The sequence below is a fragment of the Halomonas sp. DP8Y7-1 genome (assembly GCF_019801685.1).
GTDB classification, from domain to species: domain Bacteria; phylum Pseudomonadota; class Gammaproteobacteria; order Pseudomonadales; family Halomonadaceae; genus Halomonas; species Halomonas litopenaei_A.
Genome location: NZ_JAHVIN010000014.1, coordinates 172,284 through 287,626, shown reverse-complemented (window position 1 = coordinate 287,626; position 115,343 = coordinate 172,284). Strand labels below are relative to the sequence as shown.

Here is a 115,343-nt window from a genome sequence, read left to right as displayed (position 1 = left end):
GATGACCCACATCCCACACCAGGCGGTCATGGGGCGTACGAAAGGCATGATGCAGGGCGACGGTCAGTTCGACCACGCCAAGGCCGGCACCAAAGTGGCCGCCGGAAACACCAACGCTGTAGAGCAGGTAGGCGCGCAGTTCATCCGCTACGCGCTTGAGCTGGTCTGCGGTCATCGCACGCAGCGCAGCCGGGGTATCCAGAGTATCGAGCAGCGGCGTTGCCGGCCGCTCGGTGGGAATCGTGTCGAACAGCTTCATGGTAGCCCTGTGGTCGTCAGTGATCGCGTTCGATCATGTAGCGGGCGAGCCCTGCCAGAGGCGCCGCCGACTCGCCCAAGGGGGCGATGGCCTCGAGCGCCTCATCGATCAGTGCCGTCGCCTTGGCCCGAGCTCCCTCAAGCCCGAGCAGGGCGGGATAGGTCGGCTTGTCACGGGCCGCATCGGCACCCGACGTCTTGCCCAGCGTATCGGTGTCACCCGTGACATCAAGCACATCGTCATGTACCTGAAAGGCCAGGCCGATAGCGGCGGCATAGACATCCAGGGCGGCCAGGCGCGCGTCGTCTGCGGGCACCGCGATCAAACCGCCAAGCCTGACGGCGGCGCGAATCAGCGCGCCGGTCTTGTGGCGATGCATGGTTTCAAGGCTGGACAGGTCCGGGCGTTCGCCCACTGCCGCCAGGTCCAGCGCCTGCCCGGCCACCATGCCATCACGCCCGGACGCTTGCGCCAGCGTGGCCACCAATGCCCCCAGGCGAGGAGACGTAGAGCTGGCGAGCAACTCGAAGGCCAGTGTCTGCAGGGCATCGCCGGCAAGAATCGCAGAAGCCTCATCGAACGCCTTGTGCACCGTGGGCTGACCGCGGCGTAGGTCGTCATCGTCCATGGCAGGCAGATCGTCATGCACCAGCGAGTAGGCATGCACCAGCTCAATGGCCGCAGCAGGAATGTCGAGATCGTCGTCGTTGGCGCCCAGCGCCCGACCGGCGGCATAGACCAGAATCGGGCGAAGCCGCTTGCCGCCGACAAGCAGACCATGGCGCATCGCCGCTTCGAGTCTCGGCTCGACCGACTGGCGACCCACGAACAGCGTCTCCAGGCAGCGATCGACTCGCGCCCTGTCGGCGGCCAGACGGGCCAGCATGGTATCAGCGTTCACCCGCGTCCTCCCCGATATCAAAGGGCGACAGCTGCATCCCCCCCTCGGCGTTCTCCGTCAGACTGCGAACCTTGAGCTCCGCATCGTCCAGGCGTTGCTGGGCGTGGCGGGTCAAGGCCACGCCCTGCTCGAACGCCTTCAACGACTCCTCGAGCGACAGCTCCCCCGACTCCAGCCGTTCCACCAGGTGCTCCAGTTGCCCCATGGCCGCGGCAAAGTCCTGAGGCTCGGCATCTTGCTGTGATGGCTGGCGGTCCTGCGTTGCCATGCGCCCCTCCAGACAGTGGGCCAGGGACTGACCCGAAATGGCTTGGTCACGGCCATCGCCGACCGTGCGGGACACCGTGACGCCATCGCCAGGCACCCGGTCACCCTAAAGGGCGACAGTATACACGCTCTGCCCCTGGGGTCGTCTGCCCCGCGTTCCTTGCGCCTTGGTCGAAGACGTCACCGCGTTGGCCAGCGTACATGCACAAGACTCATGCTGCGGTGCAAGGATTTTCAACGTGGCAAAGGCTGCATGTGGTAGGCTATCGACCCTGATTTAGCGCCTTCTCCGCCAACCAGCCGCTGGCTGCCGCCACTTCCAAGAGGTTGATTCGACCATGGCCAAAACGTCCCTGGACAAAAGCAAGATCAAGATCCTGCTGCTCGAGGGCGTCCACCAGAGTGCAGTGGACAATTTTCTCAATGCCGGATACACCAACATCGAGCATCTGCCGACCTCGCTGGACGAGGCCACGCTGATCGAGAAGATCCGGGACGTGCACTTCATCGGTATCCGCTCCCGCACTCAGCTCAATGAGCGGGTGTTCGCGGCAGCCGAAAAGCTGGTCGCGGTTGGCTGTTTCTGCATCGGCACCAACCAGGTCGACCTGGGTGCGGCACTGGTGCGCGGCATCCCGGTATTCAATGCGCCCTACTCCAATACTCGCTCGGTGGCGGAACTGGTGCTGGCCGAAGCGATCATGCTGCTGCGCGGTATTCCCGAAAAGAATGCGCGCGCCCACCAGGGCGGCTGGCTGAAAAGTGCCAAGAACAGCCACGAGGCTCGTGGCAAGACCCTGGGCATCGTCGGCTATGGCAGCATCGGGTCGCAGCTGTCGGTACTGGCAGAAGCGCTTGGCTTTGACGTCATCTACTACGACGTCATCACCAAGCTGGCGATGGGCAATTCTCGCCAGGTCGCCAGTATGGAGGAGCTGCTGGCCCGCTCCGATGTGGTCAGCCTGCACGTGCCGGACCTGCCGTCCACGCGCTGGATGATCGGCGAAGAGCAGATCAGCCTGATGAAGCCTGGCGCCATCCTGATCAATGCCGCCCGCGGCAGCGTGGTGGTGATCGAGGCGCTGGCCGAGGCCATCAAGGAAGGCCGCCTCAATGGCGCCGCCATCGATGTCTTCCCGGTCGAGCCGAAGGGTAACGACGACATCTTCGAAAGCCCGCTGCGGGGTCTGGAGAACGTCATTCTTACCCCGCACATCGGCGGCTCCACCCTGGAAGCCCAGGAAAACATCGGCGTCGAAGTGTCTGAGAAGCTGGTGACCTTCTCCGACAATGGCACCAGCATCACCTCGGTCAACTTCCCCGAGGTGGCCCTGCCGGCCCATCCGGACAAGCACCGCCTGCTGCACATCCACGAGAACGTGCCTGGCGTGATGTCCGAGATCAACCGCGTGCTGTCCGAAAATGACATCAACATTTCCGGCCAGTACCTGCAGACCAATGAAAAGGTCGGCTACGTGGTCATCGATGTGGACAAGGCCTATGGCCCCCAGGCCCTGGAGGCGCTGCGCGAGGTCAATCACACCCTGCGTACCCGGGTTCTCTATTCCGAGACCAACTACGCCGACTAGGCCGCCGGACGCTGTTCCAGCTCGACGACGCCGCGCTCCTTCGGGAGGGCGGCGTCTTGCTGTCGTCCCAGGATGAGCGACAGACGACATTTCATGCCAACAAGACCTATCCTGATCTCTCCCCGCTGAGCGCTTCACAAGGATGCCTGATGCCGACCGGACTGGCCTACCTGATCGTGGTACTGGTGTGGGCCTCGACGCCCCTCGCCATCAAATGGAGCGCAGAAGCCGGCGCCCCCATCGGCAGCGTCATGCTGCGCATGGGGCTGGCGCTGGTGGCCGGCATCGTGCTGCTGCTGGTGTTGCGCAGAACACTGCGCACAGACCGCCGCGCGCTGGTCAGCTACGCCGCCGCCATTCCGGGTGTGTTTGGCGCCATGGCGCTGAGCTACTATGCCTCCCAGTTCTTGCCATCGGGCATGCTCTCGGTGATGTTCGGCATGGCCCCTCTGATCTCTGGCATCATCCTGCAAGCGCTGCCGGGCAGCACGCGGCTGAAGCGCTGGCACTGGATTGGCTGCGGCCTGGGAGTGACAGGCCTGGCGGTGGTCTTTCTCGACAGCCTCGCCCTCGGCAGCGGCCAGCAGCTGGTGGCCCTGGTCATGATGCTGTCCGCCGTCACGCTGTTCAGTGGCAGTGGCATAGCGGTCCAGCGCATCTCTGCGGGACTTCACCCTCTCGAGCAGACCGTCGGCGCCCTGGCGGGCTCCATGCCGTGCTTTCTGGTGCTGTGGCTAGCCAGTGGCGAGCCCCTGACCATCCCCCTGAGTGACCGCGGCCTGTGGGCAGTGCTCTATCTCGCCCTGTTTGGCTCCTTGATCGGTTTCCTCTGCTACTACCTCATTCTGTCGCGGCTGCACGCGGCCAGCGTTGCATTGGTCACGCTGATCACTCCGGTTCTGGCGCTATCTCTTGGCATGCTGTTCAACCAGGAGACCCCTTCAGCCTCCATGCTGGCCGGCGCCGCGCTGATTCTCGTCGCGCTTGGCGCCTATCTGTTCGGTGACCGCCTGAGCCGCCGTCGGGCGGCTCGGCATCACGGCGACACTTGACCCTTATGAGCGTCGGCTTGACAACTCATCAGGCCACGGCCATTTTGTACACAATAAATGACAGCGATTGCGTACCAGGACTGTGCACTCATATCGCACATCTGCTGTCATACACGGCCACCGTCGGTTCCATGGAGGTGCAGTCGGACACAGACCGCGCACACCTCCATCGGTAGCCATCCTTGAAGGCACCTGAACCAGGTATTCGGCCAGACGCCATGCGGTGACGGCTCCTGGCAGCGGTTCGTGTCATGTGCACTACCGCGTGCCGAAAGCGCCTCACCCTGCCTGGGTAACCCTTCGCTTCGCGAAGGAGGAATGCATGCATTCACACACACCCACGACATGGATCCGGCAACCGCTGGCCACCAGCGACCCCGCCGCTACAGCAGGCGTCGTGGTGCAGGGCTCACGTATTGTCGAGAAGCTCGGCGCGGGCCAGGTGCCCAGCGTAGCCGTCGACGAGGTGTTCGATGCCTCCCGGCACGTGCTGCTGCCCGGACTGGTCAATACCCATCACCACTTCTACCAGACGCTGACACGGGCCTACTCGCCTGCGCTCAACAAGGAACTGTTTCCCTGGCTCACTACCCTGTACGACGTCTGGGCCCATCTGGATGAGGCTCAACTGGCGCTGGCCAGCGAACTCGCCATGGTGGAACTGTTGATGAGCGGTTGCACCACCGTGGCAGATCATCACTATGTGTTTTCCGGGGCCCTGGAACATGCCATCGACGTACAGGTCGAGACAGCTAATCGGCTGGGGGTACGGGCAGCGCTGACGCGAGGTTCCATGAGTGTGGGTCGCGATCAGGGCGGCCTGCCACCTCAATCCGTCGTCCAGGACGAAGCCACCATTCTCGATGAGAGCACCCGCCTGATCGACGCCTATCACCAGCGCGGCGATGGCGCCATGATTACCGTGGCATTGGCACCTTGTTCCCCGTTTTCGGTCAGCCGCGAACTGATGATCGACAGCGCCCGCCTGGCCGAGGCCAAGGACGTTCGTCTGCATACCCACCTGGCCGAAACCGAAGATGAGACCCACTACTGCCAGAAACTGTTCGGCATGCGTCCGCTGGATTATCTGGAAGATACCGGCTGGCTCAGCGATCGCACCTGGCTGGCCCATGGCATTCACTTCAACGACGACGAGGTCAGCCGACTCGGCAAGGCGGGTACCGGTATCGCTCACTGCCCCTCTTCCAACATGGTCCTGGGCTCCGGCATGTGCCGAACGCTGGAGCTGGAGGCCGCCGGAAGCCCGGTAGGGCTTGCCGTGGATGGCTCGGCCTCGGCGGACCATTCCAATCTGGCCGAAGAGATGCGCCAGGCCATGCTGATCGGCAGGCTACGTTATTCCCCCAGCCAGGTGCGTCATCAGGACGTGATTCGCTGGGCCACAGAAGGCTCAGCCCGCTGCCTGGGCCGAACCGACATCGGCGGACTTGACGCTGGACAACAGGCGGACCTGGCGCTGTTTCGCCTGGACGAGCCTCGTTTCTCCGGCGCAGAAAACCCGCTTGCGGCGCTACTGCTGTGCGGCGCACATCGGGCCGATCGCGTAATGGTGGCCGGCCGCTGGCGAGTCGTCGACGGGCTGCCCGTCGACGTCGACCTGGGCGCACTGCTGGCCCGTCATGGCGAGGCGGCGGCGCGGCTTCGCCAAGCGGTCTAGCCAGCAGGGCAACACGGCAAGATCGATACCGACACCACGGAACCCTGCTGCGTGGCATCGTTCTTGCAACGCCATTGTTCATCACCGCTGCATCACGGCAGTCAGCCACAAGGACTGACACCTGATGCGGTGGACCGGACTCATCGCCCAGGCCAGGGGACGGCCTGGCACTACAACGACAACAGGAGAGGATCCCGCCATGCATACGCAAGAATCCACTGGCGATAACCGCGACCGGCCCACGGTTCGCTCCACCCACGACGTCAATGCCATGCCGCCACTGGGAAGGGCGATACCGCTTGGCTTGCAGCATGTGCTGGCGATGTTCGTCGGCAACGTGACCGTTCCCATCCTGATTGCCGGTGCTGCGGATCTGCCGGCGGATCAAACCACCTTCATGATCCAGGCGGCGATGTTTGTCGCCGGTGTCGCCACCTTGGTGCAGTCACTCGGTATCGGCCCCATTGGTGCTCGACTGCCTATCGTGATGGGCACCAGCTTCGGCTTCGTGCCGGTTCTGATTCCCATCGCCGTAGGCATGGGCCTGCCAGCAGCGCTCGGAGCTGCACTCTGCGGCGGTATCGCCATGGCCCTGGTAGGCCTGTTTCTCCCGGTCTTTCGCTTTCTGTTCCCGCCAGTGGTCACCGGCACCTTTGTGGTCATGCTGGGTACACTGCTGATGCCGGTGGGCTTTGCCTACTGGGGTGGCGGCTTCGGCGCGGCGGACTTTGGCGCCACCCATCACCTGCTGCTGGGCGCCCTGGTACTGATCGTCACCTTGGGCCTGCACCAGTATGGACGCGGCATCTGGTCCGAAACGGCACCGTTGATCGGCCTGGTCGTCGGTTACGTGGCGGCCACCAGCTTTGGCTTGATTGATTTTTCAGGCATCGGCACAGCTGACTGGCTGTCCCTTCCTGTGCCCCTGGCCATCGGCATCGAGTTTCATCTGGCTGCCGTTCTTCCCGTGGTGCTGCTGGCCATCGTCACCTGCGCCGAATCCATCGGTGATATTGTCGGCACCACTGCCGGAGGCCTGGACCGGGAGCCGACGCCCAAGGAACTGTCCGGTGGTGTCATGGCGGACGGCATCTCCAGCGTGTTCGCCGCCATCTTCAACGCCTTTCCGCAGATCAGCTTCAGCCAGAATGTGGGCATGGTCGCCCTCACCGGCGTCGTCAGTCGCTACGTGGTCGCCATTGGCGGTGCCTTCCTGCTGCTGGCCGGGCTCATCCCCAAGCTGGGCGCGATTGTCTCCAGCATTCCCAACTCCGTGCTGGGTGGGGCCGTGTTGATCATGTTCGGCATGATTGCCAGCGCCGGCATCAAGATGCTGTCTCACATCGACTTCAACAAACGCAACATGGTGATCATCGGCGTATCGCTTTCCGCCGCGGTGGGTCTACCCGCCCAGGAGGGGCTTTACGCCAACCTGAACGAGAACCTTCAAGCCATCATTGAGTCGGGGCTGATTCCTGGTGCGCTATTCGCCATCATCCTCAACCTGGTTCTACCGAAAAGCGACCGAGTGTTCCGTGACGACGTCTAAGCCTCAGCGCCATCACCGGCAGCGACCGAACTGAACCGGCCCTGCTCACGACATCCTTCTCCCGCGCAGAAACAGCACCCACGAGCCCCAACCAGGGCCCGTGGGTGCAGCCACGTGTCCAGACTCAGCAGCTTCTGACGTCACGGTAGCGATGCCGCCGGTAGACCTTGACGCGCTGGCCCTGCAGCGTCGTCATCCCTTCCCATTGGAAACCTGCATGCTGAGCCACTCGCGTCGATGGCACATTGGCAGGATCAATGACCGCCACCAATGACTCGCTGTCGGTGACCGTAAAGGCATGGGTGACGACAGCACGCGCCACTTCAGTAGCCAGGCCCCTACCCCAATGACGCACCGCATAGCGATAGCCAATCGCCAGTTCCTGCTCGCCATCCAGGGTCTCGTGATCGAAACCGCAAAACCCCATCAGGGCACGGGAGACCGGATGCACCACGGCCCAATAGCCAAACCCCTTCTGCCTGTACGTCTGACGACACGCCTCGATAAATGCCTGACTACGCGCAACGTCGCAGACCCCACCGAGGGAATAACGCATGACCCTGGGATCGGCCAACAGCCGGCTCAAGGCGGGCAGGTCGTACGCTTCGAAGGGGCGCAGGCGGCTGCGCGGCGTGGCCAGCACGTCGCCGCTCATCGGTATCGGCGGTTGCTCGTCATTGTGCATGCGGGCTCCGTATCGTCAGGCATGCCAACGAATCTACGTCATCCTGGCAGCGCCTGACCATGGTCTAGCACGAGCCTCTGGGTCTGGCCTCCCTCACGATCTATCACCACCGGGCTCGATCACTCGCCCGATGATCGCGTTCCTTGGTCTAGCCCTTTGGTCGAAGCACGCCCCGACAACCGGTGCTCCCGCGCTAGTCTTGCCAGGTTCGCCCTCGTTGGAGCCACCACGATGTCCGCCTCACCCTCTGCGCTACCTGCCAACGACGACGCTGCCGTCGTCCGCCACGACGACCGCGGGATCGTGCACCTGACCCTCAATCGTCCCGCCAGCTTCAATGCACTGTCCCAGGACATGCTGACAGCGCTGGATGATGCCTTTACGACCATCTCCCCCAGCCCTGACCTGCGTGCCGTGGTGATCGCCGCAGAGGGCCGGGCGTTCTGCGCCGGCCACGACCTGAAGGAGATGCGCGCCCTGGAAGATGAAGACGCCTACCGCCAGCTGTTCGCCCAATGCTCGCGGGTGATGCAGCGCCTGCAGGACTGCCCGGTCCCCGTCATCGCCCGGGTTCAAGGCCTGGCCACTGCCGCGGGTTGCCAGCTGGTCGCGAGTTGCGACATGGCGGTCGCCTCCAGCAGCGCGCGCTTCGCCGTATCTGGCATCAACGTGGGTCTGTTCTGCTCGACACCCGCCGTTGCCCTGACCCGCAACATCGGCCCCAAGCAGGCGGCTGAAATGCTGTTTACCGGTGACTTCATTGATGCCGAGCAGGCGTTGGCGTGGGGATTGATCAACCGTGTCGCCGAGCCCGACGCGCTCGATGACTGCCTTGAGGCACTGCTGGATAACCTGCGCGCCAAGAGCCAGGTGGCGCTGTTTACCGGCAAGTCGATGCTGGCCCGCCAACGGGCACTCCCCTTGGGCCAGGCCTACGCCTATGCGGGGGAGGTCATGGCGGCCAACATGATGGCCGAGGATGTGGCAGAGGGCATCGACGCTTTTGTCGCCAAGCGCCGCCCACGGTGGACACATCGATAAAGGGCGCTCGACTCACGACGTTCTCCTTTCATCCTTCACTTTTCACCCAAGGACTGGTTATGGAAGCGTTTTCCGTAAACGCGACAAGACGCTGCACCTGCAGGTATGCTAGCCCTTCAGCAACAGGTTCATGGCTAGCCCCAGGAGAAGACAGGTGACGGAGAACAAGCGCAGAGCAGCCGGGCGACCGGCCACCGGCAAGACCAGCGGAGGCCATAGCCAGTCGCTGGTGCGGGGACTCAATCTGCTGGAGCTGCTGGCCATGCGCCCCGGCGGGCTGGCCCTGTCCGATATTGCCGAGCAGGCCGACCTGGCCCCCTCTACGACGCACAGGTTACTGCAGGCACTGCTGAGCCAGGGCTTCGTGACACAGGACGAAACCCTTGGCGTGTGGCGCATCGACGTCAAGACCTTCCGCATCGGCAACAGCTTTCTCGAGGCTCGCGACTTTGTTGCCACCAGCCGCCCTTACCTGCGCAGGCTAACCAGAGACACCGGCGAAACGGCCAACCTGGGCGTACGCGATGGAACAACCGCGGTATTTCTGGCCCAGAGCGAATCCCCCCAGATGATGCGCATGATCACCCGCCTGGGCTCTCGTGCACCGCTGCATGCCTCAGGCGTGGGCAAGGCACTGATGGCCTGGCTGCCCGATGATGATCTAGAGCGGGTCCTGGCAGAACGTGGACTGGACCGCGTTACCGTCAATACTCTGTCGAGCCCTTCGGAGCTGCGCCGCGCCATGGCCGAGATTCGTCAGCGTGGATACGCCTGCGACCGCGAGGAACATGCCATCGGCCTGCACTGTGTGGCGGCCTGCATTCATGACGAACTCGGCACGCCTCTGGCCGCCATTTCGGTGTCGGGTCCGGTAGCACGCATCCCCGATGAACGACTGGACGCGCTGGGCGAAAGAGTGCGCGATACCGCTGCCGAGATCACCGCTCAACTGGGCGGGCGCGTTCCCGAGGCCGACGAGTTCAAGCCCTGATATCTCTACCGGCATCATTCCGTCATCCTCCACAGGACCTGTCATGAGCGACGCCTGGCGTCAGTACAAGAGCGCTCCACCCGCCGGTACCGTGCTGCTGGAATGCTCCCGCCTGCCCCCTGGTGACAGTCAGTGCCTGTCCCTGGAAAGCGATAACGGTCGGTTTCCTCTGATCATCGCCCGTGATGCCGGCGGAGAGGTGCGCGCCTACGTCAACGCCTGCCCCCACCAGTACCTGCCCCTGAACGGGCGCAGCGACACGATAATGAGTCGGGACGGCGAACTGCTGATCTGCACCCATCACCAGGCCTGCTTTCGCCTCGACAGCGGTGAAGGCATCTCCGGCCCCGCCCAGGGCGAAGCGCTGGACCCGGTACCCGTGGTTGAGAAAGATGGCTGGTGGGTGATAGGTGAATGAAAACGCTATCCGCGCTTTCACACCGAAGAGCGACCCGCCACATTGATCATGACGCCACCCTTAGGACGTGGCTTCGCAGTGACGCATCAAGAATGCGAGCCCTCCGTCTGGCGGCGGAGCTGGACCTGGAAGATTGGTGCCTAGCCGCAGGCTTTGTGCGAAATCTGGTCTGGGATAAGCTTCATGACAAGCTGACGCCCTCCCCTCTCAACGACCTTGACCTCATCCACTACGCGCCCACCAGGACGTGTCAGAAGAGCGACGCGGCCATCCAGCACTTCCTTGAACAGCAATCCCCCTTGCCTTGGTCGGTCAAAAACCAGGCAAGAATGCACATTCGCAATCATGACGCCCCCTATACGTCGACCGCGGATGCCATGAGCTATTGGGTCGAGCTAGAAACAGCGGTTGGCGTCAGGCTCTCACGCGATCAAGAGATCGAGCTGATTGCCCCCTTCGGACTGGCGCCACTTTTCGCCGGCACCATTACACTCAACCCGAAAAGCGGCAAGGCCGACGCTTTTCGCCAGCGAATCGAGGAAAAGGCCTGGCTTGCTCATTGGCCGAAGCTGAAGGTCCAGCAGCACCCATGACGCTACATCGTCTGCCCGACCTCTCACCAAGTGAGGCTGATCATCACGGCTAGGGAGCGCCGTCGTAGGTCTCCCCCCTCAAGCACAGGTCAGCCATAGATAAGCCACAGATCAGCCACAGATCAGCCACAGATCAGGCAAAGATCATTCCCCAAGAGAGGAATCACACCCCTGCTCCAGCTGATCGAGCCGGTCTTCAAGCCGCCCGACCAGACCCATCAGGTCGCGATATTCCTCAGCGCTGAGCGTGGCCACGACATCGGCTTCCCACTGTCTTGCCTCGGGAATCAGCGTGGACAACAGCGCCCTTCCAGCCGCCGTCAGGCGTAGGTGCTGCACCCGCTGGTCATGATCCGCAGGTTGGCGCAGGATGAACCCTCGCTCCTCCAGCGCCTGCACCGCGCGAGAGATACGCACCTTGTCCATGCCCGTGGCCTGGGCGATCTGCTTGGCCGACAGTTCATCCAGATGGGACAGCCACGCCAGCACCCTCCACTGGGCAATGGTCAGCTGGTAGCGCTCTGCGTACATCTGCGCCAGCGCCTGGCTGAGCCTGTCCGCCAGGCGATTCAGCCGATAGGGAAGAAACTGCTGCAGATCCAGCCTAGCAATATCGGTATTGGTAGCGGTATCGCGCTCACGCGAGCCCATGGCGTCTTCCCCGGAGGATACGTTCGGCCGCCGACGTGAACGCCAGCTTATGGATGAATACCGAACGATAGCCGGGATAGGCAGGGGCAGCAATGCGCTGAGGAACACTGAGGCAGCGTTGTCAGCCTCAACTGGCAAACGCGGCTGCCTTCTTGTACCTCATCAATGCAAGGCTATTGGATCAGCAGTAACCGATCATTCATTGTTTAGTTTTTGTGCTAAGTCGGAGACATCTTCAAGGGTCAGGACCCCCCACACGCTAGCAATCAGGTCATTCTGAGCGTCTTCATCAAGAACCCCATCGCAGCAGGAACGGACTTTCTGCTCGAGCTCATCATCGCTAAGGGGATTTTCCGGACCACCACGATAGCGCTCATCAGCCCAACCGCTGACGTCCTCACGTCCCTTGAGGCGCAGTGTGATGCGCGAGCGCATTTTGTCGAAGCCCTGGGCCTCGATCTCCGCATCGAACTCGGTACGGATGCGCTTTTGCATGTCCTGCATAGCCTCAGATGCGACAAATTCGTCGGAAAACTCGACTTTGCCAGCCTGACGGTTAAGAGCGATCATCGCCAAGGCCGCAGGCAACGAGAACTTGGCCTGCAGATGGTTGGCAGCAATGGGGTAGCGAATCGGATTGAGAATGTTTGAGCCAGCGAAGACGACAACCTCTTCAATGTCTTCAGGCTTCGCATCTGACTCAAGCACCAGGCGTAGCATCAGATCGATGGTAGGGTGGGTCAGCACTCCACAGGGATACGGCTTGATCGACACCCCCGGCTCGACAATCGACCAGGTCCGACCGAAGCCCTGGGAAAGCTTTTCTTCGCTGGCACCACCACCTTGCACCGCCATGAAGCCCCAGGGGCCATCCAGTGCCTCGGGGTCAGCTGTGAAGCCGCGGCTGGCCAGTAGCGCCGCGGTAACGCCATTTTCCGCGGCGCGACCAACATGGAGAGGCTTGGTCATAGTACCGAAGTTGCATCGAATGCCCGCCGCAAGACTGGCGGCAATGCCGAGACCATGGCGTAACGCCTCACCCTTCAGCCCCATCAGCTTAGCCGCGCTGGCAAAAGCACCGAATGTGCCTACGGTGCCGCTGGAATGCATGCCCTGCATGTAGTGCTGAGGCAGCATCCACTCGGAGATCTTGCTTTCGACCTCGAAACCGGTGAGAAACGCTTCCATGAAACGCTGGCCATCGACGCCGCCAAGTCGCTGACTGACCACAAGACTCGCGCTGAGCGGCGGGATGGTGGGATGGGTCAACAAACCATAGATATGGGCGGGATCCTTGCTGACTTGGCTGTCATCCCAGTCGTGGGCATGGCCGGCCGTACCCAGGACGCGGGCAGCCTGAGCTACTGGTGCCTTGGCAGAGCCCTGGCCCAGCACCAAGGCATCGGCTCGCCCTCCAGACTCAACCGCCTCCTCAGCCAGGATCTTGACTGAATGCTCCTCAGAACCCGCAACAAACAGGCCAACCCCATCCAACACGCAGCGCTTGCCGATACGCAGGGCTTCTTCGGGAATGTTCTTAAAACACACCGACTCTATAAACTCTGCAGCTTCAGCGGTGATTCGAGTATTCGAGGGCATCTTGGCAAAGACGTTCGTGGCAACAGACATCGTATTTCTCCTTGAATCGCAATGACATTTGGGTGGGGTCGACCCTGTGGTCGAACACATTGAAAACTGGGCAGGTACTACGCAAAAAACCGCAAGCGAGACAGGCGTGCCCAAAGCGGCCCCGCAAACAAGTTGACCGACAGCGCACGAATCGCGTGGAACCCAGCCACCAAGGCAGCGTTATGTCCCAAGGACTGGGCAGTCAGGGTCATCTCAGCCATTCCCCCCACAGAAAACCCGAGGATCAGGGTCTGCACGCTTTCCCTTGAGCTCGACATTGCGGCAATCACCACCGCCGCCAGCGCCGCCAGCACTCCGATCATCACTAGAACAGGGATGCCGAAGGTGATGGCCCTGGGCAGAGACAGCAAAGTGGCACGCTGAAACTTGGCGCCCAGGCCAAACCCCACTACCACCTGGGCACAGATCAGCAAACCTTCTGGCAGATGCAGAACCTGTTGCGGCGACGCCGGGAGCATTTCTGCGCCAGATAATCCTCCTGCCACCACCAGCGGTGTCAGAAACCAGGCCGAAGGCATGCCGAGCCATGCGGTGCCACGGCTCGCCACGGCGCACACCATCAACAAAGCGATTACCCACCAGATGTCCAAATCGCCACCCGTCGTTGACGCACCCGCTATCGGTAGCTCAGCAGGCCCTGTCCACAGCAGCAGAGATGGCAGCAAGGTGACGATTAGCCCGACACGGATGGCATGCAGTGCAGCAATGGCCGCCCGATTGGCGTGGTAACCCTCGCCGATCTCGGCCATTTCAATCACACCACCAGGCAACAGGCAGAAGTAGGCCGTAGCCCTATCGAGCCTGGCCAGACGAGCGAACAAGGGAGTGGCTATCACCGCCAGCACGACCCCCAACGCTGCTGAAGCCAGCATCACTGGCAACCACCCGAGTAACTGGCGAGCTACCTCGGGGGTGATCCAAAGTCCAACGCTAGCCCCCACTACCATCAATCCGGTGCGCTGAATTGGTTTTGGCGCCTGGGCAGGCAGGCCGGCCGCTGCCCAGCCCCCAGTGGCAATGGCCGCACCCAGCAACCAGCCCAAAGGCAGTCCCAGCGTGTTCCACACACTGCCACCGACAACGGCGACCAATCCGGGTAACAGACACCTGCGCCACCAATAACGCATTCGAGCAGGGGCTGGACCAGGTCTCAGGAAAATGGTCATGACTTAACCGAGGTAGCTGCCGCCATTGAGATGGAGCGTCTGGCCGGTACTGTAGCGGGCCATCGGACCCACTAGATGACACACCAGTGCCGCGACTTCTTCAGGACTGCCGAGTCGTCCAACCAAAGGTCCTTTGCCACCTTTTAGTGAAGGCGGGGGTGAGCCTTTCGCCCGCTCGGTATCAATCTGGCCCGGCACAATGCAATTAGCGGTAATGCCACGCTCTGCATACTCCACCGCCAGCGCCCTGGTAAGCCCAATCACCCCCAACTTCGAGGCGATCACGTTGGCTCTCTCGGCAGCCCCCAGATGTGCACTGACTCCACCGAAGGTGACAATGGAAGCCTGATCGGATTCCAGCAACAGCGGCAGGCAGGCCCTGGCCGCCACAAAGGGGCCATCCAGATTGATTGCCATGACCTGCCGCCAGTCCTCGAGTGTCAGCTCTGCGAACGGTTTGTGCGGACGCACCGCCGCACAGCACACCAGTGCATCGAGGCGCCCGAAATCCCTGGCGGCCACTGCCACTGCGACATCTATGGATTCTGGATCGGCCACATCAGCCGCTAGACCCAATCCTCGGCGCCCCAACGCCTCGACCTCGGCCAGAGTATCGTCCATCGCCTGCCCATGATGGCGAGCAATGATCACTACATCAGCTCCCTGTTCGGCAAGACCCCGAGATACCGCACGACCGATATTGCGGCTGCCGCCGGTGACCAGCGCCACTCGCCCCGTCAACGGTTGGCTTGACAATGCGTTCATATCACTCGCCTCCTGAAGTGGCACTGGCTCCGCCACGCATGCGACGTACAGCGCTGGACAGCGGCTTGTAGAAGATGCTCAGGGCGGCCAGCACGAAGAACAGCAGAGCGACTGGACGTTCGAGGAAGCGACTGGCGTCCTGGTCGAAGATGATCAACGACTGAGCCAATGAATTCTCCACCAGCGAGCCCAACACCACGCCCATGATGATCGGCGCCGCACCGAAACCGTAGCGCTTAAGCCAAAAGCCGATGAAGCCAGCAATCAACATGATGGTGACGTCGACCAAACTCTGATTGACGCCGTAGGCACCTACCACACAGAGGGCGAACACAGCAGGCCACAAGAAGGTACGAGGGATCAGTGAGATACGTGAGAACAGCTTGGCCCCAGCCAGCCCGAACACTAGAAAAACCAGGTTGGCCACCAGCATGGCAGCAAAGATGGAATACAGTAGATGTGGCTGGTTTTCGAACAGGTAGCTGCCCGGGCGGATGCCATGGATCTGAAGGCCGCCGAGGATGACCGCGGCGGTGGCCGAGCCAGGAATACCGAGGGCTAGAGTGGGCACCATGGAACCACCAGTCGCCGCATTGTTGGCCGCTTCTGGACCTGCAATGCCTTCGATCTCACCCGTTCCGAACTTGTCACCGTTCTTCGACCAGCGTCGTGACTCGTTGTAGCCGATCATCGCCGCCATGGTGCTGCCCTCCGCCGGCAGAATACCGATGAAGGTACCGATACCAGAGGAGCGCAATATGGTCTTCCACACTCGCTTGAAGTCATCGCGAGTCGGCAGCTTGATAGCGGTAAGCGAAATACGCTCCTTCGCCCGGTCGATGACATCGGACTGGGACAAGAGCTCCGATACGGCGAATAAACCGATCAAAATGGGAATAAAGCTGATGCCTTCATAGAGTTCAGGTACACCGAAGGTGAAACGCTCCACGCCGGTGGTCAGGTCGACTCCGACTGTGGCAATCAGCAACCCCAGCGCCCCACCAATCAAGTTTTTGACTGGTGATTTCCCGCTGATCGATGCCAGCATCGACAGCCCAAAAATTGCCAGTGCAAAGTACTCAGGTGGGCCAAATGAGTGAGCTATGCGAGCCAGAGCGGGAGCCGCCAATACCATGACAACAAGAGAAATGATGCCACCAATGACGCTGGAGACCGCTGCCATGCCAAGGGCACGCCCCGCCTCGCCGCGCTGAGCCAGAGGAAAGCCATCAAAAGCGGTGGCAGCTGCGGGCGGCGCCCCGGGAGCATTAATCAAGATAGCGGTAATGGAGCCGCCAAAGGTGCCGGCACAGTAAAGCGCCGCCAGCATCGAAATTGCCGGTATCGGCTCCAGATAGATGGTAAAGGGTAACAGCAGGGCAACCGCCATTGACGAGCTCAACCCCGGCAAGGCTCCTACCAGCACGCCGATGATGGTGCCGAGCAGGATGACGCCGAGCGAGACCGGATCGGCGAGGATACTAAGCCCCATGAGAATCGGATCCATGGTTGTCTCCCTATCAGGACAGCCAGGGGCTCAGCACGCCCTGGGGCAACCTGAGCAACAAGGCGTGAGTGAACAGCAGATAGATGCAGGCAGGCACGGCGATGGCATAGAGCACCACGGCACCACGGCGACGCTCACCCCACAGCAGCGGAATAATCAGGCAAGTTAGTACGGTGGTCAGAGTCAGGCCGAGCACGTCGAACAAAAACACCGATATCAACAGCACAAACGAGGTGGCCCACATGCGCCAGGAGATCGCCGGCTTGGCTTCCTCCTCATGCCCGCGCCCCTGAGCCATCATGACCAGCACCAGCACAACGATGACACCAATAATGAGGCGCGGCATATCCGCGGCCTGCATGCCCTGAGCAAAGGACGCAGGCACAGTGCCAAAATTGGTGGTGATGACGTACAGGCCTCCGGCCAGCGTCAGCAAAGCGCAGCCGGGAAGCAGGTCTCGCCGTAGACGCATCATGAACATCCCCTCCATCTAAGAGAGCCAGTCGTCGAGATCGAGTGCGAGCCGGGCTCCATCCTCCTGGTAGCCACCAGCGGGACCCTCCCTGTCCCAGCCCCCGCTGCACGCTCTCTCTTGGGCCAAATCTCGTTGACAACTTGCAACGTCATTGGAGCAAGCCCAGTTCAGTCATGGTGTCCTTGCCCGCTTCATACATCCTGCGGATCTGCGCATCCCAGGCCTCACCCCCGGCAATACTGGTGCTATCAAGACCTATACCCTCGAGGTACTCCTGATAACGCTGGCTGTGCATACCGTCGAGCATGGCCTGCTCCAGGGCATCAACCCGCTCCTGAGGAGTATCCTTAAGCACCACGTAGCCACGTACAGTGGAAAAAGCCACGTCCATGTCGTCCTCAGCCAGAGTTGGCACCTCAGGCAGGGCGCCCATTCGTTCATCAGCCATCACAGCCAAGGGACGAAACTCTCCGGCGGCGATCTGGTCCTGGGTTTCTGATATGTTGAGACCAGCTGCATCGATGTCGCCGCGAGACAGGGCAGCAGCAAACTCTGCGCCACTATCAAACGGCACATAAGAGACCTTGAGGCCCGCCTCGTTGGCAAAGCTCATCGCAGCAATATGGTCAACGCCACCGATCTGGGTGCCGCCCCACTTGATGGTTCCAGAGCGACCGGCCTCAATCAGATCCTCAAGGGTGGCGAAGTCACTATCCCCGCGGACCATGATGATGATTGGATCGTCGGTGGCCCGCACCACGCCACGAATATCATCGATATCTACCGGCGCATTACCGCGCAGCATGGTGAACAGGTGAGTTGGGGTGATGGCCATCAGGGTATAGCCATCCGCCGGCCTACCGCTGACATAGCTCATCGCCACCGACCCACCACCGCCTTTCTTATTCTGGACAAAGACATTGCTGTCGAACTGCTCCTGAGTCGACAGGGCTACCATCCTGGCAGTCGTGTCAGTACCTCCACCTGGAGAGGTGTGTACAGCGATTTCGATCGGATTGATGGGGAAGTCATCCGCAGCCAAAGCGGCGGAAAGGGGACTAACTGCGACGCCCATCGCCAGCATGCTGGATATAAACCAATGGCGCATGGTGGTTCTCCTTTGGAGTCGTTGTTGAGAAGTCACGTCATGATAGATAGCGCTTGGCACAAACTGTAAACTGTTAACAGTTTACAAGACAAAACCTAGCAGAGGGATGCATTGCCAATAAGTAGACGTTGGTCTACCTGTTCTGTTGGCTTAGCCAAAAATCGATCAAGCAGAGGAGTATGGGCCACGCCTTAAGACAAGTGGCTAGTGCCTGCCAGCGCCTGCTCCATTCGTCTCCACCCGGACATGACGTGATCACGTAGCGCTCGGGACGCGCGCTCAGCATCGCGTTCGGCTATCGCGCGGACGATAGCCACGTGCTCAGCGTTTGAAGCCTTCAGGTTACCCCGCTGTACCAGCCCACGACGTCGAAACAAGTGCAGCTGCTTGATGGTGTCATCATAGTAGCGCGCCAGAGTGCTGTTACCGGTATGGGCCATCATGGTGTCGTGAAATTGCAGGTTGAGCTGATAGTAGTCATCGAGATCTTCGCGCTTGGCTGCCTGATCCATGCTCTCTACCAAGGACTCAAGCTCAACAATCAGCGCATCAGTGGCACGCTCTACCAGCAGTTCACCCACTAAAGCAGTCAGGGCGCGACGCACTTCATATAGCTCACGGGCCTCTTCTAAACTCATTTCGCGAACGTAGGCACCATGATTTGCCACGTTACGAATCAGCCCGGCGTATTCAAGACTCCGGCAAGCCTCGCGGATGGGCCCCCGACTGATATCGAACCTAGCAGCCAGTGCACTCTCATTGATACGGTCTCCAGCGGATAATTCACCGGAAATGATCAACTGCTCGATCGCATCTCGAGCAATGGACGTCAGCGTGCTGGAACGCCGCTGGCCGATCCGGTCCTTGGTCGAGTCCATCTCGCCTCCGTCACGGGATTTACTGTCAACAGTTAACAGTACCATGACATCTTTACACTGCAAGTACGAAGCTCACCTAGCCCGGAACATGTCTCAGCTCACCACGACGCGATCCCGGCCTTCCCGTTTACCGACATACAGCGCCTTGTCAGCCCGCTTCAAGAGCGCATCCAGGTCCGTATCCCCTGGTCGCATTTCGGCAATGCCGATCGTCACGCTCAAGGCCAGCATGCTCATGTCGGAACGCGAGGCGAGCCCGGCGATAGCCTGCTGCAGGCGGGCAGCCACCTGTTTCGCATCGTCAAGGCGAGTGTCCGGCAGCGCCACCACAAACTCTTCGCCGCCGAAACGCCCGATAATGTCCTGTGGGCGCAGCGACTGCTGACAGGCCTCGGCAATTTCGATGAGGACCTGATCCCCCTGGCTGTGGCCCCAGGTGTCGTTGATGACCTTGAAGTGATCGACATCCAGCATGAACAGGCTAAGCGGAATGCCTTCCACGCGGGAGCGCTGAAATAGGGTCTGGGCACGCTTCATGAAGTGGCCTCGGTTAGCCAGGCCGGTCAATGCGTCCTGCTCGGCCAGCCGCCTCAGCTGTGACTCCAGAGAACGCCGATGGGCCATTTCCCTGAGCAGCTGCCGATTGTGGCCGCGCTCCTCATGCAACAACGCAAACTGCTTGCGCTGCAGGTATTCCACCCGAAGCAGCGCAAAGAATCCCACTACATTGGCCATGATCAGCAGCAGCGTGATGCGCAAGATGACCACCGCAGAGACATCCGTCGCCAGCACCACAGCCACCAGAAAGCCCACGCTGAGGTACAGGCTGGCGCCGGTCACCACCGTCAACAGGTTAGGAATCAGCAGATAGAACGCCATGATCGCCACGATGACCGCCAGCATCTGCGTCGACAGCGTATCAGGGCGCAGCGGAACGATAAGGATAATGCCGGTCGCCAATATCCAGAGCGGCAGGGCGTGCAACCACAGGCGCTGGCTGTAGTTGCCCCAACGCCCTATGGCCATGGCCAGTGCCAGACAACAGCCGACGACAATGGCCCGCATGATGACCAGCGCATAAAAGGCAACGCTTTGACCGACATAAAAATAATCGGAAATGGTGAACATACCAAAGATCATCGCCGCCACGACAATCGCCAGGCGCGACTCAAAGCGAACCCTTGGTTTTATGGTGCGGCGATATACATCTTCACGGTCACGCTCGCGAAACTGCCCGGTCATCCAGTACACCTGGTGATCGGTTCTCTCTCTGAACTCAGGTGCCATCAATGACATCTCATCTCCCTGTCTGCCTCCCCGCCTATACCTGGCAGGTGTTGCCGGCGTCGCCTTGCCGGTCGGCAGAACGCGAGCCTGCAGCTCGTGCAACAGCCTGAGCGGCTGCTGTCCCCAGCAGAACCCCTAAATCATTATTTTATTAAATTAAACAAACGCTTATATTAAAATACAAACCATTGAAATTACACAAGTAAAGATCACCTGCAGTGAAAACCAACATCGATTTTAGGCCGTTAATCGTATCCGTACAGCGATGGTTGAACGAGACCGAAGTGCACTTTAGCCGCCGTGTTATCACGTCTTCACCACCGACAAAAATGTGCTTGTTCAGCATGAAAAAGTCCCGCTAGCAAGACGTTCTGCCGGAAAGTGGAAGCGCATAAACTTCACGCTCAGCTTGTGCGAGCCGTGTCGGAGAACACTCTTTGGGCGTATTCCACTAAAGTCACGTGCCAATTAGTTTCTTTTGAAACTATATTGAAAGGACATCAGCAGTCGTCTCTTCGATGGAGGTGTCTTTCATGTCTCCCCGCCCTGGACGAAGCTCTCTGACCTACCAGAGTGGCTTTCGTAACCACTTCACCAGCGAGGCACTGCCTGGCGCCCTGCCCCAAGGGCAGAATTCGCCCCAGCGATGCCCTTACGGGTTGTACGCCGAGCAGCTCACCGGCTCGGCCTTTACCGCGCCACGTAGCCACAACCTGAGAAGTTGGCTCTACCGCATCCGCCCGTCGGTGGCCCAAAGCGCCTACCATCCATTGGATAGCGGTGATCTTGCCACCGCGCCGCTATCACGGCCCGCCGCAGACCCCAACCAGATGCGCTGGGACCCAGCCCCTATGCCCGAGGCGGTCACCGACTTCATCGACGGCCTGACCACCATCGCGGTCAATGGCGACGCCGGCACCCAGACCGGCTGCGGCGTCCACCTCTATGCCTGCAACAGCGACATGACCGAGCGCTTCTTCTACAGCGCCGACGGTGAGCTGCTGATCGTGCCCCAGCTCGGCACCCTGCGCCTGCGCACCGAGTTCGGCACCCTGGACGTAGGGAATGGCGAGATCGCGCTGATCCCCCGCGGGGTCAAGTTCCAGGTACGCATTGTTGAGGGCGACCAGGCCCGAGGCTATGTCTGCGAAAACTACGGCAGTCCGCTGGAGCTGCCGGGGCTTGGCCCTATCGGGGCCAACGGCCTGGCCAATCCGCGCGATTTCCTGTCCCCCGTCGCCGCCTATGAGGAGGTCAGCGGAGACATCGAGCTGGTGGCCAAGTTTTCAGGCAGGTTATGGGCGGCACGGCTCGACCACTCGCCACTGAACGTGGTGGCCTGGCACGGCAACCTGGCGCCCTGCAAGTACGACCTGGCCAACTTCAACACCATCAACACGGTGAGCTTTGACCACCCGGACCCATCGATCTTCACCGTGCTGACTTCTCCGTCGGATACCCCGGGCATGGCCAATATCGATTTCGTGATCTTTCCGCCACGCTGGATGGTGGCCGAAAACACCTTCCGCCCGCCCTACTTCCATCGCAACCTGATGAGCGAATTCATGGGCTTGATCCATGGCGAGTACGACGCCAAGGCTGGGGGCTTCCTGCCCGGCGGCGCCAGCCTGCATAACTGCATGTCGCCCCATGGCCCCGACGCCGAGAGCTTCGAGAAGGCCTCGAACGCATGCCTGGAACCCCACTACCTGGGCGCGACTCTGGCCTTCATGTTCGAGAGTCGCTACGTGTTCCAGCCCACTGAAAAGGCTCTGGCTGCCGACTTCCGCCAACGCGACTACGTGAGCGTATGGCAGGGACTGCGCTCCCACTTCGACCCGAACCGGCCCTGAGCCACGCGACAACAAGGAATACTGCGATGAAACTGGCTAGCCTCAAGAGCGGGCGCGACGGCGAACTGGTGGTCGTCTCCCGTGACCTGACTCGCGCCGTGCGCGTTCCCCAGATCGCCACCACCCTGCAACAGTTGATGGAAGATTGGGACACCAACGCGCCCCAGCTCGAGGACATCTACCGGCGGCTCAATGACGGCGAGCTGGATCAGGCCTTCGAGCTCGACCATCACTCACTGCACTCGCCGCTGCCACGCACCTACCACTGGGCCGATGGCTCGGCCTATCTCAATCACGTACAGCTGGTACGCCAGGCGCGCAACGCCGAGATGCCAGAGACCTTCTGGAGCGACCCGCTGATGTACCAGGGCGGCGGCGACCGCTTTATCGGTCCCTTTGACGATATCGAGGCGATCAGCGAGGACCATGGCATAGACTTCGAGGGTGAGCTTGCCGTCATCACCGACGACGTGCCCATGGCGACCAGCCCCGAGCAGGCGGCCGGACATATCAAGCTGATCATGCTGGTCAACGACGTCAGTCTGCGTGGCTTGATTCCTGGAGAGCTGGCCAAGGGCTTCGGCTTCTTTCAGGCCAAGCCGGCCTCGAGCTTCTCGCCGGTCTGCGTCACCCCGGACGAGCTAGGCGAGGCCTGGCGCGACGGGCGCGTGCACCTGCCGCTGACGGTTCACCTCAACGGCGAGATGTTCGGCGCGCCCGAGGCCGGGCCCGACATGATTTTCAGCTTCCCCCGACTGGTGGCCCACGCCGCGCGCACCCGCCACCTGGGTGCCGGTGCGGTGATCGGCTCCGGCACCGTGTCCAACCCGGACCCGGATGGCGGTCCCGGCAAGCCGGTGGCCGACGGTGGCGTAGGCTATAGCTGCCTGGCCGAGGTACGCATGGTGGAGAAGATTCTCCACGGTGACAGCACGACACCCTTCATGCGCTTCGGCGATCGCGTGCGCATCGAGATGTTCGACGACAGCGGCCACAGCATCTTCGGTGCCATCGACCAGCGAGTGGTGAAGTACACACCCTGATCCCACCAGCGGATACTCCACATGCAGCTCTACGGCTATTTCCGCTCTTCGGCGGCCTATCGGGTGCGTATCGTCGCCAACCTCAAGGGCATCTCCCTCGACTATCATCCGGTCGACCTGAGCAAGGGCGAGCAGCGGAACAGCGCCAGCCTGGCGCGCAACCCCCAGGGGCTGGTGCCGACCCTGATCACCGATGATGGGCAGCCGCTGACCCAGTCCCTGGCGCTGTGCGAATATCTGGACGAATGCTATCCCGATCCGCCGCTGCTGCCCGGCGATGCCGCACAGCGGGCGCGCATCCGCGCCCTGGCCCAGGTCATCGCCTGCGATATCCATCCGCTCAATAACCTGCGGGTGCTGACGCATCTGACCGGCGCGCTAGGCCTGTCCCAAGACTCCCGGCTGGCCTGGTACCGCCACTGGGTCGCCACGGGGCTGACAGCGGTCGAGACCATGCTTGAGCCTCATAGAGGCAGGTTCTGTGTTGGCGATCAGCCGACCCTGGCCGACGTCTGCCTGGTGCCTCAGGTGTTCAATGCCGAGCGATTTGACTGTGACCTGTCCGCCTATCCCGCGATACAAGCGATCTGCGAGCAGGCTCGCTGTCTACCAGCGTTCGCTACAGCGGCACCCGAGGTTCAGCCCGACGCGCGCTGAGATCGGCTACACTACTCGGCTACGCTGCTCCGCTATCTTAGCCAGCTACCTTAGCCAGCTACCCTGGTCAGCCACCCGAGGCCCCACCAGGCGCTGCCGGTATGGCCGAGCAGCCCGCCATATCATCGTGAAGGGAGCGTCGCGCGGCGCTCCCTTCGCGTTCCCTGACACTTGCCATCGCCGATCTGGAGCTGCACGTGCTGAACCCGACATCCCGCGCCACGGTAGGCCTGCTGGCCGCGCTGACCGCTCTGGGGCCGCTGGCCACCGACATGTATCTTCCCGCCATGCCCGCCATGCGTGAGGCCCTCGGTACCGGCGCCGACCAGATCCAGTTGACCCTATCGCTGTACCTGATTGGCTTTGCCATGGCGCAACTGCTGTGCGGCCCACTGTCGGACCGTTTCGGCCGCAAGCCGATTCTCGCCGCCGGCATGGGTATCTTCCTGCTGGCAAGCCTGGCCTGCGCGTTCGCCCCCAACATCGAGACACTGCTGGTGGCGCGCTTCTTCCAGGCCCTGGGCGGCTCTGCCGGACCGGTGCTGGGCCGGGCCGCAGTACGCGACATCCACGGCCCCTTCGAGGCCAGCCGTATCCTTTCCTACATGGCCAGCGTCATGGCCCTGGCCCCGGCGCTGGCACCGGTGGTGGGCGCGGGCCTGCTGGTGTGGTTCGGCTGGGACGCGATCTTCCTGGCACTGGCGTTCTACGCCCTGGCCATGCTCGGGCTGATCGCGATGATGCCGGAGCCGCTGCCCAAGGATCGCCGCCAGTCGATCAAGCCCTCGGCACTGGCTACCACCTTCCGCTCATTGCTCGGACAGCGAGACTTTATCGGCTATACCCTGGCCAACGCCGCGGCTTTCTCCGGCCTGTTCGCCTTTCTATCAGGCTCATCCTTCGTGCTGATCGACTACATGGGTGTCAGTCCCGATGTCTACGGCTATCTGTTCGCCGCTATCGTGCTGGGCTTCTTTATCGGCTCGATGGCAAGCGCCAAGCTCAGCCGTCGGCGTAGCCGACACCAGCTGCTGACGGTAGCAACGCTGATCGCTGCCCTGGGCGGTATCACCATGGCCTTGCTGTCAGTGGCCGGGGTGCATACGCCCTGGGCGGTCATCGTCCCCAACATGGTCTACATGGTCGGCTTCGGCATCATCATGCCGCAGACCATGGGAGGCGCCCTGGCGCCCAACCCCCATTGTGCGGGCTCGGCCTCGGCGCTGTTCGGGTTTATCCAGATGAGTATCGCCGCCGCCGCAGGCGCGCTGGTCGGCCAGTTACACGACGGCACCTCCCATAGCATGGCGATCGCCATCGGGCTTTCCGGGATGCTGGCGCTGGTCTGCTACCGCTGTATTGTGACCAGACCTCCTGCGGCTCCAGTAGGCACGGCCGCCACCGAGAACTGACCAGCAGGCGCTCACGCCAAGCGGCCCCGTGGAGGTGAACTGACCCGACGGGGCCGCTGGCATTGCGGCGCTGCTACTGGCGCCAGGCGCGCACGAAGGTCCAGGTGCCGATGCCCCAGGCGCCATTGACCAGAAAGCCAATGGGGAACACGGCAAGATCGATACCGCGCCCCTTGAGCGGGAAGACCACCAGCATCGCCACCAGCGTCAGCGCGATACCGCCGAACAGGCCCGCCTTCCACCAGCCACCGCGCTCAATACGTGCTGCCGCAAACACCAGCATCATGACCAGGCCCCAGACACCGCCCCAAAAACTTGCAGAAAACCAGGCGGGGACGTCGAGAGGGGCGACCGGCGTCATGGAATAAGGTGAAAAGGGGATCACTCCGTAGGCGTTGAGCAATCCCACCACAGGTTGGTGGAAGCAGATGACGGCAAGAAATCCGGCGGCGAAGGCAAGGGCAAGATGGCGGGACATGGCGACTCCTCCTGAGAAGCGTGGACAGGGATCATTCTCTGACACCAGCAGCGTCCGGCTGGCATTCATCAGACTCCCACGGCGGCCTATATCGCTCAAGGGCCATCAGGAAAAGCGCCGCGTCCGCCATCGTGGCGGGTTGGCTCCCCATGCCTCACTGTGCATGTCTTCAGCGGGCCCTAGCCACCTGACTGAGGATAGAGTCCCCCCTCGCCGATCAACACGGCCAGGCCGGCAATCTCGATGCTCACCTTGCCCTTGTCATCGCGCTGGGCACGCGCATGGATAAGGCTAGACCGCCCCATCGCATCGCCCTGATGAATTCGCCAGTCGGCGCTCTTGCCCTTCATTTCTGTCCCTAGAAAACCTGCCAGTGCGGCCGCAGCGCTGCCCGTTGCCGGGTCCTCGACAAAGCTGCCCCCGTGACGGGAGAACATTCGCGCGTGAAGCGTGCCGGCGCCCTTCGCCTGTCTGGCGTTGTCGGCACTTACGTAAAAATAGACCTGCTCCACGCCGCTGGGCGAAACGTGAGAATGCCAGACACTCGAGGCCAGCTGAATGCCCGACAGGGCATCGACACTGGCCAACGGAACCAGGTGGAACGGCAGCCCACAGGACGCCTGGACCGGATCACCCGCGATGTCATCCGGGGCGAGACCGGCAAGCTCGGCCGCGTTGGCTTGTCCCAGGGTACTGGTGCCAACCTCCGGGGCACGGGCAGTGCGAAAGCGCGCCCGATCGCCTTCATAGGTCACCTTCAGGGGCCCTGCGGCAAGGTCCAGCACCAGTTCGCTGCGGGCGTTATCCACCAGTCCCTGGGCCGCCAGCAGGTGCGCCGTGCCAATGCAGGGATGCCCGGCAAAGGGCAGCTCCCTGTCGGGGGTAAAGATGCGCAGCGGAAAGTGAGCGCCGGCCTGGGCCCGCCCGACGAACACCGTCTCGGCCAGGTTGAGTTCATTGGCGATCGCTTGCATGCGCTCCGCCTCAAGGCCATCGGCATCGAGAAATACCGCCAGGGGGTTTCCGGCGAAGGGCCGGTCGGTAAACACATCGAGCAGATAATAGCGGGTCAAGGACGGTAGCATCGGCGACTCCACGGGAAGCAGGTTGGACCAGCAACAGGCAACATTCACCCGGGCCAGGTAGCGCCTTCCAGCATACTGGCCTGGGCCGCTTTCTCGCCAGCACATGGCGCGCCACTTTTCTCTACGGCAAAGTCAGCGCCAGGCCACGGCAACGGGGGCTATCAGGGGTTCCGAGCTGACCCCAGACAGCTGAGAGGCTTATCGAGGCTGAACTGACTGTGCTCCGGCGTTACACTAGCGCCCGTTCCCACTGCCGAGGCCGCTGTGATGTCCCACCTGCTCTCCATCGATTCCCTGTCCCGCGACGATATCGACCACCTGATGCGGGTGGCGGCCACCATGGAACCCATTGCCCAGCGGCGCAAGGTCACCAGGGTTCTGGAAGGCGCGGTACTCGGCAACCTGTTCTTCGAGGCCAGCACCCGCACCCGCGTCAGCTTCCACACCGCCTTCTCGCGGCTTGGCGGTAGCGTCTGTGACACCACCGGCTTTACCTTCTCGTCGATGGCCAAGGGAGAATCCCTCTACGATACCAGCCGGGTGATGGCAGGCTATTGCGACGCGATCGTGATGCGTCACCCGGATCAGGGATCCGTGGCCGAATTCGCCAGCGCCACCCATGTACCGGTGATCAACGCAGGCGACGGTCCCGGCGAGCACCCGAGCCAGGCGCTGCTGGACTTCTACACCATCGACAAGGAGTTCAACCGCCAGGGCAAGGCGCTGAAGGGCGCTCATGTGCTGATGACCGGCGACCTGAAGTTCGGCCGTACCGTGCATTCGCTGATCAAGCTGCTGGCACTATACGCACCGATGCGTATCACGCTGGTGGCGCCGCCCGGGCTGGAGATGCCGCAACATCTGATCGAGCGCGTCAGCCGTCAGGGGTTGGACGTGAAAGTGCGCGACAGCCTGGCGGGCGATTTCTCCGACGTCGATGTGGTCTACACCACTCGCATCCAGAAGGAGCGCTTCACCGCCGAGATGAGCGAAGGCTTCAACCTGTCGCGGGATTTCACCGTCCATCGCGCCTTCATGGACAGCCGCTGCAACCCCTCGACCATCATCATGCACCCACTGCCCCGTGACAGCCGGCCAGAAGCCAACGACCTGGACGTGGACCTCAACGGAGACCCGCGCCTGGCGATCTTCCGTCAGACCGACAACGGCATCCCGGTGCGTATGGCGATCTTCGCGACGCTATTGAAGGTCGAGCATCTGATCGAGCGAGACATGCGCGATGTTCCCTGGTTCGTGCCAGCCACCGTCGGGGTCGATGACGCAGCGTTCTAGGCCGATCGTCCCGGGCTGCACTCATCCGGCGGGCGCCTGAAGGAAGCACTATGCGCCCGCCGCGCAGCACCCGGAGCCTATGCGGTATAGGTGACGAGTTCGAGCAGCGCGCAACGCAGCGCATCGTCGGCGCAGGCATCTATGCAGTGTTTCCGGAACTCCCGCCGTGGGCGTCAGCGACGCTCCTGCCAGAAACGCGAGAACAGCTCAGCCTGAGTGTTGATACCAAGCTTGGCATAAAGGTGCTTCTTGTGGACTCGGACCGTTTCCACCGAAATCGCCAGTCGGCGAGCGATCTCCTTGGTCGAGCTGCCTCCCAACATCAACTGACTGACCTCACGTTCACGCTCGGTTAGCCCGAAGCGGGTCGCCGTTGCATCCACGCCATCGCGCTGTGGATGCCACGGATGAGGCCCGGCCGTCGCCCCCGACTGCTCGAAGTACATGCGCAGGCGCATCAGTTCGCCGAGCCAAGGCTCAATCAGATGAAGCAGACCGATTTCCCCATGCCGAAAGCGCCGGGTGGCTCCCAAGGACAGACATAACGTCCGGCCAGCTCCCAGGGGGCGGTTGATTTGAACCTCATCACTGACGATGTTGCGCCGAAAGTAACGCTGATAGTACTCAGTAGAGGTGAAACGCACTGGCGCCACGTCATCCAGCGTCACCAGTCCACTGTGTGCCGAGTCACATGCCGCGATGTAGAACGGATCCAGCAGGTACAGCCCTCGCTGATAGTCCTCGAACAAGCTCTCATCGGCACCATCGTCCTCATCACTATCCGCCAGAATGGTCGGCGGCTTATCAGAATGGAAGACGACAGCCACCCATGTATTGAAGACGACGTGCCGGGCCAGAGTTCTGGTGATGCTGTCCCAGAAGTCATCGCTTTCCAGCCGCGCAAGTAGACGTGCAACGTCGCGGTGCCAGCCCAGCGTGTCCAGCACGCCCGCGGTTCCTTCTTCACTCACTTGGTTCATCTGCAGGGCCTCACCCAAGGGGGGTAACCCTGCCATGGAATAGGCAGGCCCGGTGAAAAAAGGATACTGATGTTTTACCGAATGCCAACCAACAACAACGCAGTGGAGTCTTCCATGCAGTTAGCCCTGGCACAACTTCCCGGCATTGAAGGGGACATCAAGGCCAATCTGGAGGCTGCCTTGTCCACCTTGATGCGTCATGGTGATCAAGTATCGCTGATGATCTTTCCCGAGACTCATCTCAGCGGCTTTGCCGAGCCTGGTCATGTCGAGGATCGTGCCTTGTCGCTTGACGGTCCTGAAGTCGCGCGCCTGGTTGAGGCAAGCCGTCAACAGGACTGTGCACTAGCGATTGGCCTACTCGAGCGCGCCGTGGACGGGGTCTACAACACGACGATCTTGATTACCCCTGAAGAAGGTATCGCGCTCACCTACCGCAAGACCCATCTGTGGCCGGACGAGCGAGAGCTGGTAGGCCTGGGGGATCGCATTGGCGTCACTCGCTGGCGCGGCCTGACCGTGGGACTGATGATCTGCTACGACATCGAGTTTCCCGAAACCGCCAGGGCACTGGGTGTGCTCGATGCGGACCTGATGATCGTCACCAACGGCAACATGGACCCCTATGGACCAGTGCATGCGCGAGCCGCCCAGGCTCGCGCACAGGACAACCAATGCTTTCTCGCCATGGCCAATCGCTGCGGCGAAGGTGCTGGCTTGATCTTCGCGGGGCGCAGTGCAGTGTACTCCCCATTTGGAGAGACCTTGTTCGAGGCCGGCCGAGAACCTGGCGTGCACCGCGTCTCTCTCGACCTTAATCAGCGCGCTCATGCTCGACGCGACTATGACTACCTCAGGGACCGGCGCGCCGAGCTGACGCTCGAGCGCGACGATGATCCGCAAGGCCCCGGTTTCCGTCTCCCCTGAACAGCCCCGACGCTCGACTTCTAACAACGACAGCCGCCGCGGCGGCCACCATCAACAACCATAAAGCGAGTTTCTCAATGTCCTCTTCCAAACCCCAGCTTGGCCTGTGGCAAGTGGTTCTTTTTGGCCTTGCCTATATGACGCCGATTATCGTCCTTGGCACCTTTGGTGTCCTGGCCGTCGTCTCTGAAGGCGCGGTCTCGGGTGCCTACAGCGCAGCACTCGTCGCCATGCTATTTACCGCACATAGCTATGGACGTATGGCTAGCGCCTACCCCGTCGCCGGATCCGCCTATGCCTACGTACGCCATGCGATCAACGACCGACTGGGATTCATGGCCGGTTGGGCCATTCTCCTGGACTATTTGTTTCTGCCCATGGTGATCTGGCTTATCGGCGCGGCGTACCTCCATTCCGCTTTCCCTGCGCTGCCTGTAGCGGTCTGGCTTATCGCCTTTATAACCGTCACCACACTCATCAACATTCTGGGACTGACACTGGCCAGCTTGGTCAACAGCGTGTTGATGCTGGTGCAGGTACTCGTCATCGCTGCCTTTGTCGCCTTGGCCGTGCACTATGTCATGGGCGACCCCAGTCAACCCTTGTGGAGTCTGGCGCCATTCTTCGGTAGTACCGACAACCCTCAACTTCCCCTGCTGATGGCGGGCGCCGCAGTGGCCTGTTACTCGTTCCTGGGTTTTGATGCCGTCACAACCCTGACGGAGGAGACCCACCAGCCTGAGCGCACCCTGCCCCGAGCCATTCTGCTGATTACTCTGCTGGGCGGTCTGATCTTCATCCTGGTGTCCTACGTCGTGCAGCTTGCCGCCCCGGGATACGCTTTCGCCAACCCGGATGCCGCCGCCTACGAGATAGCGCGCAACATCGGCGGCGATATCTTCGTCTCCATCTTTCTGATCGGCCTGGTCGTGGGTCAGTTCGCCTCAGGCATCGCTGCTCAAGCCAGCGGTTCTCGACTGTTGTACGCCATGGGCCGTGACGGTGTGCTCTCGACCCGCTTGCTAGGTCGCCTGGGACGCTTCGGCACACCGACAGGCGGACTCATACTCAGCGGCGCCGTGGCACTCCTGGCGCTCACCATGGATGTGCTTTCCGCCGCATCTTTCATCAATTTTGGCGCTTTTCTGGCCTTTGCCCTCGTCAACGTCGCCGTCATCGCCCACTACTACCTCAAGCAACGACGCCGCGGTCTGCGTGACACCCTGACCTATCTCATCGCACCACTCATCGGGCTGCTGGCGATCCTGTGGCTGATGGCAAGCCTTGATAGCGCTGCCCTGACGCTAGGAGGCATCTGGCTCGTATGTGGTCTCGCGTGGCTCGCCTGGCTGACCCGTGGATTCCGTCAGGCGACTCCAGAGCTCAGTCTGGAAAGCTAAGGCCAACCAGTGACGCTCTGACCACAAAACCGACCAACAGCCAGCGGTCTTGGCCTCGGCTGTTGGTCGGGGTGTCTAGGAAGAGGACCCCTTCACACTCTGAACTCCCACCGTGGGCGTCAGTGCTTCGCGCCTTCTCGCCGGGCCTTCCCACGCGTCCAGGCAACGCTTCGACACCATCTCCATGGCCGCCCGTCGATGGCCAACAGCCCAAGGGCGATCAGCCCCAGGCCCGCCAGGTGGCGCCACTCCAGGCGCTCGTCCAGCACCCACATTCCCAGCAGAATGGCGCTGGCCGGGATCAGCAAGGTGACCAGCAGCAGGTTCGTTGCCCCCGCACGCTCCAGCAGTCGAAAGTAGATCAGATATGCCAGGGCGGTCGAGAAGAGTGCCAGGCTAACCACCGCCGTCCACGTTGCCAGCCCCGGCCAGGGTGATTGCCAGAAACGCTCTACCCCCAAGGCCAAGGGCATCAGCACCAATGCCGAGGCCGTGACCTGGCCACAGGCGGCGATCAGGGGCGGACAGCCCAGGGTGCGAAAACGGCGCCCGAAGACCCCGGCAAAGGCATAGGACAGGGCGCCAGCCAGCACCGCAAGCGCTGCCCATGCGTGGCTCTCGGTACCCGCGTGAACCTCGCTGCCCAGCATATACACCACACCGGCAAAGCCGATCGCCACACCCAACAGCCGACCTGCGCTCAGGGGCTCGTCACGGGTAAGAAAGTGCGCCACGACGAGGGTAAAAAATGGCGTGGTGGCATTGAGAATCGACGCCAAGCCACTGGCAATAACCCCCTGTCCCCAGGCAATCAGGCTGAACGGCAGCATGTTGTTGAGCAACCCCATGGCAAAGAAGGCAGCCCACAGCCCTGGGTCCAGGGGCATGCGCTGGCCTCGCAGCAGTATCAGGACGTTCAGCGCCACAGCGGCCAGGCCCACTCGCAGGGCCACGATGGTGAGCGGCCCAAGTTCCGCGACGGCCACTCCCACGAAAAAGAATGAGCCACCCCACAATATCGACAAGCCCAGCAATAGCGCCCACTCCATGGGCCCCATAATGCGATCGATCATCTTCATTTCAACGACTCCGGTCGGGACACCCTGGCAGCCTATGTCGGTGAAGCGGCGAGGGAACTTCGTTTGTTGCTGCGAAAGTCGAGATAGCGTCGAGGTGGGGAATAGACAGAAACGAGATAATGGTCACGCGACTCGACGCCACCCCAGAGGCCTTCCCTGCCTGGCGGTGGCGATCGGCGTGGTAGAGTGGCAGATGGGCGGGGCGGCACACGAGGTAACGGGCATGTCACGCCACCAGTGTGCAGGTGTTTTGAAAGCAAGAGGCGGAGTGTGTCAGGCGCCGTCGGGGCGCATCTTGTCCCCATGAAGATTGCCGCAGCCTCTGCAGGAGCCCGCCATGAACGAGATACCCGAAGATAGTCCGCAACGCTTCGCTTCCGATGAGGCCAGATGGGCCGCGGTACTGGCCCGCGACGTCGCCGCGGTGGATGCCTTCATCTACGCCGTGCGCACCACCAGAATCTATTGCCGCCCTACTTGCCCATCGCGCCGTCCGCGCCGAGAGAACGCCGAGTTTTATGCCGATGCGGCCGCCGCCGAGCAGGCCGGGTACCGGCCCTGTCAGCGCTGCCATCCCCAGGCCGCCTCCTTGCCCCAGCGGCACGCTCAGAGTGTCGCCAGGGCCTGTCGACTGATACAGCACGCTGACACGCTGCCATCGCTTGACGAACTGGCCCAGGTGGCGGGACTAAGTCGTTTCCACTTCCATCGTGTCTTCACTGCCGTCACCGGGCTGACGCCCAAGGCCTACGCGGCCGCTTGCCGCAGCGAACGGGTTCGCCAAGCGCTGACTCGGCAAGACACGGTCACCGACGCGATCTATGCGGCGGGCTTCAATTCCAGCGGACGCTTCTATGCCAGTGCCGAACGTATCCTGGGCATGGCCCCCAAGCGCTACCGTGAGGGCGGCAAGGGCATGGAGATTCAGTTCGCCCTGGGAGAATGCTCACTGGGCACGATACTGGTGGCGACCAGCGACAAGGGCATCTGTGCCATTTCCTTGGGGGACGATGCGGAACAGCTCTTGCAGGCGTTTCAGGAGCAGTTCGCGAACGCCAATCTGACCCCCGGCGACAAGCGCTTCGACGCCTGGGTGGCCAAGGTGGTGGCATTCGTCGAAGAGCCTGGTGTCGGACTGTCACTGCCGCTGGATATTCGCGGGACCGCCTTTCAGCAGAGGGTCTGGCAGGCGCTGACCGAGATTCCCCTTGGCAGCACCATCAGTTACGCCGAGTTGGCAGAGCGGATCGGCTCGCCCAAGGCGGTGCGAGCCGTGGCAAGGGCCTGCGCCTCCAACTCCCTCGCACTGGCGATTCCCTGCCACCGGGTCGTGCGCAGCGATGGAGCCCTGTCCGGCTACCGTTGGGGCGTAGACAGAAAGCGCACCCTGCTGATGCGAGAGTTGGCACAAGGAAAAGCCGCTAAGTGAACGGGAAATACGGGGCATCGAGAGAGAGGAGGCCCCTCAGCGGCTGGGCAGGCCTTCCTCTTGGGCGAAGTAACCCTCCAGGATGAGGACGGCGGCGATGCCATCGACGCTCTCCTTGCGGAAATTCCCCCCATGTCCCTGCTCACGGGCGATGGCCTTGGCCTCCCGGGTGGTGCCGCGCTCGTCGAACATCTCGCACTCGACACCGTAGCGGCCAAACAGCCGCTTGCCGAATTTGCGCGCGCGGGTGCTCATCTCGCTCTCGCTGCCGTCCATGTTGAGCGGCAGCCCCACCACAAAGCGGTCGGGCTGCCACTCCTCCACCAGCGCGCTGATATGATCCCAGTCGGGAATGCCGTCCCGCGCCGGCAGCGGAGGCAGCTCCCGAGCACTGCGCAAGAGCTCGTTGCCGACCGAGACACCAATACGGCGGGTGCCAAAGTCAAAGGCCAGGATCAGGCGCTCGCCCGGGGCGCGCTTGGAGCCGGCCATCAGCCGTGCCCGGCTTCACGGGTCATCAGGTTGAGGTCGACACCAAGGATGCCGGCACTGGCCGTCAAGCGCTGTTCCGGCGGCGTCTCGAACAGCACATGGGCGCTACCTTCCACGGTGAGCCAGGCATTCTCCATCAGCTCGTTCTCGAGCTGACCGGACTCCCAGCCAGCGCAGCCGAGGCATACCAGAAACTTCTCGGGGCCTTGGCCCTGGGCCAGTGCCTGGAGCATGTCCATGGACGTGGTCAGGGCGATGTCATCGGTGACCTGGATACTGGAGTCCCAAGGTTCGGCCGAGCCGGTATGCAGAATGAAGCCGCGATCCTTGTGAACCGGACCACCGTAATACACGGGGGCCTCGGCAATGGCGCCTTCCTCGACACTGATTTCCAGCTGCTCAAACAACGCTTCGAGGGTCAGGTCGGTGGGCTTGTTGACGATCACGCCCATGGTGCCGTTGTCATCGTGATCACACAGATAACTCAGCGTTCCTGCGAAATTCGGGTCTTCCAGATGGGGCATGGCCATCAGGAAATGATTCTTCAAGCTTTGCATGTGTCTCCCAGGCGGTCTCGCGCGCCATCCAGATGCATGGCCGGGGAAGGGCTGTCAGCCCATATGCCCCGGCAGAATGCCCCCATTGTACCATTCGGGGGCATCGCACTCAGTGACTATCGCGCTCAGCGACAGTGGGCCAGGCAAGCGTTGTCCGGCGCCACCCCGTGAGCCGAGTCAGCGCCCGGCGTGATGCGCAGCCACACGACGCTCGATGGCGTCCATCAGCAGTCCAGCGATGTCCGTGCCGCGCTGGTCATCGATCTCGCGCACGCAGGTGGGGCTGGTCACGTTGATCTCGGTGATGTAGTCACCGATCACATCCAGCCCAACGAACATCAGCCCCTTTTCCTTGATCACCGGTTTGACCTGCTCGACCAGCCAGTAGTCGCGGTCGGTGAGCTCGCGGCTGACCCCTCGGCCACCGGCGGCCAGATTGCCGCGGGTCTCGCCAGCGGAAGGGATACGGGCCAGGCCGTAGGGTACGGGTTCGCCGTCCACCAGCAGGATGCGGGTATCACCGTCCTTGATCTCGGGCAGGAAGCGCTGGGCCATGATCTGGCGCTGGCCGCGTTCGGTCAGAGTCTCGATGACCGCGCCAAGATTGCGGCCTTCGGGGCCGATGTGGAAGATCCCGCTGCCACCCATGCCGTCCAGCGGCTTCAGGATGACGTCGCCGTGCTCGGCCTGGAAGGCGCGGATCTCGCTGTCGCGACAGGACACCAGGGTCGGTGTACAGCACTGCGGAAATTGCTGGGCGAACAGCTTCTCGTTGCACTCGAACAGCGGCCGAGTGGGGTTGACCACCAGTACGCCTTCGCGCTCGGCGAAGGCCAGCAGGTGCACGGCATTGAGGAAGTGGCTATCCACCGGCGGATCCTTGCGCATCAGGATCACGTCAAGCTCGGCCAGGGGGAGTGACTCGGCCTCGCCCAGGTCGTACCAGTGGGTCGGATCACGGTGTACCTGGAGCGGGCGCTGCCGGGCATACGCCCGTCCTTCCCGCAGAAACAGGTCTTCCTGCTCCATGTAGGACAGGCTCCAGCCACGATCCTGAGCGGACCATAGCATGGCGAGGCTGGTGTCTTTCTTGTAGGTCAGCTGGTCGATGGGGTCCATCACCACGCCGACGCGAAGGGGGCGATTGGTCATTCGGGCGTCGTCCGCTAGCGGTTGATGACGTCAAGTATGCCCGACACCCCCGGCGCCACCAAGGTCAGTCACTGTCGGCAACCGAGCCCGATTCCCTGGGCGCCAGCCGCACGCCGCTGTCCTCGATGACGATCAGTCGGCGCTTGTAGAGCCTGCCGATCGCCTGCTTGTAGGCATTCTTGCTGACGCCCAGGCGTGCCTTGATCTCTGCAGCCTGGCTCTTGTCGGACAGGGGCAGATATCCCCCGGCATCTCGCAACGCCTTCAGTACCTGCTCCCCCACCACGTCCAGGCGGGCCTCGCCGGGAGGCAGCAACGACAGATCCAGCCGTCCATCCTCGCGCACGCGCTTGATGTAGCCCGTCAAGCGCTGGCCGCGACGCAGCGGGCGGCTGATCTCGTCATGGTACAGAAGACCCCAGCAGCGGTGATCGACCACCGCCTTGACCCCGAGCTCGGTGGTATCGGCAATGATCAGCACCACCTGGTCACCGGTGCGGTGCTCGTCGCTATGATCGCTGAGGTAGCGCTCAAGCCGCTGAGAGGCCACCGGACGACCGCTGTGATCCTCGCTGACCTTGACCAGCACACGGCGCCCGACCGCGGGCGTCAGGCGCTGTTCGCTGCGGGGCAACAGCAGGTCACGCTCGTGCCCCCAATCGAGAAAGGCACCGAAGTCGGTGACCTGCACCACACGCAGGTCGGCCACCTCACCCACCATCACCTTCGGCGCGCCGTGGCCCTGGCGGGTCCGTGAGGAGGAAGAACGGCTATTGCTGGAGCGCGGGGGCGCCCCGCGATGGCGGGAATCGGACATGGGGAAGGGTTCCGCAAAAGTGTGCAGCGCCTATTATGGCGACTACCGCGGGCACATGATACCGCCCGCGGCAGACCCTACGATCAGGCAACGTCAGCAACGCTGCCCTTCAGTTCGGCCAGCGGGGACCCCGACGCCCCAGGCGCCGGCTGTTGGCCGACGTCTTGCGCCCCAGCGGCCGGATGGCTGCGGTCCATACCTGATCAGGGCTGTGGCCTTTCATCACGGCCCGCTGTGCGGCCAGGGCCGACTGGGTGAACGCCGTCATCTTCTCCGTGACCATGCGCACATCCTCGTTGGGCGCCACCGCCCACAGACCTCGCATACCCAGCAAGCGCATGCCCATGACCCACTGCGCTTCGACCATCATCTGGGTCATTTGCATGCCCATCAACCAATAGCCAAGGGGGGATCCCCACTGAGCGGACGACATTCCGGCAGGACGTCTTGCCATGGCGCGACTCCTTCATCATCGGGCAGAAGTACCCTTTGCAGGGTGGTTGGGTAGACGCTCTCCCTTACAAACTACCCGGTCCGGGCGCCCAGCGCTCCCCATAATGACGGTGATGGACCTCATCTACAGCGACTGATGAGACAAGCTCAGCTCTCGCGCTTGCCATCCACCAGGCGGCTAACACCCAGGGGGTTGCCGTCCTTGAGCGCTTGCGGCAATAGGGTATCCGGCAGGTTCTGATAGCACACCGGGCGCAGGAAGCGGTGGATGGCCGCGCTGCCGACCGAGGTGGTGCGCGCGTCAGAGGTGGCCGGATAGGGGCCACCGTGGACCATAGCGTGGCATACCTCGACCCCGGTGGGCCAGCCGTTGGCCATCACCCGGCCGGCACGGCGCTCGAGGATGGGCAGCAAACCACGGGCCGCGTCGATGTCGCCGTCGTCCATCTGCAGGGTCGCGGTCAGCTGGCCCTCGAGGCCCTCGGCCAGTGCCTTGACCTCATCCAGGTCGACACACTCGACAACCAGTGAGGTCGAACCGAATACCTCGGCCTGCAGCGCCTCATCATTGAGGAAGTCGCTGGCCTTGGCCACGAACAGGCCGGCCTGACACTGGTTGGGTCCTTCACCCTCGGGGCCACGCGCCACTTCACGGGCCTTGTCGCTGCCGACCAGATTGTTGACGCCCTGGGTGTAAGCGTCATGAATACCCGGTGTCAGCATGGTCTGAGCGGAGGCACCCTTGACTGCTTCGGCGGCAGCCTCGACGAAGCCGTCCAGAGCCTCACCCTTGATCGCGATCACCAGCCCCGGGTTGGTGCAGAACTGGCCGGCCCCCATGGTCAGCGAGCCGACGAAGGCCTCACCCAGCGCCTTGCCACGGGCCTTGAGCGCCTCGGGCAGCAGGAACACCGGATTGATCGAGCTCATCTCGGCGTAGACGGGAATCGGCTCGGGGCGCGCCTGGGCGGTCTGCATCAGGGCGGTGCCACCACTGCGAGAACCGGTGAAGCCCACCGCCTTGATCCGCGCATCGCTGACCAGCCCCTGGCCGACCTCGCGACCGGAACCGAACAGCAGCGAGAACACGCCTTCCGGCAGTTCGCAGCGGGCCACTGCCTTCTGCACCGCGCGGCCAACCAGTTCGGAGGTGCCGGGGTGGGCCGAGTGGGCCTTGACGATGACCGGGCAGCCGGCGGCCAGGGCCGAGGCGGTATCGCCGCCGGCCACCGAGAACGCCAGCGGGAAGTTGGAGGCGCCGAACACCGCCACCGGACCCAGGGCGATATGGCGCTGGCGCAGGTCGACCCGCGGCATCGGTTCACGGTTCGGCAAGGCGGGGTCGTGGCGCACGTCGAGCCATTCGCCGGCACGCACGACGGAGGCGAACAGCCTGAGCTGGCCGCAGGTGCGTCCGCGCTCGCCGGTCAGACGTGCCTGGGGCAGGCCGGACTCGGCCATGGCCCGCTCGATCAGGGCGTCACCGAGCGCCTCGATCTCGTCGGCGATGGTCTCGAGAAAGGTCGCCCGGGCCTCGAGGCCGGTCTCGCGGTAGCGATCGAAGGCCGCCCAGGCCAGTTCGCAGGCGCGCTCGACCTCGGCTCTGGAACCCGCCTTGTAGCCAGGCTCGAGGGTCTCGCCGGTCGCCGGATTGACGGCGTGGATGGACTCGCCCCTGGCCTCGACGGCCTGGCTGCCGATCAGCTGCTTGCCTTCCAATGAATACATAAAAACTCCTTGCAAACTTGCCTTAAAGCGACTCGATTACCGGTGCTGAAGCTGACACACGCTTCAGCACATTGCTCAGCGGGCGCGTGGTGATATCACACTCGATACGCATTTCATCACCATCTTCAAGGGCAATATCATCACCGAAACTCAGTACAGCGGCGCCAAAAAAGTGAATGTGCAACTGGTTCGGCTGACAAAAAGTTGCATACTTGAAATGGTGGTATTCAAGGTTACTCACCGAGTGACACATGTGCTTTTCACCGCTCATGAAGGGGCGATGCCAAAGCGGTTCGCCATCCCGATGCAAGGACACATTCCCCTTGATCTCATCGGGGAGTTCGCCAACGAATATCTCGGGACCGATGCTGCAATCGCGCAGTTTTGAATGCGCCAGATACAGATAGTTCTGTTTTTCCGTCACATGATCGGAAAATTCGTTGGCCAGGGAAAAGCCGACTCTGAAGATGCGGCCTTGGTCGTTGACGATGTAGATCCCGGCAAGCTCGGCTTCTTCCCCACCATCCAGGGCGAAGTCCGGCATCGTGATCTCTGCAAAAGGAGCACGAAGCGTATGACCCGTGCCCTTGTAGAACCATTCAGGCTGCGCACCGACCTCGCCTGCGGCAGGCTTCCCTCCAGCGACGCCCAGGTCAAACATGCGCTGAGTGTCGGTGGGCTGTGCCGTCTTCGCCTCGACGTTCTCGCCTTCGTGCATCTGGCTACGCGGAGCGGCGCTGCCAAGATGGGTCAGGCCGGTCCCGGTCAACAGCAGGTTGGCAGGCTCGGGGTGGGTGATCGGTGCGCGAAGACGACCATCGCTGATGGCCTTTTCATAGGAAAGGGTAGTATCCGTGCGAAACTCGGACAGCACCGCTTCCAGCTTACGCTCCTCGTTCGCCGCATGGAGCGCAATGGTGTAGAGAGGCTGTGCCAGCAGCTCAAGTTCATCGCCGTTGACGATGGCCGCAACGATCTCATTACTATCGTTTACCACTTGTACAATATGCATAAAAATCCGCCTTGTTAATTAATAAACGCAAGGGACAAACCAGGAATATAAGTAATCACCAGCAGCGCAAGCAGCAGCACCAGGAAGAAGGGAAGCGAGGACCTCAGGAATTGCAAGGTATTCAGCCTGGCGATGTTACAGCTCACGAACATCAGCACCCCGAGAGGCGGAGTGATCTGTCCGATCAAGAGATTGAACAGCATGATGACGCCGAAATGAACGAGACTGATATCCAGAGCATTCAACAGCGGAATCAAGATCGGAACGAGCACAATGATTACGGCAATGGTTTCCATGAACATGCCGATAACCAGCAATGCAAGGTTAAGCAGCAACAGCACCATCAACGGATCTTCCGTCAGCCCAGTAATCCATGTAACCACTTCCTGCGGTGCCTGCAGAATACTCAGCGACCATGCCAAGGGGGCCGAAGCAGCGATGATCATCAGAATGGAAGCAGCTTCACGCGATGTCGAGACAAGCAGCCCGCCCATATCCTTCCAGCTTAAAGTCTTGTAGACAAACTTACCGACGAAGAAAGAATATGCGACAGCGACGGCGGCAACTTCGGTAACCGTAAAGATCCCCATGCGAAAGCCGACGATGATCAGCACGGGCATAAGCAGCGCCCATACCGACTTCTTGAAGTAACTGGCCACACGAGAACGCTGGAATCCTTCATCCTTCGGATATTGCTTGACGATGCTGATACCGGTGATGAGAAGGGTCAGCAGCAGAGCGATCAGCAGGCCTGGCAAGATACCTGCAATGAACAGATCGCCGATGGAAATATTGGCCTGCCAACCGTACACCACCATCAGGATTGAAGGCGGAATGATGGGCGACAAGGTGGCAGAAGAGGCGGTCAGTGCAACCGAGAATCCCCGATCGTAGCCATTGCGCTCCATCTGCGGGACCATGACCCGCGTGGTGGCTGCACAGTCGGCAAGAGAAGACCCGGAAATGCCCGCCATCAAGACGCTGGAGAGAACGTTGACGTGGGCGAGACCGCCTCTCAGGTGACCTACCAGCGACCGTGTAAAGTCAAAAAGCCGTTCGCTGATGCCACTCTTGTTCATGATCCCGCCGGCGAGCATGAACAGCGGTATTGCCAACAGAGGAAAGGACTCGACCCCGGAAGAAACCCGCTGCGCCAGAACATTCAGCGGAATGTCGAGGGAAAGAATGGACACGACAGAGGCGCCGAGCATCGCCAAGGCGATCGGCATACCCAAGAGAATCAGGGAGAAAAGTATAGCGAGTATAATAATCAACATTTCACACCTATACATTTTCCATGTCGGTTTCGAATGCATTGAAAGAGCATTCGATCACGGTGTTCACCATTAAATGAAAAACGCTAAATACAAAGAATATCGGCATAGCATAAGCGAACCAGGCAAGCGAGATCCCTAGAATAGGCGACGTACTACTGGCAACCGTCTGGCAGTACTCGTATCCGAGGAACGCCATGGCTCCAAGAATCACGATGGAAAGGAGTAAAACCAGCGTATGTACAACACTCCTGACGCTTCTCGGCATCGCAGACACCACTGAATCGACGGTAATATGCTGCTTTTCAGCAAAAGCCACACTGGTTCCAACAAATGTCAGCCAGACGATCAATAGCTTCGACACACTCTCGCTCCAGACAAAGGGAGCCCCCAGAATGTATCGAAATGCCACCCCCAGTGTGAGAAGCAGCGCCATCACACCAAGGATCACACCGATGGACACCTTCTCGGTCGCAAGCAGACCGCTGTTCACTTTCACGAGAAAACTAGTCATGTATCACCATAGGCCAAACGCCGCCTTGCCCAGCACGATAGCTCTGCGAGGCAAGGCGTTAGGTAGCCGTAGTTAGTTGCGATAGGTTTCAATCGCGGACATGACGCGACGATAGTCTTCTTCACCCCAGCGATCGACCAGGTTCTCCCTGGCTTGTACTGCGGCTTCCTCGAAGGAGGCACGGTCGATATCTTCGATCACATTGATCTCACCGCCAGCACGAAGCTCTTCTAGCATCGAGTCCTCACGCCCGGTCTGCAGCTCGTAGTTCTCCTGGGCAAGCTCCTGCACCACCTCACGGAGAATATCCTGATGGCTTTCCGGCAATGACTCGAACTTCTGCGCGTTCATCAGGACAACCTGGCTCTGCAGCATGTGCCGGCTCATGATCAGTTGATCCTGAACCTCATAGAACTTGCGGGAATAGATGGTGGGAATCGGGTTTTCCTGACCATCGACAGTCCCCTGCTGGAGCGCCAGATAGACCTCGCTGAACGGAATCGGGGTGGGTGAGGCATCAAAGGCTTTTACCATCTCGACCCATGCCGGCGACTCGGGCACGCGCACTTTGAGACCCTTCATATCCTCGACGCTATGCACCTCATCACCGTTGAAGGTGAGGTTGCGCCAGCCCCAGTACCAAGTCTTTGCCAGAGGTACCAGATTATGCTGCTCCTTCAGCTCGTCGAAGATCGGCTGATAGGCCTCCCCTTCGAGGATATGCCTTGCTTCTTCCCAGCTCTGGAAGATAAACGGCGCGTTTGAAATCTCCATGCCGGGAAGAAGAGTACTGGCTCCAGAGTATCCTGGTACAACAATGTCGATGGAACCATTCTTGGACTGCTGGAGTAGCTGTACTTCAGAGCCCAACTGCTCACTCGGGAAGACTTGAACCTTCAGCTCGCCATCGGTCCTTTGTTCTACCCGCTCGCCGAGCTCACCAAGCAATTCATAGCTAGCTTCACCAGGATTAAAAGTGTGGCCAAGTCGCAGCGTGGTGGCGGCGTGCGCGGTACCAGCAGCAAACACCAAGGCACCTGTTGAAAGCGTAAAGGTTGCAGCGGTCAATAATGCTTTTGTTTGTCTCATCGAGTCACCTGTTGTCGCTGTTTTTTATCGTCCCTGGTGAGGGCGACCGGGCAGCATGCGGAGCCAAAGCTAAAGCAAATGCATATTGCGCGCAATGATCATTTTGTGAGACTATAGTCTAATCGTCACGTTTGCCAAAGCTGATAGGCTTTCCGCCAGTTTGTGATTTCTCTTCTAGAGGCCGTCCATGCAGCTAATTAACAACACGCCTGCTGTCATTCGTTTGCATCCCCAGGACAATGTAGGCGTCGCCACTCGTTCCCTGCCGAAAGGCATGCCGATTGACGACGATTCAAACCTGTCCTTGCAGAACATTGACGCGGGTCACAAGGTTGCTTTGAAGGCAATCGCTGCTGGCGACAGCATCACCAAGTATGGCCAGGTCATCGGCAACGCCAGCCATGATATTGCGCAAGGTGAGCATGTGCATACGCACAATGTTTCGATGCTAGAACGGACCACTTCTCTGGAAGGATTCTCGCCGGCAGTAATGACCAACGCCGACGAGAGTATGCGGCATTTCAATGGTTATCTGCGCTCGGATGGCCAGACAGGAACCAGGAACTATATCGGGATCCTCTCCACGGTAAACTGCTCTGCAACGGTCGCAAAAATGGCCGCAGAACAGCTTAACTCGTCCGGAGACCTCGAAGCCCTGGGCTATGACGGGGTCGTTCCGGTAACCCATGGCTCCGGCTGTGCCATGAATACTGAAACAGAAGGCTTCGCCTTTCTGGAGCGCGTCATTGCAGGCTATGCAAGACACCCAAACTTCGCCTTCGTCCTGATTATTGGTCTCGGCTGCGAGACGAATCAGGTCAAGCAACTGGTGGAGAAATCGGGCTTGACCGATACATCCCGTCTCTACTACTTCAATATTCAAGATGTTGGCGGCACCAGGGCAAGCATTAAGTTGGCACGCGACAAGGTCCTGGATATGGCCCAGAGCCACCCAAGAGCCGAGCGCCAACCTAGTCCTCTCAGCAACCTTACCGTCGCGCTTCAGTGCGGCGGTTCAGACGGCTACTCGGGCATTACCGCGAACCCGGCCCTTGGGCACGCCGCAGACCTCATCGTCAAGCACGGCGGGAGCGTGATCCTCAGCGAAACACCCGAGATCTATGGCGCCGAGCACCTGCTTCTGGATCGAGCCATCAGCAAGGACGTGGCGAGCAAGCTGCTGGATCGCATTGCCTGGTGGAAGCATTACACAGAGATCAATGGTGCCGAGTTGAATAACAACCCATCTCCCGGGAACAAGGCTGGTGGTCTGTCAACGATCCTGGAAAAATCGCTGGGTGCCGTCGCCAAGGGCGGGTCGACCAGTCTCAACGACGTACTCGAGTATGCGCAACCGCGCACGCAGCCAGGGTTCAATTTCATGGACAGCCCAGGCTACGACCCGGTATCGGTGACAGGGCAGATCGCATCCGGGTCCAATATGGTGTGCTTCACGACGGGACGGGGTTCGGTGTCAGGCTACAAGCCCGCACCATCCATCAAACTCGCGACCAATACCACTATGTATGAACGCATGGCCGAAGACATGGATATCAACTGTGGTGTTATCGCTGATGGAATGGCGAGTGTCGAAGAGGTCGGCGAGATGATCTTTGAGCGTATTATCGCGGTCGCATCCGGCGAATCCAGCGCTAGCGAAACCCTGGGGTATGGCAACAATGAGTTCGTCCCGTGGATGGTGGGCGCCGTGACCTAGCTCGCATCCTTGACTGTAACGGCTATGGGCCACAGACACCCGCGCAACCAAAGCTTACCGCGGGTGTCCCTTGCGTCACGCACCGCTACGCAGCAGCACGGGGATACACCTCGAGTCGATGCTGTCTTATGTGCTAGCCGGGTAGGGTATTTCGGGTCCCAGCTGGCCCAAGGCTAAATGCGTCGAGTACCGCCTGTCCGAGGAGGAAACGACCAGCCTGCAAGACCCGGTGCTGAGTCATCAACCTTACTTCGCTTTGCTTCAGCGCCTTTGCCGCTAGCGGTAGTCAAGCCGGAGTACAATGATGTGAGCCAAGCGATTAGAGTTTCTTGAAGGACAATCCCTTTATTGACGCTATCGCCATCTCATCGTGGCAGGCGCCAGGCGGATAGACCACTACAACAAGAGCTGAAAAGAATATTTGCGACACGCTATTGGAGAGTCGAGATGGGTACGCTAAAGGATCAGCTCTACCACATATTAACCGAGAGCATGGAAAGCGGTAGCCTCGAAACGGGGCTCGTTCTGCTCGAAAGCAATATTTCCGAGCTTTTCAAGATTAGTCGCTCCCCTGTGCGACAGACGCTGGAACGGCTTCACAAAGAAGGAAAGATCAGCCGCTTTGATGGCAGAGGATACCTGGTGGGGAGTCAGCCTGCCGACGTCATCAGACGCCCACTTACCGAAAAGGACTTCGCACAGTCCAGTGGAAAGATGGCGGTTCGGCGGACTGACTCCTGGCGAAAATTTGCTGAAGAGATCGAACGCGATATCGTTCTCTGCTCCATGGTGGGTCGAATGGAGCTAAATGAACTAAAACTGGCAAAATTTCTCGATGTTAGCCGAACCACGACACAAAAAATTCTACTTCACCTTCAGTCGCTGGGTGTCGTCGACAACAACAAGTACAGTAGCTGGACGGTAGTACCACTGGATGATGTCCGTCTTCATCAGCTATACGAGGCTCGACAACAGCTTGAGCCTTTCATGATCGCCCAGGCCTGCGCAAGACTGCCTGATGCCGATATCAAACGCTACATTGACCGCCTCGATAGTGCAGAGGGTCAATACCCCAACATCCGGGGAGAGCTTCTCGACGAGCTGGAAAACGATCTTCATCAACATGCCATGGTAGCGGGAGGTAACGATGAGATCGTTACCATGCTTCAACGCACCCGCCCCATACTGTTGATCAGCAAGCATCTTCTTGGTAGCAAGATCGATTTTCCTCAGAACGATCCCTTCTTTGATGAGCATCGCGAGGTATTCAGTTTGATGCTTTCACGAAAATCTTCTCAGGCACGCGACGCCTTGTTCAGACATCTCACTGCCTCGGAATCGAAAGTTCAGCATCGACTGGAGCAGTTTCGTGATAATCCGGAAGTCGAAATCCCGGAGTATCTGCGGAGCCCTTGAGACTCATAAGTCAACGTTTTCATCATATCTTCGATTAAAAAAAGCATGCGCGCCACATACCTGTAGCCTGTCACTATCAGCATCCATCTGTCAGGTATGTGGAACAGCCTTATTACAAGAATTTTTTGCCACTTACTTCATAGATTGTCATCAATATCTGGTCGCCATGCGTTAAGCATGGTCGACATAAGGCTAGTGAATAAACGATGATCAATCCTAGGAAAGGGCTGTCGTGTATTGGTCAACAGTAGCCGCTGAATAGCCAGAGTCGACCTTATTTTATCTATCTTCATAGTAGCCCAACGCCCCCATCAAAGACCCAAGCATTGCAACAATATGTTACTGAAAGATCGTATTCCTGTGAGTGCCGCACAACACTCGATTACAGCGATTTTTTCATTTGATCGATCCCATCGCCTCCAGCCTTTTCTCTAGGCATCCTTAGGCTCACTACACGCTACTTTTCCAATCAAGACTAAACTAAAGTCTAAAAAACGTTCATTGTATGCAATAAACACAGCGTGCTAGATTCGTTATTCCCTACAATCCATAATTAGACGATCCAGGCATGCCAATGAAAGCCATAATCAACACAAAAACCGCCAAAACTGTCACCGCAGCACTGATCTTCGCAGCATCCAGTTCTGCCTTCGCCGCCTATCCTGAAAAGCCCATCACCATCATCGTTCCCTGGGCTGCCGGTGGAGGCACGGACGCCACCGCCCGGACCATTGCCACCGCACTCGAAGAAGAACTTGGCCAGACGGTCAACGTTGTCAACCGCACTGGCGGCAGCGGTGTCGTTGGTCATAGTGCCATGGCCACGGCTCGCCCCGATGGCTACACCCTGGGCCTGGTGACTGGCGAGCTCAACATGATGCACTGGCAGGGACTGACCAACCTGACCTACGAGGACTACACCCCCATCGGGCAAATCAACTTCGACTACCCGGGGATCCAGGTCCGCTCAGATGCTCCCTACGAATCTCTGGAAGACCTGGTAGCGGCGATCCGGGAAGAACCCAAGGGAACCTTCCAGGCATCTGGTACCGGTCTGGGGGGCGTCTGGCACCTGGCCTTCGCCGGTTTCCTGATGGATCAGGGTATGGAAGCTGACCGCGTCACCTGGATTCCCAGTCAAGGCGCCGCACCGGCCATGACCGAGCTTGCCGCCGGCGGCCTGGAGATCGTTCCAAGCTCTGTTCCTGAAGCGCGTTCGATGATCGAAGCAGGGCGTGCCAAGAGCCTGGGCGTGATGGGGCCGGAGCGCATCGAGAGTTTCCCGGACGTTCCCACCATCCAGGAAGCGATCGGCAGCGACTATCTTGTCGGCGAATGGCGCGGTATTGCTGGACCAAAGGGCATGGACCCCGAGGTAGTCGCAACCCTGGAGGCCGCACTGGAAGCAGCCTACAACAGCGAGACCTATCAGGACTTCATGTCCCAGCAAGGGTTTGGCACGGAGTGGCGTAACGCGGAAGATTTCGGCCAGCTGATGGTCGAGATGGACGCTGTCTACGGTGAGATCATCGAGAACGTCGGCCTGGGCAAGTAAGGATTGTTAGATGAGAGATTTCATCTTGGGGCTAGCCTTCATGTTGTCCGGCTGCATCGTCATCTATGTAGCCCGACAGTACCCGACGATGGCTAGCCTGCAATTTGGGCCATCTCTGTTTCCCTCCCTCATTGGGGGAGGGTTTCTTATAGGTGGTTTGTTCCTGTCGGCAAAGCAGGTTCCCGTTTTAAAGGCGCAGTATGCCGCCAATGCTACGGAAAGGGACAGACTGCTTCCAATCCGGCCGCTCTTGGCGTCACTTCTGCCCTGCGTGATGATTGTCTTTTATATTATCACCAGCGAATTCCTGGGCGCAGCGGTTAGCCTCGCCATTGGTATTTTCGCCCTGATGCTTTTCCGGAAGGCATCACTTCTTCTTTCCTTCGTCGTGTCTATCCTCGCCTCGCTAATCATCTATTTTATTTTCTCCACCTACCTACTGATTCCCCTTCCCGAAGGGTTGATGAGATTCTGGGGATAAGTCATGGATACCATTCTTCTAGGGTTACAACTAGTCTTCAATGTCGAGACCTTGCTCGTCATTTTAGCTGCTTCCGTCTTTGGTGTTTTCGTCGGAGCCGTGCCAGGTCTTACCGCTACCATGGCGGTAGCATTACTGGTGCCGATCACCTTTTACATGGATCCGGTCCCGGCGATCGCAGCGATCGTGACCACATCTGCCATGGCGATATTCTCCGGCGACATACCCGCCACCTATTTGAATATTCCTGGCACACCATCATCTGCGGCCTATGTAGGTGACTCCCACCTTCTGGCACGTTCCGGACGGGCCAGGGAGACCCTTGGCGTCAACCTGGTTTGCTCGGTATTTGGTGGAATTTTCGGCACCATCATTCTAGTTTTTGTGTCTCCTTCGCTAGCTGAGGTCGCTCTTCAGTTTAGTTCATTTGAATATTTCTGGCTGGCCTTGCTGGGATTGAGCTGCTCGATATTTATCGCTATTGGCTCCAGGGTAAAAGCCTTCCTGTCATTGATGATCGGCCTTCTCTTGTCCACTGTCGGGCTGGACATGATGAGTGGTGCTCCCCGCTTTACCTTCGGCATCCCGGATCTTATGGCCGGAATCAACTTCATACCGGTCATGATAGGCATGTTCGCGCTCAACGAGTTGATGCTGTTCTATGGATCACGTGGTGATGGTAAGGCCATGCCGTCGCTTTCCAAGGATAGTGTCTTCACCCAGGCTCCAGGCCACCTGAAGGCCTACTGGCCCAACATGTTTCGCGGAGGGTCGATCGGCACCCTGATCGGGGCGCTCCCCGGCGCCGGAGCCGATATAGCCGCCTGGATTTCCTACGCCATAGGCAAAGGTCGCTCGAAGCAAAAAGACGCATACGGAACTGGCCATATTGAAGGCATTGTCGATGCCAGCTCGGCGAACAACTCGGGCATCAGCGGCGCCTGGGTGCCGGCTTTGGTGTTTGGCATACCCGGAGACTCCATCACGGCTATCGTCATCGGGGTGCTGTATATGAAAGGCATGAACCCCGGACCGACTATTTTCATGGATGGCAGTGGGTTGATCTATGCTCTATTTGTCGTTTTCTTCCTGGCTAACTTGGTGATGCTTCCTATTGGCTATGCCGCAATAAGGTCTGCAAAAGTATTTATCCTCACGCCAAGGAAGGTACTTATGCCGATTATTCTTTGCTTCTGCATCGTTGGCGCATTTTCGATCAATAATTCGATTACTGATGTATGGATCATGCTTATTATCGGCGCGGTGGCATCGATCCTTGCGAGATGCGATTTCCCAATGGCGCCCGCCATCCTGGGGCTGGTGTTAGGCACCACCCTGGAAAACAACTTCATGAGCTCCATGCTCAAGAGTAATGGTGACCTGCTGGCCTTCTTTTCACGCCCGATCAGCGCAGGGCTGGGCGCCCTCGTCATTCTGCTGTGGCTGTCACCATTGCTGACCGTGGCCTACAAGAAGTTCAAGAACGCCAACTCCAACAAGGCACAGGAATTATCATGAGACGCTATACGACACCGTGGTTGGAAGATGTCCTGGTGACACTTTTCAGAGAAGCCGGCGCATCCGAAGAGGTCAGCCGAACGACCAGCGCCATCCTTATCGAGGGGGACCTGCTGGGACACCATACCCACGGCGTGAAACTGGCCAACGGCTATCTAAAGGACTTGAAGTCCGGCCATGCGCGTGGTGATGCGTCACTGCTGGAATCCCGTCAGATCAGCCCTGTGGCGGCGGCCTACGACGGGCACTATATCCTCGGACCTTACCTGGTGCAGAAGGCGCTTGAGCAAAGTGCAGATGCGGCCAGGGCGTCGGGGATCGGTATTGTCAGCATCAAACGGTCCCACCACATTGCCTGCCTGGCCTCCTATCTGAAGCCCTTTATCGACCAGGGGCTGATGCCAATCATCATGACGTCTGACCCGGCGGTAAAGTCGGTAGCACCATACGGGGGGCTCGACCCCGTCTACACACCGAACCCGATCGCCATGGGTATCCCGAGCCGGGTCCAGCCGATCATGCTCGATGTCAGCATGTCCACCGTCACCAACGGCAGCGTGGCCAAGGCCAGGGCCGAAGGCTCACGACTCGCTCATCCGGTCATTCTCAGCAACCAGGGGAGTGTCAGCGATAATCCCGCTGACTACTTCACGGATCCTCAGGGCAGCATTCTCCCGCTTGGGGGGAGTGAATTTGGCCATAAGGGCTTTGCCATGGGATTGATGGTCGAGGCACTGACCTCGGCCCTTGGCGGTTTCGGACGCAAGGACGACCCAAGCGGATGGGGGGCCTCGGTGACCGTCATAGTGATCGATCCGGAGCTATTTGCGGGGAGCAGTGATTTTCTCGACGAAACCGACCACCTGGTGGAAGCCTGTCTGCACGCCAAGCCCATTGACCCCGAACGACCTGTGCGACTGCCTGGCCAATCGGGACTCAGGCGTCGCACTGAGTTTCTCGATCAAGGCATCCCGCTCCCCGACGAAGTGGTCGCAGAGCTTCGCAGCGCCATCGACAACTCGTCACTGAAAGGAACACTTGACGCCTGAGCCATCGAGGCTCGCTACAAAGCTGCGCGAGATGCAACTGAACGGAGCTTTGCCGCCAAACGAAAAAGGCCCGACGCCTCGAAACAGAGGCCGGGCCTTTCACAGGGTGCGGACCAGGGTGCCGGATCAAGGCAGTCGAGAGAGCGCAGCACGCCCGACAATAGTGAGCACTCACATGTCCCCAAACCTCGATTGAAGCAGGCTCAATGCCACCACCGGGGCGGTTTCGGTACGCAGGATGCGTGGCCCCAGGGTCAGGGCAGCGAACCCCTTGGCGCTCGCCGCCTCAACCTCGGTGAGGGACAGGCCGCCTTCCGGGCCAATCAGCACACAGGCGCGGTCGACGGCGTCAACGCGATCGAGGACCCCAGGCGTACCGGGGTGCAGCACCAGTTTCAGCGGCTCATCGCGCTGGCCAAGCCAGTGCTCCAGTGTCTGAGGCGCATATACCGGGGGCACCGTGGCCCGCCCGCACTGCTCACAGGCACTGACCGCCACGGCTTGCCAATGCGCCAGCTTCTTGGCCTCGCGCTCCCCCTTCAGACGCACATCACCGTGCTCGGTGTACAGCGGCGTGATCGCCGCAGCTCCAAGCTCGACCGCCTTCTGGATGGCATAGTCCATCCGATCCCCCTTGGAGATCGCCTGGCCAAGGTGAACCGACAGGGGCGACTCGCCCCTACCGTCTCTTACCTTACGTATGTGAACGCTTACTTTCTTTCGGTCGACCTCAGCGATGCTGGCGCAAGCCTCCTGACCTTGGCCATCGAACAGCACCAGCGAATCGCCTGGCTTGAGCCGCAGTACGCGCCCCACATGTCGCGCGGCTCCTTCGGGCAGAACGACGTCGCCGCCAGCGACAAGCGCGGCGGCGACGTGAATGCGGGGGCCCCGGAAGGCGATATCGCTCATCAGTGAGCGGTCGGCGCCTGTTCGCCCTGAGCCGCACCTTGCTGCTCTGCTTCGCGACGCTTCTTCTGGGCGTACAGTGCTTCGAAGTTGACCGGCGCCAGCATCAGCGGCGGGAAACCACCGCGGTTGACCAGGCTGTCAACACACTCGCGAGCATACGGGAACAGCACGTTGGGGCAGAAAGCACCCAGGGTGTGGTCCAGCTGGTCGCCTTCGATACCCGTGATGCGGAACAGGCCAGCCTGCTCGATCTCGGCGAGGAAGCAGGTGGTGCCACTCTCGCTGTGGGTCACCTGGGCGGTCACCTTGATCACCACCTCGTACAGACCCTCGCTGACCTTGGCGCTGCGCGTATCCAGATCCAGTCCGACCTTCGGCTTGAACGGCTGGCCAAAGACGCCTGGGGAGTTGGGCGCTTCGAAGGAGATGTCCTTCACGTAGATGCGCTGCAGAGAAAACTGCACCTGCGGCTTTTCCTGATCCTGCTGACCGGCGGCCTGGGCACCGGCGTTCTGGTTGTTGTCATCTGCCATGGTAAAAATCCTTGAAACGGGTAATCAGAAATCAGTGCGGGCGATCATTTCTTGACGATGGGCAGGTTATCGGTCTGCCACTGGGTCATGCCACCCTTGAGCTTGAACACACGCTCGAAACCGGCTTTTTTCAGCTTGGCCGCTACGGCGCCAGAGCTCTGGCCATGCTTGCACACCACTACGATGGGCGATGACTTGACCTTGTCGAGCTCGTTAAGGCGATTGTCGAGGTTGCTCTGGGGGATATTGCGCGCACCGGCAATATGCCCTGCCTTGAAGTCGTTCTTGTCGCGCACGTCGAGGATCACGGCGTCCTCGCGGTTGACCATCTGAGTGGCCTCACTGGTCGTGACGCCACCGGCATTGGCATTGCGCAGCTCATACAGCAGCCAGGCCGTCAGCACGGCCAGGAAGGCCGCCACCAGCAGCGGATGGTTCTGCACAAATTCGAACAGCTGATCGATCATGGGCTCGGCTAACTCTTGTCGGATGCAAAGATGGTGAAGGCCTGGGGCGCAGGATCAAGGCGCGGGGTCAGACACCACCTGCGAAGCGCTCGATCACCGCCAGGGAAGCACGCCAGCATAGCCTGCGTCTCCCCTGACCGCCGCGGGGCGGCCAGTATACACGACTCAGCGCTGATGCCTCGCGGTCAGTGCCCCCTCGGGGCAATGACGCTTGACGCCAGCGTGCGATATGATGCCGCAAGGAAGTTCGTGTCGCGAGCCCGTTCGCCTACGCCATAAGCCCGTCAGCGACGTTTGGCATGCCATGCTGCACGCTTCCCGCAACGCCAGGCACCAGCGTTAATTCACGACACCCCAGGACATCCCCCGTCATCCACCGCGATGACCACAGAGAAGGATGCCGGGCGAGGTCACCTTGAGCTAGAGGCTATTCCTCATGACGGACACTGCGACCGCACCGCGCCCGGTGGCGCTGATCATTCTCGACGGCTACGGACACAACGAAGATACCGCGTCCAATGCCGTTGCCGCCGCCGACACTCCTCATATGGACCGCCTGTGGAAAGAGCGTCCCCACACGCTGATCCACACCGACGGGCGCCATGTGGGCCTGCCGGACGGCCAGATGGGTAACTCAGAGGTCGGCCATATGAACCTGGGTGCCGGGCGTATCGTCTATCAGGACTTTACCCGCATCACCAAGGCCATCGAGGACGGTGAGATCGACCACAATGTCGTTCTGACCGCACCGATCGACGCTGCCATCAGTGCCGGCAAGGCCGTCCATCTGCTGGGTCTACTTTCCCCTGGTGGCGTACATAGCCACGAGGACCACCTGCTGGCCATCGCCGAGATGGCCGCCCGCCGCGGCGCCACCCGCATCTACCTGCACGGGTTCCTGGACGGCCGCGACACAGCGCCCAAGAGCGCCCAGGCGTCGATCGAGCGCGCCAACGCCAAGCTCGCTGAGCTGGTGGGCAAAGATAACGGCTATGTGGCGTCGATCATCGGTCGCTACTTCGCGATGGACCGTGACAACCGCTGGGAGCGAGTGGAAAAGGCCTACCGCCTGATTACCGAAGGCCACGGCGAGCAGCAGGCCGAAAGTGCCGAAGCGGGTCTCGCCGCCGCCTACGAACGTGGTGAAACCGACGAGTTTGTGGCCGCTACCAGCGTGCGGCCCAACGGCGAGGCCGTCACCGTCAACGATGGTGACGCCCTGCTGTTCCTCAATTTCCGCGCCGATCGCGCCCGCGAACTCACCCGCGCCTTTGTGCTCGAGGACTTCGACGGCTTCAACCGTCAAGCACGGCCGACGCTGGCCGCCGATGGTCTGGTCATGCTGACCCAGTACGCGGCAGACATTCCCGCTCCCTCGGCCTTCCCGCCCGCAGACCTGACCAACACCCTGGGTGAGGTGATGGAGCGTCGCGGCAAGACCCAGCTGCGTATCGCCGAGACCGAAAAGTACGCCCACGTGACGTTTTTCTTCTCCGGCGGCCGCGAGCAGGAATTCGAAGGTGAGAAGCGCGCTCTGATTCCTTCCCCCCAGGACGTCAAGACCTACGACGAAAAGCCCGAGATGAGCGCCTTTGAGCTGACCGACACCCTGGTCGAGGCCATCGATGGCGGTAGCTATGACCTGATCATCTGCAACTACGCCAACGGCGACATGGTCGGCCACACCGGCGACTTCAACGCCGCCAAGGCCGCCATCGAGGCAGTGGACAAGTGCGTAGGCCGCGTGGTCGAGGCGATCGAGAGAGCGGGGGGTGCCTGTCTGATCACCGCCGACCACGGCAACGCCGAACAGATGGTGCATCCGCAGACGGGCAACCCGCAGACCGCCCACACCACCTTCCCGGTGCCACTGGTGTATGTCGGCAGCCGCGAGGCCCGGCTCAAGGATGGCGGGCGCCTGTGCGATCTTGCTCCCACGCTGCTGACGATGATGAACGAAACCGTGCCTGAGGAAATGACCGGCGAGGTGCTGATCGAACTGTCGTGAGACGCTTCTTCGTACCCTTTCGTCAAGGCCGACCCGCCGCCCTTGCACGCTCAGCCATGACGCCGTCTCCCACGAGGCGGCGTCATGGCCTCGCAAGCACGCCTCATGGCCGCTGCGGCACGTTTCTGCTTGCCGCCGCCCTGTGGCTGGGCGGTCTGCCTACCCCGCTGTCCGAGATAACGGTGGCCTCCTTGCCCGCTGCCTTCGCCAGCCCCGATGAGCGCGAGGCCCAGGCCACCCTGGACGCCATCGGTGAGCGCATTCAGGAGGCCAACCGGCGCCTGGCCAGCACCGATAGCGCTCGCGACGATGCCAGCGCTGACCTGCGTGAGGTGGAAACCGCCCTGGCCGACACCCACCGACAGCTGGATGAGCTGCAGGCCGAGCGCCGGGATATCGACCAGGAAATGGCCGAGCTGGAAAGACGCCGAGAGCTGATGGAGGCGGAACGCGAACAGCAGCAGGCCGCCCTGGCTCGCCAATTGGACGCGCTGTACCGCATGGGAACCACCCCACAGCTGAAGTTGCTGCTGAATCAGGACGACCCTGCCCGGCTCGACCGCCTGCAGGCCTACCTCAACCATCTGGCCGAGGCACGCAACCAGCGACTGGATCTGCTGGCACAGCTCAACCGACGCCTGGACGAGAACCGGGACGCGCTGGAGCAGCGCACACAGCGCCTTGCGGCGCTCAGGGCCGATGTTGAAGCCCGCAGCCAGTCCCTGGCCCGCCAGAGCCAGGAACGCCAGGCCCTGGTGAACGAGCTGGACCAGCGTTATGACACCGAAGCCTCGCGCCTGGCAGCGCTCGACCAGGACAGGGCCCACGCCGAACGCGTGCTGCGCGACGTACAGGAGGCCATGACCCGGCTGGAGCGACCGCCCCCGTCTACCGCCATCGAGCGCACTCGCGGCGATCTGCCATGGCCGGTACAGGGCATGATGTTGAGCCGTTTTCACCAGTCCCGTGGCGTCCACCGCAATGGCATCCTGATCCAGGCAGCCTCGGGCACCGCTGTCGAGGCAGTGCATGCCGGGCGCGTGGTGTTTGCCGACTGGATGCGCGGCTTTGGCAATCTGTTGATCATCGATCACGGCGATCAGGTAATGACGCTCTATGCCCACCTACAGCAGTTCGAGACGAGCGTCGGCAGCCGGGTCGAGCGCGGCCAGGTGCTTGGCCGCGTTGGCGTCAGCGGCGGCCGGGACGCCCCCGGACTGTACTTCGAGGTCCGCCGACGCGGCAGCCCGATTGACCCCAGCGGCTGGATCGCGCGGCGCTGATCCCTGCCATTTCCATACCACCTGCCTGGGGCTATGCTTGAACCTTGCCCCTACGTCGAGCGGAGACCGCATGTTCCAACACCGAGCCGCACATCGCCCCTCGCGCCCTGCGACCGTCCCCGGGCTCGGCCTGGCGTGGTGCCTCACCGCCCTGCTGGCCTGGCCCGGCACCAGTCTGGCCCAGACCAGCACCGACGATACGCTGCCGATCAACGAAATACAGGCCTTCTCGGAGGTCTTCGAGCGGATCAAGCGTGGCTATGTCGAGGAAGTCGACGATGCCACCCTGCTCAAGAATGCCATGCGCGGCATGTTGTCCGAGCTCGACCCGCATTCCAGTTATCTGGACGAGGACGCCTTCCGCAACCTGCGCGAGACCACCCAGGGCGAATTCGGCGGCATCGGCATCGAGGTCGGGCTCGACGACGGCCAGCTCACGGTCATCACACCGATCGATGATACGCCGGCCCAGCGGGCTGGCCTGGAAGCACGCGATGCCATCCTGCGCATTGATGACACCCCGACGGACCGCCTGACGCTGCAGGAAGCCGTGGATATGATGCGCGGTGACCCAGGTACCGACATCCGCCTCACCGTGGTGGGTGCCGGCGACGGAGCCCCAAGGGAAGTCACCCTGTCTCGCGAGATCATCCGCACCGACAGCGTGAAGAGCGACGTGCTGGAGCCCGGATATGGCTATCTGCGCATCAGCCAGTTCCAGTCGCGCACCGGTGAGCAGGTCGAAGATGCCCTGGCCGAGCTGCGGGACGAGGGCGCCCAGTCGGGTATCGTGCTGGACCTGCGCAATAACCCTGGAGGAGTACTGCAATCAGCGGTGGACGTGGCCGACGCCTTCCTCGACAGAGGCCTGATCGTCTATACCGAAGGGCGCTTGGCCGACAGCGACATGAGCTTCTCCGCCACTCGTCGCACCGTGGCGCCCGACGTGCCTCTGGTCATCCTGATCAACGGTGGCAGCGCATCCGCCGCCGAGATCGTGGCAGGCGCGCTGCAGGACCAGCGTCGCGGCGTGGTAATGGGCACCGAGAGCTTCGGCAAGGGATCGGTGCAGCAGATCCTGCCCCTCGGCAATGGAGAAGGGCTGAAGCTGACCACGGCGCTCTACTACACCCCCAACGGGCGCTCGATTCAGGCCCAGGGCATCGAGCCCGATGTGGAAGTCGTGCGGGGCCGACTCGAGGTCGCGGAAAGCAGCGGCTTGAGGATTCGTGAAGCCGACCTGCAAGGGCACCTGGGCGAGGATAGCCAGCGTGACAGGAGCGACCAGAGCGACAGACTGGCTGGAGACTATCAGCTCGGCGAGGCCCTGAACCTGCTCAAGGCGCTGAATGTCATCAGCCAGCGCACCCCTCAGTAAGACGCAGGTGGCCAGGTCATCCTGGCCACCGTCTCCTGGGCCATCTCACCAGGGCCATCACCAGAGCCATCACCTAGGCAATAACGCCTGCCGACCGGTGCGGACTGTCATCAGCGACACGACGCCGGCAGGCGCCCGCGCGACCCGGTTGCCTGCTGCATGATCAGTCGCTTGAGCAGTGACACTCGATCGACGCCAGACAAGCCCAGGTTGCGCAGCAGGGTAATACCGGGGTGGCGGCTTCCGAAGAGCCGTCTGAAGCCATCCATCATCACCAGCATCATGCTGTTGTCACCGCGCCTGCGGCGCTCGTAGCGCGCCAGCAGGCGAATGTTGCCCGGAGACACGCCTCGGCGGCGGCCCTCCAGCAATTCTTCGGCCAGCACTGCCGCATCCAGAAAGCCCAGATTGACCCCCTGACCGGCCAACGGGTGAATGCTATGGGCAGCATCACCGACCAGCGCCAGGCCTGGCTGGTGGTAGCGCTCAGCGTGACGCTGGCTCAGCGGAAAACGGATCGCCTGGTCGAGGACCTCGACCGCGCCGAGGCAGTGATCCACGGCAGCCCCCATGGCCTGTCCCAACGCCTCGGACGGCATCTCACACAGCTGCTGCGCATGCTCAGGCGAGGTCGACCAGACGATCGAGCAATAGTGGCTGTCGCCGTCGACCGTCAGCGGCAGAAAGGCCAAGGGTCCGCTGGGCAGAAACGCCTGGCGCGCTACCGCGCCATGCTGACGCTCGGTCCTGACGGTGGTGACCACTGCCTGATGCCCTGTGTCATGTTGGCTGACCTCGATCCCCGCCAACTCGCGTAGTGGTGATCGCGCCCCATCCGCACCAACCACCAGTGGCGCCGACAGCGTTCTGCCATCCTCCAGGCCCACCTCACGCATATCATCACTACCGGCCAGACTGACGATTCGCTGGCCATAAAAGCGCCTGATCTGCGGCAGCGCGTCCAGGCAAGCTTCCAGTGAGGCCAGCACCAGGTCGTTCTCGACGATGTGGCCCAGTACCGAAACCCCGGCCTGGTCGGCGCGAAAACGAATCTCGCCGGAGCCCTCGGCATCCCACACCTGCATGCCGGTGTAGGGCGTTACGCGCCGTGATGTAATATCCGTCCACGCACCAATCCCCTGAAGCAGCCGCTGGGATACAGGCGTCAAGGCGCTTACCCGAGGGGCAGGCGACGCCAGCGGCAGCCTCTGCCGGTCAAGAGGGCCAGGGCGTGGGTCGACCATCGCTACCGACCAGCCGGCGCGTCCCAGCAGTACGGCTAGAACCGCACCGACCATGCCGATGCCCGACACCACGACATCATAGGCTTCTGGCGCCGTCGCACTGGCCGCGTGTTGATCTTGCTCGCTCACCTTAGCCCCCGCCTGTTGTCGAATGCTGAACCATTGCCTGACGCCATCGCGCTGGCAGGCACAGTGTACCGCCATGCCCCTGGCTTCGCTCGCCGCCTTGCTGTCTCATCCTCCTGATGGAGATGCTGCGCTTCCCTGAGGGAGCGCCAAATACATCAGCCGAACGCCACTAGGCAGCCGCAGCGCAGCGGATCATCGGCGCAGGCAGTTATGCCCTAACGCTCTATCCCCATCGCTCGCCTGGTCAAGGTCCCGCGCAGCGGGCCACTCAGGTTGAGCCCGATCAGGCCCGCTGCACGAGCATGGGACAGCAGCGGCTGGTCGATGCCAAACAGTCGGATCAGTCCGTCACTGAAGCGCACCACATTACGCTGGTCCGCCTGGCGCCTCCGTTCAAAGGCCGACAAGGTGTCACTGCTTCCCGGGGCATGGCCATCTTCCAGCCCTTGGTCAATCGCCTCGACCAGGTCCATCACGCCTCGCAGGGCGAGATTGAAGCCCTGCCCCGCGACCGGGTGGAGGGCATGGGCGGCATTTCCCATCACCGCCAGGCCAGGCCGAGTCGTCTCACGTGCGGTCACCAGTGACAGCGGGTAGACGTGTCGCTTGCCCACCTTGACGAAGGCACCAGCGCGGTCGCCGAAAGCCCGCTGCAACTCGTCGAGAAAGCCCCGGTCAGACAGCGCCAGACGACGCTGCTCGCTTTCCCTGGCATGGGTCCACACCAGCTCCATCGACTGCCCGGGCAAAGGCAGCAGCGCCATCGGCCCTTCGCGGGTGAAGCGCTCATAGGCGACGCCTCCATGGGGCCGGGATACCGCCACATTGGCGATCAGCGCAACCTGCTCGTAGGGGGTGGCATCACTTTCGATGCCCAGCGCCTCTTTCAAGCCTGATCGACCGCCGTCAGCCATGACCGTAAGGCCTGCCTGCAAGGTACGACCTGATGACAGCACCAGTCGGTGTCCGCCAGCACAGGCAGAGATGTGCTCGACCGTTGCGGGACAGTGCCAGTCCAACGGCAGCTCAGCGAGGCGGTGATGCAACACCTGCCCCATCCACGCATTAGGGATCACATAGCCCAAGGCATCGACGCCCATTTCCTGCGCACGCAGCCGTGTCGCCCCCAATCGCCCTTTCTCACTGACATGAATCAGTGAGATGGGGCTCGCCTGGGGGGCCATGGCCGACCACACACCCAAGGTCTCGAAGTGCGCAGCGGTCCCTGCCGCGATAGCGCTTGCCCGGGCATCGAAGCTGGGCTGCCAGTCACTGGCTGGGGCCGTCGCAGCGGCCATTGGCGAGGCTTCGATGACAGCTACCCGCAAGCCACGATCGTGGATCAAGCGCGACAGTGCGACGCCCAGGCTGGCGCCGACCAGTCCGCCACCAATAATCGCGACATCAACCTGCTCAACGCCGGCCGACACCTCCTCGCGTGCCACCCCCAAAGGCGCACTGGCGCTCGCCATTTGGCCGGGGGCATCACCTCCGGTATCCGCACCAGCCTGGGCATTGTCTTGCGCATCGGCAGCCGCTACCGCCTGTGGTGCCGCCTGATCCTGGGGACGACCTTCGGTCATACTGTAATCCTGTAAACATTTTACGTAACAAACTTTCTGAACATGATGAAGCGATCAGAAAATAACCACATTGTGTAACAATAAAGCCAGCAGCTAGTAGCCAAAAAGTCGCTCCTGGCATCGCTGATTCCCCCTGCCAGACACAAGGTCCTGCCAGGGCCACCTTGCCGGCCAAGCGCCCTCAGCGTCCTTTCCGGTCGATCTCGATCAACTGCCTTGGCCACCTGACGTGACCCTCTAAGTTGGCTGCCAGCAATAAACAGCAGCGTTGCCTGACCGTCACACCAGCAAATGGCGACAGTGACAGCATCGACCAGTGGCGTCTCGGTGCTGTCGACAGCAGCAGAGAGCGACCGCTGACGACGTCGCATGTCGCACGGGCGCGATAGGACACGAGATTCAAGCTGTCGGCGGTTTTATCTATTTTCGATACCGTTAGCACCACGATCACAACAAAATAACCAGCAATACGCAGCATAGCAGGCTCTGCGTCAGAGTGAAGGTTGCGTATCGAGAAGGGGTTCACTGGACGGCAGAGGGCATGACCAGGCGAGAGCGCAGCAGGGCAAGGCGCTCAACCAGGGAGCGGACGAGCAAGGCGACGTAAAGACAACGGCAACAACGAGCAGGGGAGAGCGGAGAGATCTAGCCGCCGCGGCTATCGCTTGGGCGCTCAGGGCAAAGGCCGCGGCGAGGGGGAAACGGACGGTGCAGGCGACACCCGCTGACACCTGGTCCGTGGCAGGGCGTGCCCAGGCAGCGGTAGAACGCCACCTGGGAGCGCACCTCAATGGGTGGTCGGCGGCTCTTCGTCGACCTTTTCCACTTGCGGCGTGCCCGGATGCTGTTCGGTATAGAGCAACATCGCCGCCATGCGCGCATGCTCGGTCAAGGCGAACAGGTCGTTTTCGTTTTCCGCGCTGTCATCGATATCGGTGTCGATGGCCGCCAGGCCTGCCAGGTCGTCGATGGCTTCCGCCAGCGCCGCCGACCATGCCTTGCGCGGTTCTTCACCGGCATCCTCAACGACCTCCAGAAAACCGAGCGTCCACTCCTTCAGGCCCTGCGCGCGCTCAGCCAGGGAAAACAGCTCGTCAGGCAGCAGCGGCTCAAAATTCAGCTCGCTGCCTGACAGCGCATCCAGGGTCTGGCGGCGCCAACCCAGCAGACGTTCAGCGCTGGCTTCATCCTTGGGCTGGTCGACCCCCAGGGTTAAACAGACCTGCTGCAACCAGCCTTCCGCCGTCAGATCGTGGAGCCCCAGCTCGGCACACAGACGGCCATCCAGAAAGGCCGGCGACTGCATGCTGCCGTGCAGCAGGAAGGTATCGGCAATGGTGGAAAAATCCTGGCGTTCGTTAATCAGTGACATAGCAATTTCCGCTGAAAGAGACGGCATCGGGGAGGGGACTGGGAGGACCGCAGCAACGCCTGGCACCCCCACGCTATCGGCGAAGGTCCCGAGGTCATGATGCCTCGCGTTGACCCCCCGCTGACGGCTCTCTTATAGTGACTCGCAATCGATACCCCTGATGGTAACGCATTCTGCCCCTTCGGCGCTGCGTTGACCGAGGCCCTTCCGGAGCCAGGCCCATGACAGATACCACGCGGCATACCACCGACATTACGCTGCTGGAGCGCCCCTATACCATTGCCTGCGCCCCAGAGGAGCAAGAGGGCCTTGAGCGCGCTGCGCGCTACCTGGACCAGGCTATGCAGGGTATTCACGCACGCGGCAAGATGGTGGATCGCGAGAAGATCGCGATCATGGCGGCACTCAACCTGGCCCATGAGCTACTTGGCTTGCGTGACGAGAAGCGCGCCAGTGAGGCCAGCCTCAGTGAGCTGAACACCCGACTGGAGCAGGCCTTGGCCACCGCCCCAGCCCGCGAATCACGTGACTGAGACGCCACGAGGCACGTGACTCAGACACACTAAAGGACCACACCCGCCAGCGACGGTTTGCACTGGGCGCTTGTCCCTCATTGGCATCTTCGCTTTGGAGCAGCCTCGCTGTCTGTTAGCATGGAGCTGTTCCCTGGGGTGTGCGCCAGTCGTTATAGTCCCTCGAGCCTATGAGCAGTACCCAGGGGGCCAATAGCTAGCCGGGCCCGTGTGCATGTCCGTGCGACGGAAAGCCTGACGGCTCGGCTGCGGCCACCCACCTTGAACCTATGGGTTCAAGGGCCAGAACGACAGCGGCATTCTGGGGAACCTTGAACGATGAATCTGTGCTCCAACCACGAAGCTCAGACAGCGCTCGGGCACTTGTCACGCACCGAGCTGCGACGCGAGCTGCGTCGCCGACGCCGCGACTTGAGTCAGCAGCAGCAACAGACGGCGAGCCTGGCATTGGTCGCGACACTGCGTCGCCTGCCGGAGCTGTTGACCGCTCGACACGTGGCGCTCTACCTGCCCAACGACGGGGAAATCGATCCTCGGCCCCTCATTCGCTGGCTGCATCGCCGCCGTGCCCAGGCCTATCTCCCGGTACTGCGCCCCTTGGCGGCCAACTGCCTGTGGTTCGTTCGCTACGACGCCCGCACCCCCATGGTGACCAATCGCTTCGGCATATCCGAGCCGGACAGCCGTTTCGGGGCGCATCCGTCACACCGTATGCCTGCCTGGGCTCTCGATGTCATCCTGCTGCCTCTGGTCGGCTTTGACTCGGCAGGGCAGCGCATGGGCATGGGAGGGGGCTTCTACGACCGCACCCTGGCCTTTGCCCATCCAGCGCAATACAACGGCGGCCCCAGGCCTCGCCTGATTGGGCTCGCCCATGATGTACAGCGAGTGGACCACCTACCGATCGCCTCCTGGGATGTCCCCCTGGATGCCATCGTCAGCGATGCAGGCGTCATTCGTCCTGCGCACTGAAACAGCCGCGGCTCAGGTCCTGAAACGCATCCGGCCGCCCATGGTGGGCGGCCGGATCGCGATATCTGCCGATGTCGTGCTCAATGGCGCGGGAGATCTCTCCCTCTGGTCGGTTTCAGCCGCCGACCAGCGCCTGGGCATAGCCGGTGGCGACGACTCCCAGACCGAAAACCAGCACCAGTGACATGATCAGATCGGGCTTGCGTCTCATTCCTGACTCCGTATATACGGCCGCCTGCCGTATTGTCTTGATGTTATAGGTCGAAGCAACTAAGGAAACACTGCATAAATGCCTGTGCAGACGATTCGCTGCGTTGCGCGCTGCTCGAACTCCTCACCTATACCGCATAGGCTCCGGGTTCTGCGCTGCGGGCGCCTTGCACCTCATTCCGCTCGGCTGATTTATTCAGCGCTTCCCAAGCTCAGACTATAGGCTGGGCACTTATGCATGGCAATTACCACTCTAGTGGCATGACGCACGTCTACAGACCAGCTCTGGCCCAGCAAGTAAGTCAGCGCTCGCGCGCAGGATACGCCGCTTGATCCCAACTGCCAAGATGTCTTGGCACGCTATTCACTGTCCTGCGTCATGACATGCGCGGATGACGGCATTCCCCTTCGACAAGGCCCTGCTGGCCACCGTTACTCATTCAGTGTCAGTGGCGCTGACAGGGCCGATACAGTGCCATGCACGGGGCGCTTGGCGATGCCCTGAAGCGATGCCAAAAAGCCATGTCCCAACGCTATGCCATGAACAGTTGGTAGGCGGGATTGTCGCTTTCCTTCCAATAGCGATAGCCAATGGCATCGAAATGCTCTTCCACATGACTGCGATCGCCATTGGGAATCTGCATACCGACCAGCACTCGACCATAGGCCGCGCCATGATTGCGATAGTGGAACAGCGAAATGTTCCAGTCCTGGGGGAGGTGGGTCAGGAAATTCATCAGTGCCCCGGGACGTTCGGGGAACTCGAAGCGATAGGCTTCTTCAACAAACTCGGTGCGGGGTCGACCTCCGCCAAGATGGCGAATATGCAACTTCGCCAGCTCGTTGTCGGTGAGGTCCTCGACCGGATAACCCGCCTCGAACAGACGGCCGATCAACGCCTGGCGATCCTCACCACCGGGCTTGACCTGCACACCGACAAAGATATGGGCCTGGTCGGCGTCGGCGTAGCGATAATTGAATTCGGTCACCATACGCTTGCCGATGGTACGGCAGAACTTCTTGAAGCTGCCTGGGCGCTCAGGAATCGTCACCGCCAGGATCGCCTCACGCTGTTCACCCAGCTCGGTCCGTTCGGCAATATGCTGAAGGCGGTCAAAGTTGGTGTTGGCGCCAGAGTTGATGCATACCAGCGTCTGATCCTGGGCGCCGCTCTCCTGGATATATTTCTTCAGTCCGGCCAGCGACAGCGCCCCCGAGGTCTCTGACACGGCACGGGTATCCTCGAAGATATCCTTGACCGCCGCACACATCTCGTCGGTGTTGACGGTAATCACGTCATCGACCAGGTCGCGCATCAGTGAAAAAGGCACCTTGCCGATCTGCGCTACGGCGACGCCCTCGGCGAATACCCCCACCTGGTCCAGCACCACCCGTTCACCCGCCTCAAGGGCAGCCTTGAGACAGGCACTGTCCTCGGACTCGACCCCGATGACCTTGATCTCAGGGCGCAGGTACTTGATGTAGGCCGCCATGCCGGCGATCAAGCCGCCGCCGCCCACCGGAATGAAGACGGCGTCAATGGGGCCGCTATGCTGGCGCAGAATCTCCATGGCGACGGTCCCCTGACCGGCGACCACGTCGATGTCGTCAAACGGCGGGATGTAGGTATAGCCGTGCTGCTCCACCAATTCGTGAGCATGCTCTGCAGCAGCGGCGAAGGCATCGCCCTTGAGGATGACCTTGGCGCCCCAGCCTCGCACGGCGGCGACCTTGATTTCAGGGGTGATGCGCGGCATTACGATCACCGCCTTGACGCCCATCAACTTGGCGGCAAGCGCCAGTCCCTGAGCGTGATTTCCCGCAGAGGCCGCGATCACGCCCTTGGCCTTCTGCTCGTCGCTGAGGTGGGCCATACGGTTATAGGCGCCGCGAATCTTGAACGAGTGCACTGGCTGCAGATCTTCACGCTTGATCAGAATCTGGTTGTTGAACCGTCGAGACAGCATGGGAGCCGGGGAAATCGGCGTTTCACGGGCCGCTTCATAAACCCGGGCCTGGAGGATCTTCTTGACGGTAGCTTCGAGCATTCTGGTATCCAGCGTGAGGGGGCAAGCAAAGCCCCTATTGTTAGCATCGCGCTGCACCTGGCGTCCAGCGCCAGTCGCCTCGGCTGCTGTCTGTGCACGTTTACCCTATAATGATCGCCGCCCACCCATTTTGAAGACCCCTGCGCAGGTATCTCATGACCCAGGACGAACTCAAGGACGCTGTCGCGGCAGCCGCCATCGATGAAGTGCGCCCGATGCTTGGCAAAGACATCGTGATCGGCGTCGGCACCGGCTCGACCGCGAACTTCTTCATCGATCGGCTCGCAGCGCTGCGCGGCGACTTCCGCGGTGCCGTAGCCAGTAGCGAGGCCAGCGCCAAGCGCTTGAAGGACCATGGCATCGATCTGTATGAACTGAACGAAGTCGGCACACTGCCAGTTTATGTGGACGGCGCAGACGAAGTGAATGCTCACTTGCATATGATCAAGGGCGGGGGTGCCGCACTGACCCGCGAGAAGATCGTGGCCGCCTGCTCGACCACCTTCATCTGTATCGCCGATGCGTCCAAGCGAGTGGCACGACTTGGCGACTTCCCGCTGCCGATCGAGGTGATCCCGATGGCCAGGTCCTACGTGGCGCGTGAAATGGTCAAGCTGGGTGCGGACCCGGTCTACCGCGAGGGCGTGGTGACTGACAACGGCAACCAGATCATCGATTGCTATGGTCTCGAGATCGACGATGCCGTCGCCCTCGAGCGCCAGATCAATGCCATCGTCGGCGTTGTCACCAATGGGCTGTTTGCGGCTCGTCCCGCCGACGTGCTATTGCTCGGCAGTACTGAAGGCGTCAGTCGTCAACTGCCGGCGTAAGCTCCCGTGCGCGCTCACTGCTTCGTGCATCGATAAGCGCATCCAGCCCATCGAGGGTCGCGTCCAACGCACCTCGATGGGTATCAAGCACGTGCTGCCCGGCCTCACTGAGCCGCTGACGCTGTTCATCATCTTCCAGTAACGCCGCCACTCGCTCACTCAGTTCCTCGGCGTCGGCAACCTCGACCAGCGCTGCGGCATCTCGCAACGCCTGGGCGACGTCCGCGAAGTTCTCCAGGTGAGGCCCGGTAACCACCGGCACCCCCATCATGGCGGGCTCCAGCAGGTTGTGTCCTCCGATCGGCACGAGGCTTCCCCCCACAAACGCAAGGTCGGCACACCCGTAGAGGGCCTGCAGCTCGCCCATGCTGTCACCGAGATACACATGGACCCTAGCGCTGGGCACACGTCCGCGGGAACGGCGGACGATGTCGAAACCGGCCTCACGGCACAGTTCGGCGACGTCATCAAAGCGCTGCGGATGCCTCGGTACCAGCACCAGCAACGCATCCGGGAAGCGCTCCAGCAGCCGTCGATGCACCTCCAGCAACTGCTCGTCTTCACCCGGATGGGTCGATCCTGCGACCCAGACCGGGCGATGACCAATGGCTGCGTGCAAGCGCTCACTCACCACCTGAGAGGCGGGATCCACCGTCATGTCGAACTTCATCGAGCCGACGACCTGAATATTCTGGGGCGCCATGCCTAGCGCGATGAAGCGCTCAGCGTCGTCTCTGGACTTGGCCGCCAGCCAATCGACACAGGACAGCGCCTGGGCCATCAGCGGGCGCAGCCGGCGATAGCCGCGAAAGGCACGTGGCGACAGCCGTCCATTGACCACCGCCACGGGAATGCTCTGCTGGACACAGGCGTTGAGCAGGTTAGGCCACAGCTCGGTCTCGAAGAAGATGGCCTGCTGCGGTGCCAGGCGCTGGACGAAACGCCGCGCCGCGCCAGGAAAGTCCAGCGCCACGAAAACGTGGCTCAAGGGGGCCGCAGCCTCCGCCTCAGGCACGTCCTCGGCCAACGAGGCCACGCGCTCGGCGCCGGTGGCGGTCATGGTGCTGACCACCAGCCGATGATCAGGGTGCCGCAAGCGCAGCGCTCGAATCAGCGGACGGGCGGCGACGACCTCTCCTACCGATGCGCAATGGAGCCAGAGCCTTGGACGCTCATCGGCGAAGGGCAGCAAACAGCCAAGGCGCTCTGCTCGAGGTCGTCCCACCAATTGTTCCCGCCATACTCGTCGCCAGATCACCGGCGAGAGCAGGCAAAGCGCGCCTGAATAGGCAAGCCGCGGCCAGCGCATGCTCAGCCCTCGCGGTCGAGGATGGTCGATATCATGGCGGTGGTAGAGACACCGTCCTCAAAGCCCAGCACCTTGACCTCGCCACCGGCAGCGCGGACCGCCTCGCCGCCCGCGATGTCCTCGGGCCGATAATCCCCCCCCTTGACCAGTACATCCGGCAGCACGGCTTCGATCAGCCGTGCCGGAGTCTCTTCGGCGAAGGGCACCACCCAGTCGACGGCCCCCAGGCCCGCCAGCACTTGCATCCGACGGTGAAGCGGGTTGATCGGTCGCTTGGGTCCCTTGAGCCGACGGATAGACTCGTCATCGTTGACCGCCACGATCAGGCGATCACCCAGCTGTCGAGCGTGCTCCAGGTAGGCCACATGGCCTGCGTGCAGAATGTCGAAGCAGCCGTTGGTCATGACGACCCGTTCACCGCGCGCCTGAGCTGCGCGCACCGCAAGCACCAGCGGACATTCTTCGATGACGCCGAATTCGGCCAACTTATCGCCATGCAGAGCGGTATAAAGCTCGGCAATCGACAGGGTCGCGGTGCCGGGCTTGGCCACCACCAGGCCCGCCGCCAGGTTGGACAAGGTCATGGCCTCGGCAAACCCATGCCCGGCGGCAAGAGCCAGCCCAAGCACGGCAATCACGGTATCGCCGGCACCGGTCACATCGTAGACCTCACGTGCTCGGGTCGGCAGGTGCAAGGGATCTTGCCCTTCGCGAATCAGCGTCATGCCCTTTTCGCTGCGGGTGATCAGCAGCGCTTCCAGGTCCAGCTCCTGGCGCAGCGCTTCTCCCTTGCTGGCCAGGATGTCATCGCTCGGGCAAGGCCCGACCACCGCCTCGAACTCGGCCAGATTGGGGGTAATCACGCTGGCACCGCGGTAGCGGCGAAAATCGCTGCCCTTGGGATCCACCAGCACGCGCTTGCCGGCACGGCGCATCTCGGGAATGACCGCTTCGACATTGGCCAGGGTGCCCTTGCCATAGTCGGACAGGATCACCAGGTCGAAACTGTCGGTGGCCTCTACCAGTCGCGGGGCCAGTTCGCTGGTATCGATCTTGTCGAGCCCGTCCTCGAAATCCAGGCGGATCAGCTGCTGGTTGCGGCTCATTACCCTAAGCTTGGTAATCGTGGGCACACCAGGAGTACGGTGGAAGTGAGTACTTACTCCCACCTCCTCCAGGCGAGTCGTCAGGCGGTCGGCATTGTCATCGTCCCCGACCAACCCAGCCAGCGCCGCATGAGCGCCCAGCGAGGCAATGTTCAGCGCAACGTTGGCGGCGCCCCCGGGACGATCTTCGCACTCTTCCACCCGCACCACCGGCACCGGCGCCTCGGGCGAGATCCGCGAGGTTCCCCCATGCCAGTAGCGGTCCAGCATGACGTCGCCCACCACCAGTACGCGGGAGCGCTCAAGCGCGGTCAAATCAAGCTTCATCGGGGGACTCCCTATCGAGGTCGGAGCGGGAAGAGGCGGCAGTATCGGCCAGCAGTCGGTCTAGCTGCGCAATGACGTCGTCAGCGCTGATCAGGGACATCGCGTCCGGGTGACGCACCCGCTGCCCCCAGGTGATAGTGGCAGCGTCCTCGTGCAGGAACTGGCGCACGGCGTCGGGGTAGCGATTGACCACATAGTCTCGCCACAGGTATGGGGCGGCACGATCCGGATTGGTCGTCGCAAACAGGCCCACCACCGGTGTGTTCAGGGCATTGGCCATATGCACGGGTCCTGAATCCGGAGCGATGACCGCACGGGCCCGATCGATCAGCGCCAGCAGGCCCTTGAGCGACGTGCCACCGATGGCGTCGATCACCGCATCACTCTGGCACAGGCCCTGGATGCGCGAGCCCATCTCTCTTTCCTGGGTGCTGCCGCCACCGGTCATGACGGTCTTCAGGCCATATTGGGTCCAGGCATGCTCGACCACGGCGGCGTAGCCTTCTGCCGACCAGTTGCGGAAATTGCGCAGACGCGGGTTTGCACAGGGGCTGATCAACACGTAGCCCGCCTCCCCGGTCAGCTCACGGGCTTCCTGGTAAGCCGCCTCGGGTATCGGCAGGCGCCACTCCAGGCTGTCATCCTCGACGCCCATCAAGCGAGCAAAGTCCATGAAGGACTCGAGGACGTGAGCACGATCACGCGGGGCCAGCTGACGATGGGTAAACCAGTACTGACGATCCTTGGCGCGAGCCGGATCAAAACCCACCCGAACATCGGCCTTGAGTCCCAGTGACAGCACACTGGCCCGCAGCGCTTGCTGCATGTGCAGCAGCACATCAAACCGGGTATCGGCCAGTTCTCGCCACAGCGCGCGCATGCCCTTGAGGCCAGTGGACTTGTCGTAGACGATGAACTCGACCCCTGACAAGCCCGTCAGTAGACTGTGTTCGCCCTTGCCGATGATCCAGGTGATCCGCGCTTCGGGCCATTGGCGCTGCAGGGCTCGAACCGTGGGCACCAGGTTGCAGACATCTCCCAGGGCGGAGAGACGCAGCACGCCGATGTGGGCTGGACGAGCGGGCAGAGGATGCTTCATGCGGTTGGCAACGTATCAATCAGGAAAGGTGGGCATTTTATACGATGCCACTAGTTTATGTGACGCTGGTCTAACGCCACAAATCGGAGCGTCCTTGCTGGACCCGGAATACTGGCGAGACAGTGGTCATGTCGTCGGCCAGGCGGCTGGTCGAGGCCAGAGTCTGTTTCTCGATCTGGGCGAGCAGCAATGGGTGCTGAGACCCTATCGGCGTGGCGGTATGGTGGCACGCCTGTCTCGCAGTCACTACCTGTGGACCGGCATCGAACGCACCCGCGCCTTCCGCGAGGTAGAACTGACCGCTACGCTGTTTGACGCCGGGCTGCCGGTGCCACGGCCGATCCTGGGGGGCGTCATACGTCAGGGGCCCACCTATCAGGCCGCGCTGATCACCCAGCGCCTGCCCCAGACTCGTGCTCTGGCCGAGGCACTGGCCAGCCACGAGGTCGATGCCGAGCTGCTGGCCGACGTCGGACGCGTGATCCGGCGGTGCCACGTCCAGGGCCTGGATCATGTCGACCTCAACGCACGTAACCTGCTCATCGACACCACAAGGCAGGTCTGGCTGATCGACCTTGATCGCTGTCGCCTGCGCCGCCCCGGGCGCTGGCAGGACGCCAACCTGGCACGTCTGGGTCGCTCCCTTGAGCGCTTCTGTGCAACCTCAACAGCCGCCGCCCAGGCACTGGCAGAGATCCAGCGAGGCTACCGTTCTGAGGAAGGCTCTGGCTCCCACTAAGCGTCGATGACGTCAGCGTAGACATCGATCAGTCCCTCGACGTGGCGTGACAGCAGGAAATGCTGTTTCACCCTGAGCCTTGCCTCGCTGCCCAGACGCGCTCGCAGCTCACTGTCGGCCGACAGCTCGGCCATCGCAGATGCCCATTCCTGGGGCGCCTGGGGATCTGCCAGGCGGCCACTGTGGCTATCGATAAGTTCAGGAATGGCACCACTGCGTGAGCCGATCACCGCCTTGCCTGCCGCCATCGCTTCGATCACTGTCAGTCCGAAGGCTTCATTGCGTGACGGCACGCACACCACGTCGAGCACTTCGAATAACCGCGCGAGATCCCGTCGAAACCCGGTGAAGGTCACCCTCGATGACAGTCCCACCTCCTCGACTCGCGCCTGGAGCTCCGCCACGTACTCCTCGCGGCTACCCTCTTCTGCTGCCAGACCGCCAACGATGACCCCGTGCACGTCGAGTGCCGGATGTTCGCGCAGCAGCAGAGCCAGCGCTTCGATGAACACCTGCTGTCCCTTGCCGGGTGTCAGCCGACCCGCCACCCCGATGGTCACCGCCTTGGCCGGCAGGCCCAGGCTACTTCGAAGGGCGCGCCGCTCACCCGCATCCAGGCGCGGTGCCAACGCCCCCGGATCGATCCCCAGATACAGCCGCTGGATACGTTCGGCGGGCAGTGGAAAGGCCTTGAGGTTACGACAACGGGTCGCGTCACTGATCGACAGCAATCGATCGACCTTGCCGTAGGCCCAGCGGTGGTAGAGGTCCTTCTTCGGCCGCGTGACGCCCATATGGTCGGTAAAGATCACGCCCAGACTCGGCCTCAGCGTCGCCAGCAGTGCAGCGAGTCGCAGATCGCTGGACTTGTGGCAATGCAGCAGACGAATGTCGTGCTCGCGCAGATACGCCAGCCAACGCCCCACGGCAAACAGCGCGGACGTGCGCGAGGCAGCGGTCAGAGGGACGACACCAGCGCCTTCGAGGCTTTGCGCTACCCGTGAGTCCGCCAGTGCCAGAGCGTGCGTCTCCCACCCACGGGCGGCCAGCTCCGGTATAATCCTCGCCGGATACATTTCCAGTCCGCCCCAGCCGTCCGACAGGCAGATATGCATGACCTTGTGACTCAAGGTGGTCTCCTTTCCGATGGCGGGCTCGGGAGCCCTGATGACATCAACGACGGCCACGGCCGACGCAAGCACCCCTCGACTGCTGGTGGTGCGCAACGACAAGCTTGGCGACTTCATGCTTGCCTGGCCAGCCCTGGCCACGCTGAAGGCAGCACGCCCGGCACCACATATTACCGCGCTGGTGCCATCCTACACGGCGCCCGTCGCCAGGCTATGCCCGTGGATCGACGAAGTGATCCTGGACCCAGGCGACGACGCGCCGAAAGCGCAGCAGCGCCAGCTGCTCGCATCTCTGCGCCAGGGGCACTTCACCGCACTGCTGACGCTGTTTTCCACCACGCGGATCGGTTGGCTAGGGTTGCGTGCCGGGATTCCGCTGCGCATGGCCCCCGCGACCAAGTGGGCGCAACTATTCTACAACCGCAGGATCACTCAGCGCAGATCCCGTTCTGACCGGCCCGAATACGTCTACAACCAGCAATTGGCAGAGGCGATGGTCGAGGCCTTGGCGCTGTCGCCGGGCGAAGCCGTCAGCCCCCCCTTCTGGCCTCAACCCGAGGATGACAAGGAGCAACGTCGCCTGGCGCTGGCCAGCCAACTTGGTCTTGCCTCCACCGGGAGCTGGATCTATCTGCATCCTGGCAGCGGGGGGTCAGCGGTCAACCTCAGCCCCGACGCCTACGCCCAGCTGGCACAGGACGTCGATCGCCGCATGCGGCAGCAGGGCGCCACTCAGCCCCACTGGATCGTCACCGCTGGGCCCGGGGAAGACGCGGTAGCGAATACTCTTGTCGCCCGCCTGGAAAGCGCTGGCCTAAGCGCCCGGCGTCTGCCCCCTGCCGCAGGGCTCGCTGACTTTGCCTGCAGTATCGCCGCCGCTGACGCCTTCGTTGCTGGCTCCACCGGCCCGCTGCATATCGCGGGCTGTCTCGACGTGATCACGGTAGGCTTCTATCCGTCCCACCGATCAGCGACACCGCTGCGCTGGCAAACCTGCAATGCCCCTGAACATCGGCTGGCCTTTCACCCGCCCCCAGGGGACCAGGCTCGCGACATGTCCGCGGTAGACCTGGACGAGGCCGCAGCAGCCATTGCGGCGACACTGGTCGACGCCGACAGGCGAGCCACGTCATGAGTCGTGTCTTGCCAACCCAGTGTCGCTAGGCCTGTCTCGCTAGGCCTGATATGCCAAGCCTGATTTGCTAAGCCCAGGACCAACGGCACCCATCGACTTTTGTTGTGTACACCCGCATAGTCCTGACACGCTGATGCACACTGGACACCGCGTCTACTGTCCGTCAGCGGGTCGTTCGCTTCATCTTTCGCATCACCACAGCAGGCATGTCGCCATGACTCCGATTACCGGCATCATCATTACTCTCAACGAACAGGACAATGTCGAAGGGGCCATCGCGTCGCTGCAACCCGTGTGCGATGAAATCATCGTGGTGGACTCCGGCAGCGACGATGACACCGTAGCGCTGGCCGAGGCGGCGGGTGCGAAGGTGATTCATCAACCCTATCTGGGTGATGGGCCGCAGAAAGCCTTTGCCGTCCCCCAGGCACGACATGACTGGATCCTGGCGCTGGATGCCGATGAACGGCTCGATGACGACGCTGTCGCCGCCATTCGCGAGCTGACCTTGGAAGACCCACAGACGGCCTATCGCTTTCGTCGACGCAACTTCGCAGGTCGACACTGGATACGTGCCGCGGGCTTCTATCCTGATCCGGTAACGCGGTTATACAACCGCACGACCTCGGGCTATCTGCCCAAGAAGGCGCACTCATCCGTCAAGGCGCCAACGGTGGTCGATGTCGATGCTCACCTGAGCCATTTCACCTACCGTGACCTGTCACACTGGATGCAGCGGATCGATCAGCTGTCGACCCGGGATGCCTGGGCGATGAAGGAACGGGGTGTCACCCCCTCTGCGCTTCGCCCCAGCCTGCATGCGCTCACCGCCATGCTGCGCAAGCTGGTGCTGAAGGGAGGTCTGCTGCAGGGTCAGGATGGTATGACCGTCGCGATCACGACGGCATTCCATGCGTACATGAAGTATGCAAAGCTGAACGAACTGTACGAAAACGAGCGAGCCGAGCGCCAGGGAAGCCGTCCAACCGGGTCGTCAGGTAACGACGACTCGACGTCGACGCGCTAGTGCGTCAAGCGAAGGATTCGCACCTCCGCGGTCAGCACTGCTGATTCGCGACTCCCGGGCGACAATGGCTTCATGGATTGACCTTTGGGCGCCTCGAACATGCCTGTACCTTTCCCTATCACGTCTCCCTGGCTGCGCTGGGCCGTCCACCTGCTGCTGGGCCTGGCCATAGGTCATGCCGTGGTCATGGTCACGCGCCTGCCCGGTTGGTGCCTGCCGATACCGGCGATCATCTGGTGCCTGGTGGCTGGCTGGAAGCGCTGGGGCGATCCGCCACCGCCTCGCTTGCGCATCCGGGTCATCCCCTGGGCGTTGGTTCCACTGGCGTTCTGGGGGATCTATGTCTATCTGGCCAGCAGCTTCGGACAGGTGGATATGGGTGCTGTCTACTTTCACCTCCAGGCGGGCATCTCGCAGCATGGGGGCAGCGAGCGGACGATTGCCGCCATCATCTATACCTTGGCCATGGTGCTGATCCTTGCCGGCTATACCTGGCTGGTGCGGGCCGATTACCGCTGGCAACGCTGGGACCACTGGCTGGCCTTCGTGCTGCTGCTGGGCAATCCCATGTTCTACTCCATGGGCCAGCGCGGCGCCGCGGTGGTCACAGACCCAGGGACCTGGCTCGATCGTCGCTACGTGGATCCGGTCATTCTCAAGGCGCCCCAGCGCCCGCCCAACCTGCTGCTGATCTATCTTGAAAGCCTGGAGCGCACCTACTCGGACACGGCGCGCTTTGGCGACGCCTACGCCGACCTCGCGGCACTGGAGCCCCAGGCCGTCGTCTTTGACAACGTGCGCCAGATCGATAATACGGGCTGGACCATGGCCGGCATGATTGCCAGCCAGTGTGGCACGCCGCTGATGCCAGCGGGGCTGCTGCATGACAGTCAGTTCGATCCCCTGCACCACGTGGTTCCTGGAGTCGACTGCCTGGGCGACCTGCTCGCACGCCTCGGCTACCGCCAGACCTTCATGGGCGGAGCCAGCACCGAGTTCGCCGGCAAGGGGTTGTTCTACACCGACCACGCCTACCAGCGCGTACTGGGCCGAGAACAGCTGGTGGAGCGCCTGGATGACAGCCGATACCTCAACAGCTGGGGGCTCTACGACGATAGCCTCTACGAGATGGCGGTGGCCGAGATACGCCGCCTGGACCGCCAGCAGGGGCCATGGAACATGACGCTGCTGAACCTGTCCGCCCATGCTCCGGCGGGCTATCCGTCCCAGGCGTGCGAGGCCGAACAGGGTGTGCACGACGGTGTCGATATCCTGTACGCGGTGAAGTGCTCAGGCTGGCTCACCCGGCGTCTGCTTGAGCAGCTGGAAGACGAGCAACTGCTGGATAACACCCTGGTCGTCATTGCCAGTGACCACCTGACCATGCGCGTGTCCGCCTGGGACCAACTGATCCAGACCCCCAGGACCAACACCTTGATGATGATGGGCAACGCGTTGACACCTGCCCGTATCTCGACCCAAGCGACGACCATGGATACCCTGCCGACGCTGCTGGAAGCCATGGGGTTTACCATCGACTGGCACCGAGCAGGCCTTGGCGTCTCCCTCTTTTCAGGCGAGCCAACGCTGGCAGAGCAGGTAGGGCTGGAAGCCCTCAACGGCTATATGCGTGAAGAAACCGCGCTGCAGGAGCGTCTCTGGGAAGGCCTTGCGCCCGCCTATCGCACCAGCGGACAGCCGGATGCGCCACCGGAAGCTCCGCACCAACCTTGATGGCGATCCCCGAACGGCGATCAGGCGTTGATACGAGACGGTGTATCGAGAAGCTGCTGATCCGCCGTGATCGCTTCCAGCAAGGTGTCAGGGGTAATCTGCTTGAGGCAGTTGGTGTGGCCCAACGGACACTGACGTTCGAAGCAGGGCGAGCAGGACAGTGCCAGGTAGTGAATCCGCGCATTGCTGGTCAGGGGCGGCGTGTACGCGGGTGACGAGGATCCATAGATGGCCTGGATGCGAGTCCCTACCGCCGCGGCCACATGCATCAGCCCGGAGTCGTTGGTCACGACCTGACGACAGTCGCCCAGCAGGTCGACAGCATCTTCCAGGCGCGTCGCACCACACAGGTTGTGGGCGTGCTCGAGGCCGCTGACAATCTCTTCTCCTGCGGCGCGATCCTTGGGCCCACCCAGCACCCTGACCTCAAAGCCTTGCGTGATCAGTTCAGCGGCCAGCCGATGAAAGTAGGCCAGGGGCCACTGCTTGGCGGGGCCGTACTCTGCACCAGGCATCATGCCGATGGCCGGCCGCACGCCAAGGCCGTGTTCACGATGCAGGCGAGCCAGGTTGTCGGCGTCCTGCCGCAGTGACGGGCTGGGTATCTCAAAGTCACCCGCCGTGGCAGTGGCCGCCGGCAGACCCAGCGAGACAAAACGCTTGACGGTCTGGTCGAGAACGCGACGATTCAAGGTCCTGCGCTCGGTCAAAAGCCCGTAGCGATGTTCACCGGTGAACCCCACCCGCCTTGGCACCCGGGCCAGAAACGGCACCAGCGCTGACTTCCACGAGCGCGGCAACACCAGGGCCAGGTCGAAGCGGCCCTTCAGCGACTGTGCCAGACGATGGCGCGGCGCAAGGCCAAAGACGCCATGACCGACGCCCAGCTCCACCACTTCGTCAACCTCATCCATGCGCTCGAGGATGGGCCGGGACCAGGACGGAGCCACCACCGCCAGGCTGGCAGCCCCCTGCTGCTTGAGCGTCATGAACAGGCTCTGGGCCATGACCATATCGCCCACCCAGCTCGGACCAACGACCAACAGACGCTGACCGGACAGGCGCGTCCCTGCCCGGTGCAGTGGAGCAGCGTGGGCTGCATCAGCCATTCAGCCACTCCAGATAGCGTGTCACGCCTTGTGCCACCGTATGGAACTCCTTGTCATAGCCGACCTCGCGCAGACGAGAAATATCGGCGCGGGTGTAGCTCTGATAGCGTCCCTTGAGTTCATCCGGAAAGTCGATGTACTCGATCTTGCCCTTGCCGTAGAAGTCGATCACCGTCTCGCCGATGGCCTTGAATGGCTCCGCCCGGCCACTGCCGAGGTTGAAGATGCCAGACACCTCGGGGTTGTCCAGGAACCACAGGTTGACGTCGACCACATCCCCGACGTAGACGAAGTCGCGGCTCTGCATGCCCGCTTCATAGCCGTCCCATGCGCCAAACAAGCGCAGGTCTTCACCGGCACTGATCTGGGTGTGGTGATGGTACGCCACGCTGGACATCTTGCCCTTGTGCTGTTCGCGCGGGCCGTAGACGTTGAAGTAGCGGAAGCCGACTACCTGGGTCGTGAGGGTGTCCTGACGCGAGCGTACGTACTGGTCGAACAGCAGCTTGGAGTAGCCGTAGACGTTGAGCGGTTTTTCGTGTTCCGGCGACTCCACGAACACCTCGCTTCCACCGTAGGTGGCCGCCGAGGACGCGTAGAGGAACGGAATGCCTTCCTGCTCGCAGAAATGCAGCAGCTCCTTGGAGTAGGTGAAGTTATTTTCCAGCATGAAGCGGCCATCCCACTCGGTGGTATCCGAGCAAGCGCCCTCATGGAAGATCGCCTCGATGGGCGGCAGCTGATTCAGCTCTCCGCGCATGTGGGCCTGCACCCTGGCGAGAAACTCGTCCTTGTCCATGTAGTCGCCCAGCGTCAGGTCCGCCAGGTTGACGAACTTGGTGCCATCCCTCAGGTCATCGACCACCAGGATGTCTGTGCGTCCACGGTCATTGAATGCCTTGACCAGATTTGAGCCGATGAAGCCGGCTCCGCCTGTCACTACGATCATGGGGAAACCTCTGTTGGCGCTGTGCCTATAACCGAATTGCCTGTGATTGTATACTTGACGGCTCGTGAATTCATGGCCAACGGTGCTTCCCAATGACACAGTCGACGCCAGACGTGGCAACCTTCCAGGGCCTGATCCTTGCCCTGCAACAGTACTGGGCCGAACAGGGCTGCGTGATCATGCAGCCGCTGGACATGGAAGTCGGTGCGGGCACCTTTCACCCGGCGACCTTCCTGCGCTCCATCGGACCCGAAACCTGGAACTCCGCGTACGTTCAACCGTCACGCCGACCCACCGATGGCCGCTACGGCGAAAACCCCAATCGCCTGCAGCACTACTACCAGTTTCAGGTGGTCATGAAGCCGTCCCCGGCCAATCTTCAGGAGCTCTACCTGGGTTCGCTGGAGCGACTTGGCATCGACCCCCTGGTGCATGACATTCGCTTCGTCGAAGACAACTGGGAGTCCCCCACCCTGGGTGCCTGGGGCCTCGGCTGGGAAGTCTGGCTCAATGGCATGGAAGTGACCCAGTTCACCTACTTCCAACAGGCTGGTGGCATCGAGTGCTTCCCGGTTACCGGTGAGCTGACCTACGGTCTCGAACGTATCGCCATGTACCTGCAGGACGTGGACAGCGTCTACGACCTGGTATGGGCCATTGCCCCGGACGGCACACGCGTCAGCTATGGCGACGTCTATCTGCAGAACGAGCGCGAACAGTCGACCTACAATTTCGAGCACGCCGACGTGCCCGCCCTGTTCGGCAACTTCGACCATCAGGAAAGCGAGTGCCAGAAGCTGCTGGCAGCCAACCTTCCGCTGCCGGCCTACGAGCAAGTGCTGAAGGCCTCTCATACCTTCAACCTGCTCGACGCCCGTCACGCCATCTCGGTCACCGAACGCCAGCGCTATATCCTGCGCGTGCGCACCATGGCCCGTGACGTGGCCCACGCTTACTACGCCTCACGCAAGGCAGCCGGCTTCCCGCTGGCGCCGGAAGCACTACGGCGTGAACTTCTCGACGACGAACCCCTTGCCGCCCAGGGAGACGCATAAGCATGGCTGCCCATACCCTCCTGGTTGAACTCGGTGTGGAAGAACTTCCGCCCGGAGCCATCGACACCCTTTCCGATGCCTTCGCCGAAGGCATCCGCCGCGGCCTGGTCGATGCCGACGTCGACTTTCAGGCGATCGCCGCCTACGCCTCACCACGACGGCTGGCCGTGACGGTGGAAGCCCTGGCCGACAAGCAGCCCGACCGTGAGATCGAGAAGCGCGGCCCCGCTCTCGCTGCAGCGTTCAAGGACGGTGAGCCGACCAAGGCTGCTCAGGGCTTCGCACGTTCCTGTGGGGTCGAGGTGGACCAGCTGATTCATCTTGAAACCGACAAGGGCACCTGGCTCGGCTTTCGTGAACAGCAGCAGGGGGAAAGCACGGTTGCCCTGCTGCCCGCCATCATCGACAAGGCCGTGTTGGCGTTGCCGGTTCCCAAGAACATGCGCTGGGGCGCTTCTCGCGTAGAATTTTCCCGCCCGGTGCACTGGCTGGTGGCGCTGTACGGTGACGAGGTCGTACCGGCTACCGTACTTGGACTTGAGGCAGGTCGCGACACTCGTGGACACCGTTTCCATGCCCCGGAAGCCATCAGCCTGGGGCATGCTGACGACTATCTGCAGGCGCTCGAGGATGCCTGGGTGCTCGCCGATCGGACCCGGCGCCGCGAACGCATCCGCGAACAGGTGCTGGCCGAAGCCGAGTTGCTCGAAGCCACCGCGGTGATCGACGAAGACCTGCTCATGGAAGTCAGTGGCCTGGTGGAATGGCCAGTGGCGTTGACCGGCAGCTTCGATGAGCGCTTCCTCGACGTCCCCGCCGAATGCCTGATTTCCTCCATGAAGGCCAACCAGAAGTACTTCCACCTGCTTGATGATGAAGGCAAGCTGAAGCCCGCCTTCATCACGGTGTCCAACATTGACAGCCGCGAGCCGGACAAGGTCATCGCGGGCAACGAGAAGGTCATCCGTCCGCGCTTGGCGGATGCCGCCTTCTTCTACGACACCGATCGCAAGCAGCCCCTGGCCAACCGGATCGATGGCCTGGCCAACGTGGTCTTCCAGAAGCAGCTGGGCACCCTGGCCGACAAGGCCGCCCGCAGCGCCGAGGTCGCCGCTCACATTGCCGGCCAGATTGGCGGCGATGCCTCACGTGCACGCCGAGCCACCACCCTTGCCAAGTGTGACCTGGTCACCGAGATGGTCCTCGAGTTTCCGGAGCTCCAGGGCATCATGGGCCGCTACTATGCGCAAAATGATGGGGAAGACCCGGAGGTCGCCCAGGCTCTTGAGGAGCAGTACCTGCCCCGCTTCGCATCGGATGCCATTCCTGCCACTCTGACCGGCAAGGCGCTGGCGATCGCTGATCGACTGGATACCATCACCGGCATCTTTGGCATTGGGCAGCGTCCCAGTGGCACCAAGGATCCTTTCGCGCTTCGCCGTGCCTCCATCGGCGTGCTGAACATCATGGTCAAGGGCGAGCTCAATCTTGATCTACGCGAGCTGCTGGAACTGGCGGTGGCACAGCACGCTTCGCTGCCCAAGGCCGAGGGTCTGGTAGAGGACGTGCTGGGCTATATGCTCGACCGCTTCCGTGCCTGGGCCCAGGACGAAGGCATTGGTGCAGAAGTGTACCTGGCCGTGCGTGCCCGCCCGGTGACTCGTCCCCTGGACTTTGCCCGCCGTCTGCGCGCCGTGGCGCATTTTGCCGGCCGTGACGAGGCCGCGGCACTGGCCGCAGCCAACAAGCGCGTCAGCAATATCCTGAGCAAGCAGCAGCACGATGGTAGCGTGTCAGTGGACGAGAGCCTTCTCAGCGAAGACGCAGAGAAGGCACTGCAGCGTGCTGTCAGTACCTGTGATAGTGAAGTCACCCCGCTGTTCCAGCAGGCGCGCTACAGCGATGCCCTTGATGTGCTGGCAAGCCTAAGAGCCCCGGTGGATGCCTTCTTTGATCAGGTGATGGTCATGGCCGACGACGAAGCCGTTCGCGCCAATCGCCTGGCTCTGCTTGCAAGCCTGCAGGCGCTGTTCTTGGAAGTTGCCGACATCGCGGAGCTTCAGCAATAGCAGGACGCTGTTCTCGCTTGATAGTTTCGGCAAAGGCCGACCCAACATGGGTCGGCCTTTCTCATGTCCTTCGCCAGCGGGAAGGAAGGTACCGCTCAGGGGCTGAATACAGGACATAAGGGCTGACAATGTTTCACGTGAAACATCGCCTTTTCGCCAGAGGTGGTTCCTCCTCGGCAGAGCTGACCGCCAACTCTGACGGAACGTCAGGACACCGTCCGTGTGGCTAGCTCTTCATCGACGATCACCACGTGCTTGCCAAGCGATCCCCGAGAATCGGTACCATCGCTCCTCTCAGCCCCTCGAAACACCTCCGACCAGCGACTCCAAGGTGTACGTCGCCCAATTCTAGGACGCAAGTGATGGCGTTGCATGTGATCCAGTAGGCGCTCGAAATCCAACCGGCTACCCACACTGATGCCTTCAAACTGGAGCAGCTTTCGGATAGCAGGACCAATAACGTCACCGCGAACGTTGCTGCCTTCAAGGAAACCCAGCAAGGCAACGCGGCCATTGGTCGCCATCGATGGCAAGATAATGTCTACCAAGAACTGGCCGCCCACCGTATCCAACGCGACGTCCACACCCTGGCCATCCGAGGCTGACAGGATACTCTCCACCAGATCGTCGCTGTCCTGGTGACGATGGATCACAGCAGCCGCTCCCATGGCCACAAGTTGTGGGGATAGCTCCGGTCTCGAGGTGACGACCAACGCTCGCGCCCCGCCGGACGCAGCAAGTTCAAGCGCCTGCAGTGAGACATTGCCAGTTCCGGGCAACAGTACATGCTGCCCTTCCAGCCCAACGAGCCCTCGTAACGCTCTCCAGGCAGTGACGCCAGAGATGGCCAGTGCCGCCGCCTGCTCCAGGCGCCACCCCACCGGTACGCGCAGCAGCGCGCGACGCGGCATCACCACTTCCTCCGCCAGCCAACCGTCACTTGGCCCACCCACCTTGGAGTCGTGAAATGCGGGACGGAAGGACCCTGACTGCCAGTCCACCACATAGTGCCCAAGCACGGCATCGCCATCCTTCAAGTCATCGACCTCGGCTCCGGTCTCGATGACGACGCCCGCCCCTTCTGACAGAGGAATATAGGGGCGGCGCATATTTGGCAGGTAGTTCCCTGCCTGAAGCGCCACATCACGAAAGTTGACCCCTGCCGCAGCGACTCGAATTCGCACCTCATCCGGCCTCAGTACTGCACGAGCGTCATATTGCGCCTTTACCCCCTCGGGCCCCGTGCGTACTGAGCGAAGTGCTTTGACGGAAACTCCTGCTCCCCCACTCTCTGTCATGGTCATCACCTTACTCCCCTCATTCCTGGAAGCGTTAAGCATCAGGGACAACATTGACCAGCACCATCGAAGCATCCGCAAACGCGTGTTGCGCTACACTCAAGAATCAGAGAATACCTCGTCGGTCGACGAAGGCCCCCTGTCCCAGGAAGACTCCGATGCCGTCTCACCATGACACCCAACTGTCTGGCCTTATCGCACTTCTCGAGGTGGCACGGCATGGTTCGCTCAGAGCTGCAGGAGAGCACCTCAACCTCACCAGTGGAGCGATCAGCCGTCGACTAGATGCCTTGGAAGATCGCCTTGGTGTCCCGCTGCTGCTAAGGACAACTCGGCGCGTGACCCTGACCGACGCGGGCCATGCCTACCTGGAGCAGGCGGTACCGGCCCTCGGCATACTGGAAAACGCCGAACAGTCCCTCAAGGGCCAGCAAGATCATCCTGCGGGAACGCTGAGAGTCTCACTCCCCGTCAACTTCGGTCGCCTGCACATTGCGCCGATCCTTCCCGACTTTCTCATCAGATACCCGGATATCCGTCTGGAAGCAGACTTCGATGATCGTTTTGTCGATATTCTGGAATCAGGTCATGACCTGGCCGTTCGGGTTGGATCTCTCGAGGATTCAAGACTCGTCGCCTTCCCCCTCGCCTCTGACGAACGGCTTCTGGTGGCATCGCCCCATTACCTGCAGCGCTATCGAACGCCCTTGCATCCGCTTGATCTGCTCGAGCACAACTGCCTTCACTACACGCGGTTCCAGGGCATTCAGCGATGGCGCATGCGTAGGGGGGAGGACGTCCACAGCCTCCCTATTCGAGGAAGCTTCCGTTCCAACTATGGACATGCACTCGTTATCGCTGCCGAAGCTGGCCTCGGTATCCTGCACACGTCCAGAGCGATCGTTCAGAACCAGATGGAACAGGGACGCCTGACGAGGGTTCTTGCTGACTGGTCGCTACCGGATATCAGCGTGCATGCTCTCACGCCAAATCGTCATCCTCCCCTCCGTGCCCGCCTGTTCATTGAGTTCTTGCGCACGGCGCTGAATCACTCAACGTATCGTCCCCTGCAGCATGACAGCTAGTGAGAAGCCACCCGACGACAACGGCATTGCGGTGATTGTTTCACGTGAAACATCGCTCTACACTGCTGTGATCCTGCTCAGCACTCGCCATCCACACACTACTTCCAGCAGACTCCGATATGCCCCAGGGACTCGTCATTCTCGATCGTGACGGAGTGATCAACCGTGACTCCGACAACTACATCAAATCACTGGATGAGTGGGTGGCTTATCCAACGGCCATTTCGGCTATCGCACGTCTGACACAGGCGGGCTGGCAAGTTGCCGTTGCTACCAACCAGTCAGGCATCGGCAGAGGATATTATGATGTCGCGACTCTCGAGCTGATGCATGCGCGGATGACCTCTCTGGTTGAAGCTCAGGGCGGCAACATTGACCATATTGCCTACTGCCCCCACGTCGACACCGACCAGTGCGACTGCCGCAAGCCACTACCGGGTCTGCTCCTGCAAATCCAGTCGGCATTAGGCTTGGAAACCCTGAGAGGGTGCTGGATGGTAGGTGATAGCCTGCGTGATCTTCAGGCGGGCGACGCGGTGGGCTGTCGCCAGGCCTTGGTCCGCACCGGTAAGGGTGAGCGGACGCTTGCTAAGCACCCGGAGCTTCAGGCAGCGACGAGTCACGTTACGGTCTATGACGACCTCGCCCACTTCGTCGACGTGTTGCTATCTGCGACCCATCACGCCGACTGAGCCACAGAACATGTAAAAGAGGCCGGACAGTTTGTGCATGCACTACACGGCTGCTCGGTTCTCGGCATGTGCGGTATCAGACTAGCTGTCATCGAAGCGCGGACATGCCTGCGTAGAACGTTGTAGTCCTTTGAGATCCGTAGATACCGGTCTGACTCACCCATGAGTGCAGTCTATAGGGCACCCGCAAGAAGGCATATCCCGCGCCCAATCGCCGTCATTTATCGCTGGCATTCGATCATATCGATGTTTCACGTGAAACATGTCGGCGTAGAACGGATCCTGGTGTCTCTCTGGTGCACCCTTCAAATTTCTGCAAAAGTACGCGCAGTAAATTGGCGTCACCTTCGTGAATTCAATGAGTTATGAAACATCATCGTGGCAAAGCCAGCGCAGCCCACGTTACCATTTAACGTTGCCAGGTCCATCTTCTCAGGGGTTTTCACCCCATCTCTTCTGTTAGCGTAAACAGCTTGCTCCTCCCCTGGCGGCTTGCCATCAACGCGCTCCGCTATTCTTTTCTCCTCTCCTCTTCCCTTCCCTTCCCTTCCCTTCCCTTCCCTTCCCTTCCCTTCCCTTCCCTTCCCTTCCCTTGAAGAGGGTGCCACCGCCACATCGGGACACAACCCACAGAAGGCATACGCTATCTAGAAATATTATTCACAGGCGCGTTCCGAAAAAGGCATCAACAGACGTTTTACGCGCAACGTTATCCACAGCTGGGATCCAGGAAACACTATGTATATCAATTGGCTTCAATCGCGCCTCCAGACGCTGTCCACAGGGAAATTGATCTGGGAGGCTTGATCTAAAATGTCCGGTCAAGGGTTCGTCATCCGGGCTCTTCACCGCGACTCTGCAACATGCATCCCGGCAAGTTTTATCCATCGCTCACGAAAAAGCCCGACCTGAGAACAGATCGGGCTCTTCCTGGGACGATGTTTCACGTGAAACATCGAAGCCACCATGCTCCAACTGGACTATCTACACGTCCAGGTTGGCCACCAGTGCATTGCGCTCGATGAAGTCACGGCGTGGCTCGACCTCATCGCCCATCAGGGTGTTGAACATCATGTCCGCCGCCACGGCATCCTCGATCGACACACGCAACATGCGGCGGGTGTTGGGATCCATCGTGGTTTCCCAAAGCTGTTCCGGGTTCATCTCCCCCAGACCTTTGTAGCGCTGAATAGAAAGGCCACGCTGGGATTCATGCATCAGCCAGTCCAGCGCCTCATAGAAGGTCTTCACGGGCTTCTTGCGCTCACCCCGTGCCACGTACGCCCCCTCTTCAAGCAGCCCTTCCAGAGTCTCACCCAGGCCTGCAATGGCCTTGTAGTCAGCGCTGGTGAAGAAGTCGAGTCCCCACACATAGTCGGTGGTTACACCGTGAGCGATCAGCGTCACGGCAGGCAGGAAGACTCCCCTTTCGTCATCTTCCTGGAGCGAGAAGGTATAACGCGGGCCACCTTCATAGGCGACCAGGTCATCCATTTCCTTCTGCAGGTGCTCGATCCAGTTCTGCATGGTAACTCTGTCACGCAGACTGTTTTCACCGTCGAGCTTGGCCGCGTGCACAATCTTGCGCAGCACCTCGCTGGGATAGACCCTGGACAGACGATCGATCCGCTTCATCACGTCACGATACTGATTCACCAGAGTTTCAAGTTGAGCGCCAGTAATGCCCGGGGCATCCTCGCTGACACACAGACGCGCACCATCCAGCGCTGTCGTGGTCAGGTAGTCAGTCATCGCCTGCTCATCCTTGAGGTAGAGCTCTTGCTTGCCGCGCTTGATCTTGTACAGCGGCGGCTGAGCAATAAAGACATGACCACGCTCGATCAGCTCGGCCATCTGCCGGAAGAAGAACGTCAACAGCAGCGTACGGATGTGCGATCCATCCACATCGGCGTCGGTCATGATGATGATCGAGTGATAACGCAGCTTATCTGGGTTGAACTCCTCACGCCCGATACCGCAGCCAAGCGCGGTGATCAGCGTACCCACCTCGGCGGAGGACAACATCTTGTCGAAACGTGCTTTCTCGACGTTAAGAATCTTGCCCTTCAGCGGCAGGATGGCCTGGGTGCGTCGATCACGCCCTTGCTTGGCGCTGCCACCGGCAGAGTCACCCTCTACCAGGTAGAGTTCAGACAGGCCGGGATCCTTCTCCTGGCAGTCTGCCAACTTGCCGGGTAGGCCAGCGATATCCAGCGCGCCCTTGCGGCGAGTCATATCGCGGGCCTTACGTGCAGCCTCTCGGGCCCGGGCAGCGTCAAGCATCTTGTTGACGATAGCCTTGGCCTCATTCGGCCGCTCTACCAGATATTCCGAGAATGATCTTCCAAGCTCCTGTTCCACCGCCGTTTTTACTTCGGAGGAAACCAGCTTGTCCTTTGTCTGGGAAGAGAACTTCGGGTCAGGTACCTTGACCGAGATGATCGCCGTCAAACCCTCCCGGGCATCATCGCCGGAAGTGCTGACCTTCATCTTCTTCAACAAGCCTTCAGACTCGATGTAATGATTAAGTGTGCGAGTCAAAGAAGCACGGAAGCCCGCCAGGTGCGTGCCACCATCCCGCTGCGGGATGTTATTGGTATAGCAGAAGATATTCTCGGCAAAGGTGTCATTCCACTGCATCGCCACCTCGACCGCGACACCATCTTCCCGCTCCACATTGAAGTGGAAGACGGGATTCAGCACGGTCTTGTTCGTATTGAGGTGATCGACGAAAGCCTTGAGCCCGCCTTCGTAGTGAAACAGTTCTTCCTTGCCGCTCCGTTCATCAAGCAGGCGGATGGCAACCCCAGAGTTCAGGAAGGACAGCTCGCGCAGACGCTTGGCCAGGATATCGTAATGGAATTCGATATTACCGAATGTCTCAGGCGACGGGCGGAAGTGGACACGTGACCCGGTCTTCTCGGTCTGTCCCACGACGCTAAGCGGAGCATCAGGCACACCGTGACGATACACCTGCTCGTGCACCTGCCCAGCGCGCCAGATGGTGAGCTTGAGCTCTTCTGACAACGCGTTGACAACAGACACGCCTACGCCGTGAAGGCCGCCGGAGACCTTATAGGAGTTGTCATCGAACTTACCGCCAGCGTGCAGGACCGTCATGATGACCTCTGCAGCGGACACGCCTTCCTCTTCGTGGATATCCGTCGGAATGCCGCGGCCGTTATCGCTCACGGTGATGGACTCATCCGGATGGATGATCACCTTGATTTCGCTACAGTGTCCGGCCAGCGCCTCGTCGATGGAGTTGTCCACCAGCTCGAACACCATGTGATGAAGGCCAGTACCATCATCGGTATCGCCGATGTACATCCCGGGCCGCTTGCGTACGGCATCCAGGCCTTTCAGTACCTTGATGCTCGATGAGTCGTAAGCTTGTTCGCTCATTGACCACTCCGTCATGAAGTCTGTCTGTCTATGGCCTGCAGCTGGCCTCGTCCATCGGCGAGATGTTTCACGTGAAACATTGCCAAGGGTGTATCGGGCTGCCACAGGTCGGCCAGCACCTCGTGATCCACGCTGGTAATAAAGGCCTGGCACCGCATCCGCTCCAGCCACTGGCAAAAGACCTTGCGATGGTCATGGTCCAGTTCGGCGGGCAGATCGTCGATCAGGTAAAGACAGGTTCGCCCCGTCAACCTTTCCAGCATCCTTCCTTGTGCAAGCTTGAGTGCGCTCACGACGAGTTTCTGCTGTCCTCGTGAAAGCACTTCTACAGCCGGGCGCTTGCCGAGCCTGATGGAGAGGTCAGCTCTCTGCGGACCCTGCTGGGTAAATCCCATCTGACGATCAGTGTCCCTGGCACCTTCCAATACCTCGGACAGCGAGCGCTGACGATCCCACCCACGGGTGTAGCGCAAACGTAATTCCGGCAGGCTAATCAAGCCTTCGAGGGTTTCGTGGAAGATGGGGGAAAAGGCATCGACCCACTCATCGCGCAGTGCGTCCATCCTCTCCCCTGAAACTGCCAGCTCATGCTCCCAGACTGCCAGCGTCTGGGCGTCCATTCTACCATGCCTGAGCAGGGCATTCCGATGTTTCAAGGCCCGTCTAAAGCGCTGCCAGGCTCCCAGAAAGTCATGTTTCACGTGAAACACTCCCCAATCGAGAAACTCGCGACGCCCGGCTGGAGGACCTTCCAACAAACGGAATGCATCCGGATTGATCAACTGGAGGGGGAGCGTTTCGACAAGCTGTGACAGGCGCTCGACGCGCTCACCGCCAATACGCAAGGTGAGCTCACTCTCATGCCGGCACCGACGCAGTCCGATGGCCACCGGAGGATCTCCGGCCAGGCGCCCATGCAGGACGAGCGTATCAACCTCGTGATGCAGCACCTGGGCGAGCTTGCGGGCACGGAAGGAGCGCCCCATGCCCAGCAGGTGAATCCCTTCAAGCAGGCTGGTCTTGCCACTGCCATTCCGGCCAGTGATCAAGTTGATTCCTGGCGAAGGCAAAACATCAAGGGCCTGCAGATTACGCAGGCCCTGAAACACCAAACGGTCTAACGGCATGTATCAGCCTTGAGCACGGCACATGACATCAAAGGCGCATCGGCATCACGACGTAGAGCGCATCACCACCACCCGGCTCTTCCATCAATGCACTGCTGTTAGGGTCGCCCAAGGTCATCTGCACCCGGTCTTCACCGACAGCATTGAGAACATCGATCAGATAGCCGACGTTAAAGCCGATCTCCATGGCAGGTCCGCTGTACTCGATAGCAATGTTCTCTTCGGCTTCTTCCTGCTCAGGGTTGTTGGCCATCACCCTCAAGTTGCCTTCCTCAAGGTTCAGACGAACGCCACGATACTTCTCGTTGGAAAGAATCGCGGTGCGCGACAGGACCTGACGAAGCTCGGCTCGCTCGGCAATGAAGACCTTGTCACCGCCCTTCGGGACCACTCGCTCATAGTCCGGAAACTTCCCGTCTACCAGCTTGGAGGTGAAGGTAAAGTCACCGGTGTGGGCGCGAATATGGGTCGAGCCGAGGGTCAGACTGACGGGCTCTTCCGAGTCATCCAATAGACGCACCAGTTCCAGGACGCCCTTGCGAGGCACGATCAGCTTCTGGGAAGCACTGACCTGGATGTCGGCGGGCCGAGAGCACACCGCCAGACGGTGGCCGTCGGTCGCGACGGAGCGAACCAGGTTAGGGGCGAACTCCAGCAGCAGACCATTCAAGTAATAGCGCACATCCTGCTGTGCCATGGCGAATGAGGTCGCATCGATAAGCTGCTTGAGCGTCCCCCGCGGAAGCGCCAACTCTACGCTGCTCTGGCCATCTTCGATATTCGGAAACTCAGCCACCGGAAGCGTCGACAAGGTAAATCTCGAACGCCCACTTCGCAGAACGGCACGACCATCCTCGATGGACAGCTCAAGTTCAGACTGATCCGGTAGTGACTTGCAGATATCCATCAGCTTGCGCGCCGGAACTGTGATCGCGCCGGGCTCGTCGACCTGGCTAGCGACAGTGCGGCCGACCAGCTCAACCTCTAGATCGGTACCGGTCAGCGCGACTTCGTCTTGCTCGACCTGGATCAGCACATTGGAAAGCACCGGCAAGGTCTGCCGACGCTCGACCACGCCGGCGACCAGCGTCAACGGCCGCAGTAGCGCTTCGCGGGAGATGGAAAATTTCATGTCGGCTCCACTTCTTGTCCGAGAGAGTGAGACGGGGTATCAGTCAGTGACATAACTACGGCGCCACAGGCGCTGCGTGTCTTGGTGGCATAGTATCGCCCAGGGTCAGACGTCATCGATACATCCATGGCCCCGGGCAACCCCTCTGGGGTGTGATGACACAGCATTGAATGCCGTGGTTGGCCACTCAGCCTCAGCTTGTCAGCAACCGCAGCAGGTTCTTGTAGTCTTCACGGATGTCGGCATTTTCTTCCTGCAACGCCTGAACCTTTCGGCAAGCATGCAGCACGGTGGTGTGGTCACGGCCCCCAAAGGCATCCCCGATTTCGGGCAGGCTATGGTTCGTCAGCTCCTTGGCCAATGCCATGGCGACCTGACGCGGGCGAGCCACTGAACGCGAACGTCGCTTCGACAGAAGGTCGGCCAGCTTGATCTTGTAATACTCAGCGACAGTTCGCTGAATATTGTCCACGCCTACCTGCTTGTCCTGGAGGGCCAGCAAATCCTTGAGCGACTCCCGAATAAAGTCCTGGGTAATCGGCTTGCCCATGAAGTGCGAGTCAGCGATGACTTTCTTCAGGGCACCTTCCAGCTCGCGTACATTCGAACGGATCTTCTGGGCAATGAAGAACGCCGCATCGTGGGGCAAGTCGACCTTTGCCTGATCCGCCTTCTTCATCAAGATCGCGACTCGCGTCTCGAGCTCGGGGGGCTCGATGGCAACCGTCAGGCCCCAGCCAAAGCGAGACTTGAGGCGTTCCTCGACCCCACTGATCTCCTTGGGATAGCGGTCAGACGTCAGAATCATCTGCTGACCACCTTCAAGCAGCGCATTGAAGGTATGGAAAAATTCTTCCTGGGAGCGTTCCTTGCCGGCAAAGAACTGGATGTCATCGATCAACAGCGCATCGACACTACGATAGAAACGCTTGAAATCGTTGATGGCATTCAGCTGCAGCGCCTTGACCATATCGGCAACGAACCGCTCGGAATGGAGATACACCACTCTGGCGTTCTCACGGCGCCCAGCCAGCGCGTTACCGACCGCGTGCATCAAGTGTGTCTTACCAAGACCCACCCCACCGTACAGGAACAAGGGATTGTAGGCACCGCCGGGGTTTTCCGACACCTGGCGAGACGCGGCTCGAGCCAGCTGGTTTGACTTGCCCTCGACGAAGGTCTCGAAGGTGAAATTGGGGTTCAGGCCGCTGGAGTGCTTGAGGCTACCCTCTACCTGTACCTGACGCTCCCCTCCAGCGGAGCGCGCCACCGGGTCGTTGCCCTCGTCCCGCAGCCGATCGACTTCCCTTTCATCGCCGACATCGCCACGGGGTGGGGTATGCACCGCTGGGGCACGTGGCGCGCTGGCGGAGACCGGATCACCCAGATCCCGCGTCTGGGGAGCGGGCGACGCTGCCCGTCGGCTACCCACAGTGAGCATCACTTTAGGCGGCTTTGCCGGCGCAAGCTCCCGCATCAACTCACTGATTCGCTTTGCATACTTGTCACTGACCCAATCGCGCACAAAGCGATTGGGTGCCAGCAGCCGAAGCTGATTGGACTCCCCTTCTTCCGCCTGCAATGGGCGAATCCAGGTGTTGAACTGCTGGGAACTCAGTTCATCCTGAAGGGTTTGTAGACACTGTTGCCAGAGAGCGAGCGACACGCGAGCTACCTTGGTTGAAGAACGACCGCATATTGTAGCTGCGTCTGAACGAGTTATCCACACGACTTGAGGACCTGAAAAACATTGTGGACAACACATGTTTGCTACCCATGATGAGTCGGGGACAAGCTGAACGCATCATCCGTGCTGTGGATAATCTCGCATCCTGTCCACCTTCCTTGCACCGGCTGCCCTCAGCTGCTCAACGTCTTCTCCACATTCTTATTTGCAACGCAACATGATGATATGTTGATAGTTGTATGGCTTATCCACAATCTTTATCCCCAGTAATAATCACAACATCAGTCAAGAACTTCCTTTAGTAGTAGTGTTAAGGAAGCGCTGCTCTGTGAAGTCACAAGCCCCCACATCGCCAGCGACCGGCGCGCACTCCTCGATGTCGGGCGCTCAGTGAAAAGATTGCACCCGGGGCTTGAAATCACTAAAATGTCCGGTCTTGAGCCGAATACCCCCGGAGGCCCGAGCGGATTCCGGGCGCCTCTGGATGTCTATCCGTTCCAAAAAACCACTGTGGGATTAACGAGTTATGAAGCGCACATTCCAACCGAGCGTTCTCAAGCGCAAGCGCGCGCACGGCTTCCGTGCTCGCATGGCTACCAAGAACGGCCGCGCCGTTCTGGCACGTCGCCGTGCCAAAGGCCGCAAGCGCCTGAGCGCCTAAGCAGGTCCTGCGTGACCTGTCTGACCTTTCCCCGGCACTGCCGCTTGCTGACTGCCGGGGACTACCGCCGTGTGTTTGATGGGGCGGTGTACAAGGTTCACGGCAAAGGCCTGATGGCGCTGGCTGTTCCCAATGAACTGGGGCACCCGCGCCTGGGCCTTGTCTTCAGCAAGAAGAACGTACGCCGAGCGGTAGATCGCAACCGACTGAAGCGACTGGCTCGAGAGTCCGTTCGCCATGCCCAGCACCGACTTCCCTCTGTGGATATCGTCCTGCTGGCCAGACGTGGCATCAACGAGGCCGACAACGATACCGTGCAGCGACAATTGTTCGGTATGTGGCGTCGCCTTGAACGAGAGGCTGAAAAGTCACGACTCTCGAAAGATCCTCGCCAGGCCGGTGCTGCCCAGCCAGAGCCGCAGCGACGCCGCAGCTAGGTAGTGAGAGACTGTGCAATGCCGACCACACTCCGTCTGAGCATGAGCGAGTCCCTCTCCTGGCCCCTTGACGTCACCTCTCGCGACGCGGAACGTCTTCGTACGAATCTTGGCCTGCCTCTGGCAGGCTTTCGTGTATTTCACGCAGGCGTCTCGCGTGACGCCATCGGCATGTTCACTTCCCTTCGGGCAGACCCCTCATGGACGTAAAACGACTACTCCTGCTGATACCCCTGGCGGTGCTCGCCTATCTGATCATGGTGCAGTGGAACCAGGATTATGGTCAGCCGCCGAGCACTCCCGATGCTCCGGCTATCACCAGCAACGCAGCAGATGCCAGCGACGCTTCTTCTTCTCAAGGCCTCGCGGCACCCAGTTCCGCCAATGATGTTGGCAGTGAACTGCCGGGCAGCAGCGAGCCCGCCGCCAATAGTCGAGATCTCGTCGCGGTCATCACCGACGTGCTCGACGTACGCATTGATCCTCAAGGTGGCGATATCGTCTACGCCGCCTTGCCGCAGCACCTGATGAGCCAGGACGGAGATCGTCCTTACGTGCTGCTGTCCAACAACAGCACGCTGAGCTACGTCGCACGTTCAGGGCTTCAGCTTGATGGCAACAGCGGCCGCATCGCCTTTGCCCCGGAGAAGACCGAATATCGCATGGTCGATGGCCAGGACAGCCTGCAAGTCGACATGACCGCCACCGTCAACGGCATCGATATCATCAAGCGCTTTACCTTCAAGCGTGACGACTATGCGGTCAATGTCTCCTACCTGCTGGCCAATGGTGGCGAGTCCGCCGTCAGTGCACGCTTCATCGGGCAACTGGCACGGGACAACAACCCCGATCCTTCAACGGGTCCCAAGATGGGCATGCGTTCCTTCCTGGGTGCTGCCTATTCGTCACCGAACAACCGCTACGAAAAGATCGATTTCGAGGACATCCAGGCCGGGAACTTCCAGAATCGTGAAGTCGAGGGCGGCTGGGTCGCCATCATTCAGCACTACTTCACCTCTGCCTGGGTGCCGCCGCAGCAGCAGGACAATCTTTTCTACGCTGCCACCGATAGTCAGGACCGTAACGTCGCCGCCTTCGCTGGTCAGTCTCAGACGCTGGAACCGGGGGCAGAAGCCAGCCTTGGCGCGACCCTGTACATGGGCCCCAAGGTCCAGGAGCGCCTCGAGGCCGTTGCCCCCAACCTGGAGCTGACGGTCGATTTCGGCTGGCTGTGGTTTATCGCCAACCCGTTGTTCTGGCTGCTGGATCATATCCACAGCCTGATCGGCAACTGGGGCTGGTCCATCGTGATCCTGACCATCATGGTCAAGGCTGCCCTGTGGCCGCTGTCTGCCAAGGCCTACAAGTCCATGGCACGCATGCGCAAGCTGGGTCCGGAAATGCAGCGTCTCAAGGAGCGCTTCGGCGATGATCGCCAGAAGATGTCTCAGGAGATGATGAAGTTCTACCAGAAGGAAAAGATCAATCCTCTGGGTGGCTGTTTGCCGATCCTCATCCAGATGCCGGTGTTCATCGCGCTTTACTGGATGCTGCTGGAATCCGTCGAGCTGCGCCATGCACCGTTCATGCTGTGGATTCAGGATCTGTCGGTGAAGGACCCGTACTTTGTGCTGCCGATCCTGATGGGGGCATCAATGTTCGTGCAGCAGCTGCTCAACCCGACTCCTCCGGACCCGATGCAGGCGAAGATCATGAAGATGCTGCCGATCGTCTTCACCTTCTTCTTCCTGTGGTTCCCTGCAGGTCTGGTCATCTACTGGGTGTGCAACAACTGCATCTCGATCGTTCAGCAGTATGTGATCACCCGCAAGATCGAGGACGACCCCGAGGTCGGCAAGGGCTTGAAGACCAAGTAAGCCCCGTGTGATCAGCAAGTGAACCCCCGCCTCGGCGGGGGTTTGTCGTTTCAGGCCGGCGAGCCTGACAGGCGTGTCCCGCCAGGCTGGCAATGCGCTGTCAGGCACCCGACAATAGGCCCAATCCTTCAGGAGCTTGGATATGACCGCCCCGCTTTATACCCAGGACAGCATTTGCGCACTTGCTACCCCGCCCGGGCGTGGAGGCGTCGGCATCATTCGCGTGTCAGGCCCTGCCTGTCGGGACATTGCCAAGGCGATGCTGGGCCATCAGCCTGAGCCACGCCAAGCGTTCTATGGCCCTTTCAGGGGCGCTGACAGCATTATTGATGAGGGTATTGCGCTGTTCTTCCAGGGCCCCCACTCCTTCACCGGAGAAGACGTGCTGGAACTGCAGGGGCATGGCGGTCCGATGATCATGGATATGCTGCTGGAGCGCTGTGTCTCCCTCGGCGCCCGGCTGGCAAGGCCAGGCGAATTCTCTGAACGCGCCTTCCTCAACGACAAGCTTGACCTGGCCCAGGCAGAAGCCATCGCCGACCTGATCGACGCCAGCTCTCGGACAGCGGCAGAGAACGCTCTGCGCTCCCTGCAGGGTGAGTTTTCCAGCCGCGTCCAATCGCTGGTTCAGCGACTGATCGAGCTGCGCATGTACGTCGAGGCGGCCATCGACTTCCCTGAGGAGGAAATCGACTTTCTTGCCGATGGCCACGTCGCCGCCAAGCTTCAGCAATTGATGGACCAGCTGGCCGATGTGCGAGCCAGCGCCGGCCAAGGTGCCTTGATGCGCGAAGGCATGAGCGTGGTCATTGCCGGACGCCCCAATGCCGGCAAGTCGAGCCTGCTCAACGCGCTGACAGAGCAGGATACGGCGATCGTCACCGACATCGAAGGCACCACCAGAGACGTCCTGCGTGAGCATATCCACCTGGACGGGATGCCGCTGCATATCATCGATACGGCGGGCTTGCGGGACACCCCGGATGCGGTGGAGAAGATCGGGGTTGCACGGGCCTGGAGCGAAATCGAGAAGGCCGACCGCGTGCTGCTGCTGGTGGATGCCACGACCACCAGTGCCACCGACCCTATGCAGATATGGCCAGAGTTTGTCGAACGACTGCCAGACCCTGCTCGCCTCACCCTGGTACGCAACAAGGTTGACCAGAGTGGTGAAGCAGCAGGGCTCGATCTATCCACAACCCCACCTACCCTCCGGCTGTCAGCCCGCTCTGGCGAGGGTGTGGATAACCTGAAGTCCCATCTCAAGAGCATCATGGGCTTCCAAGCCACCACCGAAGGTCGGTTCTCCGCACGACGGCGACACCTGGATGCACTCGACAGGGCCAAGGAGGCCATGGATAACGGCAATGCCCAGCTCATGGGCCATGGTGCCGGCGAGCTGCTGGCCGAGGACCTGCGAGACGCGCAGCAAGCCCTGGGAGAGATCACGGGTGAATTCAGCGCCGATGACCTGCTGGGCGAGATCTTCGGCAGCTTCTGCATAGGGAAGTGACAGCGCTCGTCAGACCGCATACGCCCTTCTCAAGCCGCTACGGCACAATGCCGGGGGTCGCTGCGTACAGAAGATAGTGAGCGACTCTCTACACTGGAGGGACATGCTGCCCCCTTCAGGAGTCGCTCATGAAAGCGCTAGTCATGTCAGCCGCCCTCGGACTTGCCTGCCTATCGGCCAACGCCTCGGCAGACTGGAACCTGATGGATGACGAATCACGCCTGTGGTTCGGTTCAGTGAAGAATGAAAGCGTCGGTGAAACGCATGTCGTTGACTCGCTAACGGGCAATATCGACGACGACGGCAAGGTGGCTATCGAGGCCACCACCGCCTCTCTCGATAGCGGTATCGATATTCGCGATGAGCGCATGCAAGAGCACCTGTTCCCGACTCCTAGCCTGGCGATCAGCAGCAACCTGGACCCCATGCAGTTTGCGTCGCTGATGCCCGGCAACACGCTCTTGGCCCGGGTACCCGTTAGCGTCACTCTAGGCGCTGCTGGCAGCGACTATGACGCCACAGTGATGGTCGTTCGACTTTCCGAATCGCGCTGGCTGGTCGTCTCCGATCAGCCGATCTGGGTCGACGCCTCCTCACTGGGGCTCGTCCAGGGTATCGCCACCCTTCAAGATATCGCCGGCCTGTCTTCCATCGCGCGGACGTCGCCGGTGGGTTTTCGGCTGCTGTTCGAATCGCCCTAGGCGCGGTTCGCATCCGTCCGGGAGCTGCTGGTGTGGCGCCAGGTAGCAGCTCTATGGTGGCTCAGAACCTGGGCCTGGCGCCCTACTCTTCTACCCACCAGTGCTGTTCATGACGAGCCTGAGGTCCCAGCAATGGAAGCCAGGTGTCGATGGCAGCGCCCATGCGCTGGTCGACGCCCCAGGGAGGATTAGCGATCAACATGCCGCTGCCGTACATGCCGTGACGGGATTCGCCAGGAGGGGCCAGGCTGACCTCGCTGCGCCACAGTTTGCGCACACCGCTTGAGCGCAGCTCCTCCAGCATGTCCTGATGACGTCCAGCCGGCAGCAGTGGGTACCACAGCATGATCACGGCATGCCGAACCTTGCCGAGCACATGTACCAGGGTCCTGGCCACCTCCTGGTACTCGGACTTCTGCTCGAAGCTGGGATCCATCAACACACAAAGCCTTGGTGTTTTCACCGGCACCAGGGATTTCAATCCCGCCAGTCCATCACCATGGATGCATTGGATAAGCGGCAGCGTGTCGGCATCCACCAGCGATTGCTGGGTCAAATGGCCGTGCTCACCCGGGTGCAGCTCAAACAAGCGAAGGCGGTCCTGCTTGCGCAGACGATGCCCCAGCCACCAGGGCGAACCAGGATAGTGGGACAATCCTGTCGACCCTGATTGCAACGAGGCGACAGCATCGAGCCAGACACTCAACAGCTCCTGCTCTTTCACGTCGCCTTGGTGACGAGATACCCACAGCCGCTGAACACCGGTTTCGTACTCTTTGAGACGTGCCGTTTCAGCGGCAGCGAGAGGATAGCTACCTCGTCCCGAATGCGTATCTACAAACGTAATGGCACTATCTTTACGTAATAGATGTTCGGTAACACTGTAAAGCCATAAATGCTTGTGAACATCGGCGAAATTGCCGGCATGGTAAGCGTGTTGATAAGAGAGCATGGCATTCCGCCTGGTGTGCATCGCGATGGGGAATCCGCGGTCATCCATCGCAGGATAAAGAGGAATATGATAGCGGGACAATCGCCCAGAGGTCGCGGATGGCATCTGCCGAATGTCTGACCGCTCCAGCCAACACAAAGGCCCGCGTCCTTTCGGAGCGCGGGCCTTGATGTCGACGGGCCTGGAATCAGGCGTGTCGTCTTATCCCTGCTGGCCGGTCGGCGTCAGGGTGATCTCGACGCGACGGTTCTGCGCGCGACCTTCCTCGGTATTGTTGCTGGCCACCGGCTGGTTTTCACCATAGCCGCTGACATAAAGGCGGTTGGACGCCACGCCCTGGCCTTGCAGGTAACTGCCGACGGACTGCGCGCGTCGCTCGGACAGGCGCTGGTTGTAGCTGGCGTCACCGGTAGAGTCGGTGTGGCCAGCGATGTTGATGCGGGTTTCCGGATACTGGGTCAGGACATTCGCCACATCATTCAATGCGCTGGTGGCACTGCCGGTGAGATCGGCGGAATCGAAGCCGAAGGTCACGCTACTCGGCATATTGAGCACGATGTTGTCGCCTTGGCGCTCTACACCGATACCGGTGCCCTGCATGCTCTGGCGCAACTGCTCTTCCTGGCGGTCCATGTAAACGCCAATCCCGCCACCAACAGCAGCACCGGCGGCGGCACCGATCAGCGCACGGTCACGCTTGCTGGTGCTACCGTCACCACTGATGGCACCTGCCGCTGCGCCCACTGCGGCGCCCACGGCAGCGCCGATACCGGTGTTGTTACGATCGGTCTGGCCAGTGTAAGGGTCCGTTGTGGAGCAACCAGCCAGAATCACGGCGGCAGCCAGTGGGGCAATCAGTCGAATCTTGCGGCTCATAGCGTCAACGTCTCCTTCCATGTATTACATCGTCCCTTTCAGTCATCGCTGAACAGGGTCAAAAGGTCGTTCAAGAATAATAGACCTTGGGCAGAAGCTTGAACCCTGGCGGCATCTTGCACAATAAGTCCCTTTTCACGCGCCCTGTCGATCTTCGGCGACAGTTCATCAAACGGACGTCCTGTGCACGCCTGCCAGGTCTCAACCGGTACGCCCTCCACCAGACGCAGTGCGTTCATGGCGAATTCCAGCGCCACCTCATCATCTGTGACACGTCGATGTCCAGCAATGAAGCCCCGGGGATCGTTCAAGCGGCGCAGATACGCCTCTGGCTGGCGGGTCTTCCAGCGCCGCTCGATGGCGAACCCGGTCGCGCCGGGTTGGCTGATCTTGGCGTGAGCCCCGGCACCGATGCCGAGATAATCCCCAAAGCGCCAGTAGTTGAGGTTATGTCTCGCGCGTCTGCCTGACTGGGCATAGGCTGAAATTTCATAGCGTTGAAAGCCAGCGGCCTCCAGGCGCTCATGACCTTCATCCTGGATATCCCAGAGCACTTCTTCCTCGGGCAGCGTCGGCGGATGAGCATGAAACTCGGTGTTGGGTTCCAGCGTCAGCTGGTACCAGGAGAGATGCTCCGGCGCCAGGGCAATGGCCTGCTCGAGATCTGCCAGAGCCAGCTGCGGCGTCTGCCCGGGCAGACCATGCATCAGATCCAGATTGAGATTATCAAAGCCCGCCTCGCGCGCCTCGGTCACCGCGTGAAGCGCATCTTCACCGCTGTGGATGCGCCCCAAGGCCTTGAGCTGTTCCGGATGAAAGCTCTGGACCCCCAGCGAAAGACGATTGATACCCGCCTCTCGGTAGGCCGCGAAGCGCCCCCTCTCGAGGGTCCCCGGATTGGCCTCGAGGGTGATTTCAATGTCAGCGGCAAAGGGCAGCCGCTTGCGCGCTTCATCGAGCAGACGCTGATAAAAGTGGCCGGACATCAAGCTCGGCGTCCCTCCACCAATAAAGATACTGGTGAGCTCACGCCCCTGGGCCAGACCAGCGTCGTTGTCGAGATCGGCCAACAAGGCAGACAGGTACGCCTCTTCCGGCAACTCTGCCTGTCGGCCAACGCCGTGTGAGTTGAAATCACAGTACGGACATTTGCGCACGCACCAGGGTACGTGCACGTACATCGACAGTGGGGGCAGGGTAGCCATCGTCACTGCTTGGTCCGTTCGAGTTCGGCCAGCAGCTGAGACAAGGCACGACCGCGGTGGCTGAGCCGGTTCTTTTCGGCAGCGCTCAGCTCTGCCGCGGTTGCACCCTGGTCAGGAAGCCAGAACAGCGGATCATAGCCGAATCCGCCTTGCCCGCGCGGATGGGCAAGAATTTCGCCGCGCCAGTGAGACTGCACGATCAACGGCACGGGATCCTCGGGATGCTCGAGCAATACCAGTACGCACCAGTAACTGGCACCACGGCTGCCTTCAGGCACGTCGGCCAGCGCCTCAAGCAATGTATCGTTGTTGCGGCCATCATCCTTGGGCTCGCCAGCAAAGCGCGCCGAATAGATCCCCGGACGTCCGGCCAGGGCATCCACTGCCAGTCCTGAATCGTCAGCCAGGGCTGGACGGCCACTCACTCGGCTGGCTTCTCGCGCCTTGAGCAAGGCGTTCTCGACAAACGTCAGCCCCGTCTCCTCGACCTCTTTCACGTCGAAATCCGATTGGGCCTGCACCTTGATACCCAAGGGGGCCAACATCTCGCCCAGCTCCCTTAGTTTGCCGGCATTGCCGCTTGCCAGCACGAGTTCTGTCAGGTGGCTCATGGTCTCGCTCATTGGTGGAAAGTATCTTGAAATCCCCGGCGATACGCCGGAATGTTTGCCTATACTCTAGCATGGGCAAGATGAGTTCCGATTCAGCACAAATACTGATACGTGAACCAGAAAAAAGCCGCCATATCATGCCGTCGAAGGCGGGTAGAGCCCCTCGTCCGGTCGTTGTTTTCTTCACAGGAGCCGTTTTTTGGCAAACTTTACTGTGCAGGTGTTACAGAATCTTACAAAAGATATAAAATAGGCGCATAATGACCAACACGACTTAGTCATGCCCATCCGCCGAGGGCAGGCGGCAGCGGATGCACGGAGACACGACGATGAGCCACGCCACAGGACAGATAGTGCTGGTGACTGACCACAACCCTCAGTCGCTGCTCTTTATCAATTACATCAAGGATCAGTTCCACTGCCCTGTATCCATCGCTGCGCCTGCCGACACCATTGATGTCGATGACTCCCAGCCGGTGCTGGTGTTGATGGATGCCGACCATGTGGACGATGCCGCCATGCAGCACTGGCAGGATGTCAGCTCTCACCATCATGGGCTGTTGCTCACTGCCTTCAACCTGCGTGATGAAGAGCATGCGCTGGAGGTGCTCTCCTTTATGCATCTACGTGGTGTCTTCTATCGTCAAGACAGCCTGGAGAGCATCTGCAAGGGGATCGCCAAGCTGTTCGAGTCCGACGACCTGTGGATGTCGCGGTCGCTGATGACCCGACTCATCGAATTTTCGCGACGCCAGCAGCTCAATGCCTATCGTCCTGCCTGTGGACTGACCCAGCGGGAAATGGAAATCATCGGCCTGCTGGGGTCGGGGGCGTCCAACATGGAAATCGCCGAGCGTCTTTGCGTCAGCGAACACACGGTAAAGTCCCACCTCTACAACGTGTTCAAGAAGATTCGGGTCAGCAACCGCCTGCAAGCCGTCAACTGGGCTCGCCAGAACCTCGGCGCCCCGCCCCCCAGACGTAGCACTGCCATGCGCTGATCACTGCCCTGCGCTGATCAAAAGAAAAACGGACGCCGGCAATGCCGGCGTCCGTGCTCTGCACTCATGCCATAGTCAATGATGTGATCGTTAAGGCTAAGGTAGACACTCACTGCCTCTGCTGGCTCGCTACCATCAACGCGCCGACCACTCGCTACCATCGTCGCGCCGACCACTCGCTACCATCAACGCGCCGACCACTCGCTACCACCATCGCGCCGACTAGAGGACGCGAATGTGCTCTTCAATCAGGCTTGCCAAGGTCTCTGCAGCGTTGTCTGCTGTACTATCGAGGCGCACCAGATGCAGCCTTTCCTCGTCAGTGAAGTCCTCGAACGCATCCTGCTGCGCTGCCAGCACGGCAAGACTCAGTGATTCGTCCCGTTCATTGCGAACCGCCCGCTTGCTGATACGACGTCGCAGGGTCTCGTCATCGGCTTCAAAGCTGACCAGCAGTACCGGCAGGCCTCTGGCTTCCGCCTGCCATCGCAACAGCTCACGCTGACCGCGCTCGAGGAAGGTCCCGTCGACGCACACCATATAGCCGGCATCCAGCAGGATACCCGCACAGGTCGCCAGCCGCTGATAGGTCTTGTCTGTTGCCTCTCGGGTGTAGATATCCGCAGGCAGACCATCGCCCTCGGCCTGTGGACTAAAACCATGCAGCAACATGCGCTGCACGTCTGAACTCAGTCTTACCGCTCCGAGGCGACCCACCAGTGTCTTGGTGAAGCGGCTCTTGCCACTGCCGGAGACGCCTACACCGATCACCAACGGAGGGAACCGGAACTCGGCATGTCGCTCCGCCAACGTCAGATAGCGACGGAAGGCATTCATGGTCTCGGCCATCAGCGCGGGTCGCTCATGACCCGACGTGAAGCGACGTTGCAGCACACGACGCATGCCCGCCATTGCCTCGATGACCTGCAGCAGCGACAGAATCCGCGCCAGCTCGTAGTCGCCGCTGCGGCGCAGGTAACCGTCCAGAGCCTGATGCGACAGCGTCATCTCTCCGCGCAGCTCCAGCTCAACCCTGAGGCTTGCCAGATCATGGCCTGGGTCGGCCATCTCAGGATAGTCAAAGGGCTGCGGGTCCTGGGCAGCACTCTGGGCCACCACCAGGCGGCCGTTATCGCAAAGCCGTACATCGGAATATTCCATGTACCAGCGGCTCGGGCGCAAACGGTCCTGGCGAACTTCGATGATCGGGGCCAGTCGATCGAACTCCTGGTCCAGCCACACCTTGAGTGACGCCAGACGTTGCACGTCCTCGTCACCGGACAGCAGGGCCTTGCAGGCGCTGTGTTCTGCCTCGCTGCGTTGTTTCAGCACGCTTAGCGCATCGGGCAGTGCCACCTCGGGCGGCAACGGCTCGGCGTGAAACTCTGCCAGCACATCCAGCAGTTCTTCCAGGGTAAAGGGCTCCAGCGCGGTGTCCGGCGAAGCGGCGTCATTGCCAGTCATGGTCGGCTCCTTTCAGGCCTGGGTCGTCATCTGTGCAAAGGCGTGTTCTGCGGCGTCCAGAGTACGCTGAATATCTTCCGGCGTGTGAGCGCTGGACATGAAACCGGCCTCATAAGCGGAGGGCGCCAGATAGACCCCTTGATCCAGCATGGCGGCAAAGAAACGGCGGAAGGCATCCGCATCACAGGCAGTGGCCTGTGCAAAGTTCTCCACGCTGCTCTGGGCGGTGAAGAACAGGCCGAACATGCCCCCCGCACGCTGCGTGATGAGATCCACACCCGCCGCTCTTGCCCGGCTTTCCAAGCCGTTGCAGAGGGTCTCGACACGCTGTGCCAGCGCATTATGGAAACCAGGCTCACGCAATTTCTTCAGCAGGGCTACCCCCGCTGCCATCGCCAAGGGGTTACCCGCGAGGGTGCCCGCCTGGTAAACCGGCCCTAACGGAGACAGTTCGCTCATGATCTCGCGGCTGCCGCCAAAGGCGCCTACCGGCATGCCCCCACCGACGATCTTGCCCAGGCAGGTCAGGTCAGGCGTCACCCCGTAGTGGGCCTGGGCGCCACCCAGAGCCACCCGGAACCCGGTCATCACCTCGTCAAAGATCAACACGCTCTGGTGGCGGTCACACACCTGGCGCAGTGTCTTGAGGAAGTCCGCGTTGGGCGGAATGCAGTTCATGTTGCCGGCCACCGGCTCGACAATGATGCAGGCAATCTGGCTACCGATTTCCTCGAAGCAGCGTTCCACCTCGTCGCTGTCATTGTAGGACAAGGTAATAGTGTGCTCAGCCAACGCAGCAGGTACCCCAGGGGAACTCGGCTCGCCATGGGTCAAGGCGCCGGACCCTGCCTTCACCAGCAGCGAATCACTGTGACCGTGATAGTTACCCTCAAACTTCACGATCTTGTCACGCCCGGTGTAGCCGCGAGCCAGGCGAATCGCCGACATGGTCGCCTCGGTACCGGAATTGGTCATGCGCACCATCTCGATGCTCGGGATGATCTCGCAGATCAGGTCCGCCATGGTCGTTTCGACCGCGGTGGGGGTACCGAAGGACAGCCCCTTGTCCAGACGCTCACGCACGGCGCCAAGCACATCAGGATCGGCGTGACCGGTGATCATCGGGCCCCAGGAGCCGACATAGTCGACATAGCGCTTGCCTTCGACGTCAACGAGATAGGCGCCTTGCGCACTCTCCATGAACACTGGCGGACGATGCAGCCCCTTGAACGCGCGCACCGGTGAATTGACGCCACCGGGGATGTGCCGACAGGCCTGTTCGAAGAGCTCAGCGGATGTGGTCATGGAAACCTCTTTGCCCAAGTGTAAGTTCTGACGTCGGTGCTAGGCACCGATACGGTGAATGAAGGCCTGTGGATAACCCTGTGGAGGGCATGGGATAACCCGGTGAATGTGGCCCAAATGTCTCGCAAGTTGCCCGATTCTGTGACATATGACGCAGGCTACCCATCATACCTTGACCTCGTCTGGCGAAAAGCGTGGCGTCGGCATTTTCCACAGCCTGCGAGGCAGCGACTGGCCGTGGCCGGGATCCCAGCCGTGGGCCAGCGCCTGCCAGGCGAAGACCTGGGCCTGTTCGCAAGCCTGTACCAGAGTTTCACCTGCCGCCAGCCGCGCTGCCAAGGCGGAAGCCAAGGTGCAGCCGGACCCATGATAGCTCGCGGGTAGTCGTGGCCACGTCCACTGACGATCGCTATCGGGTGTATGCAAGGTGTGGGACACCGTGTCGCGCGCCTTGCCGGGTTCGGGGTCATCGGTGCCGGTCACCAGCACGGCCTGACACCCCTGGTGCATCAGGCTGACACAGCGTTCCGTGTCATCCTGATAGTCGGCTCCGGCCAGCCGTGCCAGTTCACCACGGTTCGGCGTCAGGATATCGATCATCGGGAGCAATTGCTGCCGATAGGCATCGATCAACTCCTGGGTCGCCAGTGATGCTCCGCCTCCCGCTCTCAACACAGGATCTGCCACCACGGGAATTCCCGGTCGCCGCTTGATCACGTCAACCACTGCATCGAGCCCTTCCAGATCCGCAATCAAGCCAATCTTGATCGCCGCAATCGGCAGCGAGGCCAGTGCCTTGGCCGCCTCTCTGATGCCAGACGCCGGCAGCGGATGCAGCGAGTGCACATCACGCAGATCCTGTACCGTCAGTGCGGTAGGAATGGTCATCGCCCAACCGCCGCAAGCCGCCACGCTCTCGGCATCAGCGACCAGCCCAGCACCTCCGGTAGGGTCATGGCCCGACAGCACCAGCACTATCGGCAGATGGGGTGAATATTCCGCGTTCAAGCTATTCAAAAGGGTTTCACCACAGCCAGGATGATGATCGCTACCAGCGCCAGCACCGGCAGCTCATTGAAGACACGGAAAAACGTGGCACTGCGTCGGCAGCGGTCTGCTGCCAGCTGCTTCAGGTAGATCAGGCAAACATGGTGATAGGCCACCAGCGCTACCACCAATGCCAGCTTGGCATGCAGCCAGCCCTGACTCATCCAGCCAGGGTTGAGCCATACCAGCAGGGCACCAAACAACAGCACAGCCACCATGGAGGGGGTCATGATGCCGCGATACAGCTTGCGCTCCATGACCATGAAGGTGTCCATGGTCGCGTACTCACCCTTGTCTCTGGCCTGGGCGTGGTACACGTACAGGCGGGGGAGATAGAACATCGCCGCAAACCAGGTCACGATGGACATCAGGTGAAAGGCTTTTATCCACAGGTACATGGCAACTCCTCAGGCTGTGGATGAATCAGACAGGCGGTAGTACCGCTCGATGGCGTCACGGGTGATGATACCGGAAATTCGTTTCTGCTTCGGTCGATAACCATGTTCTACATAGAGTCCATCGACCTTGCTTTCGTTCAGCACGTTCAATGCTTCCGTCAGTGTTGCCTGTAGGTGGATGGGCACCAGGTCGAGTCGCTGACCGGGTATTTCCAGCAGGTCGAGCAACGCCTGCTTGTCCTCGGCCTGCTCGGTTTCCGGTGGAGGCGAGCGCAGGGGGGAGCGATCCACGTTCTTGCCAGCAATGCTCTCCGCTGGCGATTCCGCCTCTATCAACGCTTCCATCATGCTGTCGTCCGGATCACTGACCTTATCCTTGGCCGCTGCCTCCCGCTCATCTTGCTCGATCAGGTAGCGCGCCAGATCCGCGGCCTTGAGGGCAAGGGTCGGTTTGTCATCCGTGGATCGCTCGATAATGATCCAGACAGGCTTGGCCTCCAGCAAGGCGCGAGCTTGCCCCTCGGAGACACGCCGCTTGGTTCTCACCAGGCTGCGTTCCATGACCGCTGGCACCGACACCCGGGACAGTGCTTGCATCAACGGTTGCTGGAGCGGATGCAGGCCGTGCAGCTTGACGCTGATAAAGAAGCCATCGCAACGACACAATTGCCGGGTGGTAAGGCCCGCAACGACCACTGCCAGCATGCCCGGTGGCAGGATGTGCGGAATATGGGTCAGTTCCAGCAGTGCCATCAACGCAGCGAGAGGCGCCTGCAGCACCGCTCCCATCATTGCCGCCATGCCAATCATGGCGAACAGACCGGGATCGGCCGCCTTCTCAGGCCACAGCCAGGTCCCGGCCAGACCGAACATGGCTCCCGCTGCTGCGCCAATCACCAGCACCGGGCCAATGATGCTGACCGGCACACCGCAACCTACCGCGAACGCCGTCAGCAGCAGCTTGCCAAGCACCAGGGCCAACAGAATGTCGAGTGCCAGCCGATTGAACAGGGCATCTGACAGGCTGTCATAGCCGATGCCTTGTACCTGGGGATAGCACCAGGCCAGTAACGCCGCCAGGGCACCGACCATCGTCAACCGCCACCACAGCGGCAGGCGTGCCAGTCTCTCGGAACGGGACACGTGAATGAACAACCCCGCCAGCAATCCGATGCCAAAGGCCATGACGGCAATCCAATAAATATTGAATAGCGATCCCAGGGCCAGGTCGGGCACCGCGAAGGCGGGCTCGGCGCCATACACCAGCTGCGATACCAGAGCCCCCATGCAGGCCGCCAGGATCACCGGCATGAAGCCGACAATGGTGTACTCCATCATCACCACTTCCATGGCGAAGATCACCCCGGCGATAGGGGTATTGAAGGAAGCCGCGATACCGGCCGCGGTACCGCAGGCCACCAGCACACGCAGACTGTTGTGAGGAAGGCGCAGCAACTGGCCAAGCCCACTGGAGGCCGCGGCGCCCAGGTGAATCGCGGGCCCCTCCCTCCCGGCAGAGAGACCGCCTACCACCGTCACCACCCCGACCCACCATTGATTCAGCCAGTTACGCAGCGGAAAGCGTCCCTGGTGATAGGTCAGGCGCTCGATGACATGGCTCACCCCAATCTTGCGGGCCGCCAACGGCTGACGCCACAACGCAAACCCGATGATGGTCACCGCCAGGATCGGGAGTACCATGCGCAGCCCGGTAGACAGCTGTTCGAAGGCCTCAGGGTCGTCATGGGGCATGACCAGCATCGCCCCCAGCATCAGTGCAAGGCGAAACACCACCATCAAACTACCGGTGATCAAGCCGGTCGCAATGCCCAGTACACACAGTTGCGGCAGGGCATCGACGCTCGCCAGCTGGCGGCGGAAGGCATCGAGACTGAGATCTGGCAGGCGCATGGCTTCCTTGTTTCCTTCCGTGAAGGCAGAGGGCGGGTCCCTGTCACACCCAAGTGGCCACGGCTCGAGTGAAGTGACTGTCTCTTGTGTATCATAGAACGGGACCCGGCACCCAGACGGCTGGCATGACTCGGCTCTGCCCCGGGGACCTCCCGAATGCGTCGGGGCCTTGGCGCCAGGCCGGTTATTGCGCCGGCAATGGGCTACTTATCGTTCAGGCAATGCGCTGATAGAGCAAAGTGCAAAGGAGCATCACGTGATCAAGGTTGGAATCGTCGGCGGTACCGGCTACACCGGTGTCGAACTGCTCAGACTGCTGGCTCGCCACCCTGGCGTCGAGGTGGATGCCATCACCTCACGCAGCGAAGCAGGTCTCGGCGTGGCCGAACTGTACCCCAACCTGCGCGGTCACTATGACGGACTGTGCTTTAGTGAACCTGACCCAGAGCGTCTCGCAGCCTGTGATGCGGTATTCTTCGCCACGCCCCACGGCGTTGCTCATGCGCTGGCGGGTGACCTTCTCGAGCGCGGCACTCGCGTTATCGACCTGTCAGCAGATTTTCGCCTGCGCGACGCTGCCGTGTGGGCCGAATGGTACGGCCAGCCTCATGGTGCTCCAGGACTGCTTGAAGAAGCCGTCTACGGCCTGCCGGAAGTCAATCGCGACCAGATCAAGCAAGCGCGGCTGATTGCTGTACCGGGTTGCTATCCTACCGCCGTACAGCTCGGCTTCCTGCCGCTGCTGGAAGCAGGGCTGATCGATCCTGAGCAGCTCATCGCCGACTGCAAGTCCGGGGTGACCGGTGCGGGCAGAGGCGCAAAGGTTCCCTCCCTGCTGGCCGAGGCGAGCGAATCCATGAAGGCCTACGGCGCTTCTGGTCATCGCCATCTACCTGAGATACGGCAGGGTCTTGGGGATGCCGCAGGCCAGGATGTTGCCCTGACCTTCGTGCCACACCTGACACCGATGATCCGTGGCATACATGCCACGCTCTACGGACAGCTCACCGGCGATCCTGGCGACCTTCAGCAGCGCTTCGAAGAGCGCTTCGCCAATGAACCCTTTGTCGATGTGATGCCCGCAGGCAGCCATCCGGAGACCCGCAGTGTCAAAGGCGCCAATCTCTGCCGTATCGCCGTCCATCGCCCTGGCAACGGCAATACGGTTGTCGTGCTCGCGGTCATCGATAACCTGGTCAAGGGGGCGTCGGGGCAGGCCATCCATGCGCTCAACCTGATGTTCGACTTTGATGAGACGGCGGGACTCGATGCCCCAGCCATCATGCCCTGACCGACGGAAATCCTGCCCCGACGGTTTTCCGGGACAGACAGGTCACAACGGGAAGATGGCGCGATAGGTCGCGAGAGACATGAGAAGGAACACGCTGTCGTGCCGTCACGCTGGCGGCGCGGCGCTACCTCCTTGGAAAAGTTGACCCTTTTACTCTGGTTTAGGGATAATACCCGGTGTTGTTCGTCTTGGGCGCCTGACGCCTGGAATGACACTCCATGTGACCTGACCCCCGGAGCTCCTAATGAGCGGTGCCGAATCCTTTGTTCCTACTCCGTTGCTGCTGTCCGACAACGCACAGCGTCGTCTCAAGGCGCTGATGGCCGAGGACGGTGCCGAAAAGATCGCCCTGCGCGTGTATGTCACAGGTGGCGGCTGTTCGGGATTTCAATACGGCTTCGACGTCGCCGACAGCTTCAACGACGACGACACCGAAATCCCTTTCGGCAGCGTTTCGCTGGTGGTTGACCCGCTGTCCTACCAATACCTGGTGGGCTCGACCATTGACTACGAAGAGGGCCTGGCCGGGGCTCGCTTTCTGGTCCAGAACCCCAACGCCACCACGACCTGTGGCTGCGGTGCATCGTTCATGGTGTAACCCGCCGCAAGCCAGACATCTGACGCAGCCCAAGGGCTGCGTCTTTCGTTGCAGGCTAGCGACTCCTTAGGTTCTCCCCAAGACTCCCTTCAGACCCGGTTCCCTCGGCCTGGTCGATCCCCGGGCATGCCCCTGGCAACACGCCCAGCGTTGGCCCAGCGGATTCTTCCCCAGCTTGACCCCCTCGCCGCAACTCGCCATGGTAGTTACGGATTTCACAATAACGTCAACTGGGGAAAACCATGAAAACCGCCCTTACCTCTGCCGCACTGGCCTCTGCCCTGATGACCTTCGGTATCATCGGTACCGCCCAGGCCGAGACCCTGAACGTGGCCACCGATCCCAGCTTCGTACCGTTCGAGATGATGGATCAGGAAACCGGCGAAATGGTCGGTTTCGATATGGATATCATCAAGGAACTGGCCGAGCGTGCCGGCTTCGACTACGAACTGCGCACCATGGACTTCAACGGCATCATCCCAGCCGTCCAGACCGGCAATGTCGACATCGCGATTGCGGGCATCACCATCACCGATGAGCGCGCTGAAATCGTCGACTTTTCCGATGCCTACTATGATTCCGGTCTCAAGATTCTGGTCAGCGCCGACGAGGAAGGCGTGGCAGAGATTGGCGACCTCGCCGGAATGCGAATCGGCACCAAGATCGGCTCTACCAGCTACGACTTCCTGCAGGAAAACCTGGGCGAAGATGCCGAGATCACGCCGTATCCGGGCACTCCTGACATGTACATGGCCTTGCTGGGAGGTAGCGTCGATGCCGCCTTCTACGATGCGCCCAATGTCGGCTACTTCTCTCAGACTCGTGGCGAAGGCAAGGTCAAGGTCGTAGGCCCGCTCTATGAAGGCCAGCAATACGGCATTGTCTTCGTCAAGGGCAGCGAGTGGGTCGAGCCGGTCAACGAGGCGCTGGCAGCCATGAAGGAAGACGGCACCTACGACGAGATTCACACCAAGTGGTTCGGCGCTCCTAGCGAGTGACATAGACCCGCTTAACGCGGTGAAAGCACTGGCCAATTGCCTGCGACGGGGCTGCCCAGCGTCTAGGCAGTAACGTGATGGCGAGAGGACAGTGCTTTCCAGGGGCCGGAGCCATACCGGCCCTTTTCGATCCTGCCCGGACGTCACTTCGAGGCGCAGTCTCGACCCTCGCGTCAAGGCAAGCGGCCTTGTCCTGATCTCATAAGCATGACGGAGACCCACTCGTGGACGTCAATTTTCAATTCGACTGGTCGGCAGCCCTGTCCTCCATTCCTCAGCTGCTGACCGGCATCCCCTACACGCTGATGATCTCCTTCGGTGGTCTCGCCATCGGTTTTATCATCGGCATCATCTTTGGTCTGTTAAGAATCTCGCGACACGCATGGCTACGCATTCCTGCGGTGGCCTATATCGAGATCTTCCGTGGCACGCCCGTGCTGGTTCAGGTCCTGTTTATCTTTTACGGCCTGCCCAGCCTGCTGGGAGGCCCCATCGATGCCATTACCGCCGGTATTGCTGCCATCGCCGTCAACTCAGGCGCCTATATCTCGGAAATCGTGCGCGGAGGCGTTCAGTCCATCGAACGCGGCCAGGGCGAAGCGGGACTGTCTCTTGGCCTGTCACAGCGCCAGACCTTCCGCTACATCATCTGGCCACAGGCATTCAGACGCATGATCCCTGCTCTCGGCAACCAGGCCATCATCAGCATCAAGGACACCTCTCTGTTCGCGGTCATCGGTGTCGGAGAACTGGTACGTCAGGGCCAGATCTATATCGCGACGACCTTCACCGCACTGGAGGTCTATTTGATGGTGGCGCTCATGTATCTCGCCATCACCCTATCCTTGTCGTTTGCCCTGCGCATGCTTGAGCGCAAGGGCCTGGTGGGTCAGTGAGGAGCCGTCATATGGAAAATCACCGTCAGTCCCAAGCTTCTCAGTCTTCTGCTTCGATGCCCCAGGGCGAGCCCATCGTCCGCATTGGCAAGTTGAACAAGCACTTTGGCTCCCTGCACGTACTCAAGAACATCGACCTTGAAGTGGCGCAGGGAGAAGTGGTCGTGATCATCGGCGCCAGTGGCTCCGGCAAGTCGACCTTGATTCGCTGCGTCAATGGCCTCGAAGAATTCCAGCAGGGCGAGCTGCGCGTCGATGGCAACGATCTCAAGCCCTATGGCAAGGCCAGTCGCGCCCTGCAGACGATCCGCACCGAAGTCGGCATGGTCTTCCAGCAATTCAATCTGTTTCCGCACCTAAGCGTCCGTGACAACGTCACTCTGGCGCCGATGAAAGTGCGCAACATGGCGCGAGATGCCGCTGAGGCGACGGCAGAGCGCTTGCTGGACAGGGTCGGGATCAAGGACCAGGCAAGCAAATATCCGACACAGCTGTCAGGCGGCCAGCAACAGCGCGTCGCTTTGGCCCGAGCACTGGCCATGGAGCCGCGCCTGATGCTCTTCGACGAGCCCACCTCTGCACTCGATCCGGAGATGATCGGTGAGGTCCTGGACGCCATGCGTGAGCTCGCCAAGGAGGGCATGACCATGATGATCGTGACCCATGAGATGGGCTTCGCTCGCGAAGTCGCCGATCGGGTCATCTACATCCACAAGGGTGAAATCGTGGAGCAAGGCAAGCCTGAAGATATCTTCGACAACCCTCAAAATGAGCGTACCCAGAGCTTCCTGTCACGGGTACTCAAGCACTGACAACGCTTCCTGAAGCACTGAAAACGCCCTGTCGAGATATCGACAGGGCGTTTTTTTGGCTGTGGACAACTTTTTTGCGCATTCGCCGCTAACCCAGTCGTGGCGCCGACTACGAGGTATCCGCTGAAATGTTCACCGTCACGAGGACAACGCTGCCTGAGCACGGTGGATAACACGTGGACCCTCACGCTTGTGGGCAACCTCGGCTTTCATCCACAGCCTAAGAACATGGCGTCAAGAGCTGGTACGCCTCTTGTCCAACAATCGATCAACATTTCAAGCTATTGTAACAATTAGGGTTTTATAGGTTTTCCACAAATTTTGTCCACACCAGTAGTTACTACCACTACAGAACTTCCTTTCTTATTCTTCTTATTTTTTTATAGGAGAAAAACCAAGTGAGGATCTGGCCGACGAGGGTGTGGAAAACCCTGACGTTTACCCACAGGAGGGTTTATACTGGCGGGCTAATTTTTGCATGACCCATCATTTCCGACGCTGGCGCGCTGCGCCGAACGAGGTGAACCTTGGAGTATCCCGACCGCTTTGACGTCATCGTCATCGGCGGTGGCCATGCTGGAACGGAAGCTGCCCTGGCCTCTGCCCGCATGGGTTGCCAGACCCTGCTGTTGACACACAACATCGAGACCCTTGGTCAAATGTCCTGCAATCCCGCTATTGGTGGGATCGGCAAGAGTCATTTGGTCAAGGAAATCGACGCTCTCGGCGGCGCCATGGGCTTGGCGACGGACCTGGGCGGTATCCAGTTCCGTGTGCTGAATGCACGCAAGGGACCCGCGGTGCGCGCCACTCGTGCTCAGGCCGATCGCGTGCGCTACAAGGCTGCGATTCGTGGAATGCTGGAAAATCAGCCGAATCTGACGCTGTTTCAGCAGGCTGCCGGTGATCTGATCGTCGAACAGGACACGGTACGTGGCGTGGTTACCGAAACCGGGCTGCGTTTCCTGTCAGACACCGTCGTGCTGTGCACCGGAACCTTCCTCGGAGGGGTCATTCACATCGGCTTGGACAACAGCCGCGGTGGCCGCGCTGGCGACCCGCCCTCCAACGCATTGGCAGAACGTCTTCGCGCTTTGCCCTTCCGGGTTGACCGACTCAAGACAGGGACACCACCGCGTATTGATGCCAAGAGCGTTGATTTCGCTCGACTCGAGGAACAGCCGGGTGATGCCCCAACGCCGGTGATGTCCTATCTCGGTTCGCGGGAGATGCATCCTCGTCAGGTCAGTTGCCACATTGCGCACACCAATGAGCGGACCCACGAGATCATCTTCAACAATCTCGATCGCTCGCCGATGTTTTCGGGAGTGATCGAGGGCGTCGGTCCTCGCTACTGCCCATCCATTGAAGACAAGGTCCACCGTTTCGCTGACAAGAACAGCCACCAGGTCTTCATTGAACCCGAAGGACTGGATACGCACGAGCTATACCCAAATGGTATTTCTACCTCGCTGCCCTTCGACGTCCAGCTCCAGGTGGTCCGTTCCATCGAGGGCCTCGAGCGTGCGCACATCACACGCCCGGGCTATGCCATCGAGTATGACTTCTTCGATCCGCGGGATCTGAAGCACTCGCTGGAAACCAAATTTATCCACAACCTGTTTTTTGCCGGCCAGATCAATGGCACCACCGGCTACGAAGAAGCCGGTGCCCAGGGGCTATTGGCAGGCTTGAACGCCGCCCGTCGGGCGAAATCCCTGGAAGCCTGGTGCCCGAGACGCGATGAAGCGTATCTGGGGGTGCTGGTGGATGACCTGATCACCATGGGCACCAAGGAGCCCTATCGCATGTTCACCTCCCGCGCCGAATACCGGCTGCTGCTGCGGGAAGACAATGCCGATATGCGATTGACCGAACACGGCCGTGAACTGGGACTGGTCGACGACGAGCGCTGGTCCCGTTTCAGCGAGAAGCGCGAGGCGGTAGAGCGGGAAAGTGCACGCTTGAAAGCCACTTGGGTTCAGCCTGGCAGCGAGGCGGCGAAGTCGATCGAAAGCGTCACCGGCAAACCCCTTGGTCGCGAATACAGCCTGATGGATCTGCTCAAGCGTCCCGAGCTTGGATATGCCGATGTGGCGGGTGCCAAGGGAGATCCTGTCAGTGACGACACCGTGGCCGAACAGGTTCAGATTCAGGCCAAGTATCAAGGCTATATCGATCGTCAGCAGGACGAGATCGACAAGCTCAAGCGCCACGAATCCATGGCACTGCCGGCGGATCTCGATTATGCCCGCGTCGAAGGGTTGTCCCACGAGATTCGCCAGAAGCTGGCGGAAGCGCGGCCCGAGACCCTGGCTCAGGCCGGACGCATCAGTGGGGTGACCCCTGCTGCGGTGTCGATCCTGCTGATCCATCTCAAGAAGCGTCGGCTGCTGGATGATCAGAAAGTGGTGACAGGATGACAGCGTCCATCGATAGCGCGCTGGAGGGGCGTCTGCGCGCCCGCTTGGTCGAGGGTCTCAAGACCCTCGAGATTGCCGTCAGCCCCTACCAGGTCGATCATCTGGTCGCCCTGGTCGTCTTGTTGCACAAGTGGAATCGGGCCTATAACCTCACCGCGGTGCGAGACCCCCTGGAAATGGTGTCCCGCCATCTGCTGGACAGCGCTGCCGTGCTGCCCTGGGTCGAGGGGCCGCGGATCCTGGATGTCGGCGCTGGGCCCGGTCTTCCGGGGCTGGTACTGGCAATACTCAGACCTGATCTGGACATCAGTCTGCTCGACAGCAACGGCAAGAAGGTTCGCTTTCAGCGCCAGGCAGTGATGGAGCTGGGGTTGACCCGGGTGACCCCGATCCAGGCCCGAGTGGAGTCCTTTGCGCCGCCAGCGGGCGGTTACGACCAATTGATCTCCCGTGCCTTCGCCAGTCTCGAGGATTTCATCGGCATGACACGCAGCCTGCTGGCGCCTGGCGGCCAGTGGCTGGCCATGAAAGGACCGGCAGTAGATGGCGAGCTTGAGCGGCTGGATGATGATATTCGCGTGTTGTCACGTCATCCGTTGAGAGTGCCGTTCGCCGATGGGGGACGAGAACTGGTTATGCTGGAACCCGACGCCGGGGATCGCTAGGCTCAACCTTGGAAC

The 115,343-nt window shown here is 60.9% G+C and carries 104 protein-coding genes and 1 other RNA gene (1 of these 105 only partly in view); 50 read left to right on the top strand and 55 right to left on the bottom strand.

The annotated features are described in order from the left end of the window. The 3 genes in view from dxs to KUV41_RS18170 are tightly spaced (at most 16 nt apart) and all read right to left on the bottom strand, a layout consistent with a single transcriptional unit that may run on beyond the window. Positions 1-259 carry the 5' portion of a 1-deoxy-D-xylulose-5-phosphate synthase gene (gene dxs / locus KUV41_RS18180; protein WP_206942187.1) on the bottom strand. 1,643 nt of this gene lie to the left of the window's left edge, so only the first 259 of its 1,902 coding nucleotides appear in the window; its start codon is at positions 257-259; the stop codon falls past the left edge of the window. 16 nt (positions 260-275) lie between these two features. After that, positions 276-1,145 carry a (2E,6E)-farnesyl diphosphate synthase gene (gene ispA / locus KUV41_RS18175; protein ID WP_222484490.1) on the bottom strand — a complete coding sequence of 290 codons (870 nt, stop codon included), beginning with the start codon at positions 1,143-1,145 and terminating at the stop codon, positions 276-278. A 4-nt stretch (positions 1,146-1,149) separates the two neighbouring features. After that, a complete protein-coding gene (locus KUV41_RS18170; protein ID WP_206942185.1) occupies positions 1,150-1,428 on the bottom strand; it encodes an exodeoxyribonuclease VII small subunit in 279 nt (92 codons plus the stop codon). A 337-nt stretch (positions 1,429-1,765) separates the two neighbouring features. Between KUV41_RS18170 and serA the strand changes: the two genes are divergently transcribed. The 4 genes from serA (at position 1,766) to KUV41_RS18150 (ending at position 7,295) form a co-directional block, all read left to right on the top strand. After that, a complete protein-coding gene (gene serA, locus KUV41_RS18165; protein ID WP_206942183.1) occupies positions 1,766-3,016 on the top strand; it encodes a phosphoglycerate dehydrogenase in 1,251 nt (416 codons plus the stop codon). Positions 3,017-3,165: 149 nt separating this feature from the next. Next, positions 3,166-4,068, top strand: coding sequence for a DMT family transporter (locus KUV41_RS18160; protein ID WP_206942182.1), 903 nt, complete (start codon positions 3,166-3,168; stop codon positions 4,066-4,068). Between the two features lie 322 nt (positions 4,069-4,390). Continuing rightward, complete coding sequence (locus KUV41_RS18155) at positions 4,391-5,746, top strand: 8-oxoguanine deaminase (RefSeq protein ID WP_222237952.1); 1,356 nt, start codon at positions 4,391-4,393, stop codon at positions 5,744-5,746. Positions 5,747-5,945: 199 nt separating this feature from the next. Further along, a complete protein-coding gene (locus tag KUV41_RS18150) occupies positions 5,946-7,295 on the top strand; it encodes a uracil-xanthine permease family protein (RefSeq protein ID WP_222162211.1) in 1,350 nt (449 codons plus the stop codon). Between the two features lie 124 nt (positions 7,296-7,419). Here KUV41_RS18150 and KUV41_RS18145 read toward each other — a convergent pair whose 3' ends face one another. Continuing rightward, positions 7,420-7,980 carry a GNAT family N-acetyltransferase gene (locus KUV41_RS18145; RefSeq protein WP_222484318.1) on the bottom strand — a complete coding sequence of 187 codons (561 nt, stop codon included), beginning with the start codon at positions 7,978-7,980 and terminating at the stop codon, positions 7,420-7,422. 231 nt (positions 7,981-8,211) lie between these two features. Between KUV41_RS18145 and KUV41_RS18140 the strand changes: the two genes are divergently transcribed. From KUV41_RS18140 to KUV41_RS18125, 4 genes are all read left to right on the top strand, one after another. Continuing rightward, positions 8,212-9,021: an enoyl-CoA hydratase gene (locus KUV41_RS18140; RefSeq protein ID WP_222162213.1), complete on the top strand. Its 810-nt coding sequence runs from the start codon at positions 8,212-8,214 to the stop codon at positions 9,019-9,021. Positions 9,022-9,175: 154 nt separating this feature from the next. After that, positions 9,176-10,012, top strand: coding sequence for an IclR family transcriptional regulator (locus KUV41_RS18135; protein ID WP_222162214.1), 837 nt, complete (start codon positions 9,176-9,178; stop codon positions 10,010-10,012). A gap of 43 nt (positions 10,013-10,055) precedes the next feature. After that, on the top strand, positions 10,056-10,430 hold the full coding sequence (locus KUV41_RS18130; protein ID WP_222237949.1) for a Rieske (2Fe-2S) protein: 375 nt from the start codon (positions 10,056-10,058) through the stop codon (positions 10,428-10,430). A 92-nt stretch (positions 10,431-10,522) separates the two neighbouring features. Beyond that, on the top strand, positions 10,523-11,023 hold the full coding sequence (locus KUV41_RS18125) for a nucleotidyltransferase family protein (RefSeq protein WP_222486944.1): 501 nt from the start codon (positions 10,523-10,525) through the stop codon (positions 11,021-11,023). Positions 11,024-11,167: 144 nt separating this feature from the next. On the opposite strand, the gene KUV41_RS18120 is transcribed toward KUV41_RS18125, so the two are convergent. The 9 genes from KUV41_RS18120 to KUV41_RS18080 all read right to left on the bottom strand — a co-directional run bounded on the left by KUV41_RS18120 (position 11,168) and on the right by KUV41_RS18080 (position 20,519). Next, positions 11,168-11,674, bottom strand: coding sequence for a MarR family winged helix-turn-helix transcriptional regulator (locus KUV41_RS18120; RefSeq protein WP_222162217.1), 507 nt, complete (start codon positions 11,672-11,674; stop codon positions 11,168-11,170). Between the two features lie 195 nt (positions 11,675-11,869). Further along, entirely contained in the window at positions 11,870-13,417 is a 1,548-nt protein-coding gene (locus KUV41_RS18115; protein WP_261396102.1) for an MmgE/PrpD family protein, read from the bottom strand. Beyond that, entirely contained in the window at positions 13,381-14,415 is a 1,035-nt protein-coding gene (locus KUV41_RS18110; protein WP_222486943.1) for an AbrB family transcriptional regulator, read from the bottom strand. The genes KUV41_RS18115 and KUV41_RS18110 overlap by 37 nt, the downstream gene beginning before the upstream one ends. Before the next feature lie 78 nt (positions 14,416-14,493). Next, entirely contained in the window at positions 14,494-15,255 is a 762-nt protein-coding gene (locus KUV41_RS18105) for an SDR family NAD(P)-dependent oxidoreductase (protein WP_222486942.1), read from the bottom strand. 1 nt (position 15,256) lies between these two features. After that, positions 15,257-16,762, bottom strand: a complete 1,506-nt coding sequence (locus tag KUV41_RS18100) for a tripartite tricarboxylate transporter permease (RefSeq protein WP_222486941.1) — start codon at positions 16,760-16,762, stop codon at positions 15,257-15,259. A 13-nt stretch (positions 16,763-16,775) separates the two neighbouring features. Then, complete coding sequence (locus KUV41_RS18095) at positions 16,776-17,237, bottom strand: tripartite tricarboxylate transporter TctB family protein (protein WP_222486940.1); 462 nt, start codon at positions 17,235-17,237, stop codon at positions 16,776-16,778. Between the two features lie 148 nt (positions 17,238-17,385). Further along, positions 17,386-18,321: a Bug family tripartite tricarboxylate transporter substrate binding protein gene (locus KUV41_RS18090; RefSeq protein ID WP_222486939.1), complete on the bottom strand. Its 936-nt coding sequence runs from the start codon at positions 18,319-18,321 to the stop codon at positions 17,386-17,388. Between the two features lie 215 nt (positions 18,322-18,536). Then, positions 18,537-19,223: a GntR family transcriptional regulator gene (locus KUV41_RS18085; protein ID WP_222486938.1), complete on the bottom strand. Its 687-nt coding sequence runs from the start codon at positions 19,221-19,223 to the stop codon at positions 18,537-18,539. A gap of 93 nt (positions 19,224-19,316) precedes the next feature. Then, complete coding sequence (locus tag KUV41_RS18080; protein WP_261396101.1) at positions 19,317-20,519, bottom strand: GGDEF domain-containing protein; 1,203 nt, start codon at positions 20,517-20,519, stop codon at positions 19,317-19,319. A 524-nt stretch (positions 20,520-21,043) separates the two neighbouring features. Between KUV41_RS18080 and hmgA the strand changes: the two genes are divergently transcribed. The 4 genes from hmgA to KUV41_RS18060 all read left to right on the top strand — a co-directional run bounded on the left by hmgA (position 21,044) and on the right by KUV41_RS18060 (position 25,475). After that, positions 21,044-22,363 (top strand): homogentisate 1,2-dioxygenase, encoded by a 1,320-nt coding sequence (gene hmgA, locus KUV41_RS18075; protein WP_222486937.1) that lies wholly within the window; start codon positions 21,044-21,046, stop codon positions 22,361-22,363. A gap of 26 nt (positions 22,364-22,389) precedes the next feature. Beyond that, complete coding sequence (locus KUV41_RS18070; RefSeq protein WP_222484310.1) at positions 22,390-23,406, top strand: fumarylacetoacetate hydrolase family protein; 1,017 nt, start codon at positions 22,390-22,392, stop codon at positions 23,404-23,406. Positions 23,407-23,427: 21 nt separating this feature from the next. After that, a complete protein-coding gene (maiA, locus tag KUV41_RS18065) occupies positions 23,428-24,063 on the top strand; it encodes a maleylacetoacetate isomerase (protein WP_222486936.1) in 636 nt (211 codons plus the stop codon). 197 nt (positions 24,064-24,260) lie between these two features. Then, positions 24,261-25,475: a multidrug effflux MFS transporter gene (locus tag KUV41_RS18060; protein ID WP_206942165.1), complete on the top strand. Its 1,215-nt coding sequence runs from the start codon at positions 24,261-24,263 to the stop codon at positions 25,473-25,475. 73 nt (positions 25,476-25,548) lie between these two features. Here the strand turns inward: KUV41_RS18060 and KUV41_RS18055 are convergent, their stop codons facing one another. Both KUV41_RS18055 and KUV41_RS18050 read right to left on the bottom strand, forming a co-directional pair. After that, positions 25,549-25,953 (bottom strand): hypothetical protein, encoded by a 405-nt coding sequence (locus KUV41_RS18055; protein ID WP_206942163.1) that lies wholly within the window; start codon positions 25,951-25,953, stop codon positions 25,549-25,551. Positions 25,954-26,132: 179 nt separating this feature from the next. Then, positions 26,133-27,038, bottom strand: a complete 906-nt coding sequence (locus KUV41_RS18050) for a PhzF family phenazine biosynthesis protein (protein WP_222486935.1) — start codon at positions 27,036-27,038, stop codon at positions 26,133-26,135. Positions 27,039-27,302: 264 nt separating this feature from the next. Here KUV41_RS18050 and pyrB point away from each other — a divergent pair, with 264 nt between their 5' ends. Further along, positions 27,303-28,331: an aspartate carbamoyltransferase gene (gene pyrB, locus KUV41_RS18045; RefSeq protein ID WP_222484307.1), complete on the top strand. Its 1,029-nt coding sequence runs from the start codon at positions 27,303-27,305 to the stop codon at positions 28,329-28,331. Between the two features lie 173 nt (positions 28,332-28,504). Here pyrB and KUV41_RS18040 read toward each other — a convergent pair whose 3' ends face one another. After that, positions 28,505-29,311: a helix-turn-helix transcriptional regulator gene (locus KUV41_RS18040; RefSeq protein ID WP_222486934.1), complete on the bottom strand. Its 807-nt coding sequence runs from the start codon at positions 29,309-29,311 to the stop codon at positions 28,505-28,507. Positions 29,312-29,425: 114 nt separating this feature from the next. Between KUV41_RS18040 and KUV41_RS18035 the strand changes: the two genes are divergently transcribed. Together KUV41_RS18035 and KUV41_RS18030 are read left to right on the top strand one after the other, a co-directional pair. Then, positions 29,426-30,238, top strand: a complete 813-nt coding sequence (locus KUV41_RS18035) for a carbon-nitrogen hydrolase family protein (RefSeq protein ID WP_222162230.1) — start codon at positions 29,426-29,428, stop codon at positions 30,236-30,238. A gap of 77 nt (positions 30,239-30,315) precedes the next feature. Continuing rightward, the gene (locus KUV41_RS18030; RefSeq protein WP_222162231.1) at positions 30,316-31,638 is read left to right on the top strand and encodes an APC family permease; all 1,323 of its coding nucleotides are present in this window, start codon (positions 30,316-30,318) and stop codon (positions 31,636-31,638) included. A 119-nt stretch (positions 31,639-31,757) separates the two neighbouring features. Here the strand turns inward: KUV41_RS18030 and KUV41_RS18025 are convergent, their stop codons facing one another. Beyond that, entirely contained in the window at positions 31,758-32,717 is a 960-nt protein-coding gene (locus KUV41_RS18025; protein ID WP_222486933.1) for a DMT family transporter, read from the bottom strand. 337 nt (positions 32,718-33,054) lie between these two features. Here KUV41_RS18025 and ada point away from each other — a divergent pair, with 337 nt between their 5' ends. Beyond that, positions 33,055-34,146 carry a bifunctional DNA-binding transcriptional regulator/O6-methylguanine-DNA methyltransferase Ada gene (gene ada, locus KUV41_RS18020; protein WP_222486932.1) on the top strand — a complete coding sequence of 364 codons (1,092 nt, stop codon included), beginning with the start codon at positions 33,055-33,057 and terminating at the stop codon, positions 34,144-34,146. 36 nt (positions 34,147-34,182) lie between these two features. On the opposite strand, the gene ruvX is transcribed toward ada, so the two are convergent. The 10 genes from ruvX to KUV41_RS17970 form a co-directional block, all read right to left on the bottom strand. Next, entirely contained in the window at positions 34,183-34,638 is a 456-nt protein-coding gene (gene ruvX, locus KUV41_RS18015) for a Holliday junction resolvase RuvX (RefSeq protein ID WP_222486931.1), read from the bottom strand. Beyond that, positions 34,638-35,195: a YqgE/AlgH family protein gene (locus KUV41_RS18010; RefSeq protein ID WP_206942153.1), complete on the bottom strand. Its 558-nt coding sequence runs from the start codon at positions 35,193-35,195 to the stop codon at positions 34,638-34,640. Before KUV41_RS18010 ends, ruvX begins: the two co-directional genes overlap by 1 nt. A 177-nt stretch (positions 35,196-35,372) precedes the next feature. After that, the gene (gene gshB, locus KUV41_RS18005) at positions 35,373-36,347 is read right to left on the bottom strand and encodes a glutathione synthase (RefSeq protein ID WP_206942152.1); all 975 of its coding nucleotides are present in this window, start codon (positions 36,345-36,347) and stop codon (positions 35,373-35,375) included. 64 nt (positions 36,348-36,411) lie between these two features. Continuing rightward, positions 36,412-37,164 (bottom strand): S1 RNA-binding domain-containing protein, encoded by a 753-nt coding sequence (locus tag KUV41_RS18000; protein ID WP_206942151.1) that lies wholly within the window; start codon positions 37,162-37,164, stop codon positions 36,412-36,414. Positions 37,165-37,273: 109 nt separating this feature from the next. After that, the gene (locus KUV41_RS17995) at positions 37,274-37,618 is read right to left on the bottom strand and encodes a hypothetical protein (RefSeq protein ID WP_206942150.1); all 345 of its coding nucleotides are present in this window, start codon (positions 37,616-37,618) and stop codon (positions 37,274-37,276) included. A 146-nt stretch (positions 37,619-37,764) separates the two neighbouring features. Further along, positions 37,765-39,345, bottom strand: a complete 1,581-nt coding sequence (locus KUV41_RS17990) for an aldehyde dehydrogenase (NADP(+)) (RefSeq protein ID WP_222486930.1) — start codon at positions 39,343-39,345, stop codon at positions 37,765-37,767. A 22-nt stretch (positions 39,346-39,367) separates the two neighbouring features. Beyond that, entirely contained in the window at positions 39,368-40,357 is a 990-nt protein-coding gene (gene araD1 / locus KUV41_RS17985; protein WP_222486929.1) for an AraD1 family protein, read from the bottom strand. A 14-nt stretch (positions 40,358-40,371) separates the two neighbouring features. Then, positions 40,372-41,634 carry a TRAP transporter large permease gene (locus KUV41_RS17980; protein WP_222486928.1) on the bottom strand — a complete coding sequence of 421 codons (1,263 nt, stop codon included), beginning with the start codon at positions 41,632-41,634 and terminating at the stop codon, positions 40,372-40,374. 7 nt (positions 41,635-41,641) lie between these two features. Next, a complete protein-coding gene (locus tag KUV41_RS17975; RefSeq protein ID WP_206942146.1) occupies positions 41,642-42,145 on the bottom strand; it encodes a TRAP transporter small permease in 504 nt (167 codons plus the stop codon). 72 nt (positions 42,146-42,217) lie between these two features. Then, on the bottom strand, positions 42,218-43,234 hold the full coding sequence (locus KUV41_RS17970; RefSeq protein ID WP_222486927.1) for a TRAP transporter substrate-binding protein: 1,017 nt from the start codon (positions 43,232-43,234) through the stop codon (positions 42,218-42,220). Positions 43,235-43,421: 187 nt separating this feature from the next. On the opposite strand from KUV41_RS17970, the gene KUV41_RS17965 reads away from it, so the two are divergent. From KUV41_RS17965 to KUV41_RS17940, 6 genes are all read left to right on the top strand, one after another. Beyond that, positions 43,422-44,951, top strand: a complete 1,530-nt coding sequence (locus KUV41_RS17965) for a UxaA family hydrolase (protein ID WP_222486926.1) — start codon at positions 43,422-43,424, stop codon at positions 44,949-44,951. A gap of 447 nt (positions 44,952-45,398) precedes the next feature. Continuing rightward, positions 45,399-46,367 carry a GntR family transcriptional regulator gene (locus KUV41_RS17960; protein ID WP_222486925.1) on the top strand — a complete coding sequence of 323 codons (969 nt, stop codon included), beginning with the start codon at positions 45,399-45,401 and terminating at the stop codon, positions 46,365-46,367. Positions 46,368-46,941: 574 nt separating this feature from the next. Continuing rightward, positions 46,942-47,922: a tripartite tricarboxylate transporter substrate binding protein gene (locus tag KUV41_RS17955; protein ID WP_222486924.1), complete on the top strand. Its 981-nt coding sequence runs from the start codon at positions 46,942-46,944 to the stop codon at positions 47,920-47,922. Between the two features lie 10 nt (positions 47,923-47,932). Further along, positions 47,933-48,403, top strand: coding sequence for a tripartite tricarboxylate transporter TctB family protein (locus tag KUV41_RS17950; RefSeq protein ID WP_222486923.1), 471 nt, complete (start codon positions 47,933-47,935; stop codon positions 48,401-48,403). A 3-nt stretch (positions 48,404-48,406) separates the two neighbouring features. Continuing rightward, complete coding sequence (locus KUV41_RS17945; protein WP_222486922.1) at positions 48,407-49,921, top strand: tripartite tricarboxylate transporter permease; 1,515 nt, start codon at positions 48,407-48,409, stop codon at positions 49,919-49,921. After that, positions 49,918-50,970 (top strand): Ldh family oxidoreductase, encoded by a 1,053-nt coding sequence (locus KUV41_RS17940; RefSeq protein WP_206942136.1) that lies wholly within the window; start codon positions 49,918-49,920, stop codon positions 50,968-50,970. The genes KUV41_RS17945 and KUV41_RS17940 overlap by 4 nt, the downstream gene beginning before the upstream one ends. Positions 50,971-51,141: 171 nt before the next feature. Here KUV41_RS17940 and KUV41_RS17935 read toward each other — a convergent pair whose 3' ends face one another. Genes KUV41_RS17935 through KUV41_RS17925 form a run of 3 tightly spaced genes read right to left on the bottom strand, consistent with a single transcriptional unit; the run spans position 51,142 to position 52,882 of the window. Then, positions 51,142-51,882, bottom strand: a complete 741-nt coding sequence (locus tag KUV41_RS17935; RefSeq protein WP_222486921.1) for a 16S rRNA (uracil(1498)-N(3))-methyltransferase — start codon at positions 51,880-51,882, stop codon at positions 51,142-51,144. Next, positions 51,882-52,415 carry a protein-export chaperone SecB gene (secB, locus tag KUV41_RS17930; RefSeq protein ID WP_206942134.1) on the bottom strand — a complete coding sequence of 178 codons (534 nt, stop codon included), beginning with the start codon at positions 52,413-52,415 and terminating at the stop codon, positions 51,882-51,884. The genes KUV41_RS17935 and secB overlap by 1 nt, the downstream gene beginning before the upstream one ends. 44 nt (positions 52,416-52,459) lie before the next feature. Beyond that, positions 52,460-52,882 (bottom strand): rhodanese-like domain-containing protein, encoded by a 423-nt coding sequence (locus KUV41_RS17925; RefSeq protein ID WP_206942132.1) that lies wholly within the window; start codon positions 52,880-52,882, stop codon positions 52,460-52,462. A gap of 436 nt (positions 52,883-53,318) precedes the next feature. On the opposite strand from KUV41_RS17925, the gene gpmI reads away from it, so the two are divergent. The 3 genes from gpmI to KUV41_RS17910 all read left to right on the top strand — a co-directional run bounded on the left by gpmI (position 53,319) and on the right by KUV41_RS17910 (position 57,551). Continuing rightward, positions 53,319-54,890 (top strand): 2,3-bisphosphoglycerate-independent phosphoglycerate mutase, encoded by a 1,572-nt coding sequence (gene gpmI / locus KUV41_RS17920; RefSeq protein ID WP_222486920.1) that lies wholly within the window; start codon positions 53,319-53,321, stop codon positions 54,888-54,890. Positions 54,891-54,946: 56 nt separating this feature from the next. Further along, on the top strand, positions 54,947-56,173 hold the full coding sequence (locus KUV41_RS17915) for a murein hydrolase activator EnvC family protein (protein ID WP_222486919.1): 1,227 nt from the start codon (positions 54,947-54,949) through the stop codon (positions 56,171-56,173). Positions 56,174-56,243: 70 nt separating this feature from the next. Further along, entirely contained in the window at positions 56,244-57,551 is a 1,308-nt protein-coding gene (locus KUV41_RS17910; RefSeq protein WP_222486918.1) for a S41 family peptidase, read from the top strand. Positions 57,552-57,661: 110 nt separating this feature from the next. Here KUV41_RS17910 and KUV41_RS17905 read toward each other — a convergent pair whose 3' ends face one another. The 4 genes from KUV41_RS17905 to KUV41_RS17890 form a co-directional block, all read right to left on the bottom strand. Continuing rightward, positions 57,662-58,849 (bottom strand): UbiH/UbiF/VisC/COQ6 family ubiquinone biosynthesis hydroxylase, encoded by a 1,188-nt coding sequence (locus tag KUV41_RS17905; RefSeq protein ID WP_242520839.1) that lies wholly within the window; start codon positions 58,847-58,849, stop codon positions 57,662-57,664. Positions 58,850-59,139: 290 nt separating this feature from the next. Next, positions 59,140-60,507: a 2-octaprenyl-6-methoxyphenyl hydroxylase gene (gene ubiH / locus KUV41_RS17900; protein WP_261396099.1), complete on the bottom strand. Its 1,368-nt coding sequence runs from the start codon at positions 60,505-60,507 to the stop codon at positions 59,140-59,142. 181 nt (positions 60,508-60,688) lie between these two features. Next, positions 60,689-60,985 (bottom strand): hypothetical protein, encoded by a 297-nt coding sequence (locus KUV41_RS17895; RefSeq protein WP_222486916.1) that lies wholly within the window; start codon positions 60,983-60,985, stop codon positions 60,689-60,691. A gap of 309 nt (positions 60,986-61,294) precedes the next feature. Further along, positions 61,295-61,879, bottom strand: coding sequence for a UPF0149 family protein (locus KUV41_RS17890; RefSeq protein WP_222162254.1), 585 nt, complete (start codon positions 61,877-61,879; stop codon positions 61,295-61,297). Positions 61,880-62,100: 221 nt separating this feature from the next. Here KUV41_RS17890 and KUV41_RS17885 point away from each other — a divergent pair, with 221 nt between their 5' ends. The 3 genes from KUV41_RS17885 to KUV41_RS17875 all read left to right on the top strand — a co-directional run bounded on the left by KUV41_RS17885 (position 62,101) and on the right by KUV41_RS17875 (position 63,384). After that, positions 62,101-62,412 (top strand): cell division protein ZapA, encoded by a 312-nt coding sequence (locus KUV41_RS17885; RefSeq protein ID WP_206942127.1) that lies wholly within the window; start codon positions 62,101-62,103, stop codon positions 62,410-62,412. 127 nt (positions 62,413-62,539) lie between these two features. Further along, a non-coding RNA gene (gene ssrS / locus KUV41_RS17880) (6S RNA) lies at positions 62,540-62,724 on the top strand. A gap of 6 nt (positions 62,725-62,730) precedes the next feature. Then, positions 62,731-63,384: a 5-formyltetrahydrofolate cyclo-ligase gene (locus KUV41_RS17875; protein WP_222486915.1), complete on the top strand. Its 654-nt coding sequence runs from the start codon at positions 62,731-62,733 to the stop codon at positions 63,382-63,384. A 743-nt stretch (positions 63,385-64,127) separates the two neighbouring features. Here KUV41_RS17875 and ilvA read toward each other — a convergent pair. After that, positions 64,128-65,642, bottom strand: coding sequence for a threonine ammonia-lyase, biosynthetic (ilvA, locus tag KUV41_RS17870; protein ID WP_222162256.1), 1,515 nt, complete (start codon positions 65,640-65,642; stop codon positions 64,128-64,130). Positions 65,643-65,797: 155 nt separating this feature from the next. Here ilvA and rpiA point away from each other — a divergent pair, with 155 nt between their 5' ends. Then, positions 65,798-66,472, top strand: a complete 675-nt coding sequence (rpiA, locus tag KUV41_RS17865) for a ribose-5-phosphate isomerase RpiA (RefSeq protein WP_222486914.1) — start codon at positions 65,798-65,800, stop codon at positions 66,470-66,472. On the opposite strand, the gene waaA is transcribed toward rpiA, so the two are convergent. From waaA to KUV41_RS17850, 3 genes are read right to left on the bottom strand one after another with little or no spacing between them, the layout of a single operon-like run. Continuing rightward, positions 66,450-67,781, bottom strand: a complete 1,332-nt coding sequence (gene waaA / locus KUV41_RS17860; RefSeq protein ID WP_222486913.1) for a lipid IV(A) 3-deoxy-D-manno-octulosonic acid transferase — start codon at positions 67,779-67,781, stop codon at positions 66,450-66,452. The two genes, rpiA and waaA, sit on opposite strands and share 23 nt — an antisense overlap. Positions 67,782-67,783: 2 nt before the next feature. Beyond that, on the bottom strand, positions 67,784-69,214 hold the full coding sequence (gene hldE, locus KUV41_RS17855) for a bifunctional D-glycero-beta-D-manno-heptose-7-phosphate kinase/D-glycero-beta-D-manno-heptose 1-phosphate adenylyltransferase HldE (RefSeq protein WP_206942119.1): 1,431 nt from the start codon (positions 69,212-69,214) through the stop codon (positions 67,784-67,786). Then, the gene (locus tag KUV41_RS17850) at positions 69,204-70,313 is read right to left on the bottom strand and encodes a glycosyltransferase family 9 protein (protein WP_206942117.1); all 1,110 of its coding nucleotides are present in this window, start codon (positions 70,311-70,313) and stop codon (positions 69,204-69,206) included. Before KUV41_RS17850 ends, hldE begins: the two co-directional genes overlap by 11 nt. A 94-nt stretch (positions 70,314-70,407) precedes the next feature. On the opposite strand from KUV41_RS17850, the gene KUV41_RS17845 reads away from it, so the two are divergent. Beyond that, on the top strand, positions 70,408-71,052 hold the full coding sequence (locus tag KUV41_RS17845) for a 3-deoxy-D-manno-octulosonic acid kinase (protein WP_315900608.1): 645 nt from the start codon (positions 70,408-70,410) through the stop codon (positions 71,050-71,052). Here KUV41_RS17845 and KUV41_RS17840 read toward each other — a convergent pair. Continuing rightward, a complete protein-coding gene (locus KUV41_RS17840; RefSeq protein WP_261396098.1) occupies positions 71,049-72,182 on the bottom strand; it encodes a glycosyltransferase family 4 protein in 1,134 nt (377 codons plus the stop codon). The genes KUV41_RS17845 and KUV41_RS17840 overlap by 4 nt on opposite strands. A 37-nt stretch (positions 72,183-72,219) precedes the next feature. Here KUV41_RS17840 and KUV41_RS17835 point away from each other — a divergent pair, with 37 nt between their 5' ends. From KUV41_RS17835 to KUV41_RS17825, 3 genes are all read left to right on the top strand, one after another. Then, positions 72,220-73,317 carry a glycosyltransferase family 9 protein gene (locus KUV41_RS17835; RefSeq protein WP_222237919.1) on the top strand — a complete coding sequence of 366 codons (1,098 nt, stop codon included), beginning with the start codon at positions 72,220-72,222 and terminating at the stop codon, positions 73,315-73,317. A 214-nt stretch (positions 73,318-73,531) separates the two neighbouring features. Next, entirely contained in the window at positions 73,532-74,344 is an 813-nt protein-coding gene (locus KUV41_RS17830; RefSeq protein ID WP_222237918.1) for a glycosyltransferase family 2 protein, read from the top strand. Between the two features lie 99 nt (positions 74,345-74,443). Beyond that, positions 74,444-76,078: a sulfatase-like hydrolase/transferase gene (locus tag KUV41_RS17825; RefSeq protein ID WP_222486911.1), complete on the top strand. Its 1,635-nt coding sequence runs from the start codon at positions 74,444-74,446 to the stop codon at positions 76,076-76,078. 20 nt (positions 76,079-76,098) lie between these two features. Here KUV41_RS17825 and waaF read toward each other — a convergent pair whose 3' ends face one another. After that, a complete protein-coding gene (waaF, locus tag KUV41_RS17820) occupies positions 76,099-77,187 on the bottom strand; it encodes a lipopolysaccharide heptosyltransferase II (protein ID WP_222486910.1) in 1,089 nt (362 codons plus the stop codon). After that, positions 77,180-78,136 (bottom strand): ADP-glyceromanno-heptose 6-epimerase, encoded by a 957-nt coding sequence (gene rfaD, locus KUV41_RS17815; RefSeq protein WP_206942106.1) that lies wholly within the window; start codon positions 78,134-78,136, stop codon positions 77,180-77,182. The genes waaF and rfaD overlap by 8 nt, the downstream gene beginning before the upstream one ends. 92 nt (positions 78,137-78,228) lie before the next feature. Between rfaD and glyQ the strand changes: the two genes are divergently transcribed. Together glyQ and glyS are read left to right on the top strand one after the other, a co-directional pair. After that, positions 78,229-79,191 (top strand): glycine--tRNA ligase subunit alpha, encoded by a 963-nt coding sequence (gene glyQ, locus KUV41_RS17810; protein WP_206942105.1) that lies wholly within the window; start codon positions 78,229-78,231, stop codon positions 79,189-79,191. Positions 79,192-79,193: 2 nt separating this feature from the next. Next, the gene (gene glyS / locus KUV41_RS17805) at positions 79,194-81,260 is read left to right on the top strand and encodes a glycine--tRNA ligase subunit beta (RefSeq protein ID WP_222486909.1); all 2,067 of its coding nucleotides are present in this window, start codon (positions 79,194-79,196) and stop codon (positions 81,258-81,260) included. Between the two features lie 206 nt (positions 81,261-81,466). Here the strand turns inward: glyS and KUV41_RS17800 are convergent, their stop codons facing one another. Then, entirely contained in the window at positions 81,467-82,564 is a 1,098-nt protein-coding gene (locus KUV41_RS17800) for an alcohol dehydrogenase catalytic domain-containing protein (RefSeq protein WP_222486908.1), read from the bottom strand. 152 nt (positions 82,565-82,716) lie between these two features. On the opposite strand from KUV41_RS17800, the gene KUV41_RS17795 reads away from it, so the two are divergent. Together KUV41_RS17795 and gmhB are read left to right on the top strand one after the other, a co-directional pair. Then, positions 82,717-83,643 carry a LysR family transcriptional regulator gene (locus KUV41_RS17795; RefSeq protein ID WP_206942102.1) on the top strand — a complete coding sequence of 309 codons (927 nt, stop codon included), beginning with the start codon at positions 82,717-82,719 and terminating at the stop codon, positions 83,641-83,643. A gap of 119 nt (positions 83,644-83,762) precedes the next feature. Further along, complete coding sequence (gene gmhB, locus KUV41_RS17790) at positions 83,763-84,335, top strand: D-glycero-beta-D-manno-heptose 1,7-bisphosphate 7-phosphatase (protein WP_222162267.1); 573 nt, start codon at positions 83,763-83,765, stop codon at positions 84,333-84,335. A 984-nt stretch (positions 84,336-85,319) separates the two neighbouring features. Here the strand turns inward: gmhB and gyrB are convergent. From gyrB to dnaA, 4 genes are all read right to left on the bottom strand, one after another. After that, positions 85,320-87,740: a DNA topoisomerase (ATP-hydrolyzing) subunit B gene (gene gyrB / locus KUV41_RS17785; protein ID WP_206942100.1), complete on the bottom strand. Its 2,421-nt coding sequence runs from the start codon at positions 87,738-87,740 to the stop codon at positions 85,320-85,322. A gap of 11 nt (positions 87,741-87,751) precedes the next feature. Continuing rightward, on the bottom strand, positions 87,752-88,867 hold the full coding sequence (gene recF, locus KUV41_RS17780) for a DNA replication/repair protein RecF (RefSeq protein ID WP_222162268.1): 1,116 nt from the start codon (positions 88,865-88,867) through the stop codon (positions 87,752-87,754). Positions 88,868-88,895: 28 nt separating this feature from the next. Continuing rightward, positions 88,896-89,999, bottom strand: a complete 1,104-nt coding sequence (gene dnaN, locus KUV41_RS17775) for a DNA polymerase III subunit beta (protein ID WP_206942097.1) — start codon at positions 89,997-89,999, stop codon at positions 88,896-88,898. Positions 90,000-90,192: 193 nt separating this feature from the next. Next, complete coding sequence (gene dnaA / locus KUV41_RS17770) at positions 90,193-91,665, bottom strand: chromosomal replication initiator protein DnaA (protein ID WP_222484262.1); 1,473 nt, start codon at positions 91,663-91,665, stop codon at positions 90,193-90,195. A 547-nt stretch (positions 91,666-92,212) separates the two neighbouring features. Between dnaA and rpmH the strand changes: the two genes are divergently transcribed. The 5 genes from rpmH to KUV41_RS17745 all read left to right on the top strand — a co-directional run bounded on the left by rpmH (position 92,213) and on the right by KUV41_RS17745 (position 96,875). Further along, complete coding sequence (rpmH, locus tag KUV41_RS17765; protein WP_008959105.1) at positions 92,213-92,347, top strand: 50S ribosomal protein L34; 135 nt, start codon at positions 92,213-92,215, stop codon at positions 92,345-92,347. Positions 92,348-92,358: 11 nt separating this feature from the next. Beyond that, positions 92,359-92,784 (top strand): ribonuclease P protein component, encoded by a 426-nt coding sequence (rnpA, locus tag KUV41_RS17760; RefSeq protein ID WP_206942095.1) that lies wholly within the window; start codon positions 92,359-92,361, stop codon positions 92,782-92,784. A 200-nt stretch (positions 92,785-92,984) separates the two neighbouring features. After that, entirely contained in the window at positions 92,985-94,661 is a 1,677-nt protein-coding gene (gene yidC / locus KUV41_RS17755) for a membrane protein insertase YidC (protein WP_222486907.1), read from the top strand. A gap of 142 nt (positions 94,662-94,803) precedes the next feature. Next, on the top strand, positions 94,804-96,174 hold the full coding sequence (gene mnmE / locus KUV41_RS17750; protein ID WP_222162270.1) for a tRNA uridine-5-carboxymethylaminomethyl(34) synthesis GTPase MnmE: 1,371 nt from the start codon (positions 94,804-94,806) through the stop codon (positions 96,172-96,174). A gap of 128 nt (positions 96,175-96,302) precedes the next feature. Further along, on the top strand, positions 96,303-96,875 hold the full coding sequence (locus KUV41_RS17745; protein WP_222484221.1) for a YceI family protein: 573 nt from the start codon (positions 96,303-96,305) through the stop codon (positions 96,873-96,875). An 82-nt stretch (positions 96,876-96,957) separates the two neighbouring features. On the opposite strand, the gene KUV41_RS17740 is transcribed toward KUV41_RS17745, so the two are convergent. The 4 genes from KUV41_RS17740 to rdgB form a co-directional block, all read right to left on the bottom strand. After that, the gene (locus tag KUV41_RS17740; RefSeq protein ID WP_222486906.1) at positions 96,958-97,827 is read right to left on the bottom strand and encodes a 23S rRNA (adenine(2030)-N(6))-methyltransferase RlmJ; all 870 of its coding nucleotides are present in this window, start codon (positions 97,825-97,827) and stop codon (positions 96,958-96,960) included. Between the two features lie 201 nt (positions 97,828-98,028). Further along, the gene (locus KUV41_RS17735; RefSeq protein ID WP_206942090.1) at positions 98,029-98,703 is read right to left on the bottom strand and encodes an OmpA family protein; all 675 of its coding nucleotides are present in this window, start codon (positions 98,701-98,703) and stop codon (positions 98,029-98,031) included. 38 nt (positions 98,704-98,741) lie between these two features. Then, entirely contained in the window at positions 98,742-99,908 is a 1,167-nt protein-coding gene (gene hemW / locus KUV41_RS17730) for a radical SAM family heme chaperone HemW (RefSeq protein ID WP_222162513.1), read from the bottom strand. A gap of 2 nt (positions 99,909-99,910) precedes the next feature. After that, the gene (gene rdgB, locus KUV41_RS17725; RefSeq protein ID WP_222162272.1) at positions 99,911-100,519 is read right to left on the bottom strand and encodes an RdgB/HAM1 family non-canonical purine NTP pyrophosphatase; all 609 of its coding nucleotides are present in this window, start codon (positions 100,517-100,519) and stop codon (positions 99,911-99,913) included. 329 nt (positions 100,520-100,848) lie between these two features. Between rdgB and KUV41_RS17720 the strand changes: the two genes are divergently transcribed. Beyond that, positions 100,849-101,520, top strand: coding sequence for a LuxR C-terminal-related transcriptional regulator (locus KUV41_RS17720; protein ID WP_222237905.1), 672 nt, complete (start codon positions 100,849-100,851; stop codon positions 101,518-101,520). Positions 101,521-101,742: 222 nt separating this feature from the next. Here the strand turns inward: KUV41_RS17720 and KUV41_RS17715 are convergent, their stop codons facing one another. From KUV41_RS17715 to KUV41_RS17695, 5 genes are all read right to left on the bottom strand, one after another. Then, entirely contained in the window at positions 101,743-102,984 is a 1,242-nt protein-coding gene (locus KUV41_RS17715; RefSeq protein WP_222486905.1) for an AAA family ATPase, read from the bottom strand. 12 nt (positions 102,985-102,996) lie between these two features. Beyond that, a complete protein-coding gene (gene hemL, locus KUV41_RS17710) occupies positions 102,997-104,289 on the bottom strand; it encodes a glutamate-1-semialdehyde 2,1-aminomutase (protein ID WP_206942084.1) in 1,293 nt (430 codons plus the stop codon). Between the two features lie 165 nt (positions 104,290-104,454). Beyond that, positions 104,455-105,306 carry a hydroxymethylpyrimidine/phosphomethylpyrimidine kinase gene (locus tag KUV41_RS17705; protein ID WP_224851922.1) on the bottom strand — a complete coding sequence of 284 codons (852 nt, stop codon included), beginning with the start codon at positions 105,304-105,306 and terminating at the stop codon, positions 104,455-104,457. Further along, positions 105,303-105,734 carry a protoporphyrinogen oxidase HemJ gene (gene hemJ, locus KUV41_RS17700; protein WP_206942082.1) on the bottom strand — a complete coding sequence of 144 codons (432 nt, stop codon included), beginning with the start codon at positions 105,732-105,734 and terminating at the stop codon, positions 105,303-105,305. Before hemJ ends, KUV41_RS17705 begins: the two co-directional genes overlap by 4 nt. Positions 105,735-105,743: 9 nt before the next feature. Beyond that, a complete protein-coding gene (locus tag KUV41_RS17695) occupies positions 105,744-107,645 on the bottom strand; it encodes a chloride channel protein (RefSeq protein ID WP_222486904.1) in 1,902 nt (633 codons plus the stop codon). 256 nt (positions 107,646-107,901) lie between these two features. Between KUV41_RS17695 and argC the strand changes: the two genes are divergently transcribed. The 7 genes from argC to rsmG all read left to right on the top strand — a co-directional run bounded on the left by argC (position 107,902) and on the right by rsmG (position 115,328). Then, positions 107,902-108,936: an N-acetyl-gamma-glutamyl-phosphate reductase gene (gene argC, locus KUV41_RS17690; protein ID WP_206942078.1), complete on the top strand. Its 1,035-nt coding sequence runs from the start codon at positions 107,902-107,904 to the stop codon at positions 108,934-108,936. Positions 108,937-109,180: 244 nt separating this feature from the next. After that, a complete protein-coding gene (gene erpA, locus KUV41_RS17685; protein ID WP_206942076.1) occupies positions 109,181-109,534 on the top strand; it encodes an iron-sulfur cluster insertion protein ErpA in 354 nt (117 codons plus the stop codon). Positions 109,535-109,776: 242 nt separating this feature from the next. Then, a complete protein-coding gene (locus KUV41_RS17680; RefSeq protein WP_206942074.1) occupies positions 109,777-110,532 on the top strand; it encodes a transporter substrate-binding domain-containing protein in 756 nt (251 codons plus the stop codon). Between the two features lie 224 nt (positions 110,533-110,756). Next, positions 110,757-111,428, top strand: coding sequence for an amino acid ABC transporter permease (locus KUV41_RS17675; protein WP_206942071.1), 672 nt, complete (start codon positions 110,757-110,759; stop codon positions 111,426-111,428). Between the two features lie 11 nt (positions 111,429-111,439). Further along, positions 111,440-112,240, top strand: a complete 801-nt coding sequence (locus tag KUV41_RS17670; RefSeq protein ID WP_277987384.1) for an amino acid ABC transporter ATP-binding protein — start codon at positions 111,440-111,442, stop codon at positions 112,238-112,240. A gap of 527 nt (positions 112,241-112,767) precedes the next feature. Beyond that, a complete protein-coding gene (gene mnmG / locus KUV41_RS17665) occupies positions 112,768-114,663 on the top strand; it encodes a tRNA uridine-5-carboxymethylaminomethyl(34) synthesis enzyme MnmG (RefSeq protein ID WP_222486903.1) in 1,896 nt (631 codons plus the stop codon). After that, on the top strand, positions 114,660-115,328 hold the full coding sequence (gene rsmG, locus KUV41_RS17660) for a 16S rRNA (guanine(527)-N(7))-methyltransferase RsmG (protein ID WP_222486902.1): 669 nt from the start codon (positions 114,660-114,662) through the stop codon (positions 115,326-115,328). Before mnmG ends, rsmG begins: the two co-directional genes overlap by 4 nt. The last annotated feature ends 15 nt before the right edge of the window (positions 115,329-115,343 follow it).

What these genes read in the sequence shown, in the direction of transcription:
- KUV41_RS17835 (WP_222237919.1), top strand. Translation starts at nt 72,220, where the DNA reads ATGACATCAACGACGGCCACGGCCGACGCAAGCACCCCTCGACTGCTG.
- KUV41_RS17715 (WP_222486905.1), bottom strand. Translation starts at nt 102,984, where the DNA reads ATGACTGGCAATGACGCCGCTTCGCCGGACACCGCGCTGGAGCCCTTT.
- ispA (WP_222484490.1), bottom strand. Translation starts at nt 1,145, where the DNA reads ATGCTGGCCCGTCTGGCCGCCGACAGGGCGCGAGTCGATCGCTGCCTG.
- KUV41_RS18025 (WP_222486933.1), bottom strand. Translation starts at nt 32,717, where the DNA reads ATGAAGATGATCGATCGCATTATGGGGCCCATGGAGTGGGCGCTATTG.
- KUV41_RS17885 (WP_206942127.1), top strand. Translation starts at nt 62,101, where the DNA reads ATGACAGATACCACGCGGCATACCACCGACATTACGCTGCTGGAGCGC.
- serA (WP_206942183.1), top strand. Translation starts at nt 1,766, where the DNA reads ATGGCCAAAACGTCCCTGGACAAAAGCAAGATCAAGATCCTGCTGCTC.
- KUV41_RS17955 (WP_222486924.1), top strand. Translation starts at nt 46,942, where the DNA reads ATGAAAGCCATAATCAACACAAAAACCGCCAAAACTGTCACCGCAGCA.
- KUV41_RS18050 (WP_222486935.1), bottom strand. Translation starts at nt 27,038, where the DNA reads ATGCTACCGTCCTTGACCCGCTATTATCTGCTCGATGTGTTTACCGAC.
- waaA (WP_222486913.1), bottom strand. Translation starts at nt 67,781, where the DNA reads ATGCGCTGGCCGCGGCTTGCCTATTCAGGCGCGCTTTGCCTGCTCTCG.
- KUV41_RS17965 (WP_222486926.1), top strand. Translation starts at nt 43,422, where the DNA reads ATGCAGCTAATTAACAACACGCCTGCTGTCATTCGTTTGCATCCCCAG.
- KUV41_RS18010 (WP_206942153.1), bottom strand. Translation starts at nt 35,195, where the DNA reads ATGCAAAGCTTGAAGAATCATTTCCTGATGGCCATGCCCCATCTGGAA.
- mnmE (WP_222162270.1), top strand. Translation starts at nt 94,804, where the DNA reads ATGACCGCCCCGCTTTATACCCAGGACAGCATTTGCGCACTTGCTACC.
- erpA (WP_206942076.1), top strand. Translation starts at nt 109,181, where the DNA reads ATGAGCGGTGCCGAATCCTTTGTTCCTACTCCGTTGCTGCTGTCCGAC.
- KUV41_RS18040 (WP_222486934.1), bottom strand. Translation starts at nt 29,311, where the DNA reads ATGAACCAAGTGAGTGAAGAAGGAACCGCGGGCGTGCTGGACACGCTG.
- KUV41_RS17800 (WP_222486908.1), bottom strand. Translation starts at nt 82,564, where the DNA reads ATGACCATGACAGAGAGTGGGGGAGCAGGAGTTTCCGTCAAAGCACTT.
- KUV41_RS17890 (WP_222162254.1), bottom strand. Translation starts at nt 61,879, where the DNA reads ATGTCACTGATTAACGAACGCCAGGATTTTTCCACCATTGCCGATACC.
- araD1 (WP_222486929.1), bottom strand. Translation starts at nt 40,357, where the DNA reads ATGCATATTGTACAAGTGGTAAACGATAGTAATGAGATCGTTGCGGCC.
- KUV41_RS17935 (WP_222486921.1), bottom strand. Translation starts at nt 51,882, where the DNA reads ATGAGCGATATCGCCTTCCGGGGCCCCCGCATTCACGTCGCCGCCGCG.
- KUV41_RS17995 (WP_206942150.1), bottom strand. Translation starts at nt 37,618, where the DNA reads ATGGCAAGACGTCCTGCCGGAATGTCGTCCGCTCAGTGGGGATCCCCC.
- hemW (WP_222162513.1), bottom strand. Translation starts at nt 99,908, where the DNA reads ATGGCTACCCTGCCCCCACTGTCGATGTACGTGCACGTACCCTGGTGC.
- KUV41_RS17905 (WP_242520839.1), bottom strand. Translation starts at nt 58,849, where the DNA reads ATGGTCGGTGCGGTTCTAGCCGTACTGCTGGGACGCGCCGGCTGGTCG.
- KUV41_RS18090 (WP_222486939.1), bottom strand. Translation starts at nt 18,321, where the DNA reads ATGCTGGCGATGGGCGTCGCAGTTAGTCCCCTTTCCGCCGCTTTGGCT.
- ruvX (WP_222486931.1), bottom strand. Translation starts at nt 34,638, where the DNA reads ATGGCCGGCTCCAAGCGCGCCCCGGGCGAGCGCCTGATCCTGGCCTTT.
- KUV41_RS17735 (WP_206942090.1), bottom strand. Translation starts at nt 98,703, where the DNA reads ATGAGCCGCAAGATTCGACTGATTGCCCCACTGGCTGCCGCCGTGATT.
- KUV41_RS17850 (WP_206942117.1), bottom strand. Translation starts at nt 70,313, where the DNA reads ATGAAGCATCCTCTGCCCGCTCGTCCAGCCCACATCGGCGTGCTGCGT.
- gpmI (WP_222486920.1), top strand. Translation starts at nt 53,319, where the DNA reads ATGACGGACACTGCGACCGCACCGCGCCCGGTGGCGCTGATCATTCTC.
- KUV41_RS18105 (WP_222486942.1), bottom strand. Translation starts at nt 15,255, where the DNA reads ATGAACGCATTGTCAAGCCAACCGTTGACGGGGCGAGTGGCGCTGGTC.
- KUV41_RS17795 (WP_206942102.1), top strand. Translation starts at nt 82,717, where the DNA reads ATGCCGTCTCACCATGACACCCAACTGTCTGGCCTTATCGCACTTCTC.
- KUV41_RS17825 (WP_222486911.1), top strand. Translation starts at nt 74,444, where the DNA reads ATGCCTGTACCTTTCCCTATCACGTCTCCCTGGCTGCGCTGGGCCGTC.
- maiA (WP_222486936.1), top strand. Translation starts at nt 23,428, where the DNA reads ATGCAGCTCTACGGCTATTTCCGCTCTTCGGCGGCCTATCGGGTGCGT.
- KUV41_RS18140 (WP_222162213.1), top strand. Translation starts at nt 8,212, where the DNA reads ATGTCCGCCTCACCCTCTGCGCTACCTGCCAACGACGACGCTGCCGTC.
- KUV41_RS18085 (WP_222486938.1), bottom strand. Translation starts at nt 19,223, where the DNA reads ATGGACTCGACCAAGGACCGGATCGGCCAGCGGCGTTCCAGCACGCTG.
- KUV41_RS17875 (WP_222486915.1), top strand. Translation starts at nt 62,731, where the DNA reads ATGAATCTGTGCTCCAACCACGAAGCTCAGACAGCGCTCGGGCACTTG.
- KUV41_RS17970 (WP_222486927.1), bottom strand. Translation starts at nt 43,234, where the DNA reads ATGAGACAAACAAAAGCATTATTGACCGCTGCAACCTTTACGCTTTCA.
- KUV41_RS18130 (WP_222237949.1), top strand. Translation starts at nt 10,056, where the DNA reads ATGAGCGACGCCTGGCGTCAGTACAAGAGCGCTCCACCCGCCGGTACC.
- KUV41_RS18000 (WP_206942151.1), bottom strand. Translation starts at nt 37,164, where the DNA reads ATGTCCGATTCCCGCCATCGCGGGGCGCCCCCGCGCTCCAGCAATAGC.
- KUV41_RS17980 (WP_222486928.1), bottom strand. Translation starts at nt 41,634, where the DNA reads ATGTTGATTATTATACTCGCTATACTTTTCTCCCTGATTCTCTTGGGT.
- KUV41_RS17915 (WP_222486919.1), top strand. Translation starts at nt 54,947, where the DNA reads ATGACGCCGTCTCCCACGAGGCGGCGTCATGGCCTCGCAAGCACGCCT.
- glyS (WP_222486909.1), top strand. Translation starts at nt 79,194, where the DNA reads ATGGCTGCCCATACCCTCCTGGTTGAACTCGGTGTGGAAGAACTTCCG.
- hemL (WP_206942084.1), bottom strand. Translation starts at nt 104,289, where the DNA reads ATGACCACATCCGCTGAGCTCTTCGAACAGGCCTGTCGGCACATCCCC.
- KUV41_RS18035 (WP_222162230.1), top strand. Translation starts at nt 29,426, where the DNA reads ATGCAGTTAGCCCTGGCACAACTTCCCGGCATTGAAGGGGACATCAAG.
- KUV41_RS18145 (WP_222484318.1), bottom strand. Translation starts at nt 7,980, where the DNA reads ATGCACAATGACGAGCAACCGCCGATACCGATGAGCGGCGACGTGCTG.
- gmhB (WP_222162267.1), top strand. Translation starts at nt 83,763, where the DNA reads ATGCCCCAGGGACTCGTCATTCTCGATCGTGACGGAGTGATCAACCGT.
- gyrB (WP_206942100.1), bottom strand. Translation starts at nt 87,740, where the DNA reads ATGAGCGAACAAGCTTACGACTCATCGAGCATCAAGGTACTGAAAGGC.
- KUV41_RS18080 (WP_261396101.1), bottom strand. Translation starts at nt 20,519, where the DNA reads ATGTCATTGATGGCACCTGAGTTCAGAGAGAGAACCGATCACCAGGTG.
- KUV41_RS17695 (WP_222486904.1), bottom strand. Translation starts at nt 107,645, where the DNA reads ATGCGCCTGCCAGATCTCAGTCTCGATGCCTTCCGCCGCCAGCTGGCG.
- KUV41_RS17895 (WP_222486916.1), bottom strand. Translation starts at nt 60,985, where the DNA reads ATGCTGCGTATTGCTGGTTATTTTGTTGTGATCGTGGTGCTAACGGTA.
- hemJ (WP_206942082.1), bottom strand. Translation starts at nt 105,734, where the DNA reads ATGTACCTGTGGATAAAAGCCTTTCACCTGATGTCCATCGTGACCTGG.
- KUV41_RS18155 (WP_222237952.1), top strand. Translation starts at nt 4,391, where the DNA reads ATGCATTCACACACACCCACGACATGGATCCGGCAACCGCTGGCCACC.
- KUV41_RS17945 (WP_222486922.1), top strand. Translation starts at nt 48,407, where the DNA reads ATGGATACCATTCTTCTAGGGTTACAACTAGTCTTCAATGTCGAGACC.
- rfaD (WP_206942106.1), bottom strand. Translation starts at nt 78,136, where the DNA reads ATGATCGTAGTGACAGGCGGAGCCGGCTTCATCGGCTCAAATCTGGTC.
- KUV41_RS17940 (WP_206942136.1), top strand. Translation starts at nt 49,918, where the DNA reads ATGAGACGCTATACGACACCGTGGTTGGAAGATGTCCTGGTGACACTT.
- ubiH (WP_261396099.1), bottom strand. Translation starts at nt 60,507, where the DNA reads ATGACCGAAGGTCGTCCCCAGGATCAGGCGGCACCACAGGCGGTAGCG.
- dnaN (WP_206942097.1), bottom strand. Translation starts at nt 89,999, where the DNA reads ATGAAATTTTCCATCTCCCGCGAAGCGCTACTGCGGCCGTTGACGCTG.
- recF (WP_222162268.1), bottom strand. Translation starts at nt 88,867, where the DNA reads ATGCCGTTAGACCGTTTGGTGTTTCAGGGCCTGCGTAATCTGCAGGCC.
- secB (WP_206942134.1), bottom strand. Translation starts at nt 52,415, where the DNA reads ATGGCAGATGACAACAACCAGAACGCCGGTGCCCAGGCCGCCGGTCAG.
- KUV41_RS17740 (WP_222486906.1), bottom strand. Translation starts at nt 97,827, where the DNA reads ATGCTCTCTTATCAACACGCTTACCATGCCGGCAATTTCGCCGATGTT.
- KUV41_RS18095 (WP_222486940.1), bottom strand. Translation starts at nt 17,237, where the DNA reads ATGATGCGTCTACGGCGAGACCTGCTTCCCGGCTGCGCTTTGCTGACG.
- hmgA (WP_222486937.1), top strand. Translation starts at nt 21,044, where the DNA reads ATGTCTCCCCGCCCTGGACGAAGCTCTCTGACCTACCAGAGTGGCTTT.
- hldE (WP_206942119.1), bottom strand. Translation starts at nt 69,214, where the DNA reads ATGAAGCTTGATTTGACCGCGCTTGAGCGCTCCCGCGTACTGGTGGTG.
- KUV41_RS17950 (WP_222486923.1), top strand. Translation starts at nt 47,933, where the DNA reads ATGAGAGATTTCATCTTGGGGCTAGCCTTCATGTTGTCCGGCTGCATC.
- KUV41_RS17680 (WP_206942074.1), top strand. Translation starts at nt 109,777, where the DNA reads ATGAAAACCGCCCTTACCTCTGCCGCACTGGCCTCTGCCCTGATGACC.
- KUV41_RS17990 (WP_222486930.1), bottom strand. Translation starts at nt 39,345, where the DNA reads ATGTATTCATTGGAAGGCAAGCAGCTGATCGGCAGCCAGGCCGTCGAG.
- ilvA (WP_222162256.1), bottom strand. Translation starts at nt 65,642, where the DNA reads ATGCTCGAAGCTACCGTCAAGAAGATCCTCCAGGCCCGGGTTTATGAA.
- ada (WP_222486932.1), top strand. Translation starts at nt 33,055, where the DNA reads ATGAACGAGATACCCGAAGATAGTCCGCAACGCTTCGCTTCCGATGAG.
- KUV41_RS18150 (WP_222162211.1), top strand. Translation starts at nt 5,946, where the DNA reads ATGCATACGCAAGAATCCACTGGCGATAACCGCGACCGGCCCACGGTT.
- rpmH (WP_008959105.1), top strand. Translation starts at nt 92,213, where the DNA reads ATGAAGCGCACATTCCAACCGAGCGTTCTCAAGCGCAAGCGCGCGCAC.
- yidC (WP_222486907.1), top strand. Translation starts at nt 92,985, where the DNA reads ATGGACGTAAAACGACTACTCCTGCTGATACCCCTGGCGGTGCTCGCC.
- glyQ (WP_206942105.1), top strand. Translation starts at nt 78,229, where the DNA reads ATGACACAGTCGACGCCAGACGTGGCAACCTTCCAGGGCCTGATCCTT.
- rsmG (WP_222486902.1), top strand. Translation starts at nt 114,660, where the DNA reads ATGACAGCGTCCATCGATAGCGCGCTGGAGGGGCGTCTGCGCGCCCGC.
- KUV41_RS18055 (WP_206942163.1), bottom strand. Translation starts at nt 25,953, where the DNA reads ATGTCCCGCCATCTTGCCCTTGCCTTCGCCGCCGGATTTCTTGCCGTC.
- KUV41_RS17670 (WP_277987384.1), top strand. Translation starts at nt 111,440, where the DNA reads ATGGAAAATCACCGTCAGTCCCAAGCTTCTCAGTCTTCTGCTTCGATG.
- KUV41_RS17830 (WP_222237918.1), top strand. Translation starts at nt 73,532, where the DNA reads ATGACTCCGATTACCGGCATCATCATTACTCTCAACGAACAGGACAAT.
- KUV41_RS17745 (WP_222484221.1), top strand. Translation starts at nt 96,303, where the DNA reads ATGAAAGCGCTAGTCATGTCAGCCGCCCTCGGACTTGCCTGCCTATCG.
- rpiA (WP_222486914.1), top strand. Translation starts at nt 65,798, where the DNA reads ATGACCCAGGACGAACTCAAGGACGCTGTCGCGGCAGCCGCCATCGAT.
- KUV41_RS17925 (WP_206942132.1), bottom strand. Translation starts at nt 52,882, where the DNA reads ATGATCGATCAGCTGTTCGAATTTGTGCAGAACCATCCGCTGCTGGTG.
- KUV41_RS18070 (WP_222484310.1), top strand. Translation starts at nt 22,390, where the DNA reads ATGAAACTGGCTAGCCTCAAGAGCGGGCGCGACGGCGAACTGGTGGTC.
- rdgB (WP_222162272.1), bottom strand. Translation starts at nt 100,519, where the DNA reads ATGAGCCACCTGACAGAACTCGTGCTGGCAAGCGGCAATGCCGGCAAA.
- KUV41_RS17720 (WP_222237905.1), top strand. Translation starts at nt 100,849, where the DNA reads ATGAGCCACGCCACAGGACAGATAGTGCTGGTGACTGACCACAACCCT.
- KUV41_RS17910 (WP_222486918.1), top strand. Translation starts at nt 56,244, where the DNA reads ATGTTCCAACACCGAGCCGCACATCGCCCCTCGCGCCCTGCGACCGTC.
- KUV41_RS18100 (WP_222486941.1), bottom strand. Translation starts at nt 16,762, where the DNA reads ATGGATCCGATTCTCATGGGGCTTAGTATCCTCGCCGATCCGGTCTCG.
- KUV41_RS18160 (WP_206942182.1), top strand. Translation starts at nt 3,166, where the DNA reads ATGCCGACCGGACTGGCCTACCTGATCGTGGTACTGGTGTGGGCCTCG.
- waaF (WP_222486910.1), bottom strand. Translation starts at nt 77,187, where the DNA reads ATGGCTGATGCAGCCCACGCTGCTCCACTGCACCGGGCAGGGACGCGC.
- KUV41_RS18030 (WP_222162231.1), top strand. Translation starts at nt 30,316, where the DNA reads ATGTCCTCTTCCAAACCCCAGCTTGGCCTGTGGCAAGTGGTTCTTTTT.
- KUV41_RS18125 (WP_222486944.1), top strand. Translation starts at nt 10,523, where the DNA reads ATGCGAGCCCTCCGTCTGGCGGCGGAGCTGGACCTGGAAGATTGGTGC.
- KUV41_RS17960 (WP_222486925.1), top strand. Translation starts at nt 45,399, where the DNA reads ATGGGTACGCTAAAGGATCAGCTCTACCACATATTAACCGAGAGCATG.
- gshB (WP_206942152.1), bottom strand. Translation starts at nt 36,347, where the DNA reads ATGACCAATCGCCCCCTTCGCGTCGGCGTGGTGATGGACCCCATCGAC.
- KUV41_RS18170 (WP_206942185.1), bottom strand. Translation starts at nt 1,428, where the DNA reads ATGGCAACGCAGGACCGCCAGCCATCACAGCAAGATGCCGAGCCTCAG.
- KUV41_RS17975 (WP_206942146.1), bottom strand. Translation starts at nt 42,145, where the DNA reads ATGACTAGTTTTCTCGTGAAAGTGAACAGCGGTCTGCTTGCGACCGAG.
- KUV41_RS18120 (WP_222162217.1), bottom strand. Translation starts at nt 11,674, where the DNA reads ATGGGCTCGCGTGAGCGCGATACCGCTACCAATACCGATATTGCTAGG.